Here is a 115,343-nt window from a genome sequence, read left to right as displayed (position 1 = left end):
GTCGGCCCGGATATCGCCGAATACGCCGTGGATCGCGGTCTGGAAGAGCAGAGCCGCGTACTGGCCGGTGTACGCGCCGATGATGCGGTACTGCTTGTGGGTGGAACCGTCACCCCGGTGATGGCGGACGGTACTGCCCATGATCTCCACCCGCAGTTCGCAACGCGCGACCGTATGCATCAGCAGGTCGATGCGTTCGCGTTCGTCGCGGTCGCCGTTCGCGCGGACGGCGGCCCGGTGGCCGTCGAGTTCGTCGCGGGTCGGGAAACGGCTGCGATAGCGCAGCGGGGCGGGCATCCGGTCGTCGACGTGCGAGAACCAGTGGGCGGCGAAGGTATCCGGCTCCCAGGTCCAGGTCATGATTCGCCCCTCACCCGCCGATGACCCCGCCCGGCGGCAGCGCGGGAGGCTGTGCGCCGAGTAGTTCCGATTCACGGTCGTAGACGAGGTAGTCGGGGGTGGTGTGCTCGTCGTCCTCATCGCCCTTGCCCCGAGCACCACCGGCACCCATGCCGCCCATGCCCGGCATTCCGGCACGCCCACCCGACGCGGCACCTGTCGACAGGCCGGCGCCGGTGGCGGCGCGGGCACCGACCGGCGTGCCGACCACCGACTGGCCGGGCGACGGTCCGGTGCTGCCGCCCGCACCACCACCGCCACCCCCGCTACCGGTGGGAATACCGGAACCGGGCTGGGTCGAGGACGGCACACCGGACTGCGGGGTGGTGGTTTGCGGCGTCGTCTGCGCGGTGGTGTCGTCGTCCTCCGTGGTCGATGGCTGCGAGTCCTCGGTGGCGGAATCGTCAGTCGTCGTGTCGTCTTCGGTCGACGGGTCCTCGGTCGAGGGTTCGTCGGTCGTCGACGGGTCCTCGGTAGTGGTGGTGTCCTCTGTCGTGGTGGGCTGGGTGTCCGTGGTGCCGCGGTCGTTCGCGCCGCCGCCACCGTTGTCGTCGCCACCGCCGGAGGGGACATCGGCGGCGGTCACCGGGTCCTTCGGCGTCGGCAGCACCGGGATCTGACCGCCTGCGCTGAACACCGGATCGAAGTAGTGCTCCTCCACGACCCGTTGGGCCTGCTCCTCCGCCTCTTTCTCGGGATCGCCGTCGAACCAGTCGAAGGGGTTCCACCAGCTCTGCGCGTCGGCGTAGGGCGGCAGCTTCTCCTTGGTAGTGTGCACGGCGCTGATCGTCTCGTCGACCCGGGCGCTCAACGCCTGCAGCGCGGGGGTGAAGTTCAGCGCGTCGGTGGCGTAGTCCGCGATCGCCTGCCTGGCCGCCGTCGCGGCGGGCCCGCTCCACGCCGATTCACTCGAGCGCTTGATCCGGGCCGCGAAGATCTCCACGTCGGCCTCCCACCCGTCGGCGATCTTCTTGTAGTCGTCCTTCGCCTCGACAGCGGGATCGGTCACCAACGGGTTGAAGGTGTTCATCAGCTCGATATGCGACTTGATATACGCGGTGTCGCACTTGATGATCCGCGGCTCGTACTGGAGTTCGCCGGTCATTGCTTCCCCTGGAAACCCTGCGGCACCGAGGCCATCAACTCGGTGTACTTCGCCGCGAACTCCGCGTCCGCCTGCTGGTAGCGATTGGCGATCTCGCGATGCAGCTGTTGAATCCCGTCGACGATCTCCCAGTGCTTCTGCAAGATCGAGTGGACATCGTTACCACCGGGGTCGCCTTGGGCTTTCGAGCGGAACTTGCCGACCAGGTCTGGGGTCGAGATGATCCAGTCGCTACGGTCTCCGAGGCCCCACACCTCACGGTTCGAAATATCTCTCGCAAGACCCTGGTACAGCTTGATCTGGTCTTTCATTGCCTCGCAGTCGCGTTCGATGAGAACGAACTCTTCGACATTGACATACACGTTGTCGTTGAACGACACCGACAGCTGACCGTTCTTGGCAGACTCGATCAACCCCTGCATCGGTGTTTCAGCACCCATCGTCAGGACCCCTCCCTCAGTGGAACTATGCCCCTGGCTCGATCAACGGAACTATCTTCTCCGCCACCGACATACCGACTTCACACGCGGTCAGGTGCCGGGTCTTCGGCGAGGTACCGTGCGAATTGTCCACGGAGAACTCCAGGCTCCCACCCTGCATCTGCACGTTCAGAACGCAACCTTCAACGCCTGTCGGATCGGACGCTTGATGGGTGGTGAGCACGGTTCGACCATCGACTACGTCCTCCCGCCCTGGATAGTTCTTCTCCCGCAACATATCCAACGTCAAATTCGTGAGGCTCATCGTCGTGGTGTAGCCATCCGACACAACGTACCGACAACCCCGCCACTTGATAGCGCCCCGCGAGGTGTTGTCATCCAGGTTCCCCTTGCGCAACCCGGGCGTGATCGAGTTCAGCACCTCCGGCGGAATATCGCACGGATCGATCCCGGTGGGCACATCCTCGGCGATCCCATCCGCAGCAGAAGTCCCCGTGGGACTACCAGCGACCGGATCCTCCGACGAACCACACCCGGCCAGCACCACAGCCCCGACCAGCCCGACCACAGTCGTCAGCGTTCGCATACCCACCCCACTACCCTCCCGATCCGAACTGCCGAACACGATATCACCAGCCACACGCGCGACCCCGCCCCGACAGACGGCCCGCGCACCGCGCGGCGATCCCCAGCCGCGCCCGCGATCGACGAGGCGGCGCCGGATGCACGGGTCACCCCGATCGCCCACTCAGCCCAGGCAGCCGGGGCCGAGCAGTGCCTTCAAGTCGCCCATCAGCGCCGACGACGGCGATACCCGCCAGGCGTCGTCGAGTTTGAGCAGCGTGGTCTTCTCCCTTGCGCCCACATGCCGCACGTGGACATCGGAGGTGCCGGGATGCCGGGAGAGGACCTTCTTGAGTTCGCGGACCTTGTCCGGCGTGCACATCCGGGTGGTCATGACGACCGATACCGGCTTGGCGACGCCGATGGCCGACAGATCCGGCACGACGAGATCGTTGGCGATCAGCGAGATCCGGTCGTCGCGGACGGACACGCGGGCCTTCACCAGCACCACCGCGTCCTCGACCACATCCATGCCGTACACCGAGTACGACTGCGGGAAGAACAGCACCTCCACGCCGCCGGTGAGGTCCTCGAGCTGGGCCGAGGCCCAGGCCAGGCCGTTCTTGTTGATCCGGCGGTTCACCGAGGCCAGGATGCCGCCGATGGTCACCTGAGCGCCGTCCTTGACATCGCCTTCGAGGATCGCCGGGATGGGGGTGTCGACCTGGGCGGCCAGCACGTGCTCGACACCGTTGAGCGGATGCCCGGACACGTAGAGACCGAGCATCTCGCGCTCGAGCGCGAGTTTGTGCTTGGTCTCCCATTCGTCCTCGGGGACCTTCACATCGAACACCGAGGCGACCGAGTCGTCGCCGTCGTCCAGGCCGCCGAACAGGTCGAACTGGCCGATCGCCTCGGCCTTCTTGGTCGACATCACCGCGTCGATCGCGTCGGAATGCACCAGCAGCAGGCCCTTGCGCGGATGCCCGAGCGAGTCGAAACCGCCTGCCTTGATGAGCGATTCGGTGACCTTCTTGGAACAGGCCAGCGCGTCGATCTTGTTCAGGTAGTCGGAGAAGTCGGTGAACTTCGACTTCTCCTTGCGGGCGGCGATGATCGAGGACACCACATTGGCACCCACATTGCGGACCGCGCCGAGACCGAAGCGGATGTCCGTGCCCACGGAGGCGAAGTTCTGCTCGGACTCGTTGACGTCCGGCGGCAGCACCGTGATGCCCATTTTGCGGCAATCCGACAGGTAGATGGCGGCCTTGTCCTTGTCGTCACCGACGGAGGTGAGCAGGCCTGCCATGTACTCGGCCGGATAGTTCGCCTTGAGGTAGGCGGTCCAGAACGAGACGAGGCCGTAGCCCGCGGCATGCGATTTGTTGAACGCGTAACCGGCGAACGGGAGGATGGTGTCCCACAGCGCCTTGATGGCAGGCTCGGAGAAGTCGTTGGCGAGCATGCCGTCGCGGAAGCCGGCGTAGGCCTCCTCCAGCACCGACAGCTTCTTCTTACCCATGGCGCGGCGCAGGATGTCGGCCTGGCCGAGCGAGTACCCGGCGACCTTCTGCGCGATCTGCATGATCTGTTCCTGGTAGACGATCAGGCCGAAGGTGTCGGCCAGGATCTCTTTCAGCGGCTCCTCGAGCTCGGGATGGATCGGCTTGACCTCTTGTCGGCCGTTCTTGCGGTCGGCGTAGTCGTTGTGGGCGTTCATGCCCATCGGACCGGGCCGGTACAGCGCGAGGACGGCGACGATGTCCTCGAAGCCGGTGGGCTGCATGCGGCGCAGCAGGTCGCGCATGGCGCTGCCGTCGAGCTGGAACACGCCGAGGGTGTCGCCGCGGGCGAGCAGCTCGTAGGTGGCCGCGTCGTCGAGCGGCAGGTGGTCCATGTCGAGATCGATGCCACGGTTGGCTTTGATGTTCTCCAGGGCGTCACCGATGACGGTGAGGTTGCGCAGACCGAGGAAGTCCATCTTCAGCAGGCCGATGGCCTCACACGACGGATAGTCCCAGCCGGTGATGATCGCGCCGTCCTGCGCGCGCTTCCACACCGGGATCGCGTCGGTGAGCGGTTCGGAGGACATGATCACCGCGCAGGCATGCACGCCCGCGTTGCGGATCAGGCCTTCCAGGCCCTTGGCGGTCTCGTAGATCTTGGCGATGTCGGGGTTCGAGCCGATCAGCTCGCGCACCTCGGCGGCTTCCTTGTACCGCTCGTGCTCCGGGTCGGTGATGCCCGAGACCGAGATGTCCTTGGCCATGATCGGCGGCGGCAGCGCCTTGGAGATCTGGTCGGCGATGGCGAAACCGGGCTGACCGAAGAGCACTCGCGCGGAGTCCTTGATCGCGGCCTTGGTCTTGATGGTGCCGAAGGTGATCACCTGCGCGACCCGGTCGCTACCCCATTTCTCGGTGGCGTAACGGACCATCTCACCGCGGCGGCGATCATCGAAGTCGATATCGATATCGGGCATCGACACCCGCTCGGGGTTGAGGAACCGCTCGAACAGCAGGCCGTGCGGGATCGGGTCGATGTTGGTGATGCCCATCGCGTAGGCGACCAGCGAACCCGCGGCCGAACCACGGCCGGGGCCGACCCGGATACCGACATCGAGCGCGTGCCGGATCAGGTCACCGACGACCAGGAAGTACGCGGGGAAGCCCATCTGGTTGATGACCGAGAGCTCGTACTCGGCACGGTCGACGTACTCGCGCGGTGGGCCGTCCGGGAACCGCCGGTCCAGGCCGCGCATGACCTCCTTGTGCAGCCAGGTGGCCTGCGTCTCGCCCTCGGGCACCGGGAAGATCGGCATCCGGTCACGGTGCTCCCACACCTCGTCGTAGGACTGCACCCGCTCACCGATGAGGACGGTGTTGTCGCAGGCTCCGGGGACCTCGGCGTCCCAGAGGGCGCGCATCTCCTCGGCCGACTTGAGGTAATAGCCGTCACCGTCGAACTTGAAGCGAGTCGGGTCCGACAGCGTCTTACCGGTCTGGATGCACAGCAGCGCTTCGTGATTGGTCGACTGGTCCTTGGTGACGTAATGGCAGTCGTTGGTGGCCAGCGGCGGGATCTCGAGCTGCTTGCTGATCATGAGCAGGCCCTCGCGCACGCGGCGCTCGATGGACAGACCGTGGTCCATCACCTCGAGGAAGAAGTTCTCCTTGCCGAAGATCTCCTGCCACTTCGCGGCGGCTTCCAGCGCCTCGCGCTCGTGACCGAGGCGCAGCCTGGTCTGCACCTCGCCCGACGGGCAGCCGGTGGTGGCGATGATGCCCTCCGCGTGCGCGGCGATGATCTCCTCGTCCATGCGCGCCCACTTGCCCAGCTGACCCTCGATGGAGGCCAGACTCGACAACTTGAACAGGTTCCGCAAACCGGTCGCGTTCTCGGCGACCATCGTCATGTGGGTATAGGCACCCGAGCCCGACACGTCGTCACTCTTCTGGCCTGGATCGCCCCACTGCACACGCTTGGTGTTGAACCGCGACTCCGGGGCGATGTAGGCCTCGATGCCGATGATCGGCTTGATCCCCGCGTTCTTCGCCGAGTTGTAGAACTCCGAGGCGCCGTACATATTGCCGTGGTCGGTCATGCCGACGGCGGTCATGCCCAGCCGATTCGCCTCCGCGAACAGCGGCGAGATCTTCGCCGCCCCATCGAGCATCGAGTACTCGGTGTGGTTGTGCAGGTGAACGAACGATCCGGACGGAGCCAAGACGGTCCTTCCTCCCATGGTCTCGACGGGGGTTGGCCTTGGCATTCTATGCACGGAGGTACGACAGGTTCCGCCACGCCATGCGGGCACAGAACCCCCGCCCCAGGACGCTCCGGCGTGTCGTGGTGAACGTCACCGGCGAGTCCGCACTGCCAGGTCCCGGCGCGGGCGAGGGAGCGGCTTGTCCGGGTATCGCCACCGACATAATCGGTGCGTGCACACCGATCGGCTCACCCCATGACCGCCTTCGTCGTCGCGGGCGTGGTGGCGCTCGCGCTGCTCGTCGTGGCATGGCTGATCTGGCGGCGGACGCAGCGGGTGGTCACCACGCCCGCGCAGCGGGCCGTGCATCAGGCGCTGCACACCGCGTCGCTGGCGGCGGTGCCGTTGCGGCGAGGGCTGACCGAGGAGTCGGCGCGGGAAGCGGCACCGCAGCTGCGGGTACTGGCCGGGGCCGAGGCGCTCGGGGTGGCCGACGCCGAGGCGACCTTGCTGGCCTGGGACGGGCCGCGAGCGGGAATGCTCGCGTCGTTCGCCGAGGCGGCGGGCCGGGCGATCGCCGCCGAACGGCCGATTCTGGTATCCGCGGACGAGCACACGCTGATCGCGCAGCCGTTGCTGATCGATACCGGGGCGGCGGTGGGCGCGCTCGGCATGGTGACCGCCGGGAAACCGGGGCCCGGCATGCTGGCGGCGGCCGGTGAGGTGGCGAGGTATGCCTGTGGGCAGCTGGAACTGGCCGAGCTCGATGCCTCCCGCGCGCGCGTCGACCGGGCCGAACTGCGGGCACTGCGGGCCCAGATCAGTCCGCATTTCATCTACAACGCGCTCAATACGATCGCCTCCTTCGTGCGGACCGATCCCGACCGGGCGCGCGAACTGATCCTCGAGTTCGCCGATTTCACCCGCTATTCCTTCCGCGCCACGGGCGAATTCACCGTCCTCGCCGACGAACTGCGCAATATCGAGCGCTATCTCGCGCTGGAACAGGCACGATTCGGCGACGCACTGGACGTGCGCTTGCAGATCGCGCCGGAAGTACTGGGCGTGGTGCTGCCGTTCCTGGCTCTGCAACCGCTGGTGGAGAACGCGGTGCGGCACGGCCTCGGCGGTGGCGCGCGCGGCGGGCACCTGAGCATCGTGGCAAGTGACGAGGGCACCGACTGCCTGATCAGCGTCGAGGACGACGGGATCGGCATGGACCCCGAACTCCTGCGCTCCGGCGCCCTCGACGCCGTCGACACCGGCACCGGCCCCGCCCGCACCGGCGAAGCCGCCCACGTGGGTCTGGCCAATGTCGACGACCGCCTCCGCGCCGCCTTCGGCAACGACTACGGCCTCGTCGTGGAAACCGCTCCAGGCGCGGGAACCAAGGTCAGCATGCGTGTCCCGAAATTCCGTCCCGGCATCCGCGCCTGATCCGCCTCAGCGGCTGGTCGGCCGTCGAGTCAGGCGAAAAACCCGTTGGTGGTCCACGGCGGCCACTGCTAACTTTTCCGAAGACCGTGCCAGGGCCGAGGAGGTGGTATCCGTGAACGCAGTATCGACATGGGTGCTCCCCTCCGGGGTCACGGTCGGGCGATAGGTCGTCCGGGAGCGCCGTTCCCCAGCACTCCCGAAAGGCACGACCGTGCAATTCATTTCCGACAATGTCCTCGCCGACGGCGGCGTCCGCGAGCGCGAATTCACCCTCGGCGAGATTCCCGGCATCCTCTGGACCTCGCCCGCCGCAGCCACCTCGGCACCCTTGATCCTGGTCGGTCCCCCACCCCTCGGCCTGCCGAAGGCGTATCCGCGATTGCTGGCCAGGGCCCTGCCCACCGTCGCGGCGGGTTACGCCGCGGCCACCATCGAACTCCCCGGTCACGGTGAGCGGCCCCGGATCCCGTCCGGCGAGCAGGCCCTCGCCGACCTGCGCCGGGCCCTGCGGGCCGGAGAACCGGTCACCGACGACATCGTCGACCGGCTCATCCTGCCGCTGGTCGACCAGGCGGTCCCGGAGTGGCAGGCCGCGCTGGACGCCTTGACGGCGCTGCCCGAGATCGGCGGCCCGATCGGGTACTCGGGTGGGATGATCGCCCTCGGCACCCGGCTGGCGGCGGTCGAACCGCGCATCGCGGCCGCAGTGCTGTTCGCGGGGAGCTTCGTCCCTCGCGCCATCATCGCCGAAGCCCGGCGAGTCACCGTTCCGGTGCACGTCCTGTTGCAGTGGGACGACGAAGGGAACGACCGGCAGATGGCCCTCGACCTGTTCGACGCGTTCGGCTCCGCGGAGAAGACATTGCACGCCAATATGGGCGGGCACACCGGCGTCCCGCCGTTCGCCGGCGCGGAGGCGGGCCGGTTCTTCGCCCGCCACCTGACCTGACTCCGGTCGGGGCCGACGTGGTGGGCCGCCGGCCGAACAGCGGCCGATACCGTTCCCGGCCGGAACCGGCGGCAGCTACCATGAACAGGCTGTGACCTGGAACACCGATGAGACTCCGCTCGGGCTGCGAGTGCTTGCCGTCGATGACGAGAAGCCCGCACTCGACGAATTGGTGTACCTGCTGAGCGAGCAGGCGGGAGTCGGGGAGATTCACCGGGCCGGTGAGGCGACGGCGGCATTGCGGCTGTTGCGGGCGCATCCGATCGATGCGGTGTTCCTCGACATCGATATGCCCGGTCTCACCGGGATGGAGCTGGCGGGGATCCTGTCGGAGTTCGCCGAGCGGCCTGCGGTGGTGTTCGTGACCGCGCACGACGATCACGCGGTGACGGCTTTCGATCTGGGCGCGATGGACTATCTGCTCAAGCCGTTGCGGGCCGCGCGGCTGGCCGAGGCGGTGCGGCGGATCGTGGCGGCGCGGGCGCCGGCGCCAACGGCGGCGCCGCCCGCGCATCCGAACGAGGTGATCCCGGTGGAACTGGGCGGGGTGACCACGTTGGTGAACCGAGCCGATGTGGCCTGGGTGGAGGCCGACGGCGACTATGCGCGACTGCACACCGGGTCCGGATCGCACCTGGTGCGGATTCCGCTGTCGGCCCTGGAATCTCGCTGGGCTGACGCCGGGTTCCTGCGCGTGCACCGGTCCTATCTTGTGGCCTTGCGCCTGGTCACCGGGCTGCGCAGCACGGGAAGCGGCACCGTGGTGTGTCTGCGCGCCGACGGCGCGGCCGGCGCGGTGGAGTTGCCGGTGAGCAGGCGGCAGGTGCGCGAACTCAAACTGCGGCTCGTGCACGGCCCGCGCCGGAACCGGACGCAACGATGACAGGTCCGCAGCGCCCGCAACGGGAGCGGGTCGTGCTGGCGCAACGCCGTGGCGCGCGTCAGGTCCGCACCCGTACCGAAGTGGTCGAGCAGACCGAACTGGGTGCGGCCATGATCGGCGGCTTGATCAGGGCCCAGCTCGGGCTCGCCGTGCGTCTGGGGCTGGTGGTGCTCGCCGTGGTCGGCGCGCTGCCGGTGCTGTTCGGTATCGACCCGATCGCCGAAACCACCGTGCTCGGCATCCGGCTGCCCTGGCTGGCGCTCGGCGTCCTCGCCTTCCCCGCGCTGTACGCGGTCGGCAGGCTGTATGTCCGCCTGGCCCAGCGCAACGAAGACGACTTCCTCGAACTGGCCGGGGACTGACCGTGCCGGAGCACGCCCGATGACACCGGACAACCCGGCACTCACCATCTCCGCCCTGGTGCTCGCCGCGGCGGCGACCATCGGCATCGGGTTCTACGGAGTCCGCCTGTCCCGCACCACCTCCGATTTCCTGGTCGCCTCGCGCACGGTCGGCTCGCGCTGGAACGCGGCGGCGATCTCCGGCGAATACCTCTCGGCCGCCTCGTTTCTCGGCGTCGCCGGGCTGATCGCGAAGTACGGTGCCGACGCGCTGTGGTACCCGGTCGGGTTCACCGCGGGCTATCTGGGTCTGCTGATGTTCGTGGCCGCCCCGCTGCGTCGCTCCGGCGCCTACACCGTCCCCGATTTCGCCGAGTTCCGGCTCGGCTCGATCCGGCTGCGGCGCATGGCCGCCGCGCTCGTCGTCCTGGTCTGCGCGGTGTATCTGATCCCGCAGTTCCAGGGCGCCGGACTGACCCTGCACATCCTGCTCGGCGCACCGCACTGGGTGGGCGCGGCCGCGGTCGGGGCGATCGTGCTGGTGAATGTGATCGGTGGCGGCATGCGGTCGGTGACCCTGGTGCAAGCCTTCCAGTACTGGCTGAAACTGACCGCGGTCGCGGTGCCCGCGCTGGTGCTCGGCCTGTATTTCCTCGGCGACCGGGCACCGGTCGGCACCCCGGCGCCACCCACCGTCGACACGCGCACCACGGTCGACATCTCCACCGATGTGGTGGTGCACCTCGACGTCGCGCAGCAGGTGCGGATCACCGGCACCGTGGACGGGCGCACCGCCGACGGTCCGGTCCTGCTCACGCCCGGCGACCACGCCCTCGCCGCGGGCACCGAGCTGGTCCTCGACGCCGGCGCGGCGGTGCCGGTGGTGGCGGGCGCGCCCGCCGACGGCGCGGGCTGGGTGGCCGCGGGCGGCGGGTTCGGTGGCGAACACCCGCAGTACCAGGTGTTCTCACTGATCGTGGCCACCTTCCTCGGCACCATGGGCCTGCCGCACGTGCTGGTGCGGTTCTACACCAACCGGGACGGCCCGTCGGCGCGCCGGACCGCGCTGGCCGTGATCGGGTTGGTCGGCCTGTTCTATCTGTTCCCGATACTGCTCGGGGTGTTCGCCCGGCTCTACGTGCCACAGTTGCTGATCACCGGCGCCTCGGACGCGGCGGTGGTGCTGCTACCCGGCGCGGTGCTCGGCGGGCTCGGCGGCCAGCTGCTTGCCGCACTGGCGGCGGCGGGCGCGATCGCGGCATTCCTGTCCACCTCGTCGGGACTGCTGGTGAGCCTGGCCGGGGTGCTGAGCACCGATGTGCTGCGCGGCCGGATCCGGGACTTCCGGGCCGCAGCCCTGGTCGCCGGGCTCGTCCCGCTGACCCTCGCGCTCACCGTCGCCTCCCTCGACCTGTCGCGGACGGTCGCGCTGGCGTTCTCGGTGGCCGCCTCGACGCTGTGCCCGCTGCTGGTGCTCGGCATCTGGTGGCGCGGCCTGACCGCGGCCGGTGCGGTGAGCGGACTGCTGACCGGCGGGATCACCGCGGGCGGCGCGACGGTGCTCGCGGTGCTCGGTGGGGTGTCACCCGAGCTGGCGGGCGGGTGGCCGTCGGCGATCGTCGACTATCCCGGCGCGGTCAGTGTGCCGCTGGCGTTCGCGGTGACCATCCTGGTCAGCCTGCTGACCACCGGGCAGGACCGGCGGACCGTCGCGGGCATCTTCCTGCGCATGCACGCCCCGGAACGGCTCGGGCTCAGCGCCGACCGCGACCCGGCCACCGCCACGCACCGGTGATTTCGCGCCGACCGCTCGTCGCGCCACAGCGACCGTTCACCGCAGCGGCGGCCACCTTCACCGAGTGACCCACACCACACCGTTCTGTGACGGGGCTCACCGCCTTACGGTCGTTCCACGCACGACCCCCCTCAAGCTAGGAACACCCAGCATGACCGAAACCGACACCGCACCAGCGCCGGACCGGCGCACGCCGAGTGCCGACGAATGGCTCGCCGTGCAGGCGAGCCCGCAGTTCCAGGATCTGCGTACGCGCCTGCGCCGCTTCGTCTTCCCGATGACCGCCCTGTTCCTGCTGTGGTATCTGAGCTATGTGCTGCTCGGCGCCTACGCGCACGACTTCATGGCGACTCGGGTCTTCGGCAACATCAATGTGGGCCTGCTGCTCGGCCTCGGGCAGTTCGTCTCCACCTTCCTCATCACCGGGCTCTACGTCCGATTCGCCAATCGTGAACTGGATCCGCGCGCCGCGGCCATCCGCGAGACCATGGAGGGCCGGGCATGAACGTCCTCGCCGCGGACACGACGGTGGGCAACCCCGTCGCCAATATCGCCATCTTCCTGCTGTTCGTCGCGGTCACCATGGTCGTGGTGATCCGGGCCAGCCGCAACAACGCCAGTGCCGCCGACTATTTCACCGGCGGCCGCGGCTTCTCCGGCCCGCAGAACGGCATCGCCATCGCGGGCGACTACCTGTCGGCGGCCAGCTTCCTCGGCATCGCAGGCGCCATCGCCGTCTACGGCTACGACGGGTTCCTGTACTCGATCGGGTTCCTCGTCGCCTGGCTGGTTGCGCTGCTGCTGGTGGCCGAGATGCTGCGCAACACCGGCAAATTCACCATGGCCGACGTGCTCAGCTTCCGGTTGAAGCAAGGCCCGGTGCGCACCGCGGCCGCGCTGACCACCCTCACGGTGTCGCTGTTCTATCTGCTCGCGCAGATGGCGGGCGCCGGCGGTCTGGTCGCGCTGCTGCTCGACATCTCCTCGCGCGCAGGTCAATCGCTGGTCATCGCGGTCGTCGGTGTGCTGATGATCGTGTACGTGCTGGTCGGCGGCATGAAGGGCACCACGTGGGTGCAGATCATCAAGGCGGTGCTGCTGATCGCCGGTGCCGCGCTGATGACGGTGCTGGTGCTGGCCAAGTTCGGGTTCAACTTCTCCGACATCCTCGGTGCCGCACAGCATTCGGTGAGCGGGTCGGCCAGCGAGGCGGTCGCCGCGCGTGATGTGCTCGCCCCCGGTGCCCAATACGGCGGCAGCGAGGTGTCGAAGCTGAACTTCCTGTCGCTCGGTCTGGCGCTGGTGCTCGGCACCGCGGGTCTGCCGCATGTGCTGATGCGCTTCTACACGGTGCCGACCGCGAAAGAGGCACGCCGCTCCGTGGTCTGGGCGATCAGCCTGATCGGCGCGTTCTACCTGTTCACCCTGGTGCTCGGCTACGGCGCGGCCGCCATCGTCGGCCCCGACCGGATCCTCGCCGCCGCGGGCGGGCAGAACTCGGCGGCGCCGCTGCTGGCGTTCGAACTCGGTGGGGTGCTGTTGCTCGGCATCATCTCGGCGGTCGCGTTCGCGACGATCCTCGCGGTGGTGGCGGGCCTGACGATCACCGCATCGGCTTCCTTCGCCCACGACATCTACGCGAGTGTGCTGAAGAAGGGCGAGGTCGACGAAACCAAGCAGGTGCGGGTCTCCCGGATCACCGCGGTGGTGATCGGCGTGCTGGCGATCGGGCTCGGCATCCTGGCCAACGGCCAGAACATCGCGTTCCTGGTGGCGCTGGCGTTCGCGGTGGCCGCCGCCGCGAACCTGCCGACGATCCTGTACTCGCTGTTCTGGCGGCGATTCAACACCACCGGCGCACTGTGGTCGATGTACGGCGGCCTGATCTCGACCATCGTGCTCATCGTGTTCTCCCCGGCGGTGTCGGGCGGCAAGTCCGCGATGATCACCGGCGTCGACTTCCACTGGTTCCCGCTGTCCAATCCGGGCATCGTGTCGATCCCGCTGGCGTTCGTGCTCGGCATCGTCGGGACCTATGTCGGTGGCCGCGGCGAGCAGGCCGACGCCGCCAAGGCCGCCGAGATGGAAGTGCGCTCGCTCACCGGTGTCGGTGCGGAGAAGGCGATCTCGCACTGACCATCCCCGCCGGGGCCGGTGGTGACCCCACCGGCCCCGGCCATGCCCCCCTGAAGTTCGAAGGAGATTTCCCGTGACCGGTGCCGTCACCGACCCCACCCGACCCGACCAGGCGAGCAGCTACCCGCCCGCCGCCGAGTTCGCCGCCGCCGCCAACGCGGGCGCCGACCTCTACGAGCGCGGCGAGACCGACCGCGACGGCTTCTGGGCCGAACAGGCCGCCCGGCTGCACTGGCACAAGCCCTTCGCCCGAGTACTGGACTGGAGCGACGCGCCGGTGGCGCGCTGGTTCGCCGACGGCGAGCTCAATGTCGCCTACAACTGCCTCGACCGGCACGTGCTCGACGGACACGGCGACCAGGTCGCCATCCACTGGGAGGGCGAGCCGGGCGACTCGCGCGCCATCACCTATCGCGAACTGCTCGACGAGGTCTCGCGCGCAGCGAACACGTTCACGGCGTTGGGGCTGGTGGCAGGCGACCGGGTGGCGATCTACCTGCCGATGGTGCCCGAGGCGATCGTCACCATGCTGGCGTGTGCGCGACTGGGTCTGCCGCATTCGGTGGTGTTCGCCGGGTTCTCGCCCAGCGCGCTGCGCCAGCGCGTCGACGACGCGCGGGCACGGCTGATCGTGACGAGCGACGGGCAGTGGCGCCGTGGCAAACCCGCGCCGCTGAAGTCGGCGGTCGACGAGGCGCTCGGTGCCGATCCCACCTCGGTGGAGCAGGTGCTGGTGGTCCGCCGCACCGGGATCGAGGTGCCGTGGACGGCGGGACGCGACCTGTGGTGGGACGAAACCGTCGCGCTCGCTTCACCTTCCCACGAGGCGCGGCCGTTCCCCGCCGAGCATCCACTCTTCATCCTCTACACCTCCGGCACCACCGGAAAACCCAAAGGCATCCTGCACACCAGCGGCGGCTACCTCACCCAAGCCGCCTACACCCACCACAACGTCTTCGACCACAAACCAGGCACCGACATCTACTGGTGCACCGCCGACATCGGCTGGGTCACCGGACACAGCTACATCGTCTACGGCCCCCTCGCCAACCGCGCCACCCAGGTCGTCTACGAAGGCACCCCCAACTCCCCCACCGAACACCGCCACTTCCAGATCATCGAAAAATACGGCGTCACCATCTACTACACCGCCCCAACCCTCATCCGCACCTTCATGAAATGGGGCCGCGAGATCCCCGACGCCCACAACCTCACCAGCCTGCGCCTGCTCGGCTCCGTCGGCGAACCCATCAACCCCGAAGCCTGGCGCTGGTACCGCGAGGTGTTCGGCGCGAACAAGACCCCGATCGTGGACACCTGGTGGCAAACCGAAACCGGCGCCATCATGATCTCCCCACTGCCCGGCGTCACCGCAGCCAAGCCCGGCGCCGCCATGCGCCCGCTGCCCGGCATCTCGGCGAAAGTCGTCGACGACGACGGCACCCCGCTCGGCAACGACGCCGCCGGGCTGCTCGTCCTCGATCAGCCGTGGCCGTCGATGCTGCGCGGCATCTGGAACGACATGGACCGCTTCCGCGAAACCTATTGGCAGCGTTTCGCTTCCGAAGGGTGGTATTTCGCCGGGGACGGGGCCAAGCTCGACGCCGACGGCGATCTGTGGATCCTGGGCCGGGTGGACGATGTCATGAACGTCTCCGGCCACCGCATCTCCACCGCCGAGGTCGAATCCGCGCTCGTCGGGCATCCGGCGGTGGCCGAGGCCGCGGTGGTCGGCGCCGCCGACGCGACCACCGGGCAGGGCATCGTCGCCTTCGTCATCCTCACCGGGTCGGCGGTCGCCGACGACGCGCTCGTCACCGAACTGAAAGCCGCGGTGTCGCTGGAGATCAGCCCGATCGCCCGGCCGCGCGAGATCCACCTGGTACCGGAGCTGCCCAAGACCCGCAGCGGCAAGATCATGCGCAGGCTGCTGCGCGATGTGGCCGAGGGACGCGAACTCGGCGACACCTCCACCCTGGTCGATCCCACGGTCTTCGCGGCGATCGCCAAGGGATGAGGGGAGGCGGCAGCGAGCCGTTCGGGCATGGCAGCCGCGACAGCGGGCATCCTGTGAGGGTGGAGATTCCGATGTTTCCGCTGGGCGCGGTGCTGCTGCCCGGCGAGCCGCTGTCGTTGCAGATCTTCGAGCCACGCTATGTGGACCTGGTGCGGGACTGCCTCGACGGGACACGGGAGCCGGAGTTCGGGGTGGTGCTGATCGCCCGTGGGCACGAGGTCGGCGGCGGTGACGTGCGCACCGACGTCGGCGTCGTCGCCAGGATCATCGATGTCGTCGAGCTGTCGGGGTCCCGGTTCCGGCTGCGCTGCGTCGGCACCGACCGGATCCGGGTCGACGAGTGGCTGCCCGACGCACCGTATCCGCGCGCGGACGCGCGGATCTGGCCGGACGAGATCGGCGCCGACGATACCGATCTGCTGGCCGACCTGTGCAAACGAGCCGACCGGCTGCACACCCTCACCGCCCAGCTCGCCCGGCGCTCCGGGATCCGGCGCCCGCCGCCGTCGGCCTCGCTCGAGCAGCTCCCCGACGACCCGACCGAACGCTCCTACGAGCTGGCCGCCCGCCTGCCGATCGGCCCCACCGACCGACAGGCGGCCCTCTCGGCTCCCGACCCGCACGCCCGCTTGGAATCGCTCGTCACCGCGGTCGACGACGCGATCGCCATGATGGAGTTCCGGCTCCAGTAGCCGGGCGGCCCCGGTCGCGGTGGAAAGCTCGGTGCACACCGAGCGAAAACCTGGCGTGCGGATCGAACCGGCGCATCGGCTGTCCCGTTGAACTGTGCAGGAGCGGGCGCGCGATGCTGCGAAGGACCCGTTCCCGGTCGCGAATGCCGCGGCCGAGCGGGAGGAGATTCACCGATGAGCAGACTGGGGCCCTGGCTGACCCTGGCGGCGGTAGGCGTGCTCGGCGGCACGCTGTTCGTCGTCAACATGGCACAGGACACGACGACATCCACCGAGGCCGTCGCGCCGCCACCGACGGCGGCAACGACCCAGGCCACCGCCCAGGACGAGACGGCCGCGACACCGTTCCCCGCCGAGGCCGACTACGTCGGGACCACCTCGCTGGCATCGGGCGCGACGCTCACCCTGGCGATCACCGTCGAGGGTGAGAAGGCGATCGCCTATGCCTGCGACGGGGTCGCGATCGAGAGCTGGCTGGACGGGCCCGCGGAGGCCGGGACGCTGCGGCTGACCGGAAAGAACGCGGCGAGCTTCGACGGCGACTTCGACGGCGATGCGGTCACCGGGTCGCTGGCGATCGGCGGCAAGCAGTGGACGTTCACCGCCGCGCCGGTGCAGCCCCCGGCCGGGCTCTACGTCTACGAGGCAGCGGGCGTGCGGCAGAGCTGGATCACCGACGGCGCGGGCCGGGTCACCGGCGTGCAGCGGGCCGCCGACGGCACCACCACACCGGCACCGGCACTGCGCCCGGACGGCACCGCGACCGTGGCGGGCGCCGAGGTGACCGCCACCAAGGTGAGCGGAGGCGACGATGTCGGCTGAGCAGCGGATCGCGCGCCCGAACGCGACCATCGGCCTGATCGTCGCGGTGCTGGTCGGTGCCGCGGTGTCGGTCGCGCTCGGGGTGTACGGCAAGGTTCACGAACCACGGTTCTTCGCCGTGAATGTGGCCGGGTTCTCCAGTCCCACCGCGGTCAAGGCCTGGCTGGCCACGGCGGTATTCGCGCTGGCGATCGGCCAGCTGTTGTCCGCGCTGCTCATGTACGGCAAGCTGCCCGGTCTCACCGCGCCGCCGTGGATCGGTGTCGTGCATGTGTGGTCGGGCCGGGCCGCGGTGCTGCTCAGCGCGCCGGTCGCGGTGCACTGCCTGTACGCGCTCGGCTTCCAGGACGGGACCGCCAGGGTGTACGCGCATTCGGTCCTCGGCTGCTTCTTCTACGGCGTCTTCGTGGCGAAGATGCTGCTGCTGACCCGAAAGGGACTGCCCGGCTGGACCATTCCCGTCGCGGGCGGAGTGACCTTCGCCGGCCTGACCGGCTTGTGGCTGACCTCGTCGCTGTGGTTCTTCCAGAACAACGGCCTCACCTTCTGACCACCTCGACCTCGGACAACGGAGCACAACGATGACAAGCAACGAGATCAGGATCGACCGCAGGACCGCCGTGGTCGGCGCGGGCGCCATCGCCGCCGCGGCCGCGCTGGCGGGCTGCAGCACCTACGGCAACGACAGCGGCGCCGCGGCCGAGGTGGCACCACCGGCCGACGGCCCGGCGGGCGCGCTCGCGAAAACGTCCGACGTGCCGGTGGGCGGCGGGGTGATCGTGGGCGACACGGTGATCACCCAGCCGACCGCGGGCACCTTCGTCGGCCTGTCGGCCACCTGTACCCATGCGGGCTGCAAGGTCGCCAAGATCGCCGACGGCACCATCAACTGTCCGTGTCACGGCAGCCGCTTCGGGCTCGACGGCAGCGTGAGCAGCGGCCCGGCCGCCCGCCCGCTGCCCCCGAAACCGGTTCGCGTGGAGGGTGATTCGATCGTGCAGGGCTGACGAACCGGCTCAGCCCGCCGCGTTCATCATCTCCTGCATGCGCCGCTGCATCTCGGCTTCGGAGACGTCCTCGATGTGGGTCGCCACCGTCCACCGGTGACCCCACGGATCCTCGAAGGCGCCGCTGCGGTCGCCGTAGAACTGGTCGGTCATCGGGGTGATCTCGGTGGCGCCCGCGGCGATCGCGGCGGCGAAGGCGGCATCGGCGTCGGCGACGTAGACCATCAGGTTGACCGGCGATCCGCCGACCGCCTTCGGATCGAGGAAGCCGATCTCCGGTACCGGGTCACCGACCATGAGAACGGAATCGCCGACCAGCAATTCGCTGTGGACCACGGTGTCGCCTGGGCCCGGCATCAGCATGCGCACGGTGGCGCCGAAGACCGCGGTGTAGAAGTCGATCGCGGCCGCGGCGCCCGCACAGGAGATTCCGGGACAGATCCGCGGGTAACCTGCGGGAAAGGGAGAGACATCGGACATCGGATACCTCCGTGTCGAGGTTGATGCTCGGACCGTTCCGAGCCTAGGCCGCGCACCGGTCCGGGGGAAGGGTGCCGTGGCCACGGTCTTCCGGACAGCCACGAAGACTGGTAGAACTTGTTTCAGTTTTTACACCGTCTGACCCGGAGGGCCGACCATGCGGTACGGGATCGTGCTGTTCACCAGTGACCGGGGCATCACGCCCGCCGACGCCGCGCTGACCGCGGAGAACGCGGGGTTCGACGCATTCTACGTGCCCGAGCACACCCACATCCCGGTGGTCCGCGCGGCGGCGCATCCCCAGACCGGCGATTCCTCGCTGCCCGACGACCGATACCTGCGCACCCTCGACCCGTGGGTCGCGCTGGCGACAGCGGCCGCGGTGACCGAGCGGATCACCCTGTCGACCGCGGTGGCACTGCCCGCCGAACATCATCCGATCACCCTCGCCAAGACCATCGCCTCGCTCGACCACCTCGCCGGCGGCCGGGTGGAGCTCGGCGTCGGATTCGGCTGGAACACCGACGAACTCGCCCATCACGGTGTGCCGCCGAAGAAGCGGCGCACGGTGCTGCGCGAGAACCTCGACGCGATGCGCACCCTCTGGTCGCAGGAGGAGGCCGCCTTCGAAGGCGAATTCGTGCGTTTCGGGCCGAGCTGGTCGTGGCCGAAGCCGATCAGCCCGACCATTCCGGTACTGCTCGGCGCAGGCGGCACCGAGAAGACCTTCGGCTGGCTGGCCGCCAACGCCGACGGCTGGATCACCACCCCGACCGAGGGCGAGCTGGGCGAGAAGATCGCGCTGCTGCACCGGGTCTGGCGCGAGGCGGGCCGCACCGGCACACCGAGGGTGATCGCGCTCGCCGGCCGCCACGACGCCGACCAGCTGGCCCGCTGGGCCGACCTCGGCGTCACCGAGACGGTGTTCGGGATCCCCGACCGCTCGGCCGAGGAGGTCCGCGGCTACATCGCCCACCTCGGCGGCAAGCTGGCCGCCGCCGTGTCGTAGCGCGTCCTGATCAGGTGCTGGGTCAGCCGCGGAGTTTGCGCACCTGGGCGGCCGTGAGATCGGCCAGCACCCCCGGATCGACGGATTCCGGCGCGGTGACAACGAGCTGCACGAGCGTGTTGCCCACCTGGACCAGGGCGACCTGGGAGGTGATCGTCAGACCTTCACTCGTCGCGGTGAGAGTGAAGGCGGCATTGGCGTCCCCGGCGCTGGGCTGCTCCAGCGTGTCGGTGAGGTAGTCGATCCGCACTCCCGCTTCGTCACCGGAGTACGCGCGGCAGCGGCGCGGCAGGGCTTGCAGCGCGCCGAACGCGGACGGCAGCGCGGCATCGGCGTAGCCGGCCGCGTCGATGTCGATGGTGGCGAAGCCGGGTCCGGCGAAGTGGACCGATGCCGCGGCCGCCGAGCCCGGCCACTGCTCGGCGATCGGCGTGAGCAGGCGGGCGCAGTCGGGCGGGTCGGTCGGCGACTCCGACGGCACGGCGGAGCCGGTGCCGTCCTCGCGCGGGGGCAGCACGCCGAACTCACCGGGCAGATCCGCCGCAGCGAGCAGGCCCGCCGACAGCAGCGTGGGGTCACCGATCACGGCGCCGGTGCCGGGCGCCGCGGTCACCGGCGGGCTGAGGCTCTCGACACACGACTCCTCCCCGCCGCACTCGTCATAGCCGGGACTGCACGCCACCACACCGCATCCGAGTGCGAACGCCGCGGCCGCGCCGCTCGCGCGGCGCAGCACGGTACCCCGCATCACTCGGCCCAGGAGATCCGGGTCGACTGCGTCTGCACGAGGATGCTCGCGCTGCGCGAGTCGCGATAGGTCTGCTGACCGCCGACCTCGATGGCGCCCGAGACCGGCAGCGGCAGGCCGAGGTCGACGATGATGGTGCCGGTGCCCTCCATCACATAGCCGTCGATATCGAGCGAACCGGCATCGTTGGGCAGCGCCCACACGTCGTCGGTGGGGATCTGGCTCACCTGCAGATCGATGGTGAGCCGGTCGCCGTCGCGGCTGGTGAGGGTGGCGGTGGTGACCTGATCGAGGGCGACCCCGCCGTTGATCTGCTGGTGCACCGTCCACACCGCACCCACCCCGACCAGCTCGTCGGGGAACGCGATCGACCGGTAGACGGCCTGGTAGAAAGCCTGCTCCAGCGCGGCACGCGCCGAGTTCGGGGTGTCGGGGGACGGTGCGAGGCGCAATTCGGTGATGGCGCCGAGATCGCTCATCTCCAGCCCGGCGTATGACCCGTCGGCGGTGGTGAACGCCTTGTTCAGGACCGGGTCGGGGGTGGTGACCGTCCCGACGGTGACATCGACACCGTCGGTGCCTGCGCGCGCGGTCATCGGGATGGTCAGCGCCGCGGGTGAGAAGTCGCGCGACGGCTGCTCGTTCACCTGCTGCTGGATGCGGTAGTCGGTGCGCAGCGTCACCTCCTGCGTGGTGCCGGGCAGGTAGCGCGGACGCAGCAGCTCGCGCGGCTCGGCACCGGGCGACACCAGGGTGGTGACGGCGGCCGTGATCGGCACCGTCACCTCCTTCATCCCGAGCGGCTCGGTGCCCTCGGTCTCGACCGGCGACGGCGACGGGTCGGCGCAGCCGGCACCGAAGGTGGCGAACCCGAGCACGAGCGCCACGAGTAACACCCCGGGACGTGCGATGCGGGGCGAGCGAGAACTAGACAACACCGTCACAGCCATCAGCCTACGACCGCTTCCTGAGTAACAGCTGGGACTCCCGGCACCGCGGCGAAGAGCCGATCGCCTCTAGGGAATGATGGACGCGTGAGTGAAGACCGGCCCACCGACAACGCCGCCGTCCCCGAGACCGGCGAAGACGCGCAAGAACCCGCGACCGGGACGGCGAAACCCGCTGGTCGACGCCGGTTGCCGACGCTGCTGATCATCGCCGTCGTGCTGTTCGGGCTCGACCTGCTGACCAAATGTCTCGCCGTGGCCCTCATCGACCCCGGCGAATCGGTACCGATCATCGGCGATTTCGCGCGGTTCACGCTGGTGCGCAACCCGGGCGCGGCGTTCTCGATGGCGACCGGCATGACCTGGCTGCTCACCTTGATCGCGGTCGCGGTGGTGATCGGGGTCATCCGGATCGGGCGCACGCTGCGCTCGCTGTGGTGGGCGATCGGGCTCGGCATGGTGCTCGGCGGCGCGCTGGGCAACCTGGTCGACCGGATCTTCCGGTACCCGGGCCCGCTGCAGGGCCATGTCGTCGATTTCGTCGCCATCGGCTGGTGGCCGGTGTTCAATGTGGCCGACTCGTCCATCGTGTGCGGGGCGATCCTGCTGGTCGCGCTCACCGTGTTCGGGTTCGAACCGGACGGCACCCGCAGCGGACGCAAGCATGCGCAGAAAGGCACAGTGTGAGAGAGACCAGGACGATGCCCGTGCCGGACGGGCTGGACGGGATGCGGGTCGACGCGGGCCTGTCCCGGCTGCTCGGGCTCTCCCGCACCGCGGTCGCCGCGCTGGCCGAGGAGGGCTCGGTGCAGCTGGACGGGGTCGCGGCGGGCAAGTCCGACCGGCTGACCGCGGGCGCCTGGCTGGAAGTGGTGTTCCCGGAACCGAAACGAGAGCTGGTGGTGGAGGCCGCGCCGGTGGAGGGAATGAAGATCCTCTACGCCGACGACGACATCGTCGCCGTCGACAAGCCGATCGGCGTCGCCGCGCACACCGGTGTCGGCTGGACCGGGCCGACCGTGGTCGGCGGGCTGGCCGCGATGGGCTACCGCATCTCCACCTCCGGCGCGCACGAACGGCAGGGCATCGTGCACCGGCTCGATGTCGGTACCTCCGGGGTGATGGTGGTCGCCCAGTCCGAGCACGCGTACACGATGCTCAAGCGCGCCTTCAAGCAACGCACGGTCGACAAGCAATACCATGCCCTCGTGCAGGGACATCCCGATCCGAGCAGCGGCACCATCGACGCGCCGATCGGGCGGGCGCGCGGCAACGACTGGAAGTTCGCGGTCACCGGTGACGGCAGACCCAGCGTCACCCACTACGACACCATCGAGGCGTTCCAGGCCGCGAGCCTGCTCGACGTGCACCTCGAGACCGGCCGCACCCACCAGATCCGGGTGCATTTCTCCGCGATCCGCCACCCCTGCGCCGGTGACCTCACCTACGGCGCCGATCCGACCCTGGCCAAGCGGCTCGGGCTGGAGCGGCAGTGGCTGCACGCGCGCAAGCTCGGGTTCAACCATCCCGCCGACGGCCGCTGGCTCGAGATCACCAGCGAGTACCCCGACGATCTGGCAGGCGCTCTGGACGTGCTGCGCCATGCCTGAAGTCCCGCGGTCGCCGGAACCGGTGCCGGATCCGGCACCGGACGACCGCGGGACTTCAGCCGCCGAGCCTGCGCCGCCGAGCACACCGTCTCCGGGCCGCGCGGCGGCGCGGGATCGGCGGCAGACGATGCTGGTGCTCGGCGCCGCCGCGGTGCTCGCCGTGGTGGTCGTGGTGCTCGGCGTCGTCAACCCGAAGCCGTCGGGTCCGATCGCGACCGATCGGCTCGGACCAGCGCAGGGTGAACGGGTCGCGGACTATCTCGCCGCGGCGGCCGCGTCGCTGGACGGCGACGGGACCGAGCCGCACTGGGCGCTGGTCTCGTTCACCGATTACCTCACCCCGCAACAGATTCCGGCCGCGGCCGACGGCTTGCGGATCTCCGGGGTGATCCAGCACGTCCCGATCGATCGGGTCCAGACGCCGATTCTCACCATCGCGACCCCCGCGGGCGACGAACCCGCGCTACGCTCCGCCGACGCCGCGGCCGGCCTGCTGGCGACCCAGCGGTTCCGGGATCAGCGCAGCGCGCAGATCGCCGAGGTCGCCGCGGCCAGGTTGCGGGCGGGCTGCCCGTGCACGGCCGGGCTGGTGGTGCGCGGCCCGCTGCCCCGATTGCGGGAGCTGGCGACGCGATCCGGCGTGCGGGCGGTGCAGGCGCTGCCCGCCGACGCGGTCGCCGGTACGTTCGCGGTGGCGCCGCTGCTGCCGGAGACCACCGATATCGTCACGCCGACCCCGGACGACGGCCCGGTACCGGGCGAGTAGCCCCGGCGTGGATCGGACCGCCGCTACCGCGCCCGGTCACGCGGCCGCCGCGTGCCCGATGGTGATGTCGCCGTAAGGGTTTCGGGCGAACACCCGCACCGTGTCGTCGCCGGCCTGGACGGCCTCCGCTTCGCAGGTCAGCACGGGTTTTCGGCCGCCGCGGGGCAGGCGGCGGCCGGTCGGATCAGTCGGGCAGGGTGACGACGCCGTCGAGATAGCGCCGACAGCGGCCAGCCAGCAGCACCCGGTCGTCGGCGAGCTCGGCACGCAGCGTGCCACCACGGCGGGACAGCTGGCGGGCGGTGAGCGACGCGCGGCCGAGCTCACGACTCCACAGCGGGACCAGCTGAGCGTGCGCCGAACCGGTGACGGGGTCCTCGTTCACCCCGGCACCGGGGGCGAAGAAGCGGGAGACGATATCGGCGCTCGTCCCGGCTGCGGTGACGACCACCCCGCGCGACAGGGGCGGGAAGGCACCGAAATCCGGTGCGGCAGTAAGCACGTCGGCTTCGCTCGCGACCACGATCACCTCGTCCTGGCCGGTGTAGGCGCGCACGGGGGTGACGCCGAGCGCGGCGATCAGGACCGGGTCGGGGTCGACCGGCACCGAGACCAGCGCGGGCAGATCGAGGACGTACTCGTCGTCTTCGGTGCGATCCACATGCAGCCAGCCGGAGCGGGTGTAGAAACTGACCCGGTCGTGGCCAGGATGGATGTCCTCGATGAGCTGGGCGGCCGCGGCCAGGGTGGCGTGCCCACACATGTCCACCTCCACCGCGGGAGTGAACCAGCGCAAGTGATAGGCGGGCCATTCGCCGGGCGGGCCACCCGCCTCCTGCGGTAACTCGGAGGTGTGGAACGCGGTCTCGGCGAGGTTGTTCTCCTCGGCCAGTTGTTGCAGCAGCGCATCCGGCAGCCAGGTGGGCAGCGGCATGACCGCGGCCGGGTTGCCCGAGAACGGTGCGTCGGCGAACGCGTCGATCTGGTGCAGCAGTACCTCCATAGTGCGCAAAGGTACTCCAACCCCGAATGTTCGTCCGGCGCAAGGGTTCCCGAGGCAATCCCGGCCTGGTCAGCGGCGCCTCAGGCGCCCTGGGCGCCGACCGCGGGAATGAACTTGCCCCGGTTGCCGCTCAACCGTGCCTGCACCCACCACGCCAGCTCCACGAGCACGATGCCGACCGCGCCGCAGACGAAGGCGGCCAGGGTCAGCCGCGGATTGGACGGGTCGAGCTTGAAGAACTCGCGAGTGAACGGGGTGGTGAACAGGGCGATGTAGGCCAGCACGGACACCGCGATCAGCACTACCTTCCACCACACGTACGGCCGCGCGACCAGCGCGAGCACCCACACCGCGATCATGATCAGGGTGATCAGCGCCGTGGTACCCGCCTGTACCTTCTGGGTCTCCGACGCCTCCGGCCCCGCGTAGGCGATCAGGTAGGCCACGAAGGTGGCGACCCCGATCACCACGCCCGACGGCACCGCGAGGCGCATGACCCGGCCGACGAACCCGGTGCGCGCCCGCTCGTTGTTCGGGGCCAGCGACAGGATGAACGCCGGGATGCCGATGGTGAACCACGCCGCGATCGTGACGTGGCGCGGCAGGAACGGATAGCCGATCGGGTCGTAACCGAAGATCTGCGACCCCACCCCGGCCAGCCCGACCAGGAAGGCGAGCAGCACCGAATACACGGTCTTGGTGAGGAACAGATTCGAGACCCGCTCGATATTGCCGATCACCCGGCGCCCCTCCCCCACCACATACGGCAGGGTCGCGAACTTGTTGTCCAGCAACACGATCTGCGCCACCGCGCGGGTGGCCGGGCTGCCTGCGCCCATCGCGACGCCGATATCGGCGTCCTTGAGGGCGAGCACGTCGTTGACACCGTCACCGGTCATCGCGACGGTGTGCCCGCGCGACTGCAGGGCGCCGACCATGGCCCGCTTCTGGTCCGGGCGCACCCGGCCGAAGGTGGTGTCGCGGTCGAGCACGTCGGCGAGTTCGTCGCGGTCCTCGGGCAGGGTGCGCGCGTCGACCGGATGATCGCCACCGGGCAGGTCGAGCGAGGAGGCGACCGCGCCCACCGAGACGGCGTTGTCGCCGGAGATCACCTTGATCGAGACCTGCTGGTCGGCGAAGTATTCGAGGGTGTCCTTGGCGTCGGGCCTGACCTTCTGTTCGAGTACGACCAGGGCGGCGGGTTCGACCACGCCCGGCGCGTCGTCGGCGTCGACCGGACGGTCGCCGCGGGCGAGCAGCAGCACCCGCAGGCCGGAGGAGCCGAGCTGTTCGGCCCGCGCGGCATCGGCCGAGCTCGGGTCGAGCAGCACATCGGGCGCGCCGAGCAGCCAATCGCCATGGGCGCCATAGGAGATGCCGCTCCACTTCTTGGCCGAAGAGAACGGCGCGATGGCGGTCTGCGTCCAGTCCGGCGCGTCGGGCAGGGCTTCGGCGATGGCCTGCACACTGGCGTTGGGCCGAGGATCGTCGCTCGCCAGTGCCGCCAGTGCCCGGCGGACCTCGGCCTCGTCGAAGGCGCCGAGCGGCTCGATCTCGGCCAGCCGCATGCCGTTCTCGGTGAGCGTGCCGGTCTTGTCCGCGCACACCACGTCGACGCGGGCCAGCCCCTCGATGGCGGGCAGTTCCTGCACCAGGCAGTTGCGCTGCCCCAGCCGCACCACACCGACCGCGAACGCGATGGAGGTCATCAGGACCAGGCCTTCGGGCACCATCGGCACCAGCGCGGCGACCATGCCGGTGACCGCGGGCCGCCAGGACTCCTGGCTGGAGACCAGCTGGTTGTAGATGCTCAGCAGGCCCGCCGGGATCAGCAGGTAGGTGATGAACTTCAGGATCTTGTCGATCCCGGAGCGAAGTTCCGAATGCACCAGGGTGAACTTGCTGGCCTCCTCGGCCAGTTTCGCCGCGTAGGCGTCCTTGCCGACCTTGGTCGCGCGGTAGGCGCCGGAGCCCGAGACCACGAAGCTGCCCGACATCACCGGCGCGCCGGCGCCCTTGTCGATCGGATCGGCCTCGCCGGTCAGCAGCGATTCGTCGACCTCGAGTGCCGCCGATTCCTCGATCTCGCCGTCGACGACGATCTGGTCGCCGGGGCCGAGCTCGATCAGATCGTCGAGCACCACCTCGCTCGGCGCGACCTGGGTCGCCACGCCGTCGCGCCGCACCGTCGGCTTGGCCTGGCTGACGATGGCCAGCTGGTCGAGTGTGCGTTTGGCCCGGATCTCCTGGATGATGCCGACGGCGCTGTTGGCCACGATGAGCAGGCCGAACATGCCGTCGATGAGCGAGCCGGTGGCCAGGACGAGCAGGAAGAGCACACCGAGGATGGCATTGATGCGGGTGAAGACGTTCGCCCGGACGATGTCGCGTACCGAGCGGCTCGCTCGGGCCGGAACATCGTTGGTGCGCCCGTCCCGGCGTCGTTGTTCGACCTGTGCTGCGGTCAGCCCCGTCGCCGCGGGCTCCTGCACGGAAATGGACATGCTCGTCAGGCTACGGCAGCCGTAACATGGGATGAATGCAGCGCAGCCCCTCGCCGCCCGGTGTCGTCTTCGGGACCGGCGCCTACCTCATCTGGGGCATGTTCCCGGCGTTCTTCGGTCTGCTCGCCTTCGCCTCGGCCACCGAGATCGTGGCCCACCGGATCCTCTGGACCCTGGTCGTGGCGCTGATCGCGCTCGCCGTCGCGGGCAGGCTGCGGGAAATGCTCGCGATCGACGCGCGCACCTGGCGCCTCGCCGCGGCGGCCTCGGCGGCCATCGCGATCAACTGGGGCACCTATGTGTACGGCGTGAATTCCGGGCATGTCGTCGAGTGCGCGCTCGGGTACTTCATCAACCCGCTGGTGACGGTCGCGTTCGGGGTCGTGCTGTTCCGGGAACGGCTCACCCGCGCGCAATGGGTGGCGCTGGGCTTCGGTGGGCTCGCGGTGATCGTGCTGACCGTCGACTACGGCCGCCCGCCGCTGATCGCGCTGGTCCTGGCCTGTTCGTTCGCCACCTACGGCCTGGTGAAGAAGGTGATCCGGCTCGACGCGCTGCGCGGTATCGCCGCCGAGGGCGTAGTCGCGTTCCCGTTCGCGCTGGCCTTCGTGATCGTGCTGATGTCCACCGGGCGCAGCGAGTTCGCCACCACCCCGGCGCACACCGGGCTGATGCTGGCCACCGGCCCGGTGACGCTGCTTCCGCTGTTGCTGTTCGCGGTGGCGGCCCAGCGGGTGCCGCTGTCGACCATGGGCATCCTGCAGTACCTGACGCCCGCGCTGCAGATGGCGTGGGGCGTGGTCATCATGCACGAGCCGATGCCGCCGTCGCGCTGGATGGGCTTCGCCCTGATCTGGGCCGGACTGGCGATCTTCACCGCCGACGCGCTGCGCCGAACCCGGCGGGCCAGGCGCGACGCAGCGTCCGCCGCACCCGTCGAAGAGGTCACGGCGCCTTGAGGATTCGCACGGCGGCCGATAGGGATGCCTGCTCAGCCCGGCCCGATGGAACTACTGATCGTCCTTCTGGTCGTCGTCATCATGTCGGGGCGCTGATGTCGTCCCGGTCGACTTCCACCGGCACACGACATGGCGACCGAGACTGGTCGTCCGGCAGCGACGGCTCGTTCGATTCGAGCTCGTGGTCGAGTGCTGGTTCCTCCGGCGAAGGTGGTTGCGGGGGCGGGTCCAGACACTCCCATCACATGGCGCACACCGCGTGGCGAGCCCGAACCAGTGGTGTGTCACAGAATCCGACCGGTACGCTCGATCGGCTGGATGGTCGGAAGATGCCAGGGAGGGGTGGTTCGGTTGGGCGGTTCGGGATTCTCCGATCGGGTCGCGGGGGTGATCGTCGGCGGGGCCGCCGGGGACGCGCTGGGCGCCGGATACGAGTTCACCAAACCGGGGCCTGCCACCGTGATCGACATGATCGGCGGCGGGCCGTTCGGCTGGGCGCCCGGCGAATGGACCGACGACACCTCGATGGCGCTGGCGATCGCGCTGGCCGCGGTACACGGGCCTGGGATCGACCTGGACGCGGTCGCGGCCGGGTTCGTCGCCTGGTTCGATTCGGGTCCGCCCGATATCGGCAACCAGACCAGGCGAGTGCTGTCGGCCAGGCCGTCCTCGGCGCGTGACATGCAGGCGGTCGCGATGTCGCTGACCGGGCGGACCGGCGGCAACGGCTCCCTCATGCGGACCGCGCCGGTCGCACTGGCCTATCTCGACGATGCGGCCGAATGCGTCGCGGCGGCGGGCCGGATCGGGCTGCTCACCCACCACGACGAGCAGGCTGTGGAAGCCTGCGAGCTCTGGACCTACGCGGTGCGCCACGCTGTCCTGCACGCCGACTTCGGCGGAGTGCGCGAGTATCTGCGCGGTTCGGCCCATTCGGCGTACTGGACCGAACGCCTGGACGAAGCCGAGCACGGCACCCCCGACGACTTCCCGGACAACGGCTGGGTGGTGCACGCCCTGCAGACCGCGTGGTGGGCGATCAGCACCACCGACCAGTCGACACCCGAACACCTGCCCCGCGCGCTGGAGGCCTGCGTGCGCGCGGGCAACGACACCGACACAACGGCCGCCATTGCCGGCGGCCTGCTCGGTGCCCGCTGGGGCGCATCGGCCGTGCCGCCCCGCTGGCGCGCGGTGCTGCACGGCTATCCGGGCCTCACCGGCGCCGACCTCCCCGACCTGGCCCAACGCATCGCCGCACACCCACAATGAGCCACCCTCCCCGCCGCCGCCCACCTAGCGGCGGTCCGCTGACCTGCCGCGTTCATCAGAGCGCGCAGCCGCTTCGCTGCCGGAACAGCTGGGCGCAGCGTGGCGAGTGGCCGGGAAAACGTCGAGCCTGCCCAGTGGTGAGTTCCGTATCGGCACGGTGGCGACTCCACGTCCATCGGAACGGAGGCGAGCAGATCAACCACGTTTCGGCACGATCTGGGCATACTTGCTGCCGGTCTCGCTGCCGCGGGATGGCGTAGGGCACCGCGCACACCGTTCATTTACCCGCCGATCGGTCGCATACGAGACAATCCGAGCGATTGGTGAGTGCTCAGCGCGTGCCCACAGCAGCGTCGGCGGACTTCGAAACAGCCTCGCCGACCGCGCTGCCGCCCGGCGGGACCGTCCGGCCCTGAGTCCCTACCAGGCTGTGATGATCGGGCCCGGTGTCCATGTCCCCCAGCGATTCTCGGCGGTCACGGCAGGTTGCGCAGGGACAGCGGCGGAGTCGAGCGGGAGGTATTGCTCGAGCGAACCCCAGTCGCGATCCCAGTCGTTGTTCAGGTAGGTCGGCAGGGTGCGGGCGGTGAACAGCAGCTGGGTCCAGCCGAGCGGGCCGCCGCCGTCGTGACCCTGCCACAGGTTGGTGATGGTGGCGCCGTTGCGGTCGGGCAGGATGCGGTATTCGGGCAGGTCCGAGATGCCGTTGTGGGTCGGCAGGTGCTGCTGGCACGGGAAGTGCAGGCCCACCGCCCAGTCCAGCAGGACCGGCGTCTCCCGGCCGACGACCGCGTCGAGCGTCGTCAGCTGCGGCAGCCGCGGCGGAGTGAGCGCCAGCCACTGATCCGGGCCGAGATCCCGGTCCTGGGCGACCAGCCGGACGACACTCGTGTCGGCGGGCACGGTGTCGAGCGGGACCCGCAGGTTGCGCCACATCGGCGAGGGGCCGATATCGATCGGCAGCGCCCGGCCGGTCACCGTGACGGTGCCGTCGGCGGCCGCGGTGCCGTACTCGACGGCGAGCTCCTGGCCTGGATGCACGACACCGTCGGCGTCGACCGAGCGGACCCGGCCCGCGACCGCCACCGTGAGCAGCGGACCGCGCGGCCCGTCGGGCAGCCGGAACCAGCCGCTGGTGAGCGCGGCGGGCTCCTGTGGGCCGGGACGATAGCTGCCGAGGACGGGCGTGGTCGCCGGGTCGAGACCGAACGGCAGCGCCGGCGAGCCCTGCCGTGTCTCGGCACCGGCCGAGGTCGAGGCATCGCGCAGGGTGTCGGGATCGTCGGAGACCGAATTCGCCTGGCCCGTCGTCGATTCCACCTCGTCGGAGGTGAGCACCGGAGCCACCCCGCCGGGGCGGAAACCGGTGGATTCGATCCCGGCCAGCGCCGTTGCCGCGTCGCCGGTGAGCGGGACGAGCATCGATGCGTTCGGGTCGGTCTCCACGAGCACCTCATCGGCCATCCCGCAGCCGCCGGCGAAGGCCGCCCGGAAGTTGGAGGTCGCCAGCGAGTACGCCGGGTATTGGGCGACGGTCGCCTTGGCGAAGGAGGCCACCTCGAACAGCACCATCATCGCGGCGACGACGGCGAGCACGGGGATCCGGGCGAGGCGCCCGGCGCGTGCCGAGGGGTTCGGGTGGATGTGGAACCATGCCGCGATCAGCAGGCACAGGCCGGTGAGACCGGCGAACACCGTCGAGACGCCGAAGCCGGCGACTGTCGGTGGCTTGTCCCACCACGGGATGCCCCACGAGGAGGCGTACCAGTAACCGTTGGCGCCGACCCAGGTCATGGCCAGGGCGAAGAAGACGGCGGCGGCGAACAGCGCGCGATTGCGCAGCGGCCGCAGCACGGACGGGTTCACCGCCACGGCGGTCACCGCGGCGACGCAGGTGCCGAGACCGGCGAACACCCCGAACTGGTGGGTCCATTTGGTGGGCGAGAACATCATCAGCACCATGGCGGCCAGGGTGATGCCGAGCAGCCGCCGGGTGGGGCCGACCGCGGTGCCGGGGATGTGCCCACCCTTGCGCAGCATGGTGGCCGCGCACACCACCAGGCCGAGCAGCATGACGAATACGCCGAAGCGGCGGGTCAGCCAGCCGTCGGCATTGATCTGCAGCAGGTACTGGTAGCGCAGGAACTCGAAGAACCAGGATTCGCCGGGCCCGATCTTGCCGTGCACGTCGAACATGGTCAGCACACCGGCCAGGGTCCGGTCGGCGAACACGACGGTGAGCACCACGCTGCCCGCCGCCAGGATCGGCAGCAGCAGCGCGGCATAGCCGACCGACTCGGCGCGCCGCATGATCACCGCGGTGACGGTGCGCGCGCCCGCGATCAGGGCGCCGAGGCAGATCAGGCCGGACGGGGCGCCGGTGAGGGTGAACGCGGCGACGATCACCGCCACCGCGAACGGCAGCAGCCGCCGGGTCGCGATGGCCCGCTCCACCGACACCCAGGTGACGAGCACACCGAGCGCGACGACGAATTCCGCGCGCAGGCCGTTGTTGTAGGGCAGCCAGAAAGCCAGGAACACCAGGGCCGCGGTCCAGGTGGCGACCCGCTGCCGCCGCACCGCGACGCCGAGCCGGGGCAGCACCTCGCGGCTGATCAGCCACCAGGTGAGCAGGCCGGCGCCCAGCGCGGGCAGCCGCACCACCGGGCTGGCGGTGGACAGCTGCGCGATCCAGCCGATGATGTCGGTGTAGGGCGTGTAGAACGGGCCCTCGTCGACGCTGAACCAGCGGTAGTAGTTCGACATGTTGCCGGAACTGGCCGCGCCGCGTGCCATGCCGAGGATGTAGCCGTCGTCGGAGGTGTTGGCGCCGATGAAATGCCAGACGGTGAGGACCCCGAACACCAGCCAGTCGACCGGGCGCAGCCGCCACCAGCGCTGCGGCAGGAACCGGCGGGCCGCGCGGCCGTCGAGCGCGTCGAGCCGGTGCAGCGCGAACAGGGCCACCGCGGTGGCGAGCAGGCACAGCGCGATGACCGCGAGTTTGAGCGCGGTGGGCGAGGTGATGTAGCGGGAATCGGCGACGACGTCCACCGCGAGCCCGGCGGGCGGGGCGCCGGTGAGCTCGCTGAACACGCCGACCACCTGCGGCCGTAAGTCGGCGGGCACGGTGGCCCCGGCGGCGCCGAGGCCGGTCACGGCGACCGTGGCGGCGGCGGGAGTGAGGGTGGTGGCGATCGCGCAGTCGGCGCCGAGCACGTCGGCCAGCGGCGCCGACCACAGCAGCGTCGACCGGGAGACCACATCGACGCGGCCGGGCCGGTCGGCGGTGTCGGCGACGACCTTGACGACGAAGCCGTAGCGCTCCATGTCCACCGCCTGCGCCGGGATGGTCGACACCGCCACGCCGCCCGTACCCGCGAGTGCGCCGAGCGCGGCGCACGGGACGGTCGCGGTCAGCTCGGCGGGCGCGTAGGCGACCAGCGGGGACTCGATCGAGGTGAGTGTGCCGCGCTGCGGCCAGGACACCGTCGCGGTGTCGACCTGCACCGGCAGGAAGGGCAGGGCGATCGCACTCAGCAGCCCGAGGAGACCGGCCACGACGGCGACGATCCGCGCCGATCCCCCGACCCGTGCCCGAGGTGCGGGCTCCGAAGCATCCTTGGGCGGATTACCCGGCCGCACCATCGTCTCAACCACGGGGCCCGATACTAGCCGGGCGCCGATGAGGCCGCGAAACACCGCCGGAGGCGCGGTAGACCGGCCCGCGGCGGCACCGACGCCGCGCACCGCCCGCCCAGCCCCGCCCGGCGACGGCCTACCTCAGGCGCAGGCGACCGACTGCTGACCCAAATTGGTCAACATCGTGCACGCCCACACCTTCTGCACCTTCCACTTACCGTCCTCCACCACGAACGGCACATCCACCACATTCGTCTGCCCGTTCACCGTGAAATCCGCCTTCGCGTTCACACTCTCACCGAACGAAGTCACCTCCGTCACCTGCACCACCACCCCGGCATCCTGCGCCGCGACAGCCAACCGGTTCGGCAACTCCGGATCAGCCTCACCACCCTGCACGAAATCCAGCTTCTGCTCATTGGGCACCGACGGATCCAGCGCCGTATTCAACTGCGCATTCAACTCCTCCACCGACGGCACCGGCGGCAACGCCACCGTCGCCGACGTGGTAGCAGCAGCACTGGTCGTGGTCTTGGCAACGGGCGTATCACCCTTGTCATCACTGCACGCACTCAGCCCGAGGGCCGCCACCACGGCCAGGCCTGCGATCGCGACACGTCCGGTCGTACGAAGCTTCAACTGCTCGTCCTTTGCGTTCGAGGGGGAGTTCCATCGCGGTAGACGAGGCTACCGAATGTCCCCCGGTGCGCCGGGCTTCAGCCCGGTGGTGAAGGCGGACGCGGGAGGGCCGGCAAGGCCCGAGTCAGGTGCTGGTCGCTGAACACCCGATGCCGACAGGATGCGGGCGTGCGACTCCGGTACAGCTTTCGCATCTATCCGACGCCGCGCCAGCAGGTTCCGCTGGCGCAGGCGTTCGGATGCGCCCGCAGGTTGGCCGAGAAAGCGCACCGGTATGGGCGCACTTTCGGCAAGGTTGCGGCGCTTGGCTGAGAAGCAGTAACCCACCGAGAGCGTCGACAGCCGCTGGTAGGAATCGCCGCCGTTGAAGGGCGGCGAGGATGTCAATGCTCAGGCCAGGCTGGCGAGGGGGTCGGCCCTGGTGAGATCCGGGTCGTCGGCCGGGAAGGTGCGGGCGGGACCGGGCCCGGTGGAGCGGGTTTCGAAGCGCACGGTCACCACGCCGTAGCCCGCGCCCTGTACCCAGCCGTGCCCGAACTCGGGATGCCGCACGTCCACGCCGGGAAACCAGTGTCCGGCAGGCGTGTTCGGGGCGGGCTCGGCGGGCTCGGGCTCGGTGGTCTGTTCGAGCGTGGCGTCGGCGGGCACCGCCTGGTCGAGTTCGGGGAACAGGGATTCCTGCCGGACCAGCGACAGTCCGCCATAGCCGACACCGACGAGCCGGACGGGCCCGAGTTCGGCGGGGTCGATCGCCGAGCGCTGCGCGGCCGCGGCGAGCGTGGCCGCGTCGGCGGTGGCGTAGGGCAGGGTGAACGACCTCGTCACGATGCCCATGTCGGACTTCTTGAGTTTGAGCACCACGGTGCGGGCGGCGCGGCCGTCGCGGTCGAGCCTGCGGTGCGCGGCGGCGGCCATCGCGGCGATGGCGGAGCGCAGGTCGGTCATGGTGACGATGTCGCGTTCGTAGGTGTTCTCGGCGCTGATCTGTTTGGCTTCGGCGCGTTCGGCGACCGGGCGGTCGTCGATGCCGCGGGCGAGCCGGTGCAGCGCGGCCCCGACGCTGCCGCCGAGGATCGACGCGGCCTCCGATTCGGGCAGGGCCGCGAACGCGCCGACGGTCTCGATGCCGAGACTGCGCAGTCGGCTTTCGGCGACCGGGCCGATCCCCCACAGCTTGCGCACCGGCAGCCCGGCCAGCAATGTGCCCTGTTCGGCCGGGGAGATCACTCGCATTCCGTCGGGTTTGGCCAGTCCGGATCCGATCTTGGCGAGCTGCTTACCGGTCCCGGCGCCGATGGAGGCGGTGAGACCGGTGCGTTCGTGCACGAGCGCGCGCAGCCTCGCGCAGTACTCCTCGACGCCGGTGACATCGGCGCCCGCCAATTCGGCGGGTTCGGCGAATGCCTCGTCGAACGACAGCGTCTCCAGCACCGGAACGCGGCTGCGCAGGGTGTCGAACACCTGTGCGCTGAGCACCGAATACACCGCGCCGCGTGGCGGCACCACCACCGCCGACACCCCGATCAGCCTGCGCGCCTGATGCATGGGCATGGCCGAGCGCGCGCCGTACACCCTGGCCTCGTAGCTGGCCCCGGCCACGACCCCGCGCTGACCGGCGCCGCCGACGAGGACGGGACGGCCGCGCAGGGTGGGGCGGGTGAGCTGCTCGGCCGAGGCGAAGAACGCGTCCATGTCGATGTGCAGCACCCAGCGGCGCCCGGTGGCCGCGGCGTCGGGCCTGGCCGGGGCTTCTGCTGCGGCGGCGTCGGTGCTCACGCCCGCAATCTACGCCGTCGCTCCGACAGATTTCCCAGCTCACTGACAGCCGTGGCACAGCGGCGACCGGGCCGGGTGTGTGATGATCGGGAGATGAAGATCCGCAAGGCTGTCATTCCCGCTGCGGGCATCGGCTCCCGGCTGCTCCCGCTGACGAAGGCGACGCCGAAGGAGATGCTGCCGGTCGGGGACAAGCCGGTCATCGAACACACCGTCCGTGAGCTGGTCTCCTCCGGGATCACCGACATCACGATCGTGGTGAGCGGCGGCAAGTCGCTGATCCAGGATCACTTCCGACCGAACCCGGCGCTGGTGGCCCAGCTGCGGGCCGACGGCAAGTCCGCCTTCGCCGACGCGGTCCAGGAGGTCGGTGAGCTCTCCGCCGCAGGCCACATCACCTACCTCGACCAGCACGGCCCGTACGGCAACGGCACCCCGGTGCTCAACGCGGCCCGGCATCTCGGCGACGAGCCGATGCTGGTGCTGTGGCCCGACGACGTGTTCGTCGCCGAGGTCCCGCGCGCCCAGCAGCTCATCACCGCCTACGAGTCCACCGGCTGCCCGGTGCTGGCGCTGCTGCCGATGGAACCGGGTGAGTCGCAGCGCTACGGCGTCCCGGTGGTGCGCGAGGACCTCGACGACGGGCTGCTGCGCATCTCCGGGCTGATGGAGAAGCCCAAGCCGGAGGACGCCCCGTCGGCGTTCGCGGCGATCGGCGGCTATGTCGTGACCCCCGGCATCATCGAGGAGCTACAGCGCCAGACCGACAACTGGTACACCCACCAGAACGGCGAGGTGTACCTGACCGACGCGATCAACAGCTACGCCGCCAACCACGCGGTGTACGGCCAGGTGATCCAGGGTCGCTGGTACGACACCGGCAACCCGGCCGACTACCTGGTGGCCCAGTTCGCCTCGGCCCTCGCCCACCCGGAGTACGGTCCGCTGCTGCGCCAGCTCGTCGACTGACGACGCCGCCTCAGCCGAAGCCGGCAGGCCGGTCCGGGCGCCCGCTCAGCCGGGCGTCCGCGGTCAGCACACCCACCACGTCGCGATACTGCCGTTTCCCGGCGTCGGGGTAGGACCCGGAAAAGGGTCCCGCCCCGACGCCGGTTCGGCTCACGCCTTGACGACCACGGCCTTCACCCCACCGGTGAGTTCGGCGGAGCCTGCCTCGGCGGCCCCGAAATCCAGGGTGGTGGCGAGGATTTCGCCCGCGATCAGGTCGCGATGGGTCTGTGCCCAGGCCAGCCGCTCGGTGGGCACCTCGAGGGTGACGGCGATCCGGTCCGAGACCTCGAGGCCCTGCGACTTGCGGGTCTCCTGCAGGTCGCGGATGAGATCGCGGGCCCAGCCCTCGGCCTCCAGTTCCTCGGTGACCACCGAGTTCAGCACCACCAGACCGGCATTGCCGGGCAGGGCGGCGGTGGACTCGGGTTCGGCGGCCACCAGTCGCTGGGTGTATTCCTCGGGCAGCAGGGTGATCCCGGCGGCGGTCACCACACCGTCGGCCGACTCCGACCACTGGCCCGCCTTCACGGCCTTGATCACCGTCTGGACGTCCTTGCCGAGGCGCGGACCCGCCGCCCTGGCGTTGACGGCCAGTTCGAACCGGCCGTGCGCGTCCACATCGGTGGTCAGGTCGACCTTCTTGACGTTCACCTCGTCGGCGATCAGCGCGGTGAACGGCGTGAGCCGTTCGACGTCGCCCGCGGCGATGGTGACCTCGGCCAGCGGCAGCCGTACCCGCAGGTTCTTGGCCTTGCGCAGGCTCAGCGCCGTGGAGCACACCACCCGCACCTCGTCCATCGCCGCGACCAGCTCGGCATCGTGGCGCAGCTCGGTCTCGCCCGGCCAGTCGGTCAGGTGCACCGACCGTCCGCCGGTGAGCCCGCGCCAGATCACCTCGCTGACCAGCGGCAGCAGCGGCGCGGCCAGCCGGGTGGCCACCTCCAGCACGGTGTGCAGGGTGTCCACCGCGTCCCGGTCCTCGGACCAGAACCGCGAACGCGACCGGCGCACATACCAATTGGTGAGCGCGTCGGCGAAAGCCCGCAGCTCGTCGCAGGCACCGGCGATGTCGTAATCCTCGAGCGCCTCGGTGATCACGTCCCTGGTCACCGCGAGCTTGGCCAGGATGTACCGGTCGAGCACGTGCGGCGAATCCGTGCGCCACACTCCCGGCGTCGAGGCGTAGAGCTGCAGGAAGGTCCACGCGTTCCACAGCGGGCGCAGCGCATGGCTCACTCCCTCGCGGATGCCGCGCTCGGTGACGATGAGGTTGCCGCCGCGCAGGATCGGCGAGCTCATCAGGAACCAGCGCATCGCGTCGGAACCGTCGCGGTCGAAGACCTCGTTGACATCGGGGTAGTTGCCCTTGGACTTCGACATCTTCAGGCCGTCGTCGCCGAGCACGATGCCGTGCGCGGCCACGGTTTTGAACGCGGGCGAGTCGAACAGCGCGGTCGCGAGCACGTGCAGGGTGTAGAACCAGCCGCGAGTCTGCCCGTTGTACTCGACGATGAAATCGCCAGGGAAGTGACTGTCGAACCAGTCCTTGTTCTCGAACGGGTAGTGCACCTGCGCGAACGGCATCGACCCGGACTCGAACCAGCAGTCGAGAACCTCGGGGGTGCGCCGCATCATCGACTTCCCACTCGGGTCATCGGGATTCGGCCGCACCAGCTCATCGATCATCGGCCGGTGCAGGTCGGCCGGGCGCACGCCGAAGTCGCGCTCGAGCTCGTCGAGGGAGCCGTACACGTCCACGCGCGGGAACTCAGGATTGTCCGACACCCACACCGGGATCGGCGAACCCCAGTAGCGGTTGCGGCTGATGTTCCAGTCGCGCGCGCCCTCGAGCCACTTGCCGAACTGGCCGTCCCGGATGTGCTCGGGCACCCAGCTGATCTGCTTGTTCAGTTCCACCATCCGGTCGCGGAACTGGGTGACCGCCACGAACCAGGACGGCACCGCCATGTAGATCAGCGGCTGGCCCGAGCGCCAGCTGTGCGGGTAGGAGTGCTCGATCGTCTCGTGCCGCAACAGCTTTCCGGCGGCCTTGAGGTCGGAGATGATCACCGGGTTGGCGTCGAAGACCATCAGGCCCTCATACGGCGGCACCATCGAGGTGAACTTGCCCGCCGGGTCGAGCGGCTGCACGATCTCGATCCCGGCGGCCGTGGCCACATCCATGTCCTCCTCACCGAAAGCCGGTGCGAGGTGGACGATTCCGGTGCCGGAATCGGTGGTGACGTAGTCGGCGGTGAGCACCCGGTGCGCGCGCGGGTGGCCGAGGAAGAAGTCGAACGGCGGCCGGTAGGACAGATCGGCCAGGGCGGCGCCGTCGTATTCGCCGAGCACCGTCGGTTCCTCGCCGAACTCGCGGGCGTAGTGCGATACCCGGTCGGCGGCCAGCACATAGCGCTTGCCGTCAGCGGCCTGCACCTGCACGTAGCGCACGTCGGGGTGGACGGCGATCGCCAGGTTGGACGGCAGGGTCCACGGCGTGGTGGTCCAGATCAGCGCATTGGCGCCGTCGAGCGCGGCGAGCGGATGCTCGGCCGGGACCGAGAGCACCATGTCGACGGTGACCGCCGGGTCCTGGCGCATCTTGTACGCGTCGTCGAGGCGGGTCTCCTGGTTCGACAGCGGCGTCTGTTCGTACCAGCTGTAGGGCAGCACCCGGAAGCCCTGGTAGATCAGGCCCTTGTCGTAGAGCGACTTGAAGGCCCACATCACCGACTCCATGAAGTCGAGGTCGAGGGTCTTGTAGTCGTTGTCGAAATCGACCCAGCGGGCCTGGCGGGTGACGTAGTCGCGCCACTCCCCCGTGTAGCGCAGCACCGAGGCCTTGCAGGCCGCGTTGAATTCGGCCAGCCCCATCTGTTCGATCTGCGCCTTGTCGGTGATGCCGAGCTGCTTCTCTGCCTCGATCTCGGCGGGCAGACCGTGGGTGTCCCAGCCGAAACGACGGTCGACCTTCTTACCGCGCATGGTCTGGAAGCGCGGGATGAGGTCTTTGACGTAGCCGGTGAGCAAGTGGCCGTAGTGCGGCAGGCCGTTGGCGAAGGGCGGGCCGTCGTAGAAGACGAACTCACCGGAGCCGTCGCGATCGGCGATGCTGGCGCGGAAGGTGTCGTCGCGGGTCCAGTAGTCGAGGACCTGCTGTTCGAGTTCCGGGAAAGACGCGCCGGAACCGGCGCCGAAATCGACCCGGGGGTATGCACCGGTGGTTGTCTCGTCCGCCATCGCGGATCTGCTCCTCGTGCCGCCGCGCCGTCGGCGCGAATCCTGGGCACGGGGACGATGCCGACGCCGGTGCGCCGTACCGCGGTACCACCCCGCTTGCCCCTACCGTCCGCTGGTGGCGGCGGCGCGGGCCTCTCGTTGTGTGAGCTGTGACGGGCTCACCCGTTCGGTTCTACTGAGCGCGTGCGCGCCGTTCTTCCGAAGGCTCCCCGGTGATGGCCGGATCACTGCCGTGGTTCCTTGATTCTAGCGGGAATCGTCCAGCGGATATTCCCGCGGTCAGTCCCGCCGGACGTGCCTGCCGGGCCGGACCTCGTCGTTCTCGGGTTTCCGCGTGGCCAGCGCGCTCACCAGCAGGGTGCCGGCACCGATCAGGCATACCAGAATGCATCCCCACGCCCACAGCACCGAGCCGGTGGCGAGCGCCGCGACGAGCAGACCGAAGCCGATCGCCGCGAGGACGAGCGTCAAGACGAGCATGCTGACTCCCAAGAACCCGAGCAGCCCGACGAAGCTGGGCGTTCCCGAGCCACGCGAGATTCCGCGTGACCCGGGTCCAGTTTACTTGCCGCCCTTGGCGAAGGAGGCCGGAGCCAGGTTGTTGGCGGAGCCGTTGGTCTCGCCGGCGAACTCGCCGCCGTCGACCGGCACGGCCGACCCGCGGTTCTCCAGCTCCTCCAGCTGCGACTCCAGGTACGACTTCAGCCGCACGCGGTACTCGCGCTCGAAGGTCTTGAGCTGCTCGATCCGGCTCTCCAGCACGGTGCGCTGCTGGGTGATGGTGGCCATGATCTCGGCGTGCTGACGCTCGGCGTCGGCGGTCAGAGCCTCGGCCTTGTCCTTGGCCTGCCGGATCTGAGTGTCGGAGCGGTTCTGCGCGTCGGCCAGCATCGCGTCGGACTTCTGGCGCGCGTCGGCGATCATCGCCTCCGAGCGGGTGCGGGCGTCACCGACCAGTCGCTCGGAGTTTGCCCGCGCGTTCGACAGCAGGCCCTCTGCCTCGGTCTTGGCGTCGGTGGTGAGCCGGTCGGCCATCTCCTGGGCCAGGGTGAGCACCTTGGCCGCCTGCATATTGGCGTCGGGACCGGAGTTGTCCCGCGGCGGCGCGGCAGCCGGCATCGGTGCTGGTGGGGCCGGTGGCACCGGTGGCGCGATGGGTTCCGGCGCAGGCGGCGGGGCCTGCTGCACCGGCGCCTTCGCGGTCACCGCGGGGGCGGGGCCACGGTTCTTCTTGGCCTCGGCCAGCTCGGTGTCGAGCTCGGCGACCCGCTGACGCAGGTCGGCGTTCTCCTCGATCAGGCGCGACAGCTCCTGCTCGACGAGATCCAGGAAGGCGTCGACTTCGTCCTCGTTGTAGCCGCGCTTCCCGATCGGCGGTTTGCTGAACGCGACGTTATGCACATCGGCAGGAGTCAGCGGCATCGAAGGATCCCTTCACGCGTCTTTTGGAGAACTAGCAAGCGGTCTTCTCGATTCAGTATGTCACACGGAGGTCACGGGCTGCCCGAGCCTACCCACGATGGACATCAGGATGAAGACCAGGAAGAGCAGGACCATAATCGACAGATCGAGCCGAATACCCCCGAGATTCACAGGAGGTATCAGCCGCCTCAGGAGTTTCACCGGCGGGTCGGTGACCGTGAAGATGATCTCGAGCAGGATCACCACCACACCGCTCGGGCGCCAGTCACGCGCGAAACTGCGAATGAACTCGACGATCACCCGGCTGATCAGCAACAGCCAGAAGATGAAAAGCAGCAGGTACAGAACCGCGAACAGGGCCACGGCATTCACTCTGCCGCAAAAACGCCGGGGTGCAAAATGGCCGCGCCGCGCGGTGCGCGGGCGGCCATCGGGCAGGTGCGGACAGGGCGCCTATTTCTGGTTGTAGAAGCCGTTTTCGGCGATCCGGCGGCGTTCTTCCGCCGATACGTCGACATCGGCCGGTGAGAGCAGGAACACCTTCGTCGCGACCTTGTCGAACGACCCACGCAGCGCGAATGCGAGACCCGCTGCGAAATCCACGAGCCGCTTGGCGTCGGCATTGCTGAGATCGACCAGGTCCATGATCACCGGGTTACCTTCACGGAACCGCTCACCGATGATCCTGGCCTCGCTGTAATCACGGGGACGCAGCGTGGTGATCTTGGACAAGGGGCCTCCGTCCTCGAAGATCCCCGGCCGCCGCGCCGTCGCGGGCTCGGGTCGCATGCGCTCCTCCAACCTGCGCTCCTCGGCATCGGGATCCACCGCGAGCGCGCCACGGGTGGAAGCACGCATTCCCGGCGCGACGCCGCCGGCCCGGAAGCCGCGGCCCGACGAGGGCGCCGACTCGATCCTGGTCGGCCGCCGGGGCGCCTCGTAGCGGTCGTCGGCGTAGCCGTCGGCACCGTAGTCGTCACGACGTGCCTGGTAGGCCGACTTGTAGGCAGGCTGCGGGTAGTCGTCGGAATCGTCGTCGAAGCGGTCGGAACCGTAGCGGTCCTCCGCGTAGCGGTCGTAGCTGCGCGGGCGAGCGCGGCTCGCGCGCTCCTCGGCGCCGCGAGGGGCGTGATCGTCGACGTAATCGTCTTCGTACTCGTCGAGCGGAACCATGCCGAAGTACGCCTTGAACTTGTGCAAAGTACTCATGCCACCACCTCGCCGTCGCTCGGTTCCGGCATGACCACGCACGTGGCTGAGCCGATGACTCGCTCGCTCCGCTCGCTCATATGGTCGACCTCTCTTCGCCCCGGTGGCGGCCGGGTGTTGAAGTTCTTGCTCAGCTCCTCGTCAGGCTCAATCGTATGTGTCGAATGTGACTGGTGAGGTTTCTTTGCTACGCCGAGGTTATCGGTCGGGCGCCCATCAAGGCGGTTCCGACACGCACACATGTCGACCCGTGCTCGACCGCCACCGCCAAATCACCCGACATACCTGCAGAAAGTTCGGTCGCGTCGGCGTGTTGCGCGAGCAGCGAAGTGTGCAAAGTCGCAAGATTCGCAAACGCCGCATCACTGGGTACGTCAAGGGGCGGAATCGCCATCAGACCGGCCAGATGCAGTCCGGGCGCCTTCGCCACGAGGTCGGCCAGTGCGGGCAGATCCGCGGGTGCGATACCCCCACGTCCCGGATCGGCGTCGAGGCTCACCTGGAGCAGCACCCGCAGCGGCGCGGTACGCTCGCCGGCTGCGAGCGCGTCTTGCGCGGCACGGTCCAGCGCGATTGCCAGCCGTTCGCTGTCGACCGAGTGGACGGTGTGCGCCCAGCGCGCCACCGCGCGCGCCTTGTTCCGTTGCAGGCGCCCGATCATGTGCCACTCGACGTCGTCGTAGGCCAGCTCGGCCACCTTGGCCGAGGCCTCCTGCTCCCGTGACTCGCCGAAGGCGCGGCGGCCGAGCCCGTACAGGATGTCCACATCGGCGGCGGGGAAGAACTTCGTCACCGGAAGCAGGCGGACCGAGCCGGTCGGCCGGCCCGCGGCGACGACGGCCGCGTCGATCCTGGCCAGCAAGGACGTCAGACGGGCCGCGAGCTCGTCGGCGCGGGTGGCGTCGTTCACGAGGTCGCTCCGGCCGGCGAGTCCATCCAGATCACCCCGGCGATGCGGCCGGTCGGGGCGCCGCGGCGGTGACTGAACAGGGTCTTGTCCTCGATGGTGCAGCGCGGATCGAGCGCGATACCGCCGATCCCGGCCTCGGTGAGCTGCCGGCTGATCCCCGCCCGCAGGTCGAGACCCGGAGTCTTGCGCACCGTCGTGGTGGCGCTGCCGGGCAGATGCGCTTCGACGTCGGCGCGCATCGCGGCGGGCACCTCGTACTGACGCCCCGACGCGGCGGGGCCCAGGAACGCACCGATCCGGTCCAGGCGCGCGCCCACCGACACCATCGCCTCGAGCACCAGCCCCACGATGCCGATCCTGGCGCCGATCCGGCCCGCGTGCACGGCGGCGATGACACCCGCCTCGTCGTCGGAGAGCAGGACCGGCACACAGTCGGCCGTGAGCACCACCAGGGCGAGATTCGGCACCGTGGTGACCAGCGCGTCGGTCACCGGGACCGGGTCGGCACGCGGCCCGTCGACGATCTCGACATGGCGGCCGTGCACCTGCTCCATCCACACCAGCCGGTCCGGTGTCAGGCCGATCCCCTCGGCCAGCCGAACCCGATTGCGGCGCACGGCTTCCGGATCGTCTCCGACATGATCGCCCAGGTTGAACGAGTCGTACGGGGCGGCGGAGAAGCCGCCGGCGCGGGTGGTGGTCACCCGGCGCACGGTCACGGTAGGCGGTGCGGAAGTCATGGGATCGAGGGTAATGCGGGGTGGATGGTCCGCGGCGCGCGCGGGCGGTGACGTCGGTCAACCCGACGACCGGCGAAATCCGGATGCGTGCGACCACCACCGCGCTCCAACGTCGGGGACCGCTTCGGCGAGCCCACCGACTGGCGGGGTGCCCACACGGGAGACGCCCGGCCGGGTGGTGGCCGGGCGTCTGTTCGGCACGACCTATCGGCGCATGAAGATGGGCACTTCGATGTCGTCGTCATCGTCACCGTCGTCGCGCTGATCCGGGTTGTTCACCTGGTTCATCGCCCGTTCGGTGACCCGCTGACGCTCCGACTCCCGGTAGCGCTCGGTGTCGCGGTAGCTCGGGGCGCTGGTGCGGCCGCCCGAGACGCCGCTGCCCGCGGGCTCGGTGGCCCTGGCCGGTGCTTCGGCGCGGGACTGGCCGATCTCGCCCGCGCGGCCCGACCCGATCGGGTTGGTGCCGTTGCGTGGGGCCGCGGTGTGTTCGGTGCGCAACCTGGACGGTCCGCCGCCGTCGAAACCGGCCGCGATCACGGTGACCCGCACCTCGTCGCCGAGCGAATCGTCGATGACGGTACCGAAGATGATGTTGGCCTCGATGTGCGCGGCCTCCTGCACCAGCGAGGCCGCCTCGTTGATCTCGAACAGGCCGAGATCGGAACCACCGGCGATCGAGAGCAGCACGCCGTGGGCGCCGTCCATCGATGCCTCGAGCAGCGGCGAGTTGATCGCCGTCTCCGCGGCCTTGACCGAGCGGCCCTCGCCACGCGCAGAGCCGATGCCCATCAGCGCCGAACCGGCACCGGACATCACGCTCTTGACGTCGGCGAAGTCGACGTTGATCAGGCCGGGGGTGGTGATCAGGTCGGTGATGCCCTGGACACCGTTGAGCAGCACCTCGTCGGCGGAACGGAAGGCGTCCATCAGGCTCACCGCCGCGTCACCGAGCTGCAGCAGCCGGTCGTTCGGGATGACGATCAGCGTGTCGCAGGATTCGCGCAGCAGGTTGATGCCGACCTCGGCCTGGTTGCCGCGGCGCTTGCCCTCGAACGAGAACGGCCGGGTGACCACGCCGATGGTCAGCGCGCCCAGCTTGCGGGCGATGCTGGCGACCACGGGGGCGCCACCGGTGCCGGTGCCACCACCCTCGCCGGCCGTCACGAACACCATGTCGGCGCCCTTGAGCACCTCTTCGATCTCGTCCTTGTGGTCCTCGGCCGCCTTGCGGCCCACTTCCGGATCGGCCCCGGCGCCGAGGCCGCGGGTGAGCTCACGGCCGACATCGAGCTTGACGTCGGCATCGCTCATCAGCAGTGCCTGCGCATCGGTGTTGACCGCGATGAACTCGACTCCCTTGAGTCCCTGTTCGATCATCCGGTTGACGGCGTTCACGCCGCCGCCGCCGATACCGACGACCTTGATCACGGCAAGGTAGTTGTGCGGGGGCGTCATGGGCTCTCGCCTTCCTTCGATCCAAAACCCTCAACCTCAACCATAGGGTTGGCGTTATGTCAAGTATCCGACTGCTGCGGAACGCTATTCGCACCGACTGCGATCCCGGCGCAGGCGCGCCGACGTTCGGCTCACTTTACCGTGACCAAATTCGGGCTCGACACGTCGAACACGGTCCCCTCACGGGTCAGCAGCGGCATTACGACGGCGGCTTTGCGCTCGCCGTCGCCCGTACCGCCCCACACTACCGTCCTGCCGTCGCGCAGGTTCAGTGAGACATCCGAATTCGACCGCGCCACAACCTCGCCCACCTGCACCGACAGCGCGGGTGGCAGGGTGACCAGCACCTTCACCGCGGCGGCGGCCGCCGCCGACCCGGTGAAGGATCCCTCGGTGACCAGCTTGGGCACGCCGATCGGCGAGGCCGCCTCGATCGCGAATTCCACACTCTCCGCGTCGATCAGGTGCGCACCGTCAGGGGCTTCCACGTAGACCACCGGAGTTCGCTCGATGACGGTCACCAGCACAGAAGACGGGAACGTGCGCTGCACCCGGACCGAACGCACCTTCGGGATCTGCGCGACCCGCTGGGCGATCGCGGTGGTATCGATGCGCAACATCGAACGGCCGTCCGGGATTTCGAGCCGCTCCCTGACCTCCGTCTCCGGCACCGTGATCAGGCCGTCGATCCGCACGGTGCGCACCGAGAGCACCGGGGTGAACCAGGCGAGCACGACGAGCACCGTCACCACGAGCAACCCGACCGCCGTCCAGAGCCGGTAGCCGCGCCACCCGCGCGCGGCGGGCATCGGCAATCTCACCGGCCACCCAGTTGCGGACGGGCCCGGAGGCTGTCGAGAATCTGGTTGCCGAGCATGGTCACATCGCCGGCGCCCATGGTGATCACCACGTCGCCGGGTTCGGCAAGCCCGGCGACCTGCCTGCTCACCTTCGACATGTCCGGCTGGTAGTGCACCGGTTCGGTCACCGCCTTGGCCACCAGCGCGCCGTTGACACCCGGCAGCGGCTCCTCGCGGGCGCCGTACACATCGAGGACGACCACCTCGTCGGCCAGGCTCAACGCGGCGCCGAATTCGGCGGCGAAGGTCGCGGTGCGGCTGTACAGGTGCGGCTGGAACACCACGATCACCCGGCCGCGCCTGGTGCGGGCACCGTCGCGGGCCTCCTGCTCCACCAGCTGCGCCGCCGCCTCCAGCACCGCGCGGACCTCGGTGGGATGGTGGGCGTAGTCGTCGAAAACGCGCACCCCGTTCTCCCTGCCGGTGAACTGGAACCGGCGGTGCACACCACCGAAACCCTCCAGCCCCTGGACGATCTCATCGACATCGGCGCCGGTCGCCCTGGCGGCGAGCAGCGCAGCCAGCGCGTTGAGCGCCATGTGCCTGCCCGGCACCGACAGCCGCACGGTGCGCGGGGTGGTCTCCCCCGCCAGCTCGAATTCGACGATCCCGCCGACATCACGCGGCTGCCAGTCGAGCAGGCGCGCGCCGACCGGCACCGGCGCGGCGCTCAGGTCACCGGAACCGTAGCCGAGTACCGCCACTCCGCGCTCGCGCAGCCGTGGCTCGACCCGCTCCGCCAGCGCCAGCGAGCCGGGATCGTCCAGGCACACCACCAGCAGGCCGCCGGGGGCGAGGCGATCGGCGAAGTCGTCGAACACCTGGATGTAGGCCTCGTCGGTGCCGAAGAAATCGAGATGATCGGATTCGATATTGGTGACCACGGCGACGTCGGGGTCGTACTGCAACAGCGAACCGTCGGACTCGTCGGCCTCGGCGACGAAGATCTCACCGCTGCCGTGGTGGGCGTTGGTGCCCGCCTCGTTGAGCTCGCCGCCGACCGCGAAGGACGGGTCGGCACCGCAGTGCTGCAGCGACACGATCAGCATCGAGGTGGTCGAGGTCTTGCCGTGCGTCCCCGACACCAGCAGCGTCTTGTGCCCGCGCATCAGCGCGGCGAGCACGGTGGGGCGCAGCAGCACCGGGATGTCGCGCCGATTCGCCTCGACCAGTTCGGGATTGGTCTTGGGAATCGCGGCGTAGGTGGTGACCACGACCGTCGGACCGCCGGGCAGCAGGTCGAGCGCGTCGGCGTCGTGGCCGATGCGCACCTGCGCGCCCCGCGCCCGCAGCGACAGCACGCCGCGGCTCTCGCGGGCATCCGAGCCCGACACCGCACCGCCACGGGACAGCAGGATCCTGGCGATCCCGGACATGCCCGCACCACCGATGCCGACCATATGGACGCGTTCGAGTTCCGGCGGCAGTCCGCCGCCCGCGGTCTCGCCGATCACGGGCTCGACGCCGCTCACGCCGTACCCGCCCGGCGGGCCGTGGCGATCTCGGCGACGATCCTGGCCACCGTGTCGGCCGCGTCTCGATGGCCTGCGCCTGCGGCGGCGCGGCTCATCCCGGCGAGCCGGTCGGGATCGAGCAGCAGCGGAATCACCTCATCCATCACATATTTCGGGGTCAGCTCGGCGTCGGCCACAATTCTGCCACCTCCCCCGGCGACCACGGGCCGCGCGTTGAACTCCTGCTCGCCGTTGCCGTGCGGCAGCGGCACGTAGAACGCGGGCAGGCCGACCGCCGACACCTCAGCGACGGTCATCGCGCCGGAGCGGCACACCACCGCGTCGGCGGCGGCGTAGGCCAAATCCATCCGGGACAGGTAGGGCACCGCGACATACGGTGCGGGGGCGTCGGCGGTGCTCACCTCGACGCTGTTCTTGGGACCGTGCGCGTGCAGCACCGAGATGCCGGCGGCGGCCAGCTGTGGCGCGGCGCCGGACACCGCCTCGTTGAGGCTGCGCGCGCCCTGCGAACCACCGAACACCAGCAGCACCGGCCCTTCGGCGGGCAGCCCGAAATGGGCGCGAGCCTGCGCCCGTAGAGCGGGCCGGTCGAGCCCGGTGATGGCGGCCCGCACCGGGATCCCGACGACCTCGGCGTTCGCCAGCCCCGAATCGGGCACCGCGGCAAGCACCTTCGTGGCGATCCTGGCGCCGACCTTGTTGGCGAGGCCCGCCTTCGCGTTGGCCTCGTGCACCACCACCGGTACGGCGCGCCTGCGGCCGAGCAGCCCGCCGCGGGCGGCCAGATAGGCGGGCAGCGCGACATAGCCGCCGAAGCCGACGATCACATCGGCCTGGACCTCGTCGATGACGGCCCTGGTCCGGCCGACCGAGGCGCGCACCCGCCCTGGCAAGCGCAGCAGATCGGCGGTGGGCTTGCGCGGCAGCGGGACCGGTGGGATGAGCTCGAGCGGATATCCGCGCTCGGGAACCAGCTTCGTTTCGAGGCCGCGCTCGGTGCCGAGGGCGGTGACCCGGATCGACTCGTCGAGCGTGCGCAGCGCGTCGGCGACGGCGAGCGCGGGTTCGATATGCCCGGCGGTGCCGCCGCCGGCGACGATCACCGACAACCCGGAGCGCGGGTGACTCACGTAGATCTACCTCGTTCTTTCGCGTGTGGCATCGGATAGGTCGGTTCCCATGCCCTGGTCGACCGTAGCGAACCGGTCCCGCGGCTGGGCGGGGTGCGGCGCCTGCGCGGGGCAGGCCCGTCGCGGCGGGCGGCCGGACGCGGCCGTTCGGCCTTGGCTTTCGGCGTGGCACGACGCGAGGCATCGGCCCTGGCGGGGGTGTACACCTCGGGGATCGGCAACCGCAGCAGCCTGCTCACCCGGCCGTCCTGGCCCGCTTGCAGCGCCGAGACGGCCTCGGGTTCGTGTCTGGCCGCGCTGGCGATGATGCCGAACATGAACAGGGTGATGGCCAGCGACGAACCACCGGCGGAGACCAGCGGCAGCTGCAGGCCGGTCACCGGAAGCAGCCCGACCACATAGCCGATGTTGATCAGCGCCTGGGTGGTGATCCAGGCGGTCGCGGTGGCGGTGAGCAGCCGCAGGAACGGGTCGACCGAGCGCAGCGCGATCCTGATGCCGGTGTAGACGAACAGCGCGAACAGCGCCAGCACCACCATGCAGCCGAGGAAACCGAGTTCCTCGCCGATGATGGCGAAGATGAAGTCGTTGTGCGAGTTGGGCAGATAGCTCCACTTGGCCCGGCTCTGCCCGAGACCACGGCCGAGGATGCCGCCGTCGGCGAGCGAGTACTTGGCCTGACGCGCCTGATAGTTGACGCCCTGCGGATCGTCGCCGGGGTTGAAGAACGCGCGCACCCGGTCGGACCGATACCCGGCCGACAGCGCCAGCACCGAGGCCGCGACCAGTCCGCTGACCAGGATGGCGACGAACAACCGCACCGGCAGCCCGCCGAACCACAGCAGCGCCATCAGCACGATGCCGAGCGCGATGGTGGTCGACAGGTTCGGTTCCAGCACCACCAGCAGGCAGACCAGCAGCCCGGCGGGAACCAGCGGCACCAGCAGTTCCTTGAGCTGGCCGCCGCGCCGCGAGGCCAGCAGATGCGCGCCCCACACCACCAGGGTCACCTTGACGACCTCGGAGGGCTGGATGGACACCGGCCCGAGATCGAACCAGCGCCGCGCACCGCCGTGCACCGCGCCGATCCCAGGGATCAGCACCAGCACCAGTGCCAGGACCGAGAGGCTGAAGACGGGGAACGACCACCGCCGCAACAGCCGCAACGGCAGGCGCAACGCGATGTAGAACGCGACGGCGCCGAGCGCGGCGAACATGGCCTGCTGGATGAACAGCGAATACGCCGAACCGCCGCCCGCGTAGGCCTCGACACTCGACGCGGACAGCACCATCACCAGCCCGAGCACGGTGAGCAAGGTGGCGATGGTGACGATCAGGTGGAAGGACGCGAGCGGGCGGGCCAGCCAGGCGCCGAAACGCTCCCCCGCCCATCCCGGCTGGGGAGCGCGGCCCTTCACCTTGGCGCGCACGCCGCCCTCGGTCTGCTCCCGCGCCGCACGCGTCCGGGTCATAGCGCCCGCCCGATGTCACCGTCTTCCAGTGCCGTCACCGCGTCGACGAAGCAGCGTCCGCGGTGGGTGTAGTCGTCGTACATGTCCAGGGAGGCCGCGGCCGGGGCCAGCAGGACGGTGTCTCCGGTGCGGGCCATTCCCGCCGCGGCGCGGACCGCGCGGCCCATCACCGCCTCGGCCCGCTGCGATCTCGACGACTCCATGCCTGCATCGTCTCCCGCGGTCAGCTCGATGACCGGGACTTCGGGTGCGTGTCGCGCCAATGCGGCGGCGATCACGGGCGCGTCGGCGCCGAACAGCACCGCCCCGACGAGCCGGTCACCGATCTCTTCGACCAGGTCGTCGACGCTCGCGCCCTTGAGCTGCCCACCCGCAACCCACACCACATGCGGGTGGGCCATGATGGCGGCGCGGGCGGCGTGCGGGTTGGTGGCCTTGGAGTCGTCGATGAACTCGACCCCGCCGAGTTCGCGCACGAACGCGGTGCGGTGCGGGCCCACCTTGTGCTCGGCGAGCCCCTCCTTCACGAACTGCGGTGCCACGTCGATCGCCCTGGTCAGGGCCGAGGCGGCGAGCGCGTCGGCGATTCCGGCCGGGCCCTGCGGGCTGATGTCGGAGGTCTCGGCGAGGATGGCGGCCTTGGTGAACGCGCGGTCGAGCAGCTTGCCGTCCACGACACCGAGTTCGCCGTCGGCGGGCACCCCGATCCGGAAGCCGACCGTGCGCCGGGCCTTGGCCTTGCGGGCCAGGGATCCGGCGACCGGGTCGTCCAGGCCGACCACACCGATCCGGCCGGTCAACGCGCGGGCCTTGGCGGCGGCGTAGGCGTCGAGCCCGCCGTGCCAGTCCAGATGGTCCTCGGCGACGTTGAGGACGACACCCGCCTCCGGTCGCACCGACGGCGCCCAGTGCAGCTGGAACGAGGACAGTTCCACTGCCAGCACCTGTGGACCGGGGTTGCGGCGCAGCGCGTCCAGGATGGGCAGCCCGATATTGCCGCAGGCCACGCTGGCGATGCCTGCGGCGCGCAGGATCGAGTGTGTCATCTGGGTGGTGGTGGTCTTGCCGTTTGTTCCGGTGATCACCAGCCACTTGCGGACCGGGCCGTAGATCCTGGCCTGATCGACCCACCAGGCGAACTCGACGTCACCCCAGACCGGGATACCCTCGGTGACGGCCGAAACCAGCACCGGCGAGTCGGGGCGCCAGCCCGGACTGGTGATCACCAGCGCGAACCGGCTCAGCTCGGCGGATTCCAGCTCGACGCTGGTGGCGACCTCGAGCCCCAGCTCGGCGGCCTCGGCCAGCGCTTTGGCGCCCCCGTCGGTCACCACCGGATGGGCGCCTATGTCGCGCAGTGGTTCGATCAGCGAGCGTCCGGAGACACCCCAACCCGCTACCAGCACGTCACGGCCGCGCAGGAATTCGAGCATCGGGCCCGGCGAACGGAGGGCGCGCGGAGAGTGTTCGACCATATCCGTCACCCGACCTGCGAGAGATATTCGCTGTAGAACAGTCCGAGACCCACGGCGGCGGCGATGCCCGCCAGGATCCAGAACCTGATGATGACCGTGGTTTCCGCCCACTTGCTCAACTCGAAGTGGTGGTGGAACGGCGCCATCTTGAACAGCCGGTTGCGGGTGGTGCGGAACACCGCCACCTGCAGCACCACCGACGCCGCCTCGGCGACGAACAGCGCGCCGATGACGACCATCAGCAGCTCGGTGCGGGTGGTGACCGACAGACCGGCCAGCATGCCGCCCAGCGCCAGCGAACCGGTGTCGCCCATGAAGATCTTGGCGGGTGCGGCGTTCCACCACAGGAAGCCGATGCAGGCGGCGGCCGCCGCGGCGCACACCAGCGCCAGGTCCAGCGGGTCACGCACGTTGTAGCAACCCGCCTCGGGCGCGGTCGAGCAGGCGTTGCGGTACTGCCAGAAGGTGATGATCACGTACGCGCCAAGCACCAGGCTCATCGAGCCTGCGGCCAGGCCGTCGAGGCCGTCGGTGAGGTTGACCGCATTGGACCAGGCCACCACGAGCAGGCACACCAGGATCACGAACACGATCGCGCCGAGCGACACGGTCGAGATGTCACGCACATAGGAGATGTGTTTGCTGCCGGGGGTGAGCCCGTCGGTGTTGCGGAACTGCAGCACCAGCACCGCGAAGATCACCGCGGCGCTGATCTGGCCGATGTACTTACCCGCCGCCGAGAGCCCGAGATTGCGCTGCTTGCGCAGCTTGATGAAGTCGTCGAGGAAGCCGACGACACCGAGCGCGGTGGTGAGCCCGAGGACGAGCAGGCCCGAGGCGGTCGGGCCCTCGGCGTCGTAGCCGATGCCGATCAGATGCGAACCCAGGTAGCCGGCCCACATGCCGATCAGGATGGCGACACCACCCATGGTGGGAGTGCCGCGCTTGGCCTGGTGGCTGGCCGGGCCGTCGACCCGGATCTCCTGACCGAAGCCCTGCCTGGCGAAGACCCGGATCAGCAACGGCGTCAACAGGATCGACACCGCAAGTGCGATCCCCGCCGCGAAGAGAATCTGCCTCACGCCGCGGCCTCGCTGGCACTGCGCCCCGACGTGAGGCCGACGGCCGCTGTGTACATGATTCGCTCGCTACGCTCTCTCATTGATCCGTGCTACCTTCCCCTGCCCCGGTCAGGTGCTCGGCGACGGCCCACAGGCCGACCGCCTTCGACGCCTTGACCAGTACCACATCGCCCTCGGCGATCTCGTCGTCGAGCAGCGCGATCGCCGCATCGATATTCGGGACGAGGACCGATTCCTCGCCCCATGAGCCTTCCATCACCGCACCCTGGTGCATCCCCCGGGATGGCCGTCCGGTGCCGACCACGATCAACCGGTCGACATCGAGGCGTACCGCCAGCCGTCCGATCGCGTCGTGTTCGATCACCGATTCTTCCCCGAGTTCGCCCATCTCGCCGAGCACGGCCCAGCTGCGCCGCGGCTCGTCGCCCGCCTTCGCGAGGGTGACCAGCGCTTTGAGCGCGGCCCGCACCGAATCGGGATTGGCGTTGTAGGAGTCGTTGATGACGGTGACACCCGTCGCGGTGGTGCGCACGTCCATCCGGCGCGCCGAGGCCGCGGTGGCGCCCGACAGCGCCGCGGCGATCGTGGCCAGGTCGGCGCCGCATTCCAGGGCGACGGCGGCCGCGGACAGCGCGTTGCCGACCTGGTGTTCGCCGTGCACGGCCAGCTGGACCGGCACCGACTGCCCGCCCGCGTGCAGGGTGAACCCGGCGCGTGCCTGCGCGTCGGTGACCACGTCGGTGGCGCGGATGTCGGCGTCGCCGGACTGGCCGACCAGTACCACGCGGGCCCGCGTCCTCGACGCCATCGCGGCGACGTTCCGGTCGTCGGCGTTGAGCACCGCGAGCCCGTCGGCGGGCAGCGCCTCGACCAGCTCACCCTTGGTCTTCGCGATCGCCTCGCGGCTGCCGAACTCGCCGAGGTGGGCGGTGCCGACATTGAGCACCACACCGATGCGCGGCGGGGCGACGCGGGCCAGCGCGGCGATGTGGCCCGGCCCGCGGGCCGAGAGCTCGAGCACGAGGAACTTGGTGTCCAGCCCGGCCCGCAGCGCGGTCCATGGATGGCCGAGTTCGTTGTTGAAGGAACCGGGCGGGGCGACCACCGGGCCGAGCGGGGCGAGGACCGCGGCGAGCAGATCCTTGGTCGAGGTCTTACCGGAGGAGCCGGTGACGCCGACGACGGTGAGCCCGGTCCGCGCGGCCAGCCGCTCGGTGCTCACCCGCGCCAGCTCGGCCAGCGCCGCGAGCACGGCGGCGCCGGACCCGTCGGCATCGGCGCTCAGCGCGACCGAGGTCGCGGGCACCGAGCCGCGCTCGGGCGCGACGACGATGGCGGGTACGCCCACCGGCCGCGCCGCGAGCACGGCGACCGCGCCCGCGGCCACCGCCTGCGCGGCGTAGTCGTGGCCGTCGGTGGTGGCGCCCGGTAGCGCGAGGAACAGATCGCCGGAACCGATACGGCGCGAATCGAATTCGACCGAACCGGTCACCAGTGCCTGGGGGTCGGATACGTCGTGCAGCTCGCCGCCGACGACGTCCGCGATCTCCCGCAGTGTCATCTCGATCATGAAACCGTCAAGTCCTCCGAGTCCGTCCGCGGACTGTGTCGCGTCCGCAGGGCTTCCAGCGCCGCCGCGACCACCTCGCGGTCGTCGAAGGGATGCTTGACCCCTTCGATCTCCTGTCCCGCCTCGTGACCCTTGCCCGCGACGAGCACCACGTCCCCGGCGCGGGCCCAGGCGACGGCGGCGGCGATGGCGGCCGCGCGGTCACCGATCTCGCGGACCTCGCCGCGTTCGGTATCGGGGAGTTCGTGCGCACCGGCCACCACGGCGGCCCTGATGGCCGCCGGGTCCTCGGTGCGTGGGTTGTCGTCGGTGACGATCAGCAGATCGGCGCCACGGGCGGCCGCGGCGCCCATGAGCGGGCGCTTGGCCGCGTCCCGGTCGCCACCGGCGCCGACGACGACGGCGAGCCTGCCGTGGCCTGCCTCGGCGAGATGCCCGCGCATGGTGGCCACCACCGATTCGACGGCAGCCGGCTTGTGCGCGTAATCGACGACGGCGAGAAAATCCTGGCCGCGATCGACGCGCTGCATTCGGCCGGGTACGTCGACGGTCGCCAGCGCAGGCGCGGTGACGCGAGGGTCGACCCCGGCGGCCGCGCAGGTGGCCACGGCGAGCAGGGCATTGGCCACGTTGTAGCGGCCGGGCAGGCGCAGCCGCACGGTCAGCTCGCCGTCCGGGCCGACGGCAGTGAATTCCTGTTCGCCGCCGGTGGTGCGGACGTCGCCGACGACCCGCCACGCGGCGGTGCCGCGCACCGTGTGCTTCGATGCGGCGGATCCCGCCGCCGCGGACCGCTCGGCACCGGCGGCGCTTGTCGACACCGTGATCGGCGCGGTCAGATCACCGGCGAGCCTGGTACCCCACTCGTCGTCGACGCAGATGACCGCGGTGCGCGCGGCGACTGGCGAATCCGCGTCGAACAACCGGCGTTTCGCGGCGAAGTAGTCCTCGAAGTCGGCGTGGAAGTCGAGGTGGTCCTGGGACAGATTGGTGAAGGCGCCGACCGCGAAGCGCACCCCGTCGACCCGGCCGAGCGCGAGCGCGTGGCTCGACACCTCCATCACCACCGCAGCCACGCCCTGCTCGACCATCGCGGCGAACATCGCGTGCAGCTGGGGTGCCTCCGGCGTGGTGAGCGCGCTGGGCACCCGCCTGCCGCCGATGCGGGTCTCGATGGTGCCGATCAGCCCGGTGGACAGGCCGGCCGCGGCCAGCCCGGCCTCCACCAGGTACGAGGTGGTGGTCTTGCCGGAGGTGCCGGTGATGCCGACGATCCGCAGCCGGTCGCTGGGGTGGCCGTAGATCTCGGCGGAGAGTTCGCCGAGCACGGCCCTCGGCTCTTCGCGCACCAGGACGGGCACGGTGACCGAGCCGAGCTGGGCGGCACCGGCGGCGTCGGTGAACACCGCCACCGCGCCACGGTCGATCGCGTCGGCGGCGAAGCGCGCGCCGTGCGCGTTGGCGCCGGGCAGCGCGGCGAACAGGTCACCGGGGCGCACGGCGGTGGACCGCTGCTCGATTCCGGTGACGGTCACCTCGGCGGGTAACGGCGCCACCGAAGTGGCACCGGTGAGGTCCAGCAGGGCCCGCAGCGACGTCGACGGCGGCGTGGCGGGCCGGAGCGCGTGTGGGCTGGACTGCGCGGGCACAAGGCTCCTCTCTGAGAGTGATCGAGCGCGTGGTCGAGACGAGCAGTCAGGTTACCGACGCGCGGTGTCGGACGGACAACGCGGGTTGTGCCAAGGAGCGCGAGTCAGAGCCCGGCCTCCAGCACCAGAGGTTGGGACTCCGGCGACGGGGGTACCCGATCGCGCTGCAACGCCCAGGAGGCGATGGTGTGGAACAGCGGCGCCGCCGACCCGCCGCCGGAGCCGTCGGAGCTGCGGACCGGCGCGTCGAGCATCATGCCGATCACGTAGCGGGGGTTGTCGGCGGGCACCATCCCGGCGAAGGTGATGTAGAACGACGATGTCGAATAGCACCGGCAGGCGGGGTCGACCTTCTGCGCGGTGCCGGTCTTGCCCGCCACCTGGTAGCCCTCCACCGCGGCTTGCGGTCCGGTGCCCATCTGATAGCCCATGGGATCCTTCTGCACCGTGGCCTGGAAGATCGTGCGCAGCGTCGCCGCGGTCTCCGGGCTCACCACACGCACCCCGTCGGGCTGCAGTTCCTCGGAGCGGGTGCCGTCGGGCGCGATCTTGGCCTTGACGATGCGCGGCGGGATGCGCAGGCCGTCGTTGGCGATGGCCTGGTACATGCCGGTCATCTGCAGGGTGGTCATCGAAAGACCTTGACCGATCGGCAGATTCGCGAACGTACCACCGGACCACTGGTCTCTGGCAGGCACCAGCCCCGGGCTCTCGCCGGGCAGGCCGAGACCGGTGCGCGTGCCGAGGCCGAACCGGTCGAGCATGTCGGCGAAGCGATCCTCGCCGACCCGCTGGGCGAGCATGAGGGTGCCGACGTTGGAGGACTTGCCGAAGACACCGGTCGTCGTATACGGCGCGACGCCGTGCTGCCACGCGTCGTTGACGGTGACCCCGGCCATCCGGATCGACCCGGGAACCTGCAGCACCTCGTCGGGTGTGGTGAGCCCGTACTCGATGGCGGCGGCCGCGGTGACGATCTTGTTCACCGATCCGGGCTCGAACGGTTCGCTGACCGACGGGTTGCTCATATTGGCCGAGGCCCAATGCTGCGGTCCCAGCGCGGGATTGAAGGTGTTGTCATTGGCCATCGCCAGCACCTGGCCGGTCTTGGCGTCGAGCACCACCGCCGAGGCCGAGGATGCGCCCGACATCTGCTTGGCCTGCTGCACCTGCTGCTGGACGAAGTACTGCATGTCCTCGTCGAGGGTCAGTTCCACCCCGTAACCGTCGACGGCGGGCTGCTGATCGCGAGAGCTGCCAGGGATCATCGCGCCGTCGGACCCGCGATCGTAGGTGCGTGATCCGTCGGTGCCTGCCAGCACCGAGTCCAGCGCCGACTCGAGGCCGATCTGACCGTGTCCGTCCCAGCCGGTCGCGCCGATCACATTGGCCGCCAGCGCACCACCGGGATACTCGCGCAGGTCCTGGCGCTCGGCACCGACCTCGGGGAACTCGGCCACGATCTCGGCGGCCACCCGCGGGTCCACATTGCGTGCGAGGTAGGTGAAGGTCTTGTCGCTGCGCAGCTTGTCCAGCAGCTCTTCCTCTTTCGGTGCGCCCGCACCGAGCTTGTCGTGCACGAACTTCGCGATGTCGATCAGCCGCTGATCCGGATCGGGCGCGACCTCCGGCTTGGCCTGCTTGGCGTCGGCGAGCTGCTGACGCACCCGGACCGGCTGGAAGTGCAGCGCCCGCGCGGTGATGGTGAAGGCGAGCCGGTTGCCGTTGCGGTCGGTGATCGGCCCGCGCACGGCGGCCTGGGTCTCCTTGGTGGTGCGCTGCGAGGCGGCCTGCGCCGACAGCCCCGGCGCGGCGACGCTCTGCACGTACAGCAGTTGCAACGCCACCACGGCCAGCGCGGACAGCAGCGTGACCCGGCCGACACCGAGGCGCAACCGGATCGGCCGGTCCGGCGAGAGCGCGCGCGTGCGGCGGGCTCTCGACGAGACCGGCCCGCGTCGCTGTCGCGACGCGGGCCCGCTCTGCCTCATCGGCCCGGCTCCGGGGCCACGATCCGCGGTGTCTCGCTCGGTGCCCGGCCCGGCTCGGGCGTCGGGGCCGGTAGGCCGTCATCGGCCACCGGCGCCGCGGGATCCGGTGCGCCGCCGGGCATCCGGTCCACCGGGAGCTGCCCGTCGGCCGGGACCATCGCGGGCGGTAGTCCCCCGGCGGGCGGAACCGGCGCCGTCCCCTCGGCAGGCACCTCGGCGAGCGGAGCGGGCACGGTGGCCACCGCGGGCTGCGGCGCCACCGGCGGCGGCGCGGACTGCGGCGCCGGTGCGGCCTGGGTGACCGGCGCGCTGACGGCGGGCTGGTTGGCCACCGGAGTGCCCGGCTGCACCGGAACCACCCGTTCGCCCTGGGCCTGCACATGATCGGGGATCGGGCCGTTGGGCGCGGTGGACGGCGGGGTGTTCAGCGGCGGCGCCGGCGTGCCGTTGGCAGGCATCGGCGTGCCGATGACGGTCACCTCGCCGTTCGGGCCGAGGACGAGCCGGGCCGGGTCCTCGGCGGGAATCATGCCGAGTTCCCTGGCGCGCGCGGCCAATTCGGGCGCCGAGTCGGCGGCGGCCACCTCGCGCTGCAGCGCGGCGCGCTCGTCGGCGAGGGTGCGGTTGACCGCCCTGGCGTCACCGAGCAGGTAGCTGTCCTCGGCGGCCCGAGTGGTGAGCAGCAGGGTGAGTGCGAGGCCGCAGCCGAGCAGTCCGATGATGGCGGTGACGAACGGGATCCGCCCGGCCATGCTCGACGACCGTTCGGGCAGCTCGATACCGTCGAGCAGCTGTTCCCTGGTGCGCTTGCGCGCATAGGCCCGCTGCGCGGCACCGGATTTCACCCGTTCGGCCGTCTCGGCGCGGCGGGCCGTCCGGCCCGGCACGGCGACGGTACTCGTCCGCAGGCTCATCGTGTCCCCTCCTGTGTCCTCGGCGACCCCTCCGCGATCCGCTCGGCCGCGCGCATCCGCACCGGCGCGGACCGCGGGTTGACCTCGATCTCGGACTCGGTCGCTTTTTCCGCACCGCGGGTCAGCATCCGGAATTCCGGTCCCATACCGGGCAATTCGACCGGCAGGTCCATCGGCGACCTGGAGACGATCCGTGGTGCGAACTCCTGCTTGACCAGCCGGTCCTCCAGCGACTGGTACGACATGACGCAGATCCGCCCGCCGACCCGCAGCGCGGCGAGCGCGGCGGGCAGCGCGGCGCGCAGCGAGTCGAGCTCGCCGTTGACCTCCACCCGCAGCGCCTGGAAGGTGCGCTTGGCCGGATGACCGCCGGTGCGCCGCGCCGCCGCCGGGATGGTGGCGTAGAGCAACTCGACCAGCTCGGCGCTGGTCGTGAACGGTTTCACCGCGCGCCGCCGGAGCACCTCCGAGGCGATCTTGCCCGCGAACCGTTCGTCGCCATAGGTTTTCAGCACCCTGGCCAGGTCGCCGTGGCTGTAGGTGTTGAGCACGTCGGCGGCGGTGGGACCGGTGGTCGGGTCCATCCGCATGTCCAGCGGCGCGTCGACGGAGTAGGCGAAGCCGCGTTCGGCCTCGTCGAGCTGCATCGACGACACCCCGAGATCCATCAGAATCGCGGCGACGGAGCCGGTTTCGGGCAGCCCGGCCTCGCGCAGCGCGGCGGCGATGCCGTCGTAGCGGGTGTGCACCAGGGTGATCCGGTCGGCGTAGGGCGCCAGCCGCTCGCCCGCCAGCCGCAGGGCGGTGGTGTCGCGGTCGAGCCCGACCAGGCGGGCGTTCGGGTAGGTGCGCAGGAAATGTTCGGCGTGGCCGCCCAGACCTAGCGTCGCGTCGAGGTAGACCGCGCCGGGTTCGCTCAGCGCCGGGCCGAGCAGGTCGTCGGCGCGCTCCAGCAGAACCGGCACATGACGGGGGTTCTCGGTGTCATGGTTCACCTCGACCTCCCGGGATACCGCCTCGCGGCGCAGACGGATCGCCTTGCCGCACAGTGCTTTACGAATGAGATTTGCGATGTGCGAATGCGTCGAGGTCTCTGACCGAGGCGCGGCACCTGGCGTCGGGGAAGTACGTCAGGGTCCACGCCCGGGCAGAGGCCTCGCAGCACTCGCGTGCTCCGGCTAGAAGATCCCGCCCAGCGACTCGTCTCCAGCTTGCGCGTAGTCCTCCTCGTGCTCGGCGAGGTAGGACTCCCACGCCTGCTTGTCCCATATCTCGAGGAAGTCGACCGAACCGATCACCACGCAATCCCGACTGAGATTGGCGTAGCGCCGATGGTCCGGCGACAGCGTGATCCGGCCCTGCGCGTCCGGACGTTGTTCGTCGGTGCCCGCCGCCAGCGCGCGAACGAAAGCCCTTGCCTGCGGGTTGCTTCGAGACGCCGCCGCGGCCCGCCGCGCGAGCGCGGTGAACTCGTCTTTGGGATACACGGCCAGGCTGTGGTCTTGCCCTTTGGTGACCATCAACCCTCCCGCCAGATCGTCTCGGAACTTCGCAGGCAACGTCAGCCGCCCTTTGTCGTCCATTCGGGGGGTGTAGGTACCGAGAAACATCCCGGCCACCTCCCTACTGGATCACCTCGCCGTACGGCCTCTCCTGTAGTGCGCGACCCACATTACCCCACTTTCCCCCACTTTCAATCGAAACCCCGGGTGATCCTGGTCCCCGCCGTCACAATTCCGCAGGTCATTTCAGCTATCACCGGGATTCGGGACTATCGCGTGTTCGGACAGCCCGCGCGGGTCGGCTACCCGCCGTTCCGACAACGTTCAGCAAACTCGGCAGGTACGAGCGGCGCGAAGGCACGCGACACCGGAGTACGCGGCCCGAGGTGGGGCACAGTGGGGAAGGTGGGGGAACCACCCTGATCACGCCGTCGATACCGACTCGGCCACCGAACAGGCGAAGGCGGCGCCGCACCCGAATCGGGTGCGGCGCCGCCTTCGACGTCGTCGTGCTCCGGTTACCGCGGAGCTACTACTCCTGTTCGAACCTTCGGCGGAATCGATCCTCCATCCGCTCGGAGAAACCGCCCGACTTGCGGGGGCGGCCACCACCGCGACCACCCGAGCCCGACGGCCCCGAGCCCTGCGCGGGAGTATCGGTCGAGTCCGGTCGAGCGGACTTGCGCGAGTTGCCGATCATCAGCAGGACGCCGGCACCGAACATCGCGATGAAGCCGACGAGGCTGATGACGGGGAAGCCGCCCGGCTTGAACGGGGCGGCCAGGCCGGCGACGAGCAGGAACAGGCCGATGGCGAACAACGCCGCAGCTTGGAGTCTGCGTCGACTCGACGTGGAACGAAGGCGTCCGCCGCGGACGGACGAGGCGAACTTCGGATCCTCAGCATAGAGAGCGCTCTCGATCTGTTCGAGCATGCGCTGCTCGTGCTCGGAGAGTGGCACGGTACCTCCCCCGGCACTAGGCGTGGCTGGTCGCCTCCGGGTAGGCGACGGGTAGCCGACCTTGGCGGCTATCTGCTCCCCATGATACGAGTTCGATCGGTGGCGTACCACCTACTCCGTCATAACTAAGCGGTCATGTCCCGGTCGCGGCTCGGCTGCGGGCGTGTCCGCGCCGCGGCGACCAGCGCATCGTCGATGTCGTAGAGGAATGCGCCGACCCGTGAACAGAACTCGTCTGCCCTGCTCGCGGTGATCTTACGATCGAGTCCGGCCTCCAGATCGGCCCGGAGCTGGGAATGGGCCTCGAAGTAGTCGGCCCACATCGCGAACTCGGGTGTCGCGCGTCTCAGCAGAACCCACGCGCTGCGCGAGCGCGCCCGCGGCGCCCGGTCGGCGCCGGACAACGCGATCATCGCGCCCGCGCCGCGCAGGGCGGCCAGATAGGCGGTGCGGAACCGCTCGCCCGGCTCGTGCTCCCAGGCCGAGTCGGTGAGCAGCGCGTCGGCCTGCCGTAGCAGCCCGCCCGCGCGACCGTCGTGCCCCGCGTGGTCCCGACCATCGTTGCGACCAGCCATCTGCTGCCCCTTTCACCCCTCGCACGGCTCGAACAACCATTCGAACGTTTGAATTGGGTTTGAATATAGGGACACCCACCGACAACTTTCGCGCCACCGCGCCAGCCACGAGAGCCATGACAGCCGTCAAGCCGAATCACACTCCCGCACCAGTGGTCGTCGACCTCAGTGTCGCCGCCCTGCGCGCGCGCCTGCACGACGCACTGGCGGTCTATGTCGCCGCGATGGACTATCCGCGCGGCACCGAACACCACCGCGCCCCGATGTGGACCGAACACACCACGCGGGCGGGCTGGCGCGCCGTGGCCGCTGTGCTCCCCGACGACGCGGGCGGGGTGGATCTGCGCACCGCCCCGATCGTCGCGATCGCCTACGGCTACAGCGGCGCACCCCGCCAGTGGTGGCATCAGCAGGTCCACACCGGCATGCGCCGGTGCGGCTGGCCGGAGGCCGCGGCGCGGGAACTGCTCGCCGACTACTTCGAACTCACCGAACTGCACGTGCATCCGGCCGCGCAGGGCCGTGGGATCGGTTCGACCCTGCTCACCCGCCTGCTGGCCGACCGGCGGGAGGCCGCGGTGCTGTTGTCGACCCCGGAGGTGCCCGCGGAAGCGAACCGGGCGTGGCGGTTGTACCGGCGAGCCGGATTCACCGATGTGATCCGCAATTTCGTCTTCGCCGGGGACACCAGGCCGTTCGCCATCCTCGGCAGGCGCCTGCCGCTGCCGGACAGCCCCGCGTGACCGGCGCCGGGACGACGGTCGTCGTCGGATCGGGCCACAACGCGCTGGTCGCCGCCTGCTATCTGGCACGGGCAGGCCGACGGGTGCTGGTGCTGGAACGGGACGAGGTGCCCGGCGGCGCGGTGTCGACGGTCGAGCGTTTCCCCGGCCATCGGGTGGACCGGGGATCCTCGGCGCACATCATGATCCGGCACACCGGGATCATCGAGGAGCTCGAGCTCGCGCGATTCGGGTTGGCCTATCTCGACTGTGATCCCTGGGGTTTCACCCCGTCCGACGGTGTGCGCCCGCCGATCGTGTTCCACCGCGATCCGGATGCCACCTGTGCCTCGATCGCGACAGCCTGTGGCAACCGTGACGCGGACGCGTACCGGCGGTTCGTGGCGGAATGGGGTGCGCGCAGCGCGCGGGTGATGCGGGCCTTCGGCGGACCGCCGACGCCGGGCAGACTGCTGCGCTCGTTCTGGGGGCTGGACGCGCGTGACGGCGGGAGCGCGCTGTCGCGGGAGTTCCTGCAGTCCGGTGACGCGCTGCTGGACCAGTGGTTCGACGACGAACGCCTCAAGGCCTCGCTGGCCTGGTTCGGCGCGCAGTCGGGACCGCCGATGTCGGAACCCGGTTCGGCGCCGATGGCCGGTTTCGCCGCGCTCATGCACACACTGCCGCCGGGCCGGGCGGTGGGGGGAAGTGGGGCGCTGTCCGCCGCGCTGATCGCCCGGCTGCGGTCCGACGGCGGCGAACTGCGCACCGGGGACGCGGTGACCGCCATCGGCCGCCGCGGCGACGGCTGGCTGGTGCGCACCGCCGCGGGCCGGGTGTTCCCCGCCGACACCGTGATCGCGGGCGCGCATATCCTGACCACACTCGACCTGCTGCGTGAAGGCGGTTTCGACCAGGGCACGCTCGACGGCTGGCAGCGCCGGATCCGGGTGGGCCCCGGCATCGGCATGGTGGTGCGGCTCGCCACCGACCGGCTCCCCGAATATCCCGGTGCCACGACCGCCGAATCGGCTCGCGGCCTGCAGTTCCTGGTCGCCGACCGCCGTCAGCTGCGGCTCGCGCACGGTGCCGCCCTCGCCGGTGAGCTGCCGCCGCGCCCGGTGGTGCTCGCGATGAGTTTCAGCGCGCTCGACCCGTCCATCGCGCCGCCCGGCGAGCATCAGCTGTCGCTGTGGGCGCAGTGGCATCCGTACGCGCTGTCCGGCGGGCGCGACTGGGCCGCGCACGCCGACGCGGAAGCGGATCGGATCGTCGCCGAAGTCGACCGGTACGCACCGGGTTTCGCGTCCTCGGTGGGTCAGCGCTTCGTCCAGACACCCGTCGACCTGGAGCGGGAGATGGGGCTGCGCGGCGGCAATGTGATGCACGTGGAGATGTCGCTGGACCAGATGATGCTGTGGCGGCCGCTGCCGGAGCTGTCGGGTCAGCGGGTGCCTGGCGCACCCGGTCTGTACCTCACCGGCGCGTCCACCCATCCCGGCGGCGGGGTTTCCGGCGCCAGTGGCCGCAGCGCCGCCCGGCTGCTGCTCGCGGACCGGCGCACCCGGCGATTCGCGCTGCGGCCCAGGCGATGACAGCGGCTCACCCCGCGCCACCCGGTGCGTCACGGAGGGGATCACGCCCGGCGGGTCGGGTCCGCGATCGGCAGCGCACCCGCACGGACCTCGACGCGGTGCCCGTTCGACGTCGGGATCGGTGAGGGTGCGCGCCGCAACGACCCGGCTGACCAGTGCGATGAGCGCATGGCTGCGGGCCGATCCACGCCGGGCGGCACCGGCGGTGGCGGCAGTGGCGCTGATCCTCGTGCAGATCACGTACCCGTTGAGCTCAGGGGTGGGGCGTGACCGGATCACCGTCGCCGTGGTCGTGCTGACGGTGGCGACAGCGCTGCTGCACGCCGCCACGACGCGCGGAATACGCTGGGCCGCAGGCTTCTTCGTGATCGTGTCCGGGCTCGGCCTCATCGCCGAGATGATCGGCACCGCCACCGGGTTCCCGTTCGGGAGCTATGCGTACGCGGTGGATCGGCTCGGGCCTGCCCTGGCCGGGGTACCGCTGGTCGTGCCGCTGGCGTGGACGGGCGGGCTCTATCCGATCTGGGTGGTCGCCGGGCTGCTCGCCGCACGCCGCGGCCCGGACCCCGACGCCGCGCACGCCTCGGCGAGCGCCCGGCTGCGACGCGCCGGGATCTTCGCCGTAGGCGCGGTCGGCTGGGATCTGTTCCTCGATCCGCAAATGGTGGCGGACGGGCAGTGGACCTGGTCGGTCACCGACGCGGGCCTGCCGGGTCTGCCACAGATCCCCTACACGAACTATCTCGGCTGGGCGCTGATCGCCGGCCTGATGGCCGTGCTGCTGACCGAACTCGACCGGCGGCTACCGCCCGCGCGGGATCCCTCGGTGGCGGTCCCGGTCGCGGTCTTCGGCTGGACGTGGCTTGGCTCGACCTTGGCGCACGCGGCCTTCCTCGGTCTTCCCGCCTCGGCGGTATGGGGTTTCGCCGGGTTGGGGCTGCTCGGCGTGCCGTTGCTCCTGCGCGCGACCCGGACGACAGCCACACGCCGAACGTGACCACAGCGACCCGATCGCAGCGGCGTCATCGTGCGCAGAGCAGCCGGATTCGCGGCTGAACGGCGTCGATACGCGCATTCCGGCGGGATCGACCGGCATACCGAGCCCCGGATGAATCGCCTGCTCGCCGCCGGTCGTCGCCACGTCCGTGGCCCGTCGTGTGGGTTCTCGGGCCTCGGCCTGGCACGATGTCATCCGTGCAGCCGAGTCCCGTCGCCATGCCCACGTCCCGTCGATCCGCGCCGGCGCGGCGCGTCGCGGCCGTCACCGTCCTGTTCGCCCTGCTGGTTGCGGCCCTGACCGGGTGCCTGCGGGTCCAGGTGTCGATGGGTGTGTCGTCCAACGACCGCGTGTCGGGACGGATCGTCGCCGCGGTGGTACCAACCAACCCGGACGACAAGGGCCCGGAGCTGAAGGCGCCGGATCAGCTGGCGGCCAAGGTGCGCGTGGAAACCTACAACCAGGACGGGTTCGTCGGCACCCAGGTGTTCTTCGATGATCTGACCTTCGGCGAGGTCGGCCAGCTCGGCGGCATGTCCGAGCAGACCCAGGGCCTGTTCGACCTGGAGTTCAAGCGCAGCGGCGACCTGGTCAGCCTGACCGGCCGGGTCGACTTGGAGTCGGTGCCGCCGAACGGCTCGGACGTGCAGTTCTCTATCGCGTTCCCGTCCAGGGTGGCCAAGACCAACGGCACCCGTGAAGGCGACAACACCGTGTCGTGGAAGCTGCCAGCGGGCGAGGTGTCGACGCTGCGCGCGGAGGTGATGTACGCCGACCCGAACACCCGCTCGTTCGCGGGCTGGGCGGGTATCGTCGGCGGGATCACCCTCGCGGTGGCCGCGGTGGTCGCCGGACTCGCCTTCCGCGACCGCAATCCCGCCTCGCCGAACGCGCCGCGCGGATTCTCGCCGCGCGAGATGTGGCGCGAGATCTCCAGCCGCAGGCTAGGTCGCTGACATGGGCGCGGTGGTCCGCTTCCTGACCTGGACCGGGACCGGCGTCGCCGCGGTCGGTGCGGTCACCACCGGATACAACCTGGCCACCCTGCGTACCCTGCCGCGGCGGGTGTCCGGCGTGATCGAGCCGGTGACGGTCTGCGTGCCCGCCCGCGACGAAGCCGACCGCCTGCCCGCTCTGATCGCGGATCTGCGCGCGCAGACCGGCGTGCCGCGGCTGCGGGTGCTGATCCTCGACGACGCCTCCACCGACGGCACCTACGAGGCCGCGATCGACGCGATCGACGGCGACGACCGGTTCACCGTGCTGCGCTCGGCCGCGCACCCCGCCCCCGGCTGGACCGGCAAGGCCGCGGCCTGTGCCCGCCTCGCCGCCCGCACCGAGTCCGCGGCGCTGGTGTTCGTCGACGCCGACGTGCGGTTGGCCCCGCATGCCGTGGCGGCCGCGGTCACCGAATTGCGTCGGCGCGGCGCCGGTCTGGTGTCGGCGTGGCCAGTGCAGGAGGCGGGGTCGCGCCTGGAGCGGCTGGTGCAACCGCTGCTGGCCTGGTCGTGGGCCTCGACCCTGCCGATGGGGCCGGCCAACCACAGCCTGCGCCCGTCGACGGCGGTGGCGTGTGGGCAGTTCATCGCGGTCGACGCGGCGGCCTACCGCGCCGCAGGCGGACACGCTGCCGTCGCCGCCAGCGCCACCGAGGATCTGGATCTTGCGCGGGCACTGCGCCGGACCGGGCACCGCACGGCGCTGGTCACCGCCGGTCCGGCGGCCACCACTCGGATGTATGCCGGCGCCACCGCGCTCACCGACGGCTACACCCGCTGGTTGTGGTCGGCCTACGGCGGCAGGATCGACGCGGGCGCGGCCGTGGGAGCCGGTGCCGCGCTGGCGTATTGGGTGCCCGTGCTGGCCGCGCTGTGCGGCCGGGGCCTACTGCGCCGCGCCGGGGTGCTCGGGTACCTCGCCGCCGTCACCGGGCGGGTCTTCGCCCGCGTCACCGAAACCCGCCGAGCACCCACCCGTGCCGACCTCGCCTCGGCCATGGCCCATCCGCTCGCCGTCGCCGGGTATCTCACGCTGTGGGTCCGCTCGCATCGCCGCCGCCGCGCGGGCGAGCTGCGCTGGAAACAGCGGCCGCTGGTCAGCCCCGCGACAACGCCGGTCGCCGACCGCATCGGCTGAACGCGCCGGCGCCCGGCCGAAGACCGACCCTGTCCCTGACGTCATGACGCGCTGACAGAGCCGCACTCTCGGCGGACCGCGGCGGGAGATGGTGGTGCGCGGAGCCCCGGCTCAGGGGACTTCGGTGATCCCGACCGTGGGGAAGAAGAAGCAGGAGCGGCCGCCGTTCTCGACGGTGCCGAAGACCGCGGCCAGGACGGTGCCGTGGCCGGTGTCGACCGGGACCGCGCGCACACCGCCGACCGGGATCGCCGCGAACAGGAAATCCCGGATGGCCGTTTCGGCGAGCGGGCGCAGTTCGGGCGCCACCTCGGGCGGGACCAGGCCCCGCACGATCTCGGCGAGGGAGCCCATCGCGGCCAGGCCGCCACGGCCGGTGCTGATGTTCAGCCAGGCCACCTGCATGCCCGTGGTGTTCGTCGCCGCGGTGTCGGGGGCAAGGCCGGCGGGCAGGAAGGTGAACATCGTCTGCCCGGATTTCACGGCCGTGAGGTCGAGGCCGGGGATCTGCAGCGCGTTCGCGGGCCACGGTCCAGGTACCGCACCGGCCACTGCGGGGACCAGCCCGAGCCCGTCGCCCGCGCAGTTCGCCGCCACGGTCGGATACAGGAACGGTTGCACCCCCAGCGACTCCAGGGTGTCGACGACGGTCTGATACGCGCCGAGCAGATCACCGGGACCCGCGGTGCGCACCGTGGGCGCGTCCCTGGTCAGTTCGGGTTGCGCGGCGGCGGTCGGCGCGCCGAGCAGCAGCCCGGCCGCGCACGTGGCCAGCAGGGGCACTGTGATGGAACGACGCGGACCGAACACGGAACATCACACTCCTCATCGACTCACTCGACGCCGAACGCTACTCCGCCCACCGGCCGAATCGGCGCAGGTGGCCGTGGCGCGTCGCGGTCGTCCATACGCACCGCGTTCGTGGGCCGTACCGGAATGCCAGAGTGGCGCGCGCGTCGAGCGCATCGGCGGTGCGCAGCAGCACGGCTTCCTCGTCGTTCCAGCAGTCGTCCGCACCGTCACCGTGCACCAGCGAGCCGATCTGCGCGTTCGTCAGGTTCGCGGCGCCGGCGAATCCCCTGATGTGGACACCCCACTCGTACTCGGCACCGCAGCGCGCGGTTGTCCTGGCGATGACGATCTCACGGTGGCGCAACGTCAGATGGCCGCGATCGAGCAGTCCACCGGCGAAGAATTTGAAGAACAGTCGCTTGTCCCTGGCGAGGGTGGTGAACAGCAGCAGGGGTGGCCTACCCCGCATCACCGCATCCATGGCGGCGACGATGTCGGTGTGCAGGATTTCCGACAGCTCCGCCCCGTGGGCGGTCAGCCGATAGCCACCGTCGCCGTGTTCGACCAGACGCAGGGCGCGTAGCTCCTTCAGCCGAGTATTGAGGACGCCGGATCGGTCTCGCTGGCAGTCTGCAATGCCCGAAATGTCAGCGGCGTTCCCGAGCGAGCTCCCACAGGATCCGAAGCGCGGCGCGCCGCCCGAGGAGATCGAGCAACACGATGACCGGCCGCCCCGTCGACGACGAAGGAATCGGAACACCCGGACGAAGCTCGTCCATACGTGCACTGCAACCAGCACACGCCGGTCGCGTGCCCCGCCGCGACAACGGCCGTATCCGCGGGCCGGGCACCGGTGTCGGCGGTGCTTGCCACACTCGGAGGATGGATATTGCCGAGCGACCGATTCCGCCGTTCAACGCCGACGAACGGGCAACCCTCGAAGGATGGCTGGAGTTCCACCGGGCCACGCTGGCCAGGAAATGCGCAGGACTCGACGACCTACAGGGGGCGACGGCGGCGGTACCTCCGTCGGCGTTCACGCTGACCGGGCTCGTGCAGCACATGGCCGAGGTGGAACGGAACTGGTTCCGGCGGGTGCTCGCCGGCGAACGAGCGGCACCCATCTACGACCCGGCGGCCGACCCGGACGGCCCCGACGGCGGCTTCGCTCTCGCCGCCGACGCCGCCATCAGCACCGCCATCGCCACCTGGCAGAACGAGATCGCCGTCGCCAGGCAGCTCTGCGCGGCCCGCGCACTCCACGACACCGGCCGCTTCCACGGCCGGCCCGTGAGCCTGCGCTGGATCTACGTCCACATGATCGAGGAGTACGCGCGGCACAACGGCCACGCCGACCTGCTCCGCGAACGCATCGACGGCAGCACCGGCCTGTAGCGGTCGCAGCGCCCGTCGGGCCGAACATAGCCGGCGGCACCGATGGTCGAGACCGGCGAGCGCGCTGAGCAGCACCGCCGGACCGCGGGTCGCAGCTCACAGCGCGGGGCCTGTGCACGGGGCGATCGGGCGCGTAACCTCAGATCTATACGCGACCGTATAGATGGAGGATTCCGCCGTGCGACTACCGAATTCGGCTCATACCGACCGACCCTGGCGTATTCACCAGATCACCGGCGACTTCGGTGTCGAGGATGTGTGGCGATTCCGCACGCCGGGCGCGCGGGCCGAGGATTTCCCGGCCTATCTGGCGGCCCTGTTCCGCAGCTCCGATGACGAGGAGACCGGCCTCAGCGGGGTGCTGTTCAAGATCCGCTGGAAGCTGGGCGAGCTGCTCGGCTGGGATCGCGATGACGCGGGCACCGGTACCAGGGTCGTCGCCCTGCGCGACCGGCTGCCCGCCGACCTACGCGAGACTCCGGTGCCCACCGGGTCGGGACCGATGACCCCGCTCTACGTCCTCGACACCGAGTACGCGGGGGAGATCGCCAACGGAACCATGCACGGGGTGATGCACCTCGGCTGGGTTCCCGACGACACCGGCTACCACCTGCAGATGGCGGTCCTTGTCAGACCCAACGGGCGGTTCGGCCGCGCGTACATGGCGTTCATCAAGCCGTTCCGCTACCTCATCGTCTATCCGGCGATGACCAGGAAATGGGAACGCGTCTGGGCCGAGCTCGCCGCTGCGCGCTGATCGCCGCCGGGATGGCCGCGAATCCGGTGCCGGGCCGACCGGGTGCTGCTGCCGGCACCGGGGCCCGATCGACTGCTCAGGCGCTGAGTGGTGCGGCGGTCACCCCGTAACCGAGGTTGGTCAACACCTCACTGGTCGCCTTCGCGAAATTCAGCGTGATGAAATGCAGACACGGCGCACCCTCATCGATCAACCGCTGCGCCATCTCGGTCGCGATCTGAATACCCTCGGCACGCACCGCCGCCTTGTCCTCCACCGGACCACTACCCGCCGCACGGGTCAACCGCTCCAGCACCGCAGACGAGAGCGGCCGACCACACAACTCCTCGGCCCGCTGCACCGTCCGCAACGACGTGATCGGCATCAACTCCGGAATGATCGGCTTGGCACCCTCCACCGGATCCAACGCCACCACCCGATCCCGCAACCGCAGATAATGCTCCACGTCGAAGAACATCTGCGTAATCGAATACTCCGCGCCCGCACGCAACTTCGCCGCCAGGAACCGGGTATCGTGATCCAGATCCGGCGAACGATGATGACCCTGCGGGAACGACGCCACCCCCACATGGAAATCACCCAGATCACGCACGATCCGCACCAGCTCCTCGGCGAACTCCACACCCTCGGGATGCCTGGTCCACTCCCCCAGCGGATCACCCGGTGGATCACCACGCAACACCAGCAGATTCCGGATGCCCGAATCGGCGTACGAACCGACCAGCGCGCGCAACTCCTCCACACTGTGACCCACCGCGGTCAGATGAGCCACCGGCAACAACGTCGTCTCCGTGGCCAGCTCACCGGTGATCCGCACCGTACGGTCCTTCGTCGAGCCACCCGCTCCATACGTCATCGACACGAACGCCGGATGCATCCGCTCGAACTCGCGCACCGCACGCCACAACCTGGCCTCACCCGCCCCGTCACGCGGCGGATTGAACTCCACCGAGAACGGCACGCCATTGCCCGAATGGGTGCGCAGGCTGCCGACGACCGAGGGGGTGTTCGAGACGATCGGCTGCCTCCGGGCGGGTCGATCTGGGGTCGAACGTCCCCGTCCATCGTCGAAAGTCACCGGTTCAGTGTAGTGGGGTGGACCGGGCCCACGGCACGGAGCCGGGCGCAAAGGGCCTGATCGCGGGCCGGGCCCGCACCCCTCGTCAACCCGGATGGACGCGAACTCGGTGGGGCAGTCGGCCCGCCGACACGCCAGGTGTGGTCTCGGTCGCACCGGCGATGTGCGCCGGTCGGGCCGTGCCGGTCGCCGCGTATCCTGCGACGGAACGCCGGTGCTCGCCGCGCCGCGTGCGACCCGGTCCATCCGTTCGCCAACGTCCGCACCTGGAGGCCACCCTGTCCGCCGGAATCGGTACCCCACCCACCCGGTCCGTCCCCGACACACCGGCCCAGGTCGATCTCGCCGCGCTCACCCCGGGTACCCCCGCGTTCGTCGACGCGGTGGAGCGGGTGCTGCTCGATTTCTTCGCCACCCGGCGCGAGATCGTCGACCCACTCGGGCCCGTCTTCGTCGACGCTTCCGAGGCGCTGGAACAGTTCGTCCTCCGTGGCGGCAAGCGCAGCAGGCCCGGCTTCGCCTGGACCGGCTGGTTGGCCGCCGGTGGCGATCCGGCGGGCCCGGATGCCCGCGCGGTACTCACCGCCTGCGCGGCGCTGGAGCTGGTGCAGGCCTGCGCGCTGGTGCACGACGACATCATCGATTCCTCCCGGACCCGTCGCGGGTTCCCGACGGTCCATGTCGACTTCGCCGACCGGCACGGCGCGGCCGGCTGGCCCGGTGACGGCGCCGAGTACGGCAGGGCCGTCGCCATCCTGATCGGCGATCTGGCCCTGGCCTGGGCCGACGATCTGGTGCACGAGGCCGGGCTCGCCCCAGCGGCCCTTGCCCGTTTCGCCCCCGTGTGGGCGCGGATGCGCACCGAAGTACTCGGCGGGCAACTGCTCGACATCAACGGCGAGGCGGGCGGGGACGAATCGGTCGACGCCGCGCTGCGGATCAACCGGTACAAGACCGCCGCCTACACCATCGAACGGCCACTGCACCTCGGCGCGGCGCTCGCCGGTGCCGACGAGGCGCTGATCGCCGCCTTGCGCACCTACGGCACCGATGTCGGGATCGCCTTCCAGCTGCGCGACGACCAGCTCGGTGTGTTCGGCGACCCGGCCGTCACCGGCAAACCCTCCGGCGACGACCTGCGCGAGGGCAAGCGCACCGTGCTCATCGCCGAGGCACTGCGCCGCGCCGATCCGGAATCGGCCGCGCTCATCCGCACCGGCCTCGGCACCGATCTCGACGACGCGGGCGTCGACCGGATGCGCGCACTGCTCGTCGAGCTCGGCGCGGTCGACGAGGTGGAGCGGCGGATCAGAGAGCTCACCGACACCGGCCTGCGCGCCGTCGCCACCAGCGGCGCCACCCCGCAGGCCAAGCAGCTGCTGCACGACATGGCGCTGGCCGCGACGCGCCGCAGCGCCTGAACGCGATAGGGAACGGGTTGTGGGACAAGACAAGCACGTCGTCGTAGTCGGCGCAGGGCTGTCCGGGCTCGCCGCGGCGCTGCATCTGCGCGGGGCGGGTTACGCGGTGACCGTGCTGGAACGCGCGGATCATCCCGGCGGCCGGGTCGGGCGCTACCGCTTCGCCGACTACGAGATCGACAACGGCGCCACCGTCCTCACCCTGCCCGAACTGATCGACGAGGCGCTGGCCGCGGTCGGCAGCACCCGCGACGAGGTGGGCCTGCGTATCCACCGGCTCGCACCCGCCTATCACGCGCGCTACGCCGACGGCAGCGACATCAGGGTCTTCGACGACGCCGAGGCCATGGCCGGCGAGGTCGCCCGCGCCTGCGGTCCGGCCGAGGCGGCCAACTATCGGCGGCTGCGCGGCTGGCTGGGCCGGATCTACGGCGCCGAATACGACCAGTTCATGGACGCGAACTTCGATTCCCCGCTCGATCTGGTCCGGGAACGCCCTGCGCGATCGGCGCTGGCGGCACTCGTCCGGCTCGGCGGCTTCGGGAAGCTGGGGCCGCGGGTGCGGTCCTATCTACGCGACGAACGGCTGGCCAGACTGTTCACCTTCCAGGCGCTCTACGCCGGGACGGTGCCGGACAAGGCACTGGCGCTCTACGGCGCCATCCCGAACATGGACACCTGCCTTGGCGTCTACTTTCCCGAAGGCGGGATGCGCGCGATCACCACCGCGCTGGCGCGGGCGTTCACCGCGGCGGGCGGGGAATTGACGCTCGGCGCCGAGGTCGCCGAGATCGACTACACGACCGGTGCCCTTCCCACCGAGCGGCCGTCGTCGGCGGCGGGCCGACGGGCCACCGCGGTCCGCACCGTCGACGGACGCCGCTTTCCCTGCGACGCCGTGGTGGTGACCGCCGATCTCGGTTCGCTTCCGCGTTTCGGGCTGCGGTACCGCCGCGGGCTGCGCGCCTCTCCGTCGGCGGTGGTCGCGCACGGCACCGTGCCCGCGACGGTCGCCGCGAACTGGCCCGTTCAGGCACACCACACCATCGACTTCGGCGCCGCCTGGGCGTCGACGTTCACCGAGATCTCCGCACGACGCGGCAGGGGGAAGCTGATGAGCGACCCGTCGCTGCTGCTCACCCGACCCGCGCTCACCGACCCCGGCCTGTTCGTCGACCGCGCCGACGGCACGCACGAGCCGTTCTCGCTGCTCGCGCCGTGCCCGAATCTGGCTGCGGCGCAGCTGGACTGGGACCGTCTCGGGCCCGCGTACGTGCGCGACCTGCTCGCGGAACTGGAGCGGCGCGGATACACCGGGATCGCCGAGCACTTCCGGATCGACCACGTCGACACCCCGGCCACCTGGGCCGCGCAGGGCATGATCGCGGGCACGCCGTTCTCCATCGCGCATCTGTTCCGGCAGACCGGCCCCTTCCGGCCACGCAATCTGCCAAGGGGCGTGGACAATGTCGTTCTCGCAGGTTGCGGTACCACTCCCGGCGTCGGCGTGCCCACCACGCTGCTGTCGGGGAAGCTGGCCGCGCGGCGGCTCACCGGCGGCCGGTCACGCAGTGCCACCGACCACCGGGTTAGTGTTCGTGAGTGAAGCCGTAAACTGACGGCCGACTCATCAGCTCGCGGTTGCGACCGCCGACCATCCGGGGGGACCGACCGAACATGCCGCCCCCCGAGACGACCGTAGGCCCCATGGACACCACGCGCACCCTCGAACCGCAGCGCCACCTGCCCACCGGGACCGATCCCGGCGTCCGGACCCGGCTACGCACCGCGGGCGATTTCGTCCGCAGTCCCGAGGGCCACGCGGCCGTGATGGGATTCCTCGGCGCGGCCATGATCACCTTCGGTGGCTTCGGGGCGGGCGCGGTCCGCAAGCGCGATCCGCTGTTGGAGGCGCTGCACCTGTCGTGGTTGCGCTTCGGGCACGGCTACGCGCTGTCGACGATCGTCATCTGGGCCGGTGTGCTGATGATGATCACGGCATGGGTGCGGCTCGGCCGCACCACCATCGGCAAGGGCGGCGCCACGGTCACCCTCAACGAGCTGCGCGCGATCGTCGGCATCTGGATCACGCCGCTGCTGTTCGCGGCGCCCATGTTCAGCCGCGACGCCTACTCCTATCTTGCCCAGGGCGCGCTGTTGCGCGACGGCTTCGACCCCTACCAGGTCGGCCCGATCGCCAATCCCGGTGTGCTGCTGGACAATGTGAGCCCGGTCTGGACCCACACGACGGCACCCTACGGTCCGCTGTTCCTGCTCATCGGCCGCGCCATCACCATGCTCACCGGCGACAACATCATCGCGGGTACCATCGCCATGCGCGTGGTGATGCTGCCCGGTCTCGCCCTGATGATGTGGGCGGTGCCTTATCTGACCAAGCATCTCGGTGGCAAGCCGACGGTCGCGCTGTGGCTGGCCGTCCTCAACCCGCTGGTGCTGATCCACCTCGTCGGCGGCGTGCACAACGAACTGCTGATGGTCGGGCTGATGTGCGCGGGCATCGCACTGGTACTCGAACGCCACCACGTGGCAGGCATCGTGGTGGTCGCCATCGGTGTCGCGATCAAGGCGACCGCCGGCGTCGCGCTGCCGTTCCTGGTGTGGATCTGGATGCTGCACGAGAAGGAACGCCGCGCCGCGCGGCGCGCCGCCGCGCACCCCGAGCAGCGCCCGACCGAGGACCAGCGGCATCCCGACGCGGCGCGTGCCACCGCCGACATGCCGCATCCGGTGCTCATGTTCGCCAAGATCGCCGGGCTCGGCGTGAGCGTGTTCGCGCTGGTGTTCCTCGCTGCCTCGGCGATCGCCGGGGTGGGGTTCGGCTGGGTGACGGCGCTGCAGGGCTCGAACAAGATCATCAACTGGCTGTCGCTGCCGACCGTCCTCGCGCACATGGTCACCTGGGTGACCCCACTGCGGCTCGACCCGGTGCTCAGTGTGACCCGCGAGCTGTGCAAATTCGCGCTGGTCGTGCTGCTGGTGGCGATCTGGTGGCGATTCCGGCATTCCGAGCGCGAGGCGGTGCTCGGCATCGTCATCGCCTTCGTCGCCATCGTGCTGCTCTCCCCCGCCGCCCTGCCCTGGTACTACTCGTGGCCGCTGGCGCTGGCCGCCGGTTTCGCGCTGTCGACGGTGACACTGCAGTGGCTCGTCGGGATCTGCACCTGGTTGATGCTGGTGTTCCAGCCCGACGGGTCGATCGGCCTGTACAACTTCTGGCACGTCGCGCTGGCCACCTTCGCCGCCGTGGTCGCGGCGCTGTCGCTGCGCACCGTCGACCCGCTGCATCTGCGTTCGGCCAGTTCCCGCGCCGCCGCCACCGGAGCACCGGCACCGTCCGTCCCGGCATGAGCGACGTCCGGTCCGCGGCCGGCCTGGAAGCGGCCTACGCCAGCTGCCGCCGGATCACCGCCGAACACGGCCGTACCTACTACCTGGCCACCGCTTTGCTCACGCCACCACGCAGGCGGGCCGTACATGCCCTGTACGCATTCGCGCGGATGGTCGATGACATCGTCGACCACGCCGACAACCCGACACGTGTCCTCGATCCGCACGACGGTGCGGCCATCGTGCGGCCGGACGGCCCCGGCCGGATCAGCCCGGCTCAGCATCTCGACCTGATCGAGAAGCAGCTTCGCCTCGCGCTCGAGTACGGCGAGATCGCTACCGCCGACCCGCGCCGCCGCCAGATCTTCGCCGCGGCCGCCGACAGCATCCGCCGCTACGACATCGCGCAAACCCACTTCTGGACCTTCCTCGACGCCATGCGCATGGATGTCCCCGGCACCACCGGACACCGCACCCGCTATGCCACCATGGCCGAGCTGCGCGAGTACATGCGCGGGTCGGCGGCCGCGATCGGCCTGCAATTGCTGCCGGTGCTCGGCACGGTCGTCCCGGTCGCCGAGGCCGAACCCGCCGCGGCGGCGCTCGGCGAGGCGTTCCAGCTCACCAACTTCCTGCGCGATATCGGCGAGGACCTCGACCGCGGCCGCGTCTACCTGCCCGCCGAGGAACTGGCCGTCTTCGGTGTCGACGAGGCGCACCTTCGCGCCTGCCGCACGACCGGCCACACCGATGCGCCGCTGCGCCGCGCCCTGGCGCACCTGATCGCGGTCAACCGCGATATCTACCGGCGCGCCGAGCCCGGCATCGACCTGCTCGAGCCCCGGGTGCGCCCGGCCATCCGCACCGCGGCCACCCTCTACGCCGAGATCCTCGACCGCATCGAGGACACCGAGTTCCAGGTGTTCCGGCAGCGGGCGACAGTGCCGAACCACCGCCGGATCCTGGTGGCCGCCAGAGGTTTCGCGGCGCGCCGCTGAGCGAAGAGCGGGCGCAGCCCACGCAGGCCGCACACCAATCGCTCGGATGGCCGAGTCACGACCTGATCGGCGAGAAAGTGTGGGCAGAGCGCGGCGCACACCGAACGAACGGGCGGTACGTACCATGTTCTGCGCCGAGCCGCCGAAGTGGAGCTCGCCAGCGAGCATCCACGCGCCGCCACCGCTCTGCGATCCGCCCGGCCGGTCGTCTGCCGCTGCCGCTCGGCATGCTCGGACACGGGGGTGGAGACCGTGATCGCCGGCCTCAACAGCCTGCGCCTGCTCCCATCGGCGGCCTGGCGGCGAGCTCAGGCTCACGCGGTCGGCGTCGCGGCATCAGCGCCGGGCCGGATCTGAGCCGAAGCGATCCACCGAGCGCACCGTCGAACCGGCCCCACAACGAAGACCGACCACACCCACGATCGACATCACAGCAATTCAGCCTCGCAGGGACCGAGCCGGCGCGATCGATCGACAGCGCCGTCGCGCTGGCTCGACCAGGTAGGCGACCGGCGCCCACCGACGGTCACGCAGGCCGACCGGCGAAACCGAGGCGGACCGGCGGCGCGGACTCAGAAGGGTTCGGCGGCGGCCCGGCGGACTACCTCGCGGGCCAGTGGCCCGTGCAGGGCGTCGACGGGGCGGCCGGGCAGCGAGTCGTCCTCGGTGTAGATCCAGCGCAGGATCTCCTCATCGGTGTACTTGCCGTCGCGCATCACCGTGATGAGGCCGGGCAGCATCCGGACGATCTCGTCGTTGTCGTCGAAGAAACGGGCCGGAATGCCTGCGATACCGGCCCGCCGGACCGCGAGAACCTGGTGGTCACGCAGCAGTTGGTGGACCGCGGTGACCGGAATGCCGAGCAGTTCGGCCACCTCGGGCAGCGGCAGTAGGGTTTCGGTGTCGGGCAGCACGTCGTCGCTGCAGGGGAAGGCACTCACCCGGACAGGGTAGTACGTGTGGACCGCCACGCATCGGCGGGCACGATCGCGGCACCCGGCTACGATCGGGGTGGCCGCACCGGGTGGCCGGTCGCTTGTCGCAGTGTCGCGAGGGGTGAGAAGTTTGTGAAAGCCGGAGGACATCACTTGATCGGCCAGATGCTGGAAGGGCGCTATCGGATCGATGCGCCGATCGCTCGCGGCGGAATGTCGATGGTGTTCCGTGGCACGGACACCCGATTGGATCGCCCGGTGGCGATCAAGGTGATGGATCCGAAGTTCGCCGGAGATCCCCAGTTCCTGACCCGGTTCGAGTTCGAGGCGCGTGCCGTCGCGAAGCTGAAGCACCCCTCGCTGGTCGCCGTCTACGACCAGGGTATCGACGGCGAATACCCGTTCCTGATCATGGAATTGGTCGAGGGTGGCACCCTGCGCGAACTGCTGCGCGAGCGCGGCCCGATGCCGCCGCACGCGGTACGCGCCGTCGCCGAGCCGGTGCTGCGCGCGATCGGCACCGCCCACGACGCCGGACTCGTGCACCGTGACATCAAACCGGAGAACGTGCTGATCTCCGACGCGGGCGAAGTGAAGATCGCCGACTTCGGGCTGGTGCGCGCCGTGGCCGCCGCCAACACCACCTCCGCGAGCGTGATCCTCGGCACCGCCGCCTACCTCTCCCCCGAACAGGTCACCACCGGCACCGCCGACGCCCGCTCGGACGTGTACTCCTTCGGTGTCCTGATCTTCGAACTGCTCACCGGCCGGGTGCCGTTCACCGGCGACAATTCGCTGTCGGTGGCGTATCAGCGGGTCGAGAACGACGTGCCGGCGCCGAGCCAGTTCATCGGCGGGGTGCCCCCTGAGTTCGACGAACTGGTCGCCAAGGCCACCGCCCGCGACCCGCAGCAGCGGTTCGCCGACGCCAACGAGATGGCGGCCCGGCTGCAGGCGATCGCGATGGAACTGAATCTGCCGCCGTATCGTGTTCCGGCGCCACGGGATTCGGCCGAACACCTCAGCGAGAGCTACCACACCGGCGCCGCGCACCACCCCGGCGAACGGCCGGCGCCGCAGCGCCAGGTCGCCGCGCATCCGGCGCCCGGCCTCGATCAGCAGCCCCAGCACACCCGGGTCGTCACCGCGCCGCGGCCACGGCCCGAGGACCACGCGCCCGTGCACAACCCGTTCGCGCCGACCGAGAACCCCTCCCGCCGAACCGGCCTGGTGTGGGCCGCGGTCGTCACCGCGCTCACGCTGCTGGTCGGCATCGGCGGCTGGTGGCTCGGCGTCGGCCGCTACACCGCGGTGCCGCCGATCGCGGGCATGGAGTCCGGGCAGGCCGTCGCGGTACTGCAGGAGGCCGGATTCGAGACGGTGCTGCGCAACAAGGCCTCCGACACCATCCCGGTGGGCGGCGTGGTCGGCAGCGAACCGTCGGCCGGCTCGCGGGTCACCAAGAGCTCCACCGTCGCGGTGCTCATCTCCAGCGGCAAACCACGGGTACCCGATATCAATCCGGGCGACCCGGTCGACGCCACCAACGAGGCCATCCGCGATATGGGCCTGCAGCCGATCGACAGCGGCGAGGCCGCCAGCACCGCGCCGAAGGGGACGGTGGCCAGGGTCGAGCCCGCGCCGGGCACCGTGCTGCCGATGGGCGCGCAGGTGAAGGTGTATCGCAGCAAGGGATCGCAGCCGGTCAATGTGCCCGATGTGAAGGGCATGACCACGGAGGAGGCCGCACAGGCGCTCGCCGATGCCGGGCTGCGGGTCGCGGAAACGCGCACCCAGCACTCCGACGAGGTCGAGGGTGGCGAGGCGATCGGCACCGATCCGGCGGTGGGCACCACACTGCAGTCCGGCGATTCGGTGGACCTCATCGTCTCGAACGCGGTGAAGATTCCCTCGGTCATCGGCAACACCGTCGCCGAAGCACGCAGCAAGCTGCAACAACTCGGGTTGCGCGTCGAAGTGAAGCAGATCGTGGACAACGACAAGGGCCACGTCGTCGGACAGGTGCCGGGGTTCGGCGGACTGGTGCCGCCGGGCAGCACCATCACGCTGACCGCGCTGCCGATCTGAGACCGGCAGCGCCGCACCCGCGGACTATCAGTCGGGCACCCAGTAGCGGAACCGGAACGACCAGCCCTCGCCGGTGGGATAGCACTCGCCCGCGAAGAACTCCTGTAGAGCGTTGTTCGCAGCCTGGTCGTAGGTCGCCTGCCGCAGATCGTTGCACGACCCCTGTGTCGGCATCGGACCTGCCACCTCGTTGCGCCACCAGGCATTCGCGGTGCCGAGACTGCCGACCGATACCGCGAGGCCGACCAACGCCACCGCCGTGAATCTGCGAATCATCTTCTCCCCCTAGATATTCGACTACCCCTCAGCGTAGCGTCAGCGCAGCATCTCGGCCACGAGGAACGACAGTTCCAGTGACTGCTGGGTGTTCAGGCGGGGGTCGCAGGCGGTCTCGTAGCGGTCCTCGAGGTCGAGGTCGGAGATGTCCTGGGCCCCGCCGAGGCATTCGGTGACGTTCTCGCCGGTCAGTTCGATGTGCAGGCCGCCGGGGTGGGTGCCGAGGGCGCGGTGCACCTCGAAGAAGCCCTGCACCTCGTCGACGATGCGGTCGAAGTGGCGGGTCTTGAAACCGGTGGAGGACTCGTGGGTGTTGCCGTGCATCGGGTCGCACTGCCAGATCACCTGGTGGCCGGTGGCCTGGACCTTCTCGATGATCGGCGGCAGCACGTCGCGCACCTTGCCGTTGCCCATCCTGGCCACCAGGGTCAGCCTGCCCGGCTCGTTGTTCGGGTCGAGCCGCTCGACGTACTCCACGGCCTGATCCGGGGTGGTGGTCGGGCCGATCTTGAGGCCGATCGGGTTGGCCAGCAGTTCGGCCAGCGCGATGTGGGCGCCGTCGAGCTGACGGGTGCGCTCACCGATCCACAGGAAGTGCGCGGACAGGTCGTAGAGCAGCGGCTCGCCGGTCTCGCTCTCGGCCAGCCGCAGCATCGCGCGCTCGTAGTCGAGCACCAGCGCCTCGTGCGAGGCGTAGATGCGCGCGGACTTCAGGCTCGGATCGTTCACCTGGCAGGCGGTCATGAACCGCAGGCCACGGTCGATCTCCTCGGCCAGCGCCTCGTACCTGGCGCCGGCGGGCGACTGGGCGACGAAATCGCGGTTCCAGTCGTGCACCCGGTGCAGGTCGGCCATTCCCGCCGTGGTCAGCGCCCTGACCAGGTTCATCGCCGCGCTCGCGTTGGCGTAGGCGCGCACCAGCCGGGAGGGGTCGTGGCGGCGCAGCGCCTCGTCGGCGACCAGGGAGTTGACCATGTCGCCGCGGTAGGACTTGAGCCCGAGCGCGTCGATATCGGCCGAGCGCGGCTTGGCGTACTGACCCGCGATTCTGGCCACCTTCACCACCGGCAGGCTCGCACCATAGGTGAGCACGACCGCCATCTGCAGCAGGGTGCGGATGTTGCCGCGAATGTGCGGCTCGGTGTTGTCGGCGAAGGTCTCGGCGCAGTCGCCGCCCTGCATGAGGAACGCCTCGCCACGCGCGACGGCGGCGAGCTGCGATTTGAGCTCCTCCACCTCGGCGGGCAGGCAGATCGGTGGCACGCTCTCGAGCACGGTGCGCATGGTGGCGGCCTCGTCGGCGTCCCAGGACGGCTGTTGCAGCGCGGGCCGGGCGAGGGCGGCGTCGAGTCGGCTGCGCAGCTCGGCGGGCAGCGGCGGCAGTTCCGGCAGGCGGTCAATGGGTACGTCGACGGTCCAGGTCACCAGACAAGAATACGGACCGGACGGCCTCCGCGTACATCCGGCTCGACCCCGGCGCGGGCGGTAACCGGACGGATGCCGCGTGCTCGCACGGCGGGTCACTGTCCGTTCGGCAGCCCGTGGGTGCCGACGGCGGCTCGCCGACACCGATGCGCGCGCAGATGCCGACGGCAGGTCGCGTGCGGGCGGGTCAGGTCCCCCGCATAGGGTCGATGCGGACCCACCGTGGGTCACGGCGGCCCGCCGCCCACCGGCACGAAGAGGCGATCTCCCTGCGATACTTCTATGATTCGGAATTCGTCGAGGACGGCGTGACGATCGATTTGATCTCGATCGGTGTCGTTTGTGAGGACGGCCGCGAATATTACGCGGTTTCCACCGAATTCGACGCGGAGCGAGCCGGACCGTGGGTCCGCAAGCACGTGTTGCCGAAGCTGCCGCCGACCGGGTCGTCGCTGTATCGCACGCGCGCGCAGATCCGCGACGACCTGTTCGCGTTCTTCCTGCCGAGGCCGGGTGTGCAGCCCGAGCTGTGGGCCTGGGTGTCGGCCTACGATCACGTGGCGCTGTGCCAGCTGTGGGGGGACATGACCGCGTTGCCGTCCGGTATGCCGCGCTACACCAACGAGCTGCGGCAGCACTGGGTGGCGCACGGCAGCCCCGAACTGCCACCGATCCCCGGTGACGCCCACGACGCGCTCGCCGACGCCCGGCACAACCTGGCCAAATTCGAGGCGATCGAAGCGTATCGCCGCGCCCCACGCCTGTAGGAGGCACAGCGACGCTACCGCCGTGGCGTACCGGCTGGTCGACGACGAACGCGAAGGCCCCGAGCCGGAATCGACTCGGGGCCTTCGTCGGTGCGGGGTGCGCGGTCAGTGACCGTGCGATCCGTCGGTGTCGCGGTTCTGCTCCTCCACGAGCGCGGTGAGCATCCGGTGCTCCTCGGCGTGCTCGTTGGCGAAGTAGGCGTCGGACTCGGCCTTCGGATCCGGGCGAAGGAAGCTGCCGGTGCCCGGCTTGCCCGCCGAACCCAGCTTGTTCATCTTCTTCGGCACCGGGGCACCCTGGTACTCCAGCGGCAGCGGGTGGCCGTGGTCGTCGACCGGGCCCAGCGGCTGGTGCACCTCGATGTACTCACCGTGCGGCAGTCGCTTGATCACGCCGGTCTCGATGCCGTGCTCGAGCACCGCCCGGTCACTGCGCTGCAGACCGATGCAGAACCGGTAGGCGATGAAGTACGCCAGCGGCGGCACCAGCAGCAGGCCGATGCGGCCGATCCAGGTGGTCGCGTTCAGCGAGATGTCGAACTTCAGCGCGATGATGTCGTTGACACACGACAGCGTGAGGATCACGTAGAACGAGATCGCCATGGCACCGATCGCGGTACGGACCGGCACATCGCGCGGACGCTGCAGCAGGTTGTGATGCGCGGTGGTGTCGCCGGTGAGCCGCTTCTCGATCCACGGGTAGGCGATCAGCAGCGTGAACACCAGGCCCATCACCAGCGCGACCCAGAACGCGGCCGGAATCGTGTACCTGCCCAGGTAGAGCTCCCAGGCCGGCATCAACCGCGCCATGCCGTCGGTCCACATCATGTAGAAGTCGGGCTGGGAACCCGCCGAGACCTGGGACGGGTTGTACGGACCCAGGTTCCAGATCGGGTTGATCTGCAGGACACCGCCCATGATGCCGACCACGCCGAGGGTGAAGGCGAAGAAAGCGCCCTGGTCCGCGGCGAACACGGGCACGATGCGGGCGCCGACGACGTTGGTCTCCTTGCGGCCGGGGCCGGGGAACTGGGTGTGCTTCTGGTACCAGACCAGCGCGACGTGCGCGCCGATCAGGGCCAGGATGATGCCGGGCAGCAGCAGCACGTGCGCGATGTAGAGGCGCGGGATGATGATGTCGCCGGGGAAGTCGCCGTTGAAGATCAGCCAGTGCATCCAGGTACCGATCACCGGGATACCGATGGTGATACCGGAGAACGCGGCGCGCAGACCGGTGCCGGAGAGCAGGTCGTCGGGCAGCGAGTACCCGAAGAAGCCCTCGAACATCGCCAGGATCAGCAGCAGCGAGCCGATCACCCAGTTCCCCTCACGCGGCTTGCGGAACGCGCCGGTGAAGAAGATGCGGAACAGGTGGATGATGATCGAGGCCGCGAACAGCAGCGCCGCCCAGTGGTGGATCTGCCGGACGAACAGACCGCCGCGCACCTCGAAGGAGATGTTGAGCGCGGTCTCGTAGGCCCGTGACATGCCGACGCCGCGCAGCGGCTGGTAGGCGCCGTCGTAGACGACGTGCGCCATCGACGGGTCGAAGAACAGCGTCAGGTAGATACCCGACAGCAGCAGGATGATGAACGCGTACAGCGCGATCTCACCGAGCAGGAACGACCAGTGGGTCGGGAAGACCTTGTTGATCGACCGCTTCATGAACGCGGCGGCGCGGTACCGCTCGTCCATCTCGTTGGCCTGGTTCGCGGCCATATCTCCAGCACTCATGAACGACGCTCCCAGAAGGCCGGGCCGAGCGGCTCGATGAAGTCGCCCGCGGCGACCAGGAAGCCCTCGGAGTTGACGGTGATCGGCAGCTGAGGCAGTGCGCGGGCGGCGGGACCGAAGACCGGCTTACCCCATTCGGTCGCCGAGAACTGCGACTGGTGGCAGGGGCACAGGATGCGGTTGGTCTGCTGCTCGAACAGCGAGGTGGGGCAACCGAGGTGGGTGCAGATCTTCGAGTAGGCGAAGTAGTCGCCGTAGTTGAAGCTCTCCTGGCCCTTGCGCTTGATCGCCTTCTCGGCGTCCTCGGTCCGCAGCCGGATCAGCATGACGGAGTTGCGGATGCCGCGCAGCGACTGCAGCGTCGCGTGCGAGTCGCCGCGCCACTTCTCCTTCCACGGGAACACGGTCTCCATGGCACCGGCGTCCAGATCCTCGGGACGGACCAGCACCACGTCCTCCGGGCGACCGGTGTCGCGGCGGATGTAGATGGTCTCGCCCGGGTAATCCGGGGTCCAGCCCGACACCCACAGCGGCGACTTGTCGCCCTTGGCCCACGGGTTCTTCACCATGCCGCCGACGAACACCAGCAGCGAGCCGATGCCGAGCACGCCGACACCGGCGCCCGCGGTTCCGAGCATCATCTTGCGGCGGCCCAGCGTCGAGGTGTCCAGCGCGTCCTGCAGCTCGGCGGCCAGCGTACGGCGCTCGACCTCGTCGGACGGGCCGTCGTGGCGCTGCTGGATGGAGATCTCGGCGGGGATGAACTTCTTGCGGATCAGCACGACGGCGATTCCGATGACGAGCACCGAGATGCCGAAGGTCAGGCCGATCAGCGGGGTGAACAGCAGGTAGGCGGTATTGCCCTCCTGGCCGTTGCCCTTCCATTCCCACGGCCAGAACAGGAAGACGCCGACCAGCGCGGCCGCGGCCAGGCCGGAGATGGCGAACCAGAAGGTGACCTGACGCTCGGCGCGCTTCTCGGCGCGGGTGCCTGGCACCGGCCACCGCTCACCGCGGTACGCGACGTCGACGCCGTCGCGCGCGGTGCCGAGCTCGACCAGCTCGTCACGCGACATCGCGTCCAGTTCGGCTTCGGTCGGTTCCCGACCCATGTCGTTGTGCTCCTGTCCACTCATGGCGGTCATGTCCTGGATCCGATCCACATCGCGGCACCGACCAGCGCGGTGATGCCGATGACCCAGATCGTCAGCCCTTCGGTCGCCGGACCGAAACCGCCGAGATCCCAACCGCCCGGCGCCCCCTCTTCGGCGGCGTTCTTGACGTAGGCGATGATGTCGCGCTTCTCCTCCGGCGTGAGCTGCCGGTCGGAGAACTTCGGCATGTTCTGCGGGCCGGTGAGCATGGCGGTGTAGAGCTGCTGCTCGTTGGCCGGCTCGAGCGGCGGGGCGAACTTGCCGCTGGAGAGCGCGCCGCCACGACCGGTGAAGTTGTGGCAGGAGGCGCAGTTCATGCGGAACAGCTCCGAGCCGCGGCCGATGTCGTCGCCGCGCAGTGATTCCTGGGCGATCTCGCCGTTGGCGTCGCGGATCACCGAGGGGCCACCGCCGTTGGCGGCGACGTAGGCGCCGAGCGCGTCGGTCTGGTGCGCGTCGAACTTCTCCGGCTTGCGCATGGCCTGGGCCTCGTTGCGCACCATCGGCATGCGACCGGAGGACACCTGGAAGTAGACGGCGGCCTCGCCGACACCGATCAGGCTGGGGCCGCGGTCCTCGACACCCTGCAGGTTGGCACCGTGGCAGGTGATGCACGAGGTCTCGTAGAGCTGCTTGCCCTCGCGGATGAGTGCGGACTGATCCTGGTCCGCGGTGGCGACCTGCGGTTCGGGCGTGAGCGCGGTGGCCAGGAAGCCGGCCCCGACCAGACCCACCAGCAACGCGAGACCACCCGCGATACGACGGCGAACACGACGCTGCTTACGCGCCTTGGCGGCCTGACCGTTGCCGGGGCCAGCGGGCTCTGGGGCCGACGGGGGAGATGAACTCATCTGTAGTCCCTTTGGAGTAGACGGAACCGACTTGTGCAAACGAATGTGTGTCCGCGCTAGCTGACGAAGTAGATCGTGGCGAACAACCCGATCCAGACGATGTCGACGAAATGCCAGTAGTAGGACACCACGATGGCGGCGGTCGCCTGGGCGGGGGTGAACTTGCTCAGCTTCGTGCGGATGAGCAGGAACACGAACGCGATCAGACCGCCGATCACGTGCAGGCCGTGGAAGCCGGTGGTGATGTAGAAGACCGAGCCGTAGGAGCTGCCGGCGATGGTGGTGCCCTCGTGCGCCAGGTGGTAGTACTCGTAGCCCTGGCCGAGCACGAAGAACGTGCCCATCAGCAGGGTGATGGTGTACCAGCGGCGCAGGCCGAACACGTCGCCCTTCTCCGCGGCGAACACACCCATCTGGCAGGTGAACGACGACGCGATCAGCACGGCCGTCACCGGGACCGCAAGCCCGAGGTTCAGCTCGGTGGGCTCCGGGGGCCAATCGCCCTGCGCCTGGGCGCGGGCGACGAAGTACATGGCGAAGAGGCCGGCGAAGAACATCAGCTCGCTCGACAGCCAGATGATGGTTCCGACGCTGACCATGTTGGGCCGGTTCAGCGAATGCACACGCTGAGTAATGGCCGATCCTGGGGTGCCTACTGCGGTCGTCACGGGGTAAGTATGACTCTTCGTAGTACGACAGCTGTACCCGGGTACGAAAGTTTGTCGCGCGAATCGGAAAACCCACGCACAGAGGGGGTCCTGGGGATCCCTCGGCGTGTTGGCCGGGCCGGGCGCGACAACCCAGTGTGACAGCGTCAGATGTGGATAACCTGAGACGAAGGAGGTCGCGATGGTCGTGGTGCGGATGTGGCGGCGCTGGTTCGGTGGACACGCCCGATCGCTCGACCCGGCGCGGGCCGATCTCGTCGTGGTGGCGAGCGGTTTCGACGACGCGCAGGCATGCTCGGCGGTGCTCGACCGGGCCACCGAGCTGGACCGGGAGGCCGAGGCGGTGCTGCGGCATCATCTCCGCCTGCCCGCCGAGCAGATCGACGCGGCCTGCGAGATCGCCGGCTACGACGGCTACACCAGGGCCGAGGCGCCCGCGGCCGAGACCGGCGCGCTGGTTCCGGTGATCCTGCAGCGGGTGCAACTGCTCGACCCGCTGACATGTTCGCAGGAACGATCGCGGATGGCGGGTCTTGCCCAGCGCCACGACGGTGTCGCCGACGGCTGGGACGCGCTGCAACCACCGCGCACCGGGCTCTAAGCTTGCTCGGCAAGCGCAACAGTGTTGCGTGAGACCGGCGCACTCCCCGCAGCGGAGTTCGCGCAGCGATGTCGATCGAACGAAAGATGCGGAGCAGATGAGCGTGCGCAGCTGGCCCCAGGTGCTCGGAACACTCGCCGACGGCGGCGACCTGGCCGCGGACGACACCACCTGGGTGATCGACGAGATCTTCACCGACAACGCGACCGCGGCCCAGATCGCGGCGTTCGGCGTCGCCATGAAGATCAAGGGCCCCACGCCCACCGAGCTGGCGGGCATGGTGTCCGGGATGCTCGGGCACGCGCGGCTGGTACACGTCGACGGCGACGCGGTCGACATCGTCGGTACCGGCGGTGACCGGTCCGGGTCGGTGAACATCTCCACCATGTCCTCGGTGGTGGTGGCCGCCGCCGGGGTGCCGGTGGTCAAGCACGGCAACCGCGCGGCCTCCTCGAAGTCCGGTGGTGCCGATGTGCTGGAAGCGCTCGGGGTGAAGCTCGCGCTCGGGCCCGAATCGGTCGCGCGGTCGGTACGCGAGGCGGGCATCGGGTTCTGTTTCGCGCCGCTGTTCCACGCCGGGCTGCGGTTCGCCGGTCCGGCGCGCAAGGAGATCGGCATCCCGACCGTGTTCAACGTGCTCGGACCGCTGACCAACCCGGCGCAGCCGCGGGCGGGCCTGATCGGCTGCGCGTTCGCCGACCTCGCGCCGGTGATCGCCGGGGTGTTCGCCGAGCGCCGGTATCCCCGGTCAGCGCCAGGAGGCGGTAGCTCGCGTGACCACGCAGGGCGCCCGGAGAGGCCCGATGAGCAGAGCGCGAGCGCGCTGGTGGTGCGTGGGCGCGACGGGCTCGACGAGATCACCACGTCCGATCTCACCGATGTGTGGGTGGTCAGCGGTGGGCGTATCCGGCAGACGGTGCTCGATCCGGTCCGGCTGGGGATCGCCAGGGTGGATCTGGACGCGTTGCGTGGCGGGGACGCCGAGGTCAACGCCGGGATCGCGCGCGAGGTGTTCGCCGGGACGCCGGGGGCGGTGCGCGACGCCGTGCTGCTGAACTCGGCCGCCGCGATCGTCGCCTACGACCTCTCACGCGGCGTCGGTGACGTGGACCTGGATCTGGACAGCGCGCTCACCACGGGGCTCGAGCGCGCCGCCGCCGCGGTGGACAGCGGCGCGGCGGCGAAGCTGCTGGACGGCTGGGCCGAGCTCACCAGGACCCTCGACGAGTCCTGACGCGAAAGCCTCACTCCCCCAGCGAGAATCCGGCTTCCACGTCGGCGCTGGAGTACGACTTGAAGGCGATGTGCGTGGTGGTGCGCACCACGCCTGCCACCTTGTCGATGCCGCTGGTGACGACCTCGGCGATGCGCTCGTGGTCGCGCACCCGCACGATCGCGATCAGATCGACGTCACCGGCGCAGGAGTACACCTCGGCGACGCCGTCGGTATCGGCGAGCGCCTGCGCGGTCTCGGGGATGCGAGAGTTCTCGGCCTGGATCAACACGATCGCGGTAATCATGGGGATCAGCCTAATGAGCACCTGTCCGCGGTGTCGCTGCTCCCACGCGCGCGGCCGGTGCGAAGGCCGGTGGTCCGGTACCGAAGTCGGCGGGATGCCGCCGCAGCTCCGCGCGGCTCGTCGGCCCGCGAGGCGGAGCGGAGGCCCGAGTGTTCCCGGCGACAGCCGCAGCCATACGGTCGAGCTGGTCCAGGGCAGGGCTGGTGGCTCGCCCCAGATGCGCTGAGCGGTGGTCCGGTCGTTCGCCGGGCCTAGGATTCCGGGCGCTCGGTGGCCGCTTTGAAGCGGCGCATGAGGTCGAGGCTCTTCACGCCGGGCGCGGTTTCCACCGAACTGGACACGTCGACGCCGTAGGGCCGGTGCCGGGCGATGGTGGCGGCGACATTGTCCGCGTCGAGGCCACCAGCCAGCACCACCTTGCCCGGCACCGCGCGCACCCAGGCGGGGAATTCCGCGAAGACACCGGATCCCGCGCTGGCGTCGTAGAAGAAGTATTCGCTGGTCTGCCCCGGTTCCGGCGGCGTGGACGCGCAGTACGCCAGGTTCGGCAGGTCGGCCCATTCGTACAGCTGCACCACGTCGAAGGCGTCGGCCACCCCGGCCACCTCGGTCGCTGTCAGCGCCACCACGAAGGTGGTGATCCGGCCGCGCGCGTAATCGGCCAGCGCGCGAGCCTGCTCCGGGGTGCGGTACCGCTTGCTCTTGGGCGTGGCCATCACCCCGATCGCGGAATAGCCGAGCTCGACAGCCCAGTCGATCTGCTCAGGAGTGGTCAGCCCACACACCTTCACGAACATCCGCGTAATCGCCTTTCACCCACCGCCACCGGAGTGTGGCAGCCGATTCCATGATCCCGGACCACCCGAACTCCCGCCCCGGCAGGTTCCACGCCACCGCCAACCGCGCCACCCCGGCCTGCCCGCCAGGCGGCGCCGTACTGCCGTACCCTGCCGGTGCCACGGCCCACCGAGGTCGCGCCGCACCACCACGGACCACCAGGACGCCGCGGCCCACCAAGATCGCGTCGCACCATCACGGCCCCGCCAGCACGCCGCCGCCCACCGGCTGGTTGCCGTGTCGGTGTAGCCCGCCGGGCGGTCAGCGTTCGGCGAGGTACTGCTCTGCCGGAGGGAGGGTGTTCGCGGCCGTGTGGGCCAGCTGTGCCCAGCTCGCCCAGCGCGCGGCGCCGTGGAGTGGTTCCCCGTAGCCTTCCGAGGTGCGCACGATGCGCGCGCCGGGTTCGGCCAGCCAGCGGGCGATCACGCCCACTTCCTCCGGTGGCGCGCCGCGCAGCGGCGGCACGGTGTCCTCGGGCGGTGGACCGAGGTCGAACAGGGCGGGTGCGGCAGGCCGGATATCGACGCCGGGTGTGCGTGCCGGGAGTCCGTCGTGGCCGGGCCGGATTCCGCTACCGGCCGCGGGCAGGTCCGGTACGACACTTCGCGGTGGGCGCCCGCGCGGTGCGTTGCCGGTCGGCCGGTCTCCGCCGTTCACCCCGATGGGCCCGTTGTCTCCGGGCGGCCGAGCGGGCAGCCCGTCGCCAGGAGTGCGAAACGCACCGGACCCTGGGTCGGCGGCTTCGGACACCTGGCCCACCGTGTCGGCTTCGCACGCCCGATCCACTGTGTCGATCCGAAGTGCCCGCACGCCAGGCATTGCCGGGTGCGTCGCCGAGAAGCCTGTCGATGCCGCGTCGCCCAGGTCGGGGCGCACGGTTTCGGCGGCGGCGACGAGCTGGTCGACCACCGCCATCGGTGGGGTGCCGCGGCGGGCGGTGCCTGCGGCGGCGAGGCGGCCGTAGCGGATAACCGCGAGCTCCCAGCCACCCGCGCCGTCGGGGCGGGCGACGACCAACTCCGCGATCCGGGCGATGGCGGCGCGACGCTGGGTGCGGTGGAGCATGGTGACGACGGCGGCCGTGCGGTCACGGAGGCGCGCAGCCGCCTCGAAATGTTGCGCGGCGGAGTATGTTTCGATGCGCTCGAGCATGGCGTGCAGCAGTGCGCCGGAGCGCCCGGCGAACAGGTCGCGGACCGCGTCGACGGCGGGGGCGTACCCGGCGGCGTCCAGCTCACCGTCGGCGCGGGCGGCGGGGCAGCCGCCGACGACCGCGGGCGGGCAGGCGTGCCGGGCGCCCGCGGTGAGCCTGGTGAGGCAGGTGCGCAGCCCGGCGAACTCGGCGATCGTGGCACCCACTTCGGCGGCGTCGGTCCGAGCGGAGAACGGCCCCACCGCGATTCGGGTCGGGGTGCGGACCACAGCGAACCGGGGAAAGGCCTCGTCGCTGAGCGTGAGCCACCAGCCGCGGCGGGGAAACTTGGAACGGCGGTTGTACGGCGGCGCGTGTGCGGCGAGCAACCGCAGTTCCCGCACACCCGCCTCCAACCCGTGCGCGCACACCACGTGATCGACTCGGAGGGCCAGTGCCACCATCTCTTTCATCCGGCCGCGGGTCTCCGAGCCGGTGAAATAGGTGCGGACGCGGCGGCGCAGATTCACCGCCGTCCCTATATAGAGGACTTCGTCGGACGGGCCGCGGAACAGATAGACGCCGGGCGCGGCGGGCAGGTCGACGGCGAAGGCGCGCTTGGCGCGCTGGGTTCCGGTGACCCCGGGCAGGTAGTCGAGCAGTTCGGTCAGGCTGTGTACACCCTGGTTGCCGACCCTGGCGATCAGCGCGTGCAGCACGTCGACGGTGGCGCGGGCGTCGTCGAGCGCCCGGTGGGTGGGCGTGGTGGCCGCGCCGAGGATCCGCGCCAGCACCCCGAGCCGCGCCGAGGGCGCCTCGTCACGGGTGAGTACCCGCCGCGCCAGCTTCACCGTGCACAGCACCTGCGGGTTGGGCCAGGCGATGTCCTGGCGGGCCGCGGCCGCTTTCAGGAAGGCGGTGTCGAAGCGCGCGTTGTGCGCCACCAGCACCGCGCCGGCGGCGAACTCGAGGAAACCCGGTAGCACCACCTCGATCCGGGGTGCCGCGTACACCATCGCGGTGGTGATCCCGGTGACGTGCACGATCGCGGGCGGGATCTCGCGCCCAGGATTCACCAGCGTCGCGAACTCCCCGAGCACTTCGCCCCCGCGCACCTTCACCGCGCCGATCTCGGTGATCGCGTCGCCGTCCGGGCTGGTTCCGGTGGTCTCGAGGTCGACGACGACGAAGGTGGTGTCGTAGAGCGGGGTATCGAGCTCGTCGAACGCCAGCTGGCGGGCGGTCGCCGAACGCGGCGCTGGATCTGGCACGGCGAGCAGCGTAGGACGGGGGTCCGACAGGAACCGCCGAGCGGCCGCGACCCTGCGCGGCAACATTGTTCGACCCCGCGGCCAAACCTCCGATCCCACCCACCGGGACACCCACGGCGCCGGTTTCCGGCGGGCTCACTTCCGGCAATTCGCGGTGCGTATTTCGTTCCGATGCGAACAAAACGGCCCACACACGACCGACTGAGACTGGGCTCACAGTTCGACTCGAGCTCGCATAACTGCGCCCGTATCGATTGGATAAGACGGATTGCCCATTGCGGCACGCGAGAACCGGCGGCGCGCCGACCGCGCGGCACACACCCCGACACGCCGACGTTGCCGTCGACGCGCGCGGTCGACCTGGGGTTTCGTAACGAAAGAGCGGCCCACCCGACCCGTCGGCGACTCGCCGGACCACTCCGTTCGGCACCCGGCAGACCACCTGGCGTTATCGTTTCGTGATTGGTGTGACGCAGCTCGCAGGGTTGGACCGCGATATTCGGACAACGCGCATTTCGGACCGATGTCCGACTTTACAAACCACCGTGATGTCTTCGTAACCTTTTCGAGACCTCACGGAGTCCCCACGACCGAGCAACGGTTCAGCGGGATGACCCCCGCCGCGTCATACGGACCCGGCGTCGTGGGGCAGATTGGAAGTACTCGCATCATGGCGACCAACACCGTCAAGCGTCAGGCGCAGCGTGCCGTTGCCGCCGGAGCCGTCGGCGCTGCCACCATCGGCGCGTTCCTCCTGCCGGCCGCCCCCGCGTCGGCGACCCCGGTGACCGTCCCCGGCATCGGCACCTTCGAGGTGCCCAACGAGATCCCGCTGCCGCAGGGTATCCCCGGCGTCGAGATCCCGGCCGCCCCGCAGACCTTCACCGCGCCACGTGCCACCGCCGCCGACATCGCCCTCGATGCCGCGCTGAGCAAGGTCGGCTCGCCCTACGTCTACGGCGCCGCCGGCCCGAACGCCTTCGACTGCTCCGGCCTGGTCCAGTGGGCCTACCGCCAGGCGGGCATGGAGCTGCCGCGCACCAGCGGCGCCCAGCTCAGCGCGGGCACCCCGGTCGCCTTCGAGGACCTGCGCCCCGGCGACCTGGTCTCCTTCTACGGTGGCGGCCACTCCGGTCTGTACGCGGGCGATGGCAATGTCGTGCACGCGGCCACCTCGGGCAGCCCGGTGCACGTCGCCCCGGTCTCCTCGATGCCGTTCGCGGGCGCGCGCCGCTTCTGATCGACGGTGCCGGTGCGTCGTTCACGGGGAAGGGCGCACCGTGACCCGTCCGTGCCCTACTGGACACGGGCATCCACAGTTCCGTAACCTGATCGAGACCTTCTCGGCGGACGCGGAGATCCGGTTCGGGTAAGGCGCAGTATCGGCGGACAACGAGAGAACGGGGCGCGGCGCACTGTGACTGCACACCACCGGAATCCGCGCGTGCCACGTGCCGTCGCAGGAGTCGTGTCCGCCGCGTTCCTGGTGTGCGCCTCCTACGCCGCGGGCCCTTCGCTGGCCGACCCGGTCGCCCTGCCGACCACCGCGAGCGACGCGATCGCCAGGATGGTCGACCTGTCCCGCCAGGCCGAGGCACTCAACCAGTCCTCGCTGGCCGCCCAGCAGGATCTCGACGCGAAACTCGCCGTGCAGCGCGACGCCGACGCGAAACTCGCCGCGAGCACCGCCGTCGCCGATGCCGCCCGCGCCGAGGTGCGCAAGTTCCAGCCGATGATCGACCGCACCGCGGTCGCCGCCTACACCGGCGCGCGTACCGACCGCATGTTCGCGGTGCTGTCCAGCGATTCGCCGCAGCAGCTGCTGGACAAGATGTCGCTGCTCGACGTGCTCGGCCAGCGAACCGCCGACGACGTGCGCCAGTTCACCAGGTCCGCCGACGCGGCCACCGCCGCCGAGACCGCGGCCCGCGCCGCCGCCGACACCGCCCGCGCCGCGACCGCGACGGCCGAGGCGGTGCGCGCCGATGTCGACCGCAAGCGCGACGACCTCACCGCCGCCACCACCCAGGTCGTCGAGGCCTGGGGTGCGCTGTCGGCCAGCGACAGGTCCACCCTGGCCGGTTCCCCGTTTCCCCCCGGCTTCGACCGCGACTCGCTGCTGGCGGGCCTGGTCCCCGGTAGCGGGACCAGCGCGCTGGCCGCCGCGCTGACCCGGGTGGGCGATCCCTATGTCTGGGGCGCCACCGGCCCCGATCGGTTCGATTGCTCCGGGCTAGTGCAGTGGGCGTTCAAGCAGGTCGGGATGACCGTGCCGCGCACCAGTTCCCAGCAGGCGAACTTCGGCACCCCGGTGGCGCGGTCGGAACTGCAACCCGGCGACGTGGTGCTGTTCTATCCCGAGATCTCGCACGTCGGCATCTACGCGGGCAACGGCTTGATGGTGCACGCCTCCACCTTCGGCGTGCCGGTGGCCGTCGCGCCGATCGACACCACGCCGTTCCACTCGGCCCGGCGATACTGAGCCGACGGTGACCGATCCGTCCCGCCGCGCGTCCGGCCTCCGCACCTGGTTCTCGGTCAACGGCCGCCTCGAATTCGTGCTCACGCTCGCCTCGGTCACCCTGCTGACCGGGGCGTGCGTCGCCCTGATCCTGCTACCGCGCAACGCGGGCCCGCTCCAGCTGGCCACCGACGAGGCCGAGGTCATCGGGACCACCGCGAACCTCGGCGATCCCCGGCTCACCCCGGTGCGCCAGGACCTGCAACCATTCGGACCCATCCTGGTGCGCCAGGTCGCCGCCGGTGGCTCCAGCGAGGCGCTGCTGGTGGCCCATCCGAGCCACCGCACCGATCTGGACGTGCTCGAGCAGCAGCTCGCGCCCGCGATCGCCGCCGTGAGCGCCACCTGGGGCACCGGCTGGAACCGCGCTCCGGTGATCGTCGTCGCGGGAACTCCCGCCGAGTTCACCGCGCTGACCAGGGCGGCCGGCACCACGGCCGAGGTCGCCGCGGTCGCGCTCACCGGGTCGTATGTGCCCGGCACCGAGCCCACCGAGCAGCGCATCGTGTTCAATCCCGACGCGCGTCGCCGGGTCGGTGACGAGGGCCTGGCGACGTTGCTGCGCCACGAACTCACCCACGTCGCCACCAGGGCCGCTACCGGCGACGGCGCGCCGCTGTGGCTCACCGAGGGCTACGCCGAGTACGTCGCGCAGCGCGGCCAGGGCAGCACCTTCTCCCAGATCGCCCCCACCCTCACCACCCGGTTACGGGCGGGCGTCCTGCCCACCGACCTGACCGCCGACGCCGACTTCACCGGCACCGACGCGCCCTACGCCTACGAAACCGCGTGGAGCGCCTGCGCGTTCCTCGCCGACCGCTACGGACCCGACACCCTCACCACGCTGTACCAGCGCCTGGCGACCGGCCCGCAGGACCGCGCGGCCTCCGACGCCGCCTTCGCCGCCGTGCTCGGCACCACCCGCGCCGACCTGCTCGACGGCTGGCAGGCCTGGTTACGCGGCCGCGCTGGCTGACCACCGCCACCAACCCATTAGGTTGTTCACTTATGGCCCGAACTCTGCTGGTTACCAACGATTTCCCGCCTCGGCCGGGTGGTATCCAGTCCTATCTGCACGCGCTGGCGAATCAGCTGCCGCCCGACGACCTGGTGGTGTACGCGCCGCGCTGGCGCGGTGACAGCCACGAGAAGTTCGACGCCGCGCAGAAGTTCCGCGTGGTTCGCCACCCGAGCACCCTCATGCTGCCCACCCCCGGCGTGGTCCGGCGGGCGAGCGCACTGCTGCGCGAGCACGAATGCGACACCGTCTGGTTCGGCGCCGCTGCCCCGCTGGCCGCCATGTCGCCCATGCTGCGCCGCGCGGGCGCCGACCGCATCCTGGCCAGTACGCACGGCCACGAGGTCGGCTGGTCGATGCTGCCCGGCGCGCGCCAGGTGCTGCGGTCGATCGGCGAGCACACCGATGTGGTCACCTACGTCAGCAAGTACACCCGCGGCCGGTTCGCCTCGGCGTTCGGTCCGCGCGCCGCGCTCGAGCATCTGCCGCCTGGCGTCGACCCGGCCGAGTTCCGCCCCGATCCGGGCGCGCGCGCCGAGTTGCGCGCCAGGTACGGACTCGGCGATCGGCCGACCGTGCTGTGCCTGTCGCGCCTGGTCCCACGCAAGGGCCAGGACATGCTGATCGTGGCCATGACCGAGATCCGTGAACGCGTGGACGGCGCCGTGCTGGTGATCGCGGGCGGCGGGCCTTACGAATCACGGCTGCGCACCCTCGCCGAGGCGCTCGAGGTCACCGACAGTGTGGTGTTCACCGGCCGGGTGCCCGCAGGCGAGCTGGCCGCCCATCACACCATCGCCGACGTGTTCGCCATGCCGTGCCGCACCCGCGGCGCGGGCCTGGACGTCGAAGGCCTCGGCATCGTCTACCTGGAAGCCTCGGCGACCGGGGTGCCGGTGGTGGCCGGAAGTTCCGGTGGCGCACCGGAAACCGTCCTGGAGGGCGAGACCGGTCTGGTCGTGCACGGCCGCTCGGTCGAGCAGATCAGCGACGCCGTGGCAGAGCTGCTCACCGACCGGGACAGGGCCGCCGCGATGGGCGCCGCCGGCCGGGACTGGGTGGAACGGAACTGGCACTGGGACCGCAAGGGCGCCCGGCTGCGCGAGCTGCTGCGGTGACACCCCGGCCGCGCCCGGTGTGGCGTCCACTACGCTCAGCGAGGTGAGCAGTATCCAGGTCGCAGATCAGACCTTCCTCGCCGCGCCGCCCGCCGCGATCGCCGAGCTCGTCGGCGCCACCGCGAACTGGCGCCGCTGGTGGCCCGACCTGCGCCTCGATGTGCGCGAGGACCGCGGCGACAAGGGCATCCGCTGGACGGTGACCGGCCCGTTGGAGGGCACCATGGAGGTGTGGCTGGAAGCCTGCCCCGACGGCGCGATCCTGCACTACTTCCTGCACGCCGAGCCCACCGCGGCCAAGCCGCTGTCACCGCGCGCGCTGGCCGCGGTCAACCGGGCCCGCCGCGTCGCGGGCAAGGACATGTCGTTCGAACTGAAGGCCGGGCTCGAGGCCGGCCGCCCCGCGGGTGTCGCGCCCGCGACCGTCGCGACGCCATGAGCGGCGTCACCGGCACCCTGCTCGACCGCACGAAAGGAACCGTTCCTCCGCCATGGCCGACCGGACCCAGAGATCGATCATCATCGAGGCGCCGTCGAAGCAGGTGATGGCCGTCATCGCGGATCTGGCGTCCTACCCGGAATGGGTCGCCGCCGCGCAGTCGGTGCAGGTGCTGGAGACCGACGCGGCGGGCCGGGCGGCGACGGCTCGCTTCGTCCTCGACGCCGGTGTCGTCAAGGACACCTACGTGCTGGCCTACACCTGGCGCGCCGACGGACACGCGGTGAGCTGGCGGCTGGTCAGCGGCGAACTGCAGAAGGCCCAGGACGGCAGCTACGAGCTGCGGGACCGGCCCGACGGCGGCACCGAGGTGATCTACGAGCTGACCGTGGACTTGAACATCCCGATGATCGGCATGTTCAAGCGCAAGGCCGAGAAGGTGATCACCGATACGGCCCTGAAGGAACTGAAGAAGCGGGTCGAGGGCTGAGCGGCCCGGGCGGTACCCGCGTCGAACTGTTCGTCGGCAAGGGTGGGGTCGGGAAGACGACCCTGGCCTGCGCGACGGGCCTCGCGCACGCCCGCGCCGGGCAGCGGGTGCTGATCGCCTCCCTGGACCAGGCGCATTCGCTCGGCGACGCGTTCGGTTTCCGGTTCCCGCACGATCCCGGCACGGTGGCGGGGGTGGCCAGGGTGGCGCCCGGCGTGGAGGTGATCGAGATCGATTCGCTCGCGTTGCTGGAGGACCGGTTCCGCGATGTGGTCGGCCTGCTGGCCAAAGGCGGCGGGCACGAGCACGGCATCGACCTGGCGGCGCTGGATCCGGCCGAGCTCACCGGTCTGCCCGGCGTACAGGAACTGCTGATGCTGGTGGAGATCGCCCAGTATGTCGAGGAGGACGACTGGGACGTCGTCGTCGTCGACTGCCCGCCCTCGGCCGACATGTTGCGCATCGTCACCGCCCCCGACACCCTGCTCACCTATCTCGATCGGCTGTGGCCACGGCACGCGCGCGCGATGAGCGCGATCGGGCCCGACCTGCGCAAAGCCGTGCTCGCCGCCACGGTGGAACGGATCGCCGGCGCGGTGCGCAAGGTGCGTGATCTGCTCACCGACCGCACCCGCACCGGAGCCCGGCTGGTCACCGGCCCCGAACAGGTCGCGATCGCCGAGGCGCGGCGGGTCCACTCGGCGGCCGCGCTGCTCGGCTTGCGGCTGGACGCGGTGGTGGTGAACAAGGTGCTGCCCCCGGTGCCGCCCCCTGGTGAGTTCGCGCACCCCGCCGTGCACTGGTATCTCAATCGCCGGGCCGAACAGCTCGAGGTGGTGGCGCGGCTGCACGAGCAGGTCAGCGATGTGCCGATCCTGCTCGCCGAGCACGCCGGGACCGAACCGGTGGGGGTGAACGCGTTGGTCGCGTTCTCGCACGGAGTCGACACGCCGCCCGGCCCGCCCGCTCGGGAAGCGGATTCGGGCGAACCGATGGTTCGATGGGAGTCCGGCTCCGGTGTCGACTCCGTGTACACCATGCGGATGCGGCTGCCGGTGGTCGATCCCGGCACCTTGCGGCTGGGCCGAGTGGAGGACGATCTGATCGTGGGAGCCGACGGGGTGCGCACACGCGTACGGCTCGCCGCGGTGCTGCAACGCTGCACCGTGGCGGGCGCCGAACTCGACGACGGTCACCTGGTGATCCGCTTCCGGCCCGATCCGCGGGTGTGGCCCGCCGATCCGAACTACCCGAAGGCGACCGCAGATGAGCACTGACGCCACGTCCGACGACCGCGGCCACCATCCCGACGGCTTCGCCGAGTTCACCGAGGAGCTCCGGCTGCTCGCCGAGGTCCTGCTGGCCAGGGTGGAGCCGGTGCTACGCCGCACCGCCGCCGACGGGCGGTCCGATCTCGGCGGCTGCAGCTGGTGCCCGGTCTGCGCCGCGGCCGCCCTGATCCGCGGCGAGCACCACGATGTGGTCGCCGCCCTCGCCGAGCACGGCACCTCGATGGTGACCGTCCTGCGCGAGGCGCTGGCCGGTGTCCCGGTCGAACCGGTCCTGCCGCCGGAATGGGCCGAATACGCGGCAGCACACCATCATTCGTGGTTCGGCGGCGACCCCGCCGACGATGCGGCCCGCGCACCTGGCGCGACCGACGCGCACGACCCCGCCACCGAGCACCACGCGCCTGGCACCCGCGCCACGACCAGCGCCCATGGCCCGGCCGGCGCGCATGAGCCCACGACCACACACCACCCGGCCGGCACACACGGCACGGCCGGCACGCGGCGCCAGGCAGGTGCGCACAACCCGGCCGGCGTGGACGACCCAGCGAACCCGCATTATCCGACTGGCGCGCGCAGCGCGGCCGGAGCACCCAGCTCGGTCGACACATCAGCCTCGACGAGCGCTGCGGGGACGCCCGGCGCACCCGGCTCATCGAGCACGCATGGGCCGACAGACGCGCACGGCTCCGCGAACGCGGACGGGCCTGCCGAGGGGCGGGTGCACGCTGGCGCGGACGCGAAGTCCGGGCGGTCCGGCAGCGCGGACCCGGCGTCCACCGGCACCGCCGATCCGGCGGACACCGGTCGCGCGACCGGCCGTCGCGGCGCACGCTGGGGCTCCGTCCGCCGCGAGAACGCACCGCGCCCGCGGCGGGTCGACGAGTTCACCTCGACCCACACGCCCGGCACCGACACGAGGCCCGATATCGGCCTGGTCCCCCCGCCACCCACCGACGCCGAGGCGAACACCGACGGATCGCGCTCCACTCGCGCGCCGCGCTCGCGTTACGTCGACATTCCGGTCACGATCCGGGGATGACCGAACGGATCGACCCGCAACACCTGCTCACCGTCGGCATCGACGTCGGCGGCACCAACATCCGGGCCTCGGTCGTCGATGCCGGAGGCGAGGTGCTCGACACCGTGCAGGCGCCGACCCCGCACGCGGAGCGGGCGCTCGAGGACGCCATCGACCACGCGGTGCGCGAGCTGGCACGCCGACATCCGATCGCCGCGGTCGGGCTCGCGGTCGCCGGGTTCATCTCCGCCGACCGTTCCACCGTGCGGTTCGCCCCGCACCTGCCCTGGCAGGACGCCCCGGTCGCGCAGCGGCTCACCACCCGGCTGGAACTGCCGGTGATTCTCGAACACGACGCGAACGCGGCGGGCTGGGCCGAGTACCGGTTCGGTGCGGCGGCGGGCGGGCACACCGTGGTGCTCATCGCCATCGGCACCGGTATCGGCGCCGCCCTGCTCATCGACGGGCAGCTCTATCGCGGCAGTCACGGCATCGCCCCGGAGCTCGGGCACCTGCAGGTGGTGCCGGAGGGCCGGGCCTGTCCGTGCGGCAAGCGGGGCTGTTGGGAGCGCTATTGCAGCGGAACGGCGCTGGCCGAGACCGCCATCGAACTGCTGGCCACCGACCGGGTGCCTTCGGTCCTCGCGCGGGAGGTGCGCCGCGATCCCGGCTCGCTCACCGGCCGCCGGGTCGCCGGGGCCGCGCAGGACGGCGACCAGCTCGCGGTGGCGGCGATGGCCGACTTCGCCCGCTGGCTCGGGCTCGGACTCGCCTTCGTGAGCGACCTGTTCGACCCCGATCTGGTCGTGATCGCCGGTGGGGTGAGCAGTTCGGCGCCGCTGTTCCTCGACGAGGCCCGCGAGCACTACGCGCGCGCGGTCACCGGTGCGGGCCATCGCCCGCTGGCGCGCCTGCGCACCACTCAGCTGGGTGAGGCCGCGGGCATGATCGGCGCCGCGGAACTGGCCAGGGCCGCGGTCGGCGCCCCGGTCGGGAGATGATCCTCACACCCGTGTGACCTGACCCCCCGCTCGGGTTGGTTGTGACCTGCGACCAGCGGTAAAGTCGATTTCCGACGAGGCTGCACCCCACACGATCCCGGTACCGAGGAAAGGACGCCATGTTCTACTGGCTGCTCAAGTTCGTCTTTCCGGGACCGTTCATGCACCTATACAACCGGCCGGTGGTCGAGGGCGTCGAGAACGTCCCCACCGACGGCCCGGCGATCATGGCGGGCAATCATCTCTCCTTCGCCGACTGGCTGTTCGCGCCGCTGCTGTCGCCGCGACGGATCAACTACCTCGCCAAGGCCGAATACTTCACCACCCCCGGTATCAAGGGCCGCCTGCAGAAGTTCTTCTTCAGCGGCACCGGCCAGTACCCGATCGACCGCAGCGGCGCCACGGCCGCCGAGGACGCGCTCAACGCCGCCCGCAAGCTGCTCGACGAGGGACGCCTCGTCGGCCTGTACCCGGAGGGCACCCGCTCCCCCGACGGCCGCCTGTACAAGGGCAAGACCGGCATGGCCCGCCTCGCCCTCGAGACCGGTGTGCCGGTCATCCCGGTGGCGGTCATCGGCACCGACAAGGTGAGCCCGCCCGGACCGTTCAAGTGGCGTCGTCAGCGGGTCACCCTGAAGTTCGGCGCGCCGCTGGACTTCTCGCGCTACGAGGGCATGAGCGGCAATCGTTTCGTCGAGCGCGCCGTCACCGACGAAGTGATGTACGAGCTGATGCGCCTGACCGGCCAGGAATACGTCGACGTGTACGCGCACAGCTTCAAGAAGGGCACCAAGCCCACCGACAACCAGCTCGAGGCCAACCGCATCCCCGACACCGCCGCCAGCTGACCTGCGCCGTCCCCGCCGCCACACGCCGCACTCCGGTGCCGTGTGGCGGTGGCGTTTCCGGCGTCAGCGCGTGACGATGCGTTCCAGCGCGGCCAGGTCCCGTTCCAGCATCCGGAACAGCCAGTACACGCCGACGAAGGCCAGCGCGCCGCCGAAGCACAGCACCCGCAGCGGCACGATCACCGACGCGATGTCGGCGGACGGGATGAAGGTGACTCCGGCGGCGCCCAGCAGTGGTACCGCGGCGGCGATGGTCAGGAAGTAGGTGCTGCGCCGGTCGAGTGCGCGTAGCTGGGCGCTGTCCTCGGGACCGAGCCCGCCCAGCGGCAGGAACGCCGGGTACAGGCACCGCACCGCGTAGAAGCTGACCAGGAAGTACGGGTAGGCCATCGCGATGGCGCCGCACACGATCTGGGTGAGGAAGAAATGCGCCGAAGCCTCGGCGCTGAGGTTGCTCCCGGACAGCTGTACCGACACCGGTACCGCGATTCCGGCGATCACCCACAGCACGAAGCAGGTCAGCACAGTGCGACCGGCCAGCTGCAAGGTGTCCGACCGTGCCCTGGCCAGCGCCCGCGCATCGTAGACCCGGCCGGTGCGCAGCCCGTGCATGATGAACCACAGGTGCATGACCAGCGCGACGGTCACGATCGCGCCGATCACGAACCCGGCGCCGTAGCAGGCCAGCGCCACCCGGTCGTAGGTGCGCTGCGCGTCGACGTCTAGTTTGCCGAAGATCAGCGTCCGGTTGTGGTTGTAGCTGTAGAGGATGGCCAGCACGTTCGGCACCGCGATCGCCAGCGCCATGATGGGGTGGATCCAGCTGCGAGCGCGTAGCCGCGCGCTGCCGGGCGGCGGGTCGACCAGATCGCGGGCCCGCGTGTCCAGGCACACCTGCAACTGCTGAGCCATGTCGGCGCCGCGTTCCCAGCGCTTGGCCGGGTCCGGTTCGAGGGCGCGCACGAGCGCGCGACGCAGCGCGGCCGGGGTGTCAGGCGGCAGGTCGGCGTAGGGCAGGTCGGCGGGGCTGTGCGCGCGCCGGTCGAGCAGGGCGTCGATGGCGGTGCGGTCGCCGCCCATGGCGAGGTCGTCGGCGAAGGGTTTGCGCCCGGTGAGCAGCTCCCACAGCACCACGGCGAGGGAGAACAGGTCGCTGCGGGTGTCGAGGTCGGCGGCGGCGACCGGGCGGTCGGGATGCACCACCGACAGCTGTTCCGGCGACATGTAGGCCAGCGAGCCGCCGAAGTAGGCGACCGGGCTGTCACCGGAGACGCTGCCGCTGAAACTGATGTTGAAATCGGCGAGCTTGGGCACGCCCTCGGCGGTGAGCAGCACGTTCGCCGGTTTGACGTCGCGGTGCAGCACGCCGATCCCGCCCGCGTAGTCCAGCGCCTGGGCCAGCCTGCGCCCCAACCAGGCCACGGTCTCCGGCCAGGACAGTCCGGCCAGCTCGGCGCGCACCGGTGATTCGGCGGGCTGGATCTCCCCCTTGTCCGCGAGCACCGAGTCGACGACATCGAGCAGCAGGTGCCCGTCGCGCTGCTCCGGCGGGGTGGCGCGCACCCGTTCCAGCACGGTGAGCAGTGTCCCGCCGGGCACGTACTGCATGTAGAGCAGCCGCAGCGCGGGCCCGTCGAGGACCCGCTGGTCGAACACGCGCACGATGTAGTCGTGGTCGAGCTGGGCCAGGGTCTGCGGTTCGGCGCCCTTGTCATGAGAGATCTTCACCGCGACCAGCCGCTGCATGGACCGCTGCCTGGCGAGGAAGACCCTGGCGAACGCGCCGCGCCCGAGCGCGGTCATCAGGTCGAAGTCGTCGATGCGCTGACCGGCGTCGAGGTCGTCGAGCTTCGCCGGTGCGGCGGGCGCGCCGAGCAGGGTGCTGTGATAGTCCTCGGTGGTCAGCAGCTGCGAGAGTTGTTCGGCTTGTTCGGGATAGGCCGCGGTGTATTCGCCGACGTCGACGGAGCCGCCCGCGCGGCGGCGCAGATGGTATTCCTCGTAGATGAGGTCGGGTGGCAGCGGCCAGGTGCGCAGCTCCGGTAGTTCCTCGACATATTCGGCCAGCCGTTTCGGCGCGGTGCCGCGTTGCCACCGATTGGCCAGGTCGATCTTGATCAGTTCGATCAGCGACACCCGGCGGATGGCGGGCGCGGCGGGCAGATAGTGGCGCAGGTCGGGCGGGGAGTCGGAGTTCTGCCACGCCGCGGCGAAGCGTTCGACGGCGTCGGCGACCTGGTTGCCACGCGATGTCGCCGGCGACCGGTCTGGCTGGACGGTCACCCCGGAGGCAGGCGGGGCGGGATGCGCCATATTCGCATCGTAACGCCGTCGGCCGCGGCGGGTCCGGCACTTGCCCCGGTCCGGTGCGCGCGATTGCGCGCCGGTTGCCACCCGCGGCCCGCCGCCGCAGTTGCGCGACCGCGCACGAGGCCGCGCACCGGCTTGATAGCCTCGAGCGACGCAGGACCGGCGGGGGCAGCGAGGTGGACATGGTCGACGGAGATCGGGAACGGCGGGTGACCCCGTTCGCTCGCCGCGCGAAGGCAGGCCGCGATCCCCGTCCCGGCACCCCACCCACCGGCCAGGTGGCCCGCAGTGCCCGGCTCGCCGCCGTCCCCGTCGCCTACGCCGGACGCCGGATCGCCGGGCTCGGCAAGCGGGCGGCGGGCCGCGATGCCGCCGATGTGCAGCGTGAGATCCGCACCAGGACCGCCGAGCATCTGTTCCAGGTGCTCGGTGAGCTCAAGGGCTGTGTGGCGAAGCTCGGTCAGCTGCTCGGCCTGCTCGAACTCGGGCTCGCTCCCGAGCTGGCCGAACCGTATCGGCAAGCCCTCGCCCGCCTGCACGATTCGGCGCCCGCCATGCTGCCCGGCGCGATCCACGCCGAGCTCGCCACCCATCTCGGCGCCGATTGGCGGTCGCTGTTCCTCGAGTTCGACGATCGCGCGGCCGCGGCGGCCTCGGTCGGGCAGGTCCATCGGGCCCGCTGGCACGACGGCACGCCGGTGGCGGTGAAGGTGATGTATCCGGGTGCGCGGCGGGCGGTGCTCGCCGATCTGCAGGTGCTGCGCCGCGCCACCCCGCTGTTCACCGCGCTGCTGCCCGGCGCCGACACCAGGCCGGTGATCGAGGCACTGTGCCAGGAGATCAACGCCGAACTCGACTACGCCAGGGAGGCCGAGAACCAGCGCGCGTTCGCCGCCGCGTTCGCGGACGACCAGGAGGTGGTGCTCAGCCGGGTGATCGCCCAGCGCGGTGACGTGCTGGTCACCGAATGGCTGGAAGGTGTCCCGCTGACCCGGCTGATCGGCTGCGGCGAGGCCGCCGAACTGGACCGCCTCGGCGTGCTGATCCTGCGTTTCCTGTTCTCCGCGCCGGCCAGGGCCGCGCACGTCTACGGCGACCCACACCCCGGTAACTTCCTGCGCATGCCCGACGGACGGCTCGGCGTCGTCGATTTCGGCGCCTGCACCCCGTGGCCGGTGGCCTTCCTCGATGTCGCCGGTGACGTGGGCGCCGCCGTGGTCGCCGACTCCCCCGCCGATCTGGAGGCCGCGATCCGCAGGCACGGCTTCGTCGCGCCGGGCGGCGCCCTCGACATCGCCACGGTCGCGAGCAGGCTGCGACCCGTGCGCGAGGCACTGCTCGCCCCCACCTATCCGCTGTCGGCGGACTGGCTGCGCGAACAGGTTCGCCTCGCCACCGACCTGCGCCTGTCGAATGTGCTGCGCCAGTTGACGATGCCACCCGACCACACCCCCATCCTGCGCTCGTTCCTCGGCGGCATCGCGATTCTGTGCCAGCTGCGCACCGAGGTACCGCTGCGCGCGGAATGCACCCGCTGGTATCCCGAGACCGCCGCCGCCGCGGGCTTGTGACGTGACGCACTGGGACATACCGCGCGCGCCGGTGGGCGCCCTGCTGACCACCCGCCTCGGCGCCGAGCACGGTGTCCCCGTCGCGGAGTGCCTGCGTGGCACCGGGCTCAGCGCGGAGCGGCTGGCCGATCCGGGCGCCGAGATCTCCGCCGCCACCGAACTCGCGGTGATCACCAATCTGCTTCGCGCACTGGATGATCCGCCCGGACTCGGGGTGCGGGCGGGCAGCCTGTTCCGGCTCACGTCCTTCGGCATGTGGGGTTTCGCGCTGATCAGCAGCCCGACGGTGGGTGCCGCCATCCAGGCGGGTCTGCAGTTCGCCGATCTCACCTTCGCCTTCAGCGAGGTCGCCGTGCGCCGCACCGGCGACGATCTGCGCCTGGCGCTCTCGGCCCCCGATATCGGGGAACCGTTGCGGCGCTTCGTGCTGGAGCGGGATATGGCGGCCATCGCGACGCTGAACCGGGACCTGCTCGCGGTGCCGATCCCGATCGGGTCGGTCCGCTTCGGCTTCGCCGCACCGCCGCCCGAAGTACTCCCCCTCTACACCGAGATCTTCGGGCTGGCACCGGAATTCGACGCCGACGAGTGCTCGGTCGGGTTCGACCGCACCCATCTGGATGCCCCGCTGCCGCAGGCCAACGAACACACCGCGGCCGTCGCGCTCGCGCACTGCCGCGAGCTGCTCGACCGGCGCACCGCACGCGGCGGCACCGCGGGCCGGGTGCGTGACATCCTCGTCGAGTGCCTCCCGCAGCCGCCGGACGCGCCGCGACTGGCCGGGATGCTGTACATCAGCGAGCGCACGCTGCGGCATCGTCTGGCCAAGGAGGGCACCTCCTACCGCGCCCTGCTCGACGAGGTCCGCGAACGGCTGGCCGAGGAACTGCTGGTGCGCAACGGCCTGCCGGTCACCGAGATCGCCCGCCGCCTCGGCTACGTGGAGGTGTCGAGTTTCTCGCAGGCCTTTCGCCGCTGGAAAGGCATGGGGCCCAGAGCTTATCGCGCCGGACGGGTGGCCTGCTGAGTCAGCGCGCCACCCCCGCGCCCAGTTGCGCCACCGCACGGGTGGCCGCGGGAAACAGCCCGGCGTGCAGGTGCCAGACATGCCACATCCCGTCGAACACGGTCAGGTCCACCGGAACCCCGGCGCCGCGCAGCGCCTCGGCCAGCCGTTCGGCGTCGGCGCGCAGGATCTCCTCGGCGCCGACGTGGATGGTCACCGGCGGCAGCTCGCGCAGGTCGGCGAACACCGGCGACACCAGGGGGTCGTCGGGGTCGGCCGCGTAGGCGGCGGCGCACTGGCGCAACCAGTCCAGGGGCAGCATGTCGTCGATCCGCCCGGTCAGCCACGGATCGGTCAGGGTGAGATCGGCCCATGGCGAGACGAGCAGCAGCGCACGGGGTTTCGGTGCGCCCGCGTCGCGCAGGCGCACCGCCGCCGACACCGCGAGGCCGCCACCCGCCGAGTCGCCGACGACGACGATGTCGGTGTGGCCAGCGGCCAGCAGGTCCTGATAGGCCGCGACCGTATCGTCGAGCGCGGCGGGGTACGGATGCTCCGGAGCCAGCCGGTAGTCGAGCAGATACACCGTCCGCCCGGTCGTCTCGGCCAGATAGGCGGCCAGTGCGCGATGGGTGGCCGCACCGCCCACGGTGTATCCGCCGCCGTGCAGATACAGCACGACACCGGCGCCGGTGTCGGTGGTGGTACCCACCCGCTCGGCGGGTCGCCCGCCGAGCACGGTCCGGCTCACCTGGGTGCCGGGCGGCAGCCGGCGCACCACGCCGAGCATCGCGGTCGCCCTGCGCCGCACGCCGAGTGGCACCTCGGGCCGCAGCAACGGCCGCAGCCCGTGCCGGACGACGGTGCGCAAGACCTTCTGCATCGGGCTCGGCGCGGCGGCCGTCGGTGCTGTCATACCGAATACGGTAGGCCCGCCCCACCTGCGGGTACAGTCCGGGATCGGCCATGAAGTTACTCGGTCCGGCAATGCCGCCCGCGTTCCGTTCGACAGCGTTCACGCACTGTTGCCGCTGCCGCGTTCCCCCGTTCCGACCGGTGTCGCACCGTGGAAGGCATGGCTGGTTCGGATTTCGCGATGTCCCGGCGCACCCTGTTGCGCGCCACCGCACTCGGTCTGGTGACCACTCCCGCCCTCGCGGCCTGTGGCGACGGCCCCGGCCTGGTGCGGGCGCGGCCCACCCTCACCCACGGCGTCGCCGTCGGCGATCCGCGCACCGACGGCGCGCTGATCTGGGCCCGCGCCGACCAGCCTGCGACCCTGATCGTCGAGACCGCGGCGACCGAGAAGTTCAGCGACGTCCGGCGATTCACCGGCCCGCTGCTCACCCCCGCCACCGACGGCACCGGCCGGGTCAGGGTGAACGGCCTGCCCGCCGGGCAACTGGTGCACTACCGGGTGCGCCTCGAAGGCGAGGACGGCGCCGCCTCCGAACCCGTCACCGGCGTGTTCCGCACCGCGCCGAGCGCACCCGCCGACATCACCCTGCAGTGGTCCGGCGACGTCGCCGGACAGGGGTACGGCATCAACCCCGACATCGGCGGGATGCGGATCTTCAGCACCATGGCCGCCCGTGACCCGCACCTGTTCCTGCACTCCGGCGACTGCGTCTACGCCGACAACGCGCTGAAGGAATCGGTCACCTTGCCCGACGGCCGGGTGTGGCGCAACGTCACCGCCGAGGCCAAGAACGCGCCCGCCGAGACCCTGGACCAGTTCCGCGGCAACTACGCCTACAACCTCACCGACGACAACTACCGCCGCTTCAACGCCGCCGTCGCGCAGGTGGTCCAGTGGGACGACCACGAGACCACCAACAACTGGTACCCCGGCGGCACCGTCGCCGCGGACAAGGGTTACACCGAACGCGATATGGACACCCTGGCCGCGCGTGCCTGGCAGGCCTTCCACGAGTGGATGCCGCTGGAGCCGAAGGAAGCCGTCGACGGCCGCCTGTACCGCAAGATCCCCTACGGCCCGCTGCTCGACGTGTTCGTCCTCGACATGCGCACCTACAAGGACGCCAACGGCGCCAACACCGCGCCGCGGGGCAGCGTGCTCGGCGCCGCGCAGACCGACTGGCTGATCGCCGGACTGCGTGAGTCGACCGCCACCTGGAAGATCGTCGCCGCCGACCTGCCGCTCGGGGTGATCGTCCCCGACGGCAAGACCGCGTTCGAGGGCCCGGCCAATGCCGAGCCGGGCGCGCCGTCGGGCCGTGAGACCGAGCTCGCGAAGGTGCTGTCGGCGATCAAGGCGAACAAGATCACCGACGTCGTCTGGCTGACCGCCGACGTGCATTACACCGCGGCACACCACTACTCGCCCGCCCGCGCCGCGTTCACCGAGTTCGACGAGTTCTGGGAGTTCGTCTCCGGCCCGCTCAACGCGGGCGCCTTCGGCCCCAACGACCTCGACCCGACGTTCGGTCCCGAGGCGGTGTTCGTGCACGCGCCGCCTGCGCCGAACACCTCACCGCTGGACGCGCAGTATCAGCATTTCGGTGAGGTGCGCATCGCCGGAAACACCGGTGAGCTCACGGTTGACCTGTGCGACGCGACCGGCGCGGTACTGTTCTCCCAGCAGCTCACGCCTACGCGAAAGTAGGTGCGAGGTACCGTGCGCGAGAATCGCCGACCTGTGGTTAGCTATGCGGTCATGGGCACGCCGCAGACCGTCTTCTCCGAAGAGTATCTCCCCCGTGACACCGCGGATGTCGTTCGCACCGTACGCGATTCACGTGATCGTTCGGAACGCTTGACGGTTTGTGGCGGTGAGCAGACCGAAGAGTCCTTCGGGTTGGCCGATCAACGCGCCGTGCTCTCGCTGCGCAAGATGAACGCGGTGCTCGACATCAACCTCGGCAGGCGTATGGTCCGCGTGCAGGCGGGCGCGAAGCTCTCGGAGATCGACCGCCGCCTCGCCGCACACGGTCTCGGCCTCCCCGTGGTCGGCGATCATCGCGACATCACCGCGGGCGGGTTCGCCTCGGTCGGCGGGGTGAGCACCGCCTCGCACCGCTACGGCATGTTCATCGACCAGATCGCCGACCTCGAGTACGTCGACCCCGACGGCCGGATCGGCACCTGCGGGCGCTCCCACCACACCGAGCGGTTCCACCGCATTCTCGGCGCGGGCGGGCGCGCGGGCATCATCACCGCCCTCACCCTCGATGCGGTCGAGGTGGACAAGGACCACACCTGGCTCACCACCGACGCCGACCGGTTCCTCGACTTCGACTCCTTCGTCGAGCACGCGACCACCGAGATCACGAATCCGGGCAGCGCGGCACTGCAGGTGGGTCGCTGGGTCGATACCGCGCCGCTGAAGGTGGCGCGTCCCGTCGGCACCGGCCAGGTCACCCTCGGCGCGGTCCGCTTCGGCCAGTGGTCCAGCCTCTACCCCGCCACCCCCACCCGCGGGCTGCGTGCCCGGCGCGAGGTCGGCAGCCGGACCAGGAAGTCGCTGGGCGCCATCGCCTCCGCCGCGGGCGGCCGGGCGGGCATGCCGGTGCGCAATGCCGCGGCGGGTGCGCTGATGTTCGCGCCGAAGGTGCTCACCATCCGCGACGCGGAGTACCTGGCCGACACCGTCATCAGCTCGTCCGAGCGCGGCCCCGCCTACCGTGTCGGCGTCTTCGCTCCGCTGGCCAACTACGGGTCGGTCTTCTACGGCCTGCACGACCTGTTCGCCGAGCACCGGGAGCGCACCGGCTGCTTCACCGTCATCTCGGCGATGACCTACGGCGTGCGTTCCCCCTATCTGCGCGCCGAGGCCGCCGCCCGCGGTCTGGCCGCCGCCGACTACGGCCTGATCACCTTCACCTGCCGCCTACGCCCCTCGGCCCTGCCCTCGGAACAGCTGCGCGAGATCGTGGCAGGCATCGACGACATCTGCCGTTCGGAGCAGGCGCTGCGCTACAGCGTGTAACCCTGCCCACCCACTCGGCGGCCGGTCGCATCGCGACCCGGCCGCCGAGTCGTTTCCCGGTCCGCCCGGTGGTCCACCCCACGCATCCAACCGTAGTTTCACTTATGGTGCACGTGTTCGGGATCTGTGATACACGACTTCTTCGCAGCTCACACGATGTTTCTCCCGCCGCGATCGGCACATCGACATTTTCCCTCTCCCAGTGGATGGGAACTCTCGCGCTGAGATCGGGGTCGAGACCGTGTGATGCCGGTTACGCATTCATCGAATGCGGGAACCACCTGTGAAAGGACCGATGATGGTCGCTACCCACTCCACACCGACCGGCGAACGCTGGACGCCGCGCTTGATCCTGTCACTCGGCTCGATCGTGCTGCTGCTGGAAATGCTCGCGGTCAGCTACATGATGATCTCCACGGCGCTCCCGTCGATCGCGGCGCACTACCAGACCACCCAGGGCGCTTGGCTGCTGACGTCGTTCCTGCTGGTCGGTGCCGTCACCGCGCCGTTGATCGGCAAGCTGGCCGACATGTTCGGCAAGCGCAAGGCCCTGCTCGGGTGTGTGACCGTGGCCGCCGCCGGGTCGCTGCTGTCGGCGCTCGCCGGCAGCTACGCGGTCCTGATCGCGGGCCGCGCGCTGACCGGCCTGCTCATTCCCTGCCTGTTCCTGAGCTACTCGCTGATCCGGGACGTGTTCCCGGCCAAGACGGTGGCGCTGGCGGTCAGCATCGCGACCAGCGGGATGGGGCTGATCGCGATTCCCGCGCCGTTCCTCACCGGCTGGCTGATCGACAATCACGGATTCCGCAGCATCTTCTGGTTCTTCGTCATCGGGCTCGCCGTGCTCGGTGTGTTGATCTCGCTCACCACCGCCGAGTCGTCGGTGCGGTTGCGCTCGCGCATCGATCCGCTCGGCGCGCTGCTGCTCGGCGGCGGCATCGCCGGTGTCCTGATCGCGGTCAGCTTCGGACCGACCTGGGGCTGGCGTGACTCCTCGACCCTGGCCTACCTGGCAGGCGGCGTCGTCCTGCTGCTCGCCTGGCTGGCGACCGCACGGATGATCCGGGAACCGCTGATCGACCTCGCGGTACTCGGACGACGTTCGGTCCTGCTCACCACCCTGGGTGCCGGTCTCTGCTACGGCGCCAGCGGGCTGTTCACCATTCTGCTGCCGATGCTGGCCATGACACCCGCCGTGTTCGGCCTCGGCTACGGCTTCGGTGTCAGCGCGGAGGGTTTCGCGATCTTCCAGGCGCCGGTCGGGCTGATGGTGGTGGTCGGCGGTGTCCTCGTCGGGCTGCTGGTCGGGCGCCGTGATGTCCGACCTCGTGTCCTGATGGCGGTCGGCATGCTGCTGATGGCGCTCGGTTTCACGCTGACCGCCGTCGCGCACGACAGCAAGCCGCTGCTGATCGTGTTCGCCGGGATCTTCGGCACCGGCATGGGCATGGCCTACGCCGCCATCCCGAACCTGCTGATCGAGGCCGTGCCGCCGCAGTTGCAGGCCACCACGGCGAGCCTGGTCGGGGTCTCCCAGAGCGTGTTCCCCGCGATCCTGCCGGTCATCGCGTTCACGGTGCTGAACAACTCCTACATCGCGCCGATCCCGCCGGAGCTCACCCAGGGCGCGGTGTTCTACCTGGACCGCGGCTTCACCATCGCCTTCCTGATCGGCGCCGCGACCGCGCTCATCGGCGCCGCCGTCGCGGTGGCACTGCCCCGCCGCATCGTGCAGCTGTCAGCACCCCTTGTCGGCGCGGGGCCCGAGGAAGAAGCCGTCTTCGCGCGCTGATCGCCCCGAGAAAACGACGACGTCGCCGCGCCCCTCAGGAGGTCGCGGCGACGTCGTGTCGATATCTCAGTGCTTCTCGGCGCCCAGGTAGTACTCGAACACCAGGCCCGCCGCGGCGACGAGCACCAGCGCCACGCCGAGGGCGATCAGCCAGTACTGGAAGAACGCCAGGCCGAGCGCGGTGACCGAACCCGCGGCGGCCAGGCTGATCGGCCAGAAGCTACCGGGCGAGAAGAAGCCCAGATCACCGGCGCCGTCCACGATCTCGGCCTCCTCGTAGTCCTCGGGCCGCAGGTCGATGCGGCGCGCGACGAACCGGAAGTAGGTGCCGATGATCAGCGACAGGCCCGCGGTCAGCACGATCGCGGTGGTACCCGCCCACTCGATGCCGGTGCGCGACTGCGCGGTGAAGAAGCCGTAGACGATGCCCACCAGGATGAAGAACGCCGTGAGCAGTTCGAAGATCCGTGCTTCGATCCTCATGTCAGAATCCTCACTTGCTCTCGTTCACCGAAGCGCTCTTGCTGTCGCGCTTGGTGTTGAAGGGGTACGTGGAGGTGGCCACCGGCGACTCGCCGATCGACTCGAGCGCCTGACCGTTGGTCATACCGCTCTCACGGGCCTTGATGTAGTCGGCGAACTTCTCCGGCGACACCGCCCTGACCTCGAAGTTCATCATCGAGTGGTAGGTGCCGCACATCTCGGCGCAGCGGCCGACGAAGGCGCCTTCCTTCTCGATCTCGGAGATCTGGAAGACGTTGTCGGACTGGTTCTCCTTCGGGTTCGGCATCACGTCGCGCTTGAACATGAACTCCGGCACCCAGAAGGCGTGGATCACGTCGGCGGCCGCGAGCTGGAACTCGATGCGCTTGCCGGTGGGCAGGACCAGGACCGGGATCTCGGTGCTGGAACCGATGGTCTCGATCTTGTCGTAGTGCAGGTACGAGAGGATGTCGTTGGCCGGCTTGCCGTGCACCGGGCCCGGCTGCGGGTGACCCTCTTCGTTCGTGCGCTCGGCGTACTCGGCGAGCTGCTCCTGGTTGGCCGCCTCACGCTCGGTGTCGATCCCGTCGTAGGTGAGACCCGCGACGTTGTTCACGTTGCGGTAGCCGAACTTCCAGTTCCACTGGAAGGCGGTCACGTCGACGGTGACATCAGGGTTGTCGGTCTTCTCGTGCACGTAGTTCTGCACGACGACGGTGAAGTAGAACAGCACCGCGATGATCACGAACGGGATCGCCGTGTAGGTCAGCTCCAGCGACACGTTGTACCCGGTCTGGCGCGGGAACTCCGGGGAGTCCTTGCGCTTGCGGTGCATGATGATGGTCCAGAAGGTGAGACCCCAGACCAGTACGCCCATCGCGAGCGCGGCCAGCACGGACCAGGTCCACAGCTCCCGCATCCGGGTGGCCTGCGGGGTGATACCCGATGGCCAGCCGAACCGCAGCCAAACATTGTCGATCGAGCAGCCCGAGACCAGGAGGGCGGTGATCCCCAAGGACACCGCCAGCCCGGCCCGCCGAAGGATCCGGCCCCGAACGGGTCGTGCCCCGATCTCTTCGCTCGCCTTGTGCGCCACGCTCACGCCTTCCTGGTCGCTACACATTCCGACACATTGCGCCGTCCGGGCCGCGATCCGCCCTTCCGACACCACTTCCAAGCACGTTTCAGACCGCCCTCGAGTATCGCGGCCGAACGGCCAGCGCACCTGAGAAGGACCTGAGTACTACGCAGCGTAGACCAAAGCGGGCGAACTCTTGTCGCGGGGTCGCATTCGACACTCCGCTGTGACCGGACAGAACTGCGCGACCTGCGGTTCCTCACGGCGAAGGGACCGAATCGGCCGGAGGGCCGACCGCCGCAGGGGCTTTCACCTCGCCACCGCTCCGCCGGTCGGGGCCTGCTGCGGCATACTCGGTAGAGTTCACCGCATTCCATGACGTGAATGCCGTCAAACCCACGCGTCGAGCAGGTCCGGCCCCGCCCGCGCGCGTCCATCGAACGAGAGAAGGTTGCCGACACCGTGTGCGGACTGCTCGGATTCCTGACAGCTGATGCGGCGACGACCGAGGTGGTCGATCAGGTCTACGACGCCCTGCATTGCCAGCGGCACCGCGGCCCGGACGAGAAGGGCACCTGGCACGACGAGCACATGATCTTCGGCTTCAACCG

At 70.1% G+C, this 115,343-nt stretch carries 103 protein-coding genes (1 of these 103 running past the window's edge); 51 read left to right on the top strand and 52 right to left on the bottom strand.

Annotated features, from left to right (window positions below; all coding sequences use genetic code 11):
* The 5 genes from ACFOW8_RS01470 to dnaE form a co-directional block, all read right to left on the bottom strand.
* Positions 1-360: the 5' end (the start) of an ESX secretion-associated protein EspG gene (locus ACFOW8_RS01470; RefSeq protein WP_378544182.1), read on the bottom strand. It extends 414 nt beyond the left edge of the window; the window shows 360 of its 774 coding nt (coding positions 1-360); its start codon is at positions 358-360; its stop codon lies off the left edge, out of view.
* A 10-nt stretch (positions 361-370) separates the two neighbouring features.
* Positions 371-1,504: a hypothetical protein gene (locus ACFOW8_RS01465; protein WP_378544179.1), complete on the bottom strand. Its 1,134-nt coding sequence runs from the start codon at positions 1,502-1,504 to the stop codon at positions 371-373.
* Positions 1,501-1,944, bottom strand: coding sequence for a hypothetical protein (locus ACFOW8_RS01460; protein ID WP_378544176.1), 444 nt, complete (start codon positions 1,942-1,944; stop codon positions 1,501-1,503). Before ACFOW8_RS01460 ends, ACFOW8_RS01465 begins: the two co-directional genes overlap by 4 nt.
* Positions 1,945-1,969: 25 nt before the next feature.
* Positions 1,970-2,530, bottom strand: coding sequence for a DUF3558 family protein (locus tag ACFOW8_RS01455; RefSeq protein ID WP_378544173.1), 561 nt, complete (start codon positions 2,528-2,530; stop codon positions 1,970-1,972).
* A gap of 162 nt (positions 2,531-2,692) precedes the next feature.
* The gene (dnaE, locus tag ACFOW8_RS01450; protein WP_378544170.1) at positions 2,693-6,256 is read right to left on the bottom strand and encodes a DNA polymerase III subunit alpha; all 3,564 of its coding nucleotides are present in this window, start codon (positions 6,254-6,256) and stop codon (positions 2,693-2,695) included.
* Positions 6,257-6,475: 219 nt separating this feature from the next.
* On the opposite strand from dnaE, the gene ACFOW8_RS01445 reads away from it, so the two are divergent.
* The 12 genes from ACFOW8_RS01445 to ACFOW8_RS01390 all read left to right on the top strand — a co-directional run bounded on the left by ACFOW8_RS01445 (position 6,476) and on the right by ACFOW8_RS01390 (position 18,299).
* Positions 6,476-7,657, top strand: a complete 1,182-nt coding sequence (locus ACFOW8_RS01445; protein ID WP_378544167.1) for a sensor histidine kinase — start codon at positions 6,476-6,478, stop codon at positions 7,655-7,657.
* Positions 7,658-7,868: 211 nt separating this feature from the next.
* A complete protein-coding gene (locus ACFOW8_RS01440; RefSeq protein ID WP_378544164.1) occupies positions 7,869-8,606 on the top strand; it encodes a dienelactone hydrolase family protein in 738 nt (245 codons plus the stop codon).
* A gap of 91 nt (positions 8,607-8,697) precedes the next feature.
* The gene (locus ACFOW8_RS01435) at positions 8,698-9,489 is read left to right on the top strand and encodes a LytR/AlgR family response regulator transcription factor (protein WP_378544161.1); all 792 of its coding nucleotides are present in this window, start codon (positions 8,698-8,700) and stop codon (positions 9,487-9,489) included.
* Positions 9,486-9,851, top strand: coding sequence for a hypothetical protein (locus ACFOW8_RS01430; protein ID WP_378544158.1), 366 nt, complete (start codon positions 9,486-9,488; stop codon positions 9,849-9,851). Before ACFOW8_RS01435 ends, ACFOW8_RS01430 begins: the two co-directional genes overlap by 4 nt.
* A 19-nt stretch (positions 9,852-9,870) precedes the next feature.
* Positions 9,871-11,625, top strand: a complete 1,755-nt coding sequence (locus tag ACFOW8_RS01425; RefSeq protein WP_378544155.1) for a sodium/solute symporter — start codon at positions 9,871-9,873, stop codon at positions 11,623-11,625.
* Positions 11,626-11,776: 151 nt separating this feature from the next.
* Entirely contained in the window at positions 11,777-12,130 is a 354-nt protein-coding gene (locus ACFOW8_RS01420; protein ID WP_378544152.1) for a DUF485 domain-containing protein, read from the top strand.
* Positions 12,127-13,761, top strand: a complete 1,635-nt coding sequence (locus ACFOW8_RS01415) for a solute symporter family protein (protein ID WP_378544149.1) — start codon at positions 12,127-12,129, stop codon at positions 13,759-13,761. Before ACFOW8_RS01420 ends, ACFOW8_RS01415 begins: the two co-directional genes overlap by 4 nt.
* 73 nt (positions 13,762-13,834) lie before the next feature.
* Positions 13,835-15,778 (top strand): acetate--CoA ligase, encoded by a 1,944-nt coding sequence (gene acs, locus ACFOW8_RS01410; RefSeq protein WP_378544146.1) that lies wholly within the window; start codon positions 13,835-13,837, stop codon positions 15,776-15,778.
* Between the two features lie 71 nt (positions 15,779-15,849).
* On the top strand, positions 15,850-16,470 hold the full coding sequence (locus ACFOW8_RS01405) for an LON peptidase substrate-binding domain-containing protein (RefSeq protein WP_378544256.1): 621 nt from the start codon (positions 15,850-15,852) through the stop codon (positions 16,468-16,470).
* Positions 16,471-16,644: 174 nt separating this feature from the next.
* Complete coding sequence (locus ACFOW8_RS01400) at positions 16,645-17,292, top strand: hypothetical protein (RefSeq protein WP_378544143.1); 648 nt, start codon at positions 16,645-16,647, stop codon at positions 17,290-17,292.
* Positions 17,282-17,842: a DUF6529 family protein gene (locus ACFOW8_RS01395; protein WP_378544140.1), complete on the top strand. Its 561-nt coding sequence runs from the start codon at positions 17,282-17,284 to the stop codon at positions 17,840-17,842. The genes ACFOW8_RS01400 and ACFOW8_RS01395 overlap by 11 nt, the downstream gene beginning before the upstream one ends.
* Before the next feature lie 31 nt (positions 17,843-17,873).
* Positions 17,874-18,299 carry a Rieske (2Fe-2S) protein gene (locus tag ACFOW8_RS01390; protein ID WP_378544137.1) on the top strand — a complete coding sequence of 142 codons (426 nt, stop codon included), beginning with the start codon at positions 17,874-17,876 and terminating at the stop codon, positions 18,297-18,299.
* A 9-nt stretch (positions 18,300-18,308) separates the two neighbouring features.
* On the opposite strand, the gene ACFOW8_RS01385 is transcribed toward ACFOW8_RS01390, so the two are convergent.
* On the bottom strand, positions 18,309-18,779 hold the full coding sequence (locus ACFOW8_RS01385; protein ID WP_378544135.1) for a VOC family protein: 471 nt from the start codon (positions 18,777-18,779) through the stop codon (positions 18,309-18,311).
* A 157-nt stretch (positions 18,780-18,936) separates the two neighbouring features.
* Between ACFOW8_RS01385 and ACFOW8_RS01380 the strand changes: the two genes are divergently transcribed.
* Entirely contained in the window at positions 18,937-19,788 is an 852-nt protein-coding gene (locus ACFOW8_RS01380) for a TIGR03619 family F420-dependent LLM class oxidoreductase (RefSeq protein WP_378544132.1), read from the top strand.
* A gap of 22 nt (positions 19,789-19,810) precedes the next feature.
* On the opposite strand, the gene ACFOW8_RS01375 is transcribed toward ACFOW8_RS01380, so the two are convergent.
* Positions 19,811-20,539 carry a hypothetical protein gene (locus ACFOW8_RS01375; protein WP_378544129.1) on the bottom strand — a complete coding sequence of 243 codons (729 nt, stop codon included), beginning with the start codon at positions 20,537-20,539 and terminating at the stop codon, positions 19,811-19,813.
* Positions 20,536-21,423 carry a hypothetical protein gene (locus tag ACFOW8_RS01370; RefSeq protein WP_449289751.1) on the bottom strand — a complete coding sequence of 296 codons (888 nt, stop codon included), beginning with the start codon at positions 21,421-21,423 and terminating at the stop codon, positions 20,536-20,538. The genes ACFOW8_RS01375 and ACFOW8_RS01370 overlap by 4 nt, the downstream gene beginning before the upstream one ends.
* A 147-nt stretch (positions 21,424-21,570) precedes the next feature.
* On the opposite strand from ACFOW8_RS01370, the gene lspA reads away from it, so the two are divergent.
* From lspA to ACFOW8_RS01355, 3 genes are read left to right on the top strand one after another with little or no spacing between them, the layout of a single operon-like run.
* A complete protein-coding gene (lspA, locus tag ACFOW8_RS01365; RefSeq protein ID WP_378544126.1) occupies positions 21,571-22,170 on the top strand; it encodes a signal peptidase II in 600 nt (199 codons plus the stop codon).
* Positions 22,167-23,093 (top strand): RluA family pseudouridine synthase, encoded by a 927-nt coding sequence (locus ACFOW8_RS01360; RefSeq protein WP_378544123.1) that lies wholly within the window; start codon positions 22,167-22,169, stop codon positions 23,091-23,093. The genes lspA and ACFOW8_RS01360 overlap by 4 nt, the downstream gene beginning before the upstream one ends.
* A complete protein-coding gene (locus ACFOW8_RS01355) occupies positions 23,086-23,859 on the top strand; it encodes a hypothetical protein (RefSeq protein ID WP_378544120.1) in 774 nt (257 codons plus the stop codon). The genes ACFOW8_RS01360 and ACFOW8_RS01355 overlap by 8 nt, the downstream gene beginning before the upstream one ends.
* A 184-nt stretch (positions 23,860-24,043) precedes the next feature.
* Here the strand turns inward: ACFOW8_RS01355 and ACFOW8_RS01350 are convergent, their stop codons facing one another.
* Both ACFOW8_RS01350 and ACFOW8_RS01345 read right to left on the bottom strand, forming a co-directional pair.
* Positions 24,044-24,862, bottom strand: coding sequence for a PhzF family phenazine biosynthesis protein (locus tag ACFOW8_RS01350; protein ID WP_378544117.1), 819 nt, complete (start codon positions 24,860-24,862; stop codon positions 24,044-24,046).
* An 80-nt stretch (positions 24,863-24,942) separates the two neighbouring features.
* Positions 24,943-27,366, bottom strand: coding sequence for a cation-translocating P-type ATPase (locus ACFOW8_RS01345; RefSeq protein ID WP_378544114.1), 2,424 nt, complete (start codon positions 27,364-27,366; stop codon positions 24,943-24,945).
* 35 nt (positions 27,367-27,401) lie between these two features.
* Between ACFOW8_RS01345 and rarD the strand changes: the two genes are divergently transcribed.
* Both rarD and ACFOW8_RS01335 read left to right on the top strand, forming a co-directional pair.
* Complete coding sequence (gene rarD / locus ACFOW8_RS01340) at positions 27,402-28,325, top strand: EamA family transporter RarD (protein WP_378544111.1); 924 nt, start codon at positions 27,402-27,404, stop codon at positions 28,323-28,325.
* A gap of 342 nt (positions 28,326-28,667) precedes the next feature.
* Positions 28,668-29,597, top strand: a complete 930-nt coding sequence (locus ACFOW8_RS01335; RefSeq protein ID WP_378544108.1) for an ADP-ribosylglycohydrolase family protein — start codon at positions 28,668-28,670, stop codon at positions 29,595-29,597.
* 420 nt (positions 29,598-30,017) lie between these two features.
* Here the strand turns inward: ACFOW8_RS01335 and ACFOW8_RS01330 are convergent, their stop codons facing one another.
* Positions 30,018-33,245, bottom strand: coding sequence for an arabinosyltransferase domain-containing protein (locus ACFOW8_RS01330; protein WP_378544250.1), 3,228 nt, complete (start codon positions 33,243-33,245; stop codon positions 30,018-30,020).
* 135 nt (positions 33,246-33,380) lie between these two features.
* On the bottom strand, positions 33,381-33,878 hold the full coding sequence (locus tag ACFOW8_RS01325; protein WP_378544105.1) for a hypothetical protein: 498 nt from the start codon (positions 33,876-33,878) through the stop codon (positions 33,381-33,383).
* A 168-nt stretch (positions 33,879-34,046) separates the two neighbouring features.
* Between ACFOW8_RS01325 and ACFOW8_RS01320 the strand changes: the two genes are divergently transcribed.
* Positions 34,047-34,190: a helix-turn-helix domain-containing protein gene (locus ACFOW8_RS01320; protein ID WP_378544102.1), complete on the top strand. Its 144-nt coding sequence runs from the start codon at positions 34,047-34,049 to the stop codon at positions 34,188-34,190.
* A 78-nt stretch (positions 34,191-34,268) separates the two neighbouring features.
* Here the strand turns inward: ACFOW8_RS01320 and ACFOW8_RS01315 are convergent, their stop codons facing one another.
* On the bottom strand, positions 34,269-35,570 hold the full coding sequence (locus tag ACFOW8_RS01315) for a DNA polymerase IV (protein WP_449289752.1): 1,302 nt from the start codon (positions 35,568-35,570) through the stop codon (positions 34,269-34,271).
* 177 nt (positions 35,571-35,747) lie between these two features.
* Here ACFOW8_RS01315 and ACFOW8_RS01310 point away from each other — a divergent pair, with 177 nt between their 5' ends.
* On the top strand, positions 35,748-36,623 hold the full coding sequence (locus tag ACFOW8_RS01310; protein WP_378544096.1) for a UTP--glucose-1-phosphate uridylyltransferase: 876 nt from the start codon (positions 35,748-35,750) through the stop codon (positions 36,621-36,623).
* 150 nt (positions 36,624-36,773) lie between these two features.
* Here ACFOW8_RS01310 and ileS read toward each other — a convergent pair whose 3' ends face one another.
* The 22 genes from ileS to ACFOW8_RS01200 all read right to left on the bottom strand — a co-directional run bounded on the left by ileS (position 36,774) and on the right by ACFOW8_RS01200 (position 62,300).
* On the bottom strand, positions 36,774-39,905 hold the full coding sequence (gene ileS, locus ACFOW8_RS01305) for an isoleucine--tRNA ligase (protein WP_378544092.1): 3,132 nt from the start codon (positions 39,903-39,905) through the stop codon (positions 36,774-36,776).
* 279 nt (positions 39,906-40,184) lie between these two features.
* Positions 40,185-40,385, bottom strand: a complete 201-nt coding sequence (locus ACFOW8_RS01300; protein ID WP_378544089.1) for a hypothetical protein — start codon at positions 40,383-40,385, stop codon at positions 40,185-40,187.
* Between the two features lie 81 nt (positions 40,386-40,466).
* Entirely contained in the window at positions 40,467-41,327 is an 861-nt protein-coding gene (gene wag31, locus ACFOW8_RS01295) for a DivIVA-like cell division protein Wag31 (RefSeq protein WP_378544086.1), read from the bottom strand.
* Between the two features lie 60 nt (positions 41,328-41,387).
* Positions 41,388-41,690: a YggT family protein gene (locus ACFOW8_RS01290; protein ID WP_378544082.1), complete on the bottom strand. Its 303-nt coding sequence runs from the start codon at positions 41,688-41,690 to the stop codon at positions 41,388-41,390.
* Positions 41,691-41,780: 90 nt separating this feature from the next.
* Complete coding sequence (locus ACFOW8_RS01285) at positions 41,781-42,536, bottom strand: cell division protein SepF (RefSeq protein ID WP_378544079.1); 756 nt, start codon at positions 42,534-42,536, stop codon at positions 41,781-41,783.
* 187 nt (positions 42,537-42,723) lie between these two features.
* Complete coding sequence (locus tag ACFOW8_RS01280; RefSeq protein WP_378544076.1) at positions 42,724-43,446, bottom strand: YggS family pyridoxal phosphate-dependent enzyme; 723 nt, start codon at positions 43,444-43,446, stop codon at positions 42,724-42,726.
* Entirely contained in the window at positions 43,443-44,186 is a 744-nt protein-coding gene (gene pgeF / locus ACFOW8_RS01275; protein WP_378544073.1) for a peptidoglycan editing factor PgeF, read from the bottom strand. The genes ACFOW8_RS01280 and pgeF overlap by 4 nt, the downstream gene beginning before the upstream one ends.
* 204 nt (positions 44,187-44,390) lie before the next feature.
* Positions 44,391-45,644 (bottom strand): cell division protein FtsZ, encoded by a 1,254-nt coding sequence (gene ftsZ, locus ACFOW8_RS01270; RefSeq protein ID WP_378544070.1) that lies wholly within the window; start codon positions 45,642-45,644, stop codon positions 44,391-44,393.
* Between the two features lie 131 nt (positions 45,645-45,775).
* Complete coding sequence (locus tag ACFOW8_RS01265) at positions 45,776-46,453, bottom strand: cell division protein FtsQ/DivIB (protein WP_378544247.1); 678 nt, start codon at positions 46,451-46,453, stop codon at positions 45,776-45,778.
* Between the two features lie 8 nt (positions 46,454-46,461).
* Positions 46,462-47,904: a UDP-N-acetylmuramate--L-alanine ligase gene (gene murC / locus ACFOW8_RS01260; RefSeq protein ID WP_378544244.1), complete on the bottom strand. Its 1,443-nt coding sequence runs from the start codon at positions 47,902-47,904 to the stop codon at positions 46,462-46,464.
* Between the two features lie 68 nt (positions 47,905-47,972).
* The gene (gene murG / locus ACFOW8_RS01255) at positions 47,973-49,109 is read right to left on the bottom strand and encodes an undecaprenyldiphospho-muramoylpentapeptide beta-N-acetylglucosaminyltransferase (RefSeq protein ID WP_378544067.1); all 1,137 of its coding nucleotides are present in this window, start codon (positions 49,107-49,109) and stop codon (positions 47,973-47,975) included.
* Positions 49,106-50,581: a putative lipid II flippase FtsW gene (ftsW, locus tag ACFOW8_RS01250; protein WP_378544064.1), complete on the bottom strand. Its 1,476-nt coding sequence runs from the start codon at positions 50,579-50,581 to the stop codon at positions 49,106-49,108. The genes murG and ftsW overlap by 4 nt, the downstream gene beginning before the upstream one ends.
* Positions 50,578-52,014 carry a UDP-N-acetylmuramoyl-L-alanine--D-glutamate ligase gene (murD, locus tag ACFOW8_RS01245; RefSeq protein WP_378544241.1) on the bottom strand — a complete coding sequence of 479 codons (1,437 nt, stop codon included), beginning with the start codon at positions 52,012-52,014 and terminating at the stop codon, positions 50,578-50,580. Before murD ends, ftsW begins: the two co-directional genes overlap by 4 nt.
* A 47-nt stretch (positions 52,015-52,061) precedes the next feature.
* Entirely contained in the window at positions 52,062-53,138 is a 1,077-nt protein-coding gene (gene mraY, locus ACFOW8_RS01240; protein WP_378544061.1) for a phospho-N-acetylmuramoyl-pentapeptide-transferase, read from the bottom strand.
* A gap of 76 nt (positions 53,139-53,214) precedes the next feature.
* Positions 53,215-54,708, bottom strand: coding sequence for a UDP-N-acetylmuramoyl-tripeptide--D-alanyl-D-alanine ligase (locus ACFOW8_RS01235; RefSeq protein ID WP_378544058.1), 1,494 nt, complete (start codon positions 54,706-54,708; stop codon positions 53,215-53,217).
* The gene (locus tag ACFOW8_RS01230; protein WP_378544055.1) at positions 54,705-56,357 is read right to left on the bottom strand and encodes a UDP-N-acetylmuramoyl-L-alanyl-D-glutamate--2,6-diaminopimelate ligase; all 1,653 of its coding nucleotides are present in this window, start codon (positions 56,355-56,357) and stop codon (positions 54,705-54,707) included. Before ACFOW8_RS01230 ends, ACFOW8_RS01235 begins: the two co-directional genes overlap by 4 nt.
* A 104-nt stretch (positions 56,358-56,461) precedes the next feature.
* Positions 56,462-58,348: a peptidoglycan D,D-transpeptidase FtsI family protein gene (locus ACFOW8_RS01225; RefSeq protein WP_378544052.1), complete on the bottom strand. Its 1,887-nt coding sequence runs from the start codon at positions 58,346-58,348 to the stop codon at positions 56,462-56,464.
* Positions 58,345-59,262: a hypothetical protein gene (locus tag ACFOW8_RS01220; protein ID WP_378544049.1), complete on the bottom strand. Its 918-nt coding sequence runs from the start codon at positions 59,260-59,262 to the stop codon at positions 58,345-58,347. Before ACFOW8_RS01220 ends, ACFOW8_RS01225 begins: the two co-directional genes overlap by 4 nt.
* The gene (gene rsmH / locus ACFOW8_RS01215) at positions 59,259-60,257 is read right to left on the bottom strand and encodes a 16S rRNA (cytosine(1402)-N(4))-methyltransferase RsmH (protein WP_378544046.1); all 999 of its coding nucleotides are present in this window, start codon (positions 60,255-60,257) and stop codon (positions 59,259-59,261) included. Before rsmH ends, ACFOW8_RS01220 begins: the two co-directional genes overlap by 4 nt.
* Positions 60,258-60,440: 183 nt before the next feature.
* Positions 60,441-60,872, bottom strand: coding sequence for a division/cell wall cluster transcriptional repressor MraZ (mraZ, locus tag ACFOW8_RS01210; protein WP_378544043.1), 432 nt, complete (start codon positions 60,870-60,872; stop codon positions 60,441-60,443).
* Between the two features lie 424 nt (positions 60,873-61,296).
* Positions 61,297-61,725, bottom strand: coding sequence for a DUF3040 domain-containing protein (locus ACFOW8_RS01205; protein WP_378544040.1), 429 nt, complete (start codon positions 61,723-61,725; stop codon positions 61,297-61,299).
* Between the two features lie 125 nt (positions 61,726-61,850).
* Entirely contained in the window at positions 61,851-62,300 is a 450-nt protein-coding gene (locus ACFOW8_RS01200) for an SAV_6107 family HEPN domain-containing protein (RefSeq protein WP_378544037.1), read from the bottom strand.
* A 116-nt stretch (positions 62,301-62,416) separates the two neighbouring features.
* On the opposite strand from ACFOW8_RS01200, the gene ACFOW8_RS01195 reads away from it, so the two are divergent.
* The 5 genes from ACFOW8_RS01195 (at position 62,417) to ACFOW8_RS01175 (ending at position 67,750) form a co-directional block, all read left to right on the top strand.
* Positions 62,417-63,043: a GNAT family N-acetyltransferase gene (locus tag ACFOW8_RS01195; RefSeq protein ID WP_378544034.1), complete on the top strand. Its 627-nt coding sequence runs from the start codon at positions 62,417-62,419 to the stop codon at positions 63,041-63,043.
* Positions 63,040-64,617, top strand: a complete 1,578-nt coding sequence (locus ACFOW8_RS01190) for a phytoene desaturase family protein (protein WP_378544030.1) — start codon at positions 63,040-63,042, stop codon at positions 64,615-64,617. Before ACFOW8_RS01195 ends, ACFOW8_RS01190 begins: the two co-directional genes overlap by 4 nt.
* A 160-nt stretch (positions 64,618-64,777) precedes the next feature.
* Complete coding sequence (locus tag ACFOW8_RS01185; protein WP_378544238.1) at positions 64,778-65,614, top strand: carotenoid biosynthesis protein; 837 nt, start codon at positions 64,778-64,780, stop codon at positions 65,612-65,614.
* Between the two features lie 188 nt (positions 65,615-65,802).
* Positions 65,803-66,570 (top strand): LppM family (lipo)protein, encoded by a 768-nt coding sequence (locus ACFOW8_RS01180; protein WP_378544027.1) that lies wholly within the window; start codon positions 65,803-65,805, stop codon positions 66,568-66,570.
* Position 66,571: 1 nt separating this feature from the next.
* Complete coding sequence (locus ACFOW8_RS01175; RefSeq protein ID WP_378544023.1) at positions 66,572-67,750, top strand: glycosyltransferase; 1,179 nt, start codon at positions 66,572-66,574, stop codon at positions 67,748-67,750.
* Between the two features lie 111 nt (positions 67,751-67,861).
* On the opposite strand, the gene ACFOW8_RS01170 is transcribed toward ACFOW8_RS01175, so the two are convergent.
* Complete coding sequence (locus ACFOW8_RS01170) at positions 67,862-68,560, bottom strand: hypothetical protein (RefSeq protein ID WP_378544020.1); 699 nt, start codon at positions 68,558-68,560, stop codon at positions 67,862-67,864.
* Between the two features lie 40 nt (positions 68,561-68,600).
* On the bottom strand, positions 68,601-69,023 hold the full coding sequence (locus tag ACFOW8_RS01165; protein ID WP_378544017.1) for a carboxymuconolactone decarboxylase family protein: 423 nt from the start codon (positions 69,021-69,023) through the stop codon (positions 68,601-68,603).
* Positions 69,024-69,424: 401 nt separating this feature from the next.
* Here ACFOW8_RS01165 and ACFOW8_RS01160 point away from each other — a divergent pair, with 401 nt between their 5' ends.
* Together ACFOW8_RS01160 and ACFOW8_RS01155 are read left to right on the top strand one after the other, a co-directional pair.
* Positions 69,425-69,937, top strand: a complete 513-nt coding sequence (locus tag ACFOW8_RS01160) for a DinB family protein (RefSeq protein ID WP_378544014.1) — start codon at positions 69,425-69,427, stop codon at positions 69,935-69,937.
* A gap of 178 nt (positions 69,938-70,115) precedes the next feature.
* Positions 70,116-70,694, top strand: coding sequence for a DUF2867 domain-containing protein (locus ACFOW8_RS01155; RefSeq protein WP_378544011.1), 579 nt, complete (start codon positions 70,116-70,118; stop codon positions 70,692-70,694).
* 76 nt (positions 70,695-70,770) lie between these two features.
* Here the strand turns inward: ACFOW8_RS01155 and ACFOW8_RS01150 are convergent, their stop codons facing one another.
* Entirely contained in the window at positions 70,771-71,772 is a 1,002-nt protein-coding gene (locus ACFOW8_RS01150) for a methylenetetrahydrofolate reductase (protein ID WP_378544009.1), read from the bottom strand.
* Between the two features lie 266 nt (positions 71,773-72,038).
* Between ACFOW8_RS01150 and ACFOW8_RS01145 the strand changes: the two genes are divergently transcribed.
* The 4 genes from ACFOW8_RS01145 (at position 72,039) to ACFOW8_RS01130 (ending at position 77,539) form a co-directional block, all read left to right on the top strand.
* Complete coding sequence (locus tag ACFOW8_RS01145) at positions 72,039-73,193, top strand: polyprenyl synthetase family protein (protein WP_378544235.1); 1,155 nt, start codon at positions 72,039-72,041, stop codon at positions 73,191-73,193.
* A 19-nt stretch (positions 73,194-73,212) separates the two neighbouring features.
* Positions 73,213-74,799 (top strand): phytoene desaturase family protein, encoded by a 1,587-nt coding sequence (crtI, locus tag ACFOW8_RS01140; protein WP_378544007.1) that lies wholly within the window; start codon positions 73,213-73,215, stop codon positions 74,797-74,799.
* Positions 74,800-74,900: 101 nt separating this feature from the next.
* Positions 74,901-76,562, top strand: coding sequence for an alpha-(1->6)-mannopyranosyltransferase A (locus tag ACFOW8_RS01135; protein WP_378544005.1), 1,662 nt, complete (start codon positions 74,901-74,903; stop codon positions 76,560-76,562).
* Positions 76,559-77,539, top strand: a complete 981-nt coding sequence (locus tag ACFOW8_RS01130) for a phytoene/squalene synthase family protein (RefSeq protein WP_378544002.1) — start codon at positions 76,559-76,561, stop codon at positions 77,537-77,539. The genes ACFOW8_RS01135 and ACFOW8_RS01130 overlap by 4 nt, the downstream gene beginning before the upstream one ends.
* A gap of 572 nt (positions 77,540-78,111) precedes the next feature.
* On the opposite strand, the gene ACFOW8_RS01125 is transcribed toward ACFOW8_RS01130, so the two are convergent.
* The gene (locus ACFOW8_RS01125; protein ID WP_378543999.1) at positions 78,112-78,480 is read right to left on the bottom strand and encodes an Rv2175c family DNA-binding protein; all 369 of its coding nucleotides are present in this window, start codon (positions 78,478-78,480) and stop codon (positions 78,112-78,114) included.
* Positions 78,481-78,627: 147 nt separating this feature from the next.
* Between ACFOW8_RS01125 and pknB the strand changes: the two genes are divergently transcribed.
* On the top strand, positions 78,628-80,562 hold the full coding sequence (gene pknB, locus ACFOW8_RS01120) for a Stk1 family PASTA domain-containing Ser/Thr kinase (protein ID WP_378543996.1): 1,935 nt from the start codon (positions 78,628-78,630) through the stop codon (positions 80,560-80,562).
* A 27-nt stretch (positions 80,563-80,589) separates the two neighbouring features.
* Here the strand turns inward: pknB and ACFOW8_RS01115 are convergent, their stop codons facing one another.
* Positions 80,590-80,838: a hypothetical protein gene (locus ACFOW8_RS01115; protein ID WP_378543993.1), complete on the bottom strand. Its 249-nt coding sequence runs from the start codon at positions 80,836-80,838 to the stop codon at positions 80,590-80,592.
* Positions 80,839-80,877: 39 nt separating this feature from the next.
* On the bottom strand, positions 80,878-82,263 hold the full coding sequence (locus ACFOW8_RS01110) for a class II 3-deoxy-7-phosphoheptulonate synthase (RefSeq protein ID WP_378543990.1): 1,386 nt from the start codon (positions 82,261-82,263) through the stop codon (positions 80,878-80,880).
* Positions 82,264-82,532: 269 nt separating this feature from the next.
* On the opposite strand from ACFOW8_RS01110, the gene ACFOW8_RS01105 reads away from it, so the two are divergent.
* Entirely contained in the window at positions 82,533-83,030 is a 498-nt protein-coding gene (locus ACFOW8_RS01105; RefSeq protein WP_378544232.1) for a polyadenylate-specific 3'-exoribonuclease AS, read from the top strand.
* Positions 83,031-83,135: 105 nt separating this feature from the next.
* On the opposite strand, the gene qcrB is transcribed toward ACFOW8_RS01105, so the two are convergent.
* Genes qcrB through ctaE form a run of 4 tightly spaced genes read right to left on the bottom strand, consistent with a single transcriptional unit; the run spans position 83,136 to position 87,437 of the window.
* Entirely contained in the window at positions 83,136-84,764 is a 1,629-nt protein-coding gene (gene qcrB / locus ACFOW8_RS01100) for a cytochrome bc1 complex cytochrome b subunit (protein ID WP_378543987.1), read from the bottom strand.
* Entirely contained in the window at positions 84,761-85,900 is a 1,140-nt protein-coding gene (qcrA, locus tag ACFOW8_RS01095) for a cytochrome bc1 complex Rieske iron-sulfur subunit (RefSeq protein WP_378544229.1), read from the bottom strand. Before qcrA ends, qcrB begins: the two co-directional genes overlap by 4 nt.
* 5 nt (positions 85,901-85,905) lie before the next feature.
* Entirely contained in the window at positions 85,906-86,769 is an 864-nt protein-coding gene (qcrC, locus tag ACFOW8_RS01090; protein ID WP_378543984.1) for a cytochrome bc1 complex diheme cytochrome c subunit, read from the bottom strand.
* A 56-nt stretch (positions 86,770-86,825) separates the two neighbouring features.
* On the bottom strand, positions 86,826-87,437 hold the full coding sequence (gene ctaE / locus ACFOW8_RS01085; RefSeq protein ID WP_378543981.1) for an aa3-type cytochrome oxidase subunit III: 612 nt from the start codon (positions 87,435-87,437) through the stop codon (positions 86,826-86,828).
* Positions 87,438-87,618: 181 nt separating this feature from the next.
* On the opposite strand from ctaE, the gene ACFOW8_RS01080 reads away from it, so the two are divergent.
* On the top strand, positions 87,619-88,038 hold the full coding sequence (locus ACFOW8_RS01080; RefSeq protein ID WP_378543978.1) for a hypothetical protein: 420 nt from the start codon (positions 87,619-87,621) through the stop codon (positions 88,036-88,038).
* A 97-nt stretch (positions 88,039-88,135) separates the two neighbouring features.
* Positions 88,136-89,272: an anthranilate phosphoribosyltransferase gene (gene trpD, locus ACFOW8_RS01075; RefSeq protein WP_378543975.1), complete on the top strand. Its 1,137-nt coding sequence runs from the start codon at positions 88,136-88,138 to the stop codon at positions 89,270-89,272.
* Positions 89,273-89,282: 10 nt separating this feature from the next.
* Here trpD and ACFOW8_RS01070 read toward each other — a convergent pair whose 3' ends face one another.
* The 3 genes from ACFOW8_RS01070 to ACFOW8_RS01060 all read right to left on the bottom strand — a co-directional run bounded on the left by ACFOW8_RS01070 (position 89,283) and on the right by ACFOW8_RS01060 (position 92,864).
* Positions 89,283-89,558: an Lrp/AsnC family transcriptional regulator gene (locus ACFOW8_RS01070; protein ID WP_378543972.1), complete on the bottom strand. Its 276-nt coding sequence runs from the start codon at positions 89,556-89,558 to the stop codon at positions 89,283-89,285.
* 251 nt (positions 89,559-89,809) lie between these two features.
* Entirely contained in the window at positions 89,810-90,355 is a 546-nt protein-coding gene (gene trpF, locus ACFOW8_RS01065; RefSeq protein WP_378543969.1) for a phosphoribosylanthranilate isomerase, read from the bottom strand.
* 301 nt (positions 90,356-90,656) lie between these two features.
* Entirely contained in the window at positions 90,657-92,864 is a 2,208-nt protein-coding gene (locus ACFOW8_RS01060; RefSeq protein ID WP_449289750.1) for a DEDD exonuclease domain-containing protein, read from the bottom strand.
* 604 nt (positions 92,865-93,468) lie between these two features.
* Between ACFOW8_RS01060 and ACFOW8_RS01055 the strand changes: the two genes are divergently transcribed.
* From ACFOW8_RS01055 to ACFOW8_RS01010, 10 genes are all read left to right on the top strand, one after another.
* Positions 93,469-94,038 (top strand): C40 family peptidase, encoded by a 570-nt coding sequence (locus tag ACFOW8_RS01055; RefSeq protein WP_378543963.1) that lies wholly within the window; start codon positions 93,469-93,471, stop codon positions 94,036-94,038.
* Positions 94,039-94,215: 177 nt separating this feature from the next.
* Positions 94,216-95,280 carry an NlpC/P60 family protein gene (locus ACFOW8_RS01050; RefSeq protein WP_378543960.1) on the top strand — a complete coding sequence of 355 codons (1,065 nt, stop codon included), beginning with the start codon at positions 94,216-94,218 and terminating at the stop codon, positions 95,278-95,280.
* A 7-nt stretch (positions 95,281-95,287) separates the two neighbouring features.
* Positions 95,288-96,295 carry a peptidase MA family metallohydrolase gene (locus ACFOW8_RS01045; protein WP_378543957.1) on the top strand — a complete coding sequence of 336 codons (1,008 nt, stop codon included), beginning with the start codon at positions 95,288-95,290 and terminating at the stop codon, positions 96,293-96,295.
* 32 nt (positions 96,296-96,327) lie between these two features.
* Positions 96,328-97,455 carry a glycosyltransferase family 4 protein gene (locus ACFOW8_RS01040; protein WP_378543954.1) on the top strand — a complete coding sequence of 376 codons (1,128 nt, stop codon included), beginning with the start codon at positions 96,328-96,330 and terminating at the stop codon, positions 97,453-97,455.
* A 43-nt stretch (positions 97,456-97,498) separates the two neighbouring features.
* A complete protein-coding gene (locus ACFOW8_RS01035) occupies positions 97,499-97,894 on the top strand; it encodes a polyketide cyclase / dehydrase and lipid transport (RefSeq protein WP_378543951.1) in 396 nt (131 codons plus the stop codon).
* Positions 97,895-97,946: 52 nt separating this feature from the next.
* Positions 97,947-98,384: an SRPBCC family protein gene (locus ACFOW8_RS01030; RefSeq protein WP_378543948.1), complete on the top strand. Its 438-nt coding sequence runs from the start codon at positions 97,947-97,949 to the stop codon at positions 98,382-98,384.
* Complete coding sequence (locus tag ACFOW8_RS01025) at positions 98,381-99,661, top strand: ArsA family ATPase (RefSeq protein WP_378544226.1); 1,281 nt, start codon at positions 98,381-98,383, stop codon at positions 99,659-99,661. The genes ACFOW8_RS01030 and ACFOW8_RS01025 overlap by 4 nt, the downstream gene beginning before the upstream one ends.
* Positions 99,651-100,715: a hypothetical protein gene (locus ACFOW8_RS01020; protein WP_378543945.1), complete on the top strand. Its 1,065-nt coding sequence runs from the start codon at positions 99,651-99,653 to the stop codon at positions 100,713-100,715. The genes ACFOW8_RS01025 and ACFOW8_RS01020 overlap by 11 nt, the downstream gene beginning before the upstream one ends.
* Positions 100,712-101,695, top strand: a complete 984-nt coding sequence (locus tag ACFOW8_RS01015) for an ROK family protein (RefSeq protein WP_378543942.1) — start codon at positions 100,712-100,714, stop codon at positions 101,693-101,695. Before ACFOW8_RS01020 ends, ACFOW8_RS01015 begins: the two co-directional genes overlap by 4 nt.
* A gap of 119 nt (positions 101,696-101,814) precedes the next feature.
* Positions 101,815-102,543 (top strand): lysophospholipid acyltransferase family protein, encoded by a 729-nt coding sequence (locus ACFOW8_RS01010; RefSeq protein ID WP_378543940.1) that lies wholly within the window; start codon positions 101,815-101,817, stop codon positions 102,541-102,543.
* 63 nt (positions 102,544-102,606) lie between these two features.
* On the opposite strand, the gene ACFOW8_RS01005 is transcribed toward ACFOW8_RS01010, so the two are convergent.
* The gene (locus tag ACFOW8_RS01005) at positions 102,607-104,856 is read right to left on the bottom strand and encodes a serine/threonine-protein kinase (RefSeq protein ID WP_378543936.1); all 2,250 of its coding nucleotides are present in this window, start codon (positions 104,854-104,856) and stop codon (positions 102,607-102,609) included.
* Positions 104,857-105,035: 179 nt separating this feature from the next.
* On the opposite strand from ACFOW8_RS01005, the gene ACFOW8_RS01000 reads away from it, so the two are divergent.
* Both ACFOW8_RS01000 and ACFOW8_RS00995 read left to right on the top strand, forming a co-directional pair.
* On the top strand, positions 105,036-106,424 hold the full coding sequence (locus tag ACFOW8_RS01000; RefSeq protein ID WP_378543933.1) for an ABC1 kinase family protein: 1,389 nt from the start codon (positions 105,036-105,038) through the stop codon (positions 106,422-106,424).
* A 1-nt stretch (position 106,425) separates the two neighbouring features.
* Positions 106,426-107,451 carry an AraC family transcriptional regulator gene (locus tag ACFOW8_RS00995; protein WP_378543930.1) on the top strand — a complete coding sequence of 342 codons (1,026 nt, stop codon included), beginning with the start codon at positions 106,426-106,428 and terminating at the stop codon, positions 107,449-107,451.
* Position 107,452: 1 nt separating this feature from the next.
* Here ACFOW8_RS00995 and ACFOW8_RS00990 read toward each other — a convergent pair whose 3' ends face one another.
* Positions 107,453-108,346, bottom strand: a complete 894-nt coding sequence (locus ACFOW8_RS00990; RefSeq protein ID WP_378543927.1) for an alpha/beta hydrolase — start codon at positions 108,344-108,346, stop codon at positions 107,453-107,455.
* A 159-nt stretch (positions 108,347-108,505) separates the two neighbouring features.
* Here ACFOW8_RS00990 and ACFOW8_RS00985 point away from each other — a divergent pair, with 159 nt between their 5' ends.
* The 3 genes from ACFOW8_RS00985 to ACFOW8_RS00975 all read left to right on the top strand — a co-directional run bounded on the left by ACFOW8_RS00985 (position 108,506) and on the right by ACFOW8_RS00975 (position 113,171).
* Positions 108,506-110,056 carry an alkaline phosphatase D family protein gene (locus ACFOW8_RS00985; RefSeq protein WP_378543924.1) on the top strand — a complete coding sequence of 517 codons (1,551 nt, stop codon included), beginning with the start codon at positions 108,506-108,508 and terminating at the stop codon, positions 110,054-110,056.
* Between the two features lie 51 nt (positions 110,057-110,107).
* Positions 110,108-111,379 carry an FAD-binding oxidoreductase gene (locus ACFOW8_RS00980; protein WP_378543921.1) on the top strand — a complete coding sequence of 424 codons (1,272 nt, stop codon included), beginning with the start codon at positions 110,108-110,110 and terminating at the stop codon, positions 111,377-111,379.
* Positions 111,380-111,677: 298 nt separating this feature from the next.
* Positions 111,678-113,171, top strand: coding sequence for an MFS transporter (locus ACFOW8_RS00975; RefSeq protein WP_378543918.1), 1,494 nt, complete (start codon positions 111,678-111,680; stop codon positions 113,169-113,171).
* A 66-nt stretch (positions 113,172-113,237) separates the two neighbouring features.
* On the opposite strand, the gene ACFOW8_RS00970 is transcribed toward ACFOW8_RS00975, so the two are convergent.
* Positions 113,238-113,654 carry a cytochrome c oxidase subunit 4 gene (locus ACFOW8_RS00970; protein ID WP_378543915.1) on the bottom strand — a complete coding sequence of 139 codons (417 nt, stop codon included), beginning with the start codon at positions 113,652-113,654 and terminating at the stop codon, positions 113,238-113,240.
* A gap of 10 nt (positions 113,655-113,664) precedes the next feature.
* The gene (ctaC, locus tag ACFOW8_RS00965) at positions 113,665-114,777 is read right to left on the bottom strand and encodes an aa3-type cytochrome oxidase subunit II (protein ID WP_378543912.1); all 1,113 of its coding nucleotides are present in this window, start codon (positions 114,775-114,777) and stop codon (positions 113,665-113,667) included.
* A 339-nt stretch (positions 114,778-115,116) separates the two neighbouring features.
* On the opposite strand from ctaC, the gene ACFOW8_RS00960 reads away from it, so the two are divergent.
* On the top strand, positions 115,117-115,343 hold a 227-nt coding region (locus tag ACFOW8_RS00960), incomplete at its 3' end, for a hypothetical protein (RefSeq protein WP_378543909.1).

Origin of the sequence: Nocardia rhizosphaerae (assembly GCF_042650365.1) — a bacterium.
Lineage (GTDB): Bacteria > Actinomycetota > Actinomycetes > Mycobacteriales > Mycobacteriaceae > Nocardia > Nocardia rhizosphaerae.
Note: the sequence above shows the minus strand (reverse complement) of the source record. Positions and strands in the feature narration are given on the sequence as shown.

Bases quoted from the DNA above. Each gene is read 5' to 3' on its own strand.
- ACFOW8_RS01465 (WP_378544179.1), bottom strand. From the start codon at position 1,504: ATGACCGGCGAACTCCAGTACGAGCCGCGGATCATCAAGTGCGACACC.
- ACFOW8_RS01460 (WP_378544176.1), bottom strand. From the start codon at position 1,944: ATGGGTGCTGAAACACCGATGCAGGGGTTGATCGAGTCTGCCAAGAAC.
- ACFOW8_RS01455 (WP_378544173.1), bottom strand. From the start codon at position 2,530: ATGCGAACGCTGACGACTGTGGTCGGGCTGGTCGGGGCTGTGGTGCTG.
- dnaE (WP_378544170.1), bottom strand. From the start codon at position 6,256: ATGGGAGGAAGGACCGTCTTGGCTCCGTCCGGATCGTTCGTTCACCTG.
- ACFOW8_RS01445 (WP_378544167.1), top strand. From the start codon at position 6,476: ATGACCGCCTTCGTCGTCGCGGGCGTGGTGGCGCTCGCGCTGCTCGTC.
- ACFOW8_RS01430 (WP_378544158.1), top strand. From the start codon at position 9,486: ATGACAGGTCCGCAGCGCCCGCAACGGGAGCGGGTCGTGCTGGCGCAA.
- ACFOW8_RS01425 (WP_378544155.1), top strand. From the start codon at position 9,871: ATGACACCGGACAACCCGGCACTCACCATCTCCGCCCTGGTGCTCGCC.
- ACFOW8_RS01420 (WP_378544152.1), top strand. From the start codon at position 11,777: ATGACCGAAACCGACACCGCACCAGCGCCGGACCGGCGCACGCCGAGT.
- ACFOW8_RS01415 (WP_378544149.1), top strand. From the start codon at position 12,127: ATGAACGTCCTCGCCGCGGACACGACGGTGGGCAACCCCGTCGCCAAT.
- ACFOW8_RS01405 (WP_378544256.1), top strand. From the start codon at position 15,850: ATGTTTCCGCTGGGCGCGGTGCTGCTGCCCGGCGAGCCGCTGTCGTTG.
- ACFOW8_RS01400 (WP_378544143.1), top strand. From the start codon at position 16,645: ATGAGCAGACTGGGGCCCTGGCTGACCCTGGCGGCGGTAGGCGTGCTC.
- ACFOW8_RS01395 (WP_378544140.1), top strand. From the start codon at position 17,282: ATGTCGGCTGAGCAGCGGATCGCGCGCCCGAACGCGACCATCGGCCTG.
- ACFOW8_RS01390 (WP_378544137.1), top strand. From the start codon at position 17,874: ATGACAAGCAACGAGATCAGGATCGACCGCAGGACCGCCGTGGTCGGC.
- ACFOW8_RS01385 (WP_378544135.1), bottom strand. From the start codon at position 18,779: ATGTCCGATGTCTCTCCCTTTCCCGCAGGTTACCCGCGGATCTGTCCC.
- ACFOW8_RS01380 (WP_378544132.1), top strand. From the start codon at position 18,937: ATGCGGTACGGGATCGTGCTGTTCACCAGTGACCGGGGCATCACGCCC.
- ACFOW8_RS01355 (WP_378544120.1), top strand. From the start codon at position 23,086: ATGCCTGAAGTCCCGCGGTCGCCGGAACCGGTGCCGGATCCGGCACCG.
- ACFOW8_RS01350 (WP_378544117.1), bottom strand. From the start codon at position 24,862: ATGGAGGTACTGCTGCACCAGATCGACGCGTTCGCCGACGCACCGTTC.
- ACFOW8_RS01345 (WP_378544114.1), bottom strand. From the start codon at position 27,366: ATGTCCATTTCCGTGCAGGAGCCCGCGGCGACGGGGCTGACCGCAGCA.
- rarD (WP_378544111.1), top strand. From the start codon at position 27,402: ATGCAGCGCAGCCCCTCGCCGCCCGGTGTCGTCTTCGGGACCGGCGCC.
- ACFOW8_RS01330 (WP_378544250.1), bottom strand. From the start codon at position 33,245: ATGGTGCGGCCGGGTAATCCGCCCAAGGATGCTTCGGAGCCCGCACCT.
- ACFOW8_RS01315 (WP_449289752.1), bottom strand. From the start codon at position 35,570: ATGGACGCGTTCTTCGCCTCGGCCGAGCAGCTCACCCGCCCCACCCTG.
- ACFOW8_RS01310 (WP_378544096.1), top strand. From the start codon at position 35,748: ATGAAGATCCGCAAGGCTGTCATTCCCGCTGCGGGCATCGGCTCCCGG.
- ileS (WP_378544092.1), bottom strand. From the start codon at position 39,905: ATGGCGGACGAGACAACCACCGGTGCATACCCCCGGGTCGATTTCGGC.
- ACFOW8_RS01300 (WP_378544089.1), bottom strand. From the start codon at position 40,385: ATGCTCGTCTTGACGCTCGTCCTCGCGGCGATCGGCTTCGGTCTGCTC.
- wag31 (WP_378544086.1), bottom strand. From the start codon at position 41,327: ATGCCGCTGACTCCTGCCGATGTGCATAACGTCGCGTTCAGCAAACCG.
- ACFOW8_RS01285 (WP_378544079.1), bottom strand. From the start codon at position 42,536: ATGAGTACTTTGCACAAGTTCAAGGCGTACTTCGGCATGGTTCCGCTC.
- pgeF (WP_378544073.1), bottom strand. From the start codon at position 44,186: ATGACTTCCGCACCGCCTACCGTGACCGTGCGCCGGGTGACCACCACC.
- ftsZ (WP_378544070.1), bottom strand. From the start codon at position 45,644: ATGACGCCCCCGCACAACTACCTTGCCGTGATCAAGGTCGTCGGTATC.
- ACFOW8_RS01265 (WP_378544247.1), bottom strand. From the start codon at position 46,453: ATGCCCGCCGCGCGCGGGTGGCGCGGCTACCGGCTCTGGACGGCGGTC.
- murC (WP_378544244.1), bottom strand. From the start codon at position 47,904: ATGGTCGGCATCGGTGGTGCGGGCATGTCCGGGATCGCCAGGATCCTG.
- ftsW (WP_378544064.1), bottom strand. From the start codon at position 50,581: ATGACCCGGACGCGTGCGGCGCGGGAGCAGACCGAGGGCGGCGTGCGC.
- murD (WP_378544241.1), bottom strand. From the start codon at position 52,014: ATGCTCGAATTCCTGCGCGGCCGTGACGTGCTGGTAGCGGGTTGGGGT.
- ACFOW8_RS01235 (WP_378544058.1), bottom strand. From the start codon at position 54,708: ATGATCGAGATGACACTGCGGGAGATCGCGGACGTCGTCGGCGGCGAG.
- ACFOW8_RS01225 (WP_378544052.1), bottom strand. From the start codon at position 58,348: ATGAGGCAGAGCGGGCCCGCGTCGCGACAGCGACGCGGGCCGGTCTCG.
- ACFOW8_RS01220 (WP_378544049.1), bottom strand. From the start codon at position 59,262: ATGAGCCTGCGGACGAGTACCGTCGCCGTGCCGGGCCGGACGGCCCGC.
- mraZ (WP_378544043.1), bottom strand. From the start codon at position 60,872: ATGTTTCTCGGTACCTACACCCCCCGAATGGACGACAAAGGGCGGCTG.
- ACFOW8_RS01200 (WP_378544037.1), bottom strand. From the start codon at position 62,300: ATGGCTGGTCGCAACGATGGTCGGGACCACGCGGGGCACGACGGTCGC.
- ACFOW8_RS01195 (WP_378544034.1), top strand. From the start codon at position 62,417: ATGACAGCCGTCAAGCCGAATCACACTCCCGCACCAGTGGTCGTCGAC.
- ACFOW8_RS01185 (WP_378544238.1), top strand. From the start codon at position 64,778: ATGAGCGCATGGCTGCGGGCCGATCCACGCCGGGCGGCACCGGCGGTG.
- ACFOW8_RS01180 (WP_378544027.1), top strand. From the start codon at position 65,803: ATGTCATCCGTGCAGCCGAGTCCCGTCGCCATGCCCACGTCCCGTCGA.
- ACFOW8_RS01175 (WP_378544023.1), top strand. From the start codon at position 66,572: ATGGGCGCGGTGGTCCGCTTCCTGACCTGGACCGGGACCGGCGTCGCC.
- ACFOW8_RS01165 (WP_378544017.1), bottom strand. From the start codon at position 69,023: ATGGATGCGGTGATGCGGGGTAGGCCACCCCTGCTGCTGTTCACCACC.
- ACFOW8_RS01160 (WP_378544014.1), top strand. From the start codon at position 69,425: ATGGATATTGCCGAGCGACCGATTCCGCCGTTCAACGCCGACGAACGG.
- ACFOW8_RS01135 (WP_378544005.1), top strand. From the start codon at position 74,901: ATGGACACCACGCGCACCCTCGAACCGCAGCGCCACCTGCCCACCGGG.
- ACFOW8_RS01130 (WP_378544002.1), top strand. From the start codon at position 76,559: ATGAGCGACGTCCGGTCCGCGGCCGGCCTGGAAGCGGCCTACGCCAGC.
- ACFOW8_RS01115 (WP_378543993.1), bottom strand. From the start codon at position 80,838: ATGATTCGCAGATTCACGGCGGTGGCGTTGGTCGGCCTCGCGGTATCG.
- qcrB (WP_378543987.1), bottom strand. From the start codon at position 84,764: ATGAGTGCTGGAGATATGGCCGCGAACCAGGCCAACGAGATGGACGAG.
- qcrA (WP_378544229.1), bottom strand. From the start codon at position 85,900: ATGAGTGGACAGGAGCACAACGACATGGGTCGGGAACCGACCGAAGCC.
- qcrC (WP_378543984.1), bottom strand. From the start codon at position 86,769: ATGAGTTCATCTCCCCCGTCGGCCCCAGAGCCCGCTGGCCCCGGCAAC.
- ACFOW8_RS01080 (WP_378543978.1), top strand. From the start codon at position 87,619: ATGGTCGTGGTGCGGATGTGGCGGCGCTGGTTCGGTGGACACGCCCGA.
- trpD (WP_378543975.1), top strand. From the start codon at position 88,136: ATGAGCGTGCGCAGCTGGCCCCAGGTGCTCGGAACACTCGCCGACGGC.
- ACFOW8_RS01070 (WP_378543972.1), bottom strand. From the start codon at position 89,558: ATGATTACCGCGATCGTGTTGATCCAGGCCGAGAACTCTCGCATCCCC.
- trpF (WP_378543969.1), bottom strand. From the start codon at position 90,355: ATGTTCGTGAAGGTGTGTGGGCTGACCACTCCTGAGCAGATCGACTGG.
- ACFOW8_RS01060 (WP_449289750.1), bottom strand. From the start codon at position 92,864: ATGTTGCCGCGCAGGGTCGCGGCCGCTCGGCGGTTCCTGTCGGACCCC.
- ACFOW8_RS01055 (WP_378543963.1), top strand. From the start codon at position 93,469: ATGGCGACCAACACCGTCAAGCGTCAGGCGCAGCGTGCCGTTGCCGCC.
- ACFOW8_RS01040 (WP_378543954.1), top strand. From the start codon at position 96,328: ATGGCCCGAACTCTGCTGGTTACCAACGATTTCCCGCCTCGGCCGGGT.
- ACFOW8_RS01030 (WP_378543948.1), top strand. From the start codon at position 97,947: ATGGCCGACCGGACCCAGAGATCGATCATCATCGAGGCGCCGTCGAAG.
- ACFOW8_RS01020 (WP_378543945.1), top strand. From the start codon at position 99,651: ATGAGCACTGACGCCACGTCCGACGACCGCGGCCACCATCCCGACGGC.
- ACFOW8_RS01015 (WP_378543942.1), top strand. From the start codon at position 100,712: ATGACCGAACGGATCGACCCGCAACACCTGCTCACCGTCGGCATCGAC.
- ACFOW8_RS01010 (WP_378543940.1), top strand. From the start codon at position 101,815: ATGTTCTACTGGCTGCTCAAGTTCGTCTTTCCGGGACCGTTCATGCAC.
- ACFOW8_RS01005 (WP_378543936.1), bottom strand. From the start codon at position 104,856: ATGGCGCATCCCGCCCCGCCTGCCTCCGGGGTGACCGTCCAGCCAGAC.
- ACFOW8_RS01000 (WP_378543933.1), top strand. From the start codon at position 105,036: ATGGTCGACGGAGATCGGGAACGGCGGGTGACCCCGTTCGCTCGCCGC.
- ACFOW8_RS00990 (WP_378543927.1), bottom strand. From the start codon at position 108,346: ATGACAGCACCGACGGCCGCCGCGCCGAGCCCGATGCAGAAGGTCTTG.
- ACFOW8_RS00985 (WP_378543924.1), top strand. From the start codon at position 108,506: ATGGCTGGTTCGGATTTCGCGATGTCCCGGCGCACCCTGTTGCGCGCC.
- ACFOW8_RS00980 (WP_378543921.1), top strand. From the start codon at position 110,108: ATGGGCACGCCGCAGACCGTCTTCTCCGAAGAGTATCTCCCCCGTGAC.
- ACFOW8_RS00975 (WP_378543918.1), top strand. From the start codon at position 111,678: ATGGTCGCTACCCACTCCACACCGACCGGCGAACGCTGGACGCCGCGC.
- ACFOW8_RS00970 (WP_378543915.1), bottom strand. From the start codon at position 113,654: ATGAGGATCGAAGCACGGATCTTCGAACTGCTCACGGCGTTCTTCATC.
- ctaC (WP_378543912.1), bottom strand. From the start codon at position 114,777: ATGTGTAGCGACCAGGAAGGCGTGAGCGTGGCGCACAAGGCGAGCGAA.